Here is a 115,343-nt window from a genome sequence, read left to right as displayed (position 1 = left end):
CTGCGAAAAGTAGTGCTAGACTAATCCTCATAACTAAAGGAAGTTTTAGATTTAAAGCATATTTAGGACATAATGCTGTAAATGAATGATTTTTTTTCATACATTTGTGGCTAACTAAAGTTTATTACTAAATGAACTATGGTTTGATTCCGGCTAGTGTTTGCGAGACCTTGTACCGTGAATCTGGAAAATTCGGAGGAAGACAGCTGTTGGTAGCAGCTTTCTTCCTTTCTTTTATTCTCTTGTGTTATTCCATGGGCTTTTATTTTAAGGGTTACTACTCTAATATAAATCTACTCTAATTTTAGTCTTTGATAATGTATCATCTGCCTGTTGCTGCGGTTCTTCAACTTTCCATTTTAAATCGGCAGACCTGGCCAGATAATCCAATATCTGCGACAGAGTTTCAGTCCGGAAAGTAGCCCGGTACTTATATTCTTTTCCAGACCTATTGTTAAACTGAATTTCTACATTGAAATGTCGTTCCAGGCGCTTCAGGATTTCTTCTAATGAAGCATTTCTGAAAATTAGTTTTCCATCTTTCCAAGCTATCTTTCCATAGACATCCACTTTATTTTTTTCCGACTTTTGACTCTGTTTGTCGTAAAGCAACTGTTCTCCAGGAGCCAATGCTATTGTTTCCTGATCGGGAGTTATCACATTTACCTTACCCTTTTCCAATACTGTTTCTATATAATTATCATCCTCATAAGCAGCTACATTAAATTTAGTTCCATACACATATATGCCCAAGCCATTCGGAGTATTTACATAGAAAGGACGATCTTTGTCTGCCTGCACTTCGAAATATGCTTCACCCTTCAGTTCTACCAACCGGTTGTCTTTCTTGAAAGTGGTAGGATAACGCAATGTACTACCTGCATTCAACCATACTACAGAATGATCCGGAAGTTCATAACGTATGACAGAACCGGTAGCGGTTACCACCTCTGCATATTTCTCGTCGGTTTCTGTTCCACTAAAATATAAATATCCCAAAACCAGAGAAGAGAGAAATAAAGGTATAGTCAGAAATGCTGCATAACGCATCAGTTGATTATACATGTTCTTTCTTCTATTAGTTTTTATTTTGGTTTGTGCTTGATAATAGGCACCCAATACATCAATGGATTCCATTTCTTTAATATCATCTCCCAATGCTTGTGCTTTACGGAGCAATGATTCCGGACTCATATTTTCCATATTTTCTTTCAAAATCTTATCTTTTAATTGTAATTACACTTATAATACAACTGAAGTAATTGGAAAAGGACAGCAAAAACAAACTTTTTTTTATTTTATTTTTCGAGCCATGCCAAATTGAAGCGGTAATGCAATCGGCTACTAAGGATATGAACCACATTATCAGGAGTTTGTGTTCCTGCAAGATAGCCACGTGGTTCAGCATGATTTTCATCCATTTCGAAATATCCCGTCCATGCTCCACCGTTTAAAAAGCGATATTCACCGTCCGTCAGTAGTTTTCTTACCGGCCATGTTTTTCCCTCATCGTAGGAAAGAGCCGCATACATGCCATATCCTTTCTTCACATTTCCATTTTTATCTTTAAATTCCAGACCACGTTCTTCCAAAGGCGTACGTTGCGGATGGTCTGTAAAAGAAACCAATAGCAAAGGTCCTTCATTCAGTCTCATTAAAACAAGACGCTGGCCTCCGTCAATAGGAGGAAGTTCACTTGCTACATATTTCCAGGTCTTTCCCATATCATCTGATATGCTCATTGGCATTCGGAGTTTTCCTTCTTTATTCCGTATGCTATTACCACGCCCCATAGCCATCAAACTTCCGTTCTCTAATTGTACAATCCCCGCATGGATACCTGCGATTGTACTTCCCGTTCCTCCTTCTTTGAAATCCGGCAAAGGAGCGCCATCCCAAGGATCGCACCATGTTTTTCCTTCATCTTTACTGATTTGAACAGCTGCCCCATCATGACTGCCGGGACCCGCATCACAGGCTTGAACCAGCCATCCCTCACGTGTGCGAATCGTACCAGCTATTACCTGATGACGTTTGGTATGTTCGGGAGCTATCAGTTTAGGAGTGCTCCATGAAGCACCGTTATCTGTACTGGTACGTAGTACCATTGCGAGATTCTGCCAGTCACCCGATGCTTCCACTCCATTGATATGATACAATTTTCCCTTCCCGTCATTGAGCAAAGCGCTTCCTGTCATATTCCGATCCGGAACCTTAAAGAATAAAGAAGCCACATCCCAATCAGTATGCCCGGCACGCAAGCGGGAACCGAGTACTGCCATCCCTCTCCCATTCTCTTCATTTGCAGAAAACCATATTGCCAGCAAATCTCCATTATCACACCACGTAACTGCAGGCTGATGATTATGCAGATAAAATGGGATATTCGAATCACATGCCGGACGTACCACAAATGGTATCGGAGGCAAAAACATCGGTGTGACAGCAGATACTTTTTTCCATTTTATAGATGCATTTTTTACAGATTCCTGATTGAACGGGACAGGGGCAGATGTTCCCGATACATTCAAACGAGTATCGGCTTCCACAATTCTAAATCCGGTTTGGGAATGTTTATCTTCCGGAAGCATAGCCAGTCGATTGGCACTTCGCAAGTATTTCTCCGGGGTGTGATGACTCCCTCCTCTAGTGACCCGAAACTCTCCTGCCAATGGTCCTGCCGGGTCTTTCTGCTTTTCTGCGGAATAAGGAGCATACCAATCCAAGCACCATTCTTCCACATTTCCATGCATATCATAAAGCCCGAATGTATTAGGAGGAGTCTGGGCTACTTTTAAAGATACCGGATCAAAGTCACGAACCACTTTTTGATTCCGATGATAAACTGCAGGTAACCCGTCTCCTGTAGAAAATAGTGTGTATGTGCCTGCCCGACAAGCATATTCCCATTCCGCTTCTGTTGGCAAACGATAGTTTTTGCCTTCTTTCCGGCTAAGCCATTCACAAAAGGCAACAGCATCGGAATAACTCACATTGACAACTGCTTCATCATCTTCCAGCGAAACACCGTTTTTTCCTCGTAATGCCCGATGTTCCGGACGGAATGATTCATATTGCGCATTCGTTATTTCAGTGATTCCCATACGAAACGGGCGAGAGATTATTACCTGATGGATAGGAGCCTCATCAAAATCTTCGCCTAATCCGTCACTTCCCATATAAAAACTTCCGGCAGGTATTTCAGCCATCGGAATAAAAGACTTGGAAACTCCTTGAGAATGTATTGGCAAACAAAAGGTTATAGCCAATAAAAAAAACTTGTTTTTCATATTTTAATCCCGTTTATATATAATACAATCAACCTATATACAAAAGGACAGCCTCATCTGATTATTTTCTATTCATTAGTGTTGAAAGCAAAAAAAAGAATCGAAAATTAGGCTTTGATAATTATCTTATTATATATTTGCAACGAAATGAAAAACTACAGAACCTCAAAATAATGAAAATATCTTTTTCTAAACAGACTAAAGAACGGGCTTTCAAACAACTTTATGAGGAGTATTATGCCCCATTTTGTTTGTATGCAAAAAGGTTTGTTGATGATAAAGAAACACGTGAAGACATCGTTTCGGATGTATTCACCTCATTATGGGATAAACTGGATACTGATTCTTTTGATCTTCAATCGAACACCGCATTAGCTTACATCAAAATGTGCGTAAAAAATAGCTGCCTGAATTTCCTGAAACATCAGGAATATGAATGGAGCTATGCGGAAAATATACAGAAGAAAGCTCCTGTCTATGAAACAGAACCGGATAGTATATATACTCTTGATGAGCTATACAGAATGTTGTATGAGACATTAAACAAACTTCCCGAAAACTATCGAACGGTCTTTATTAAAAGTTTCTTTGAAGGCAAAACTCATACAGAGATTGCAGAAGAGATGAATCTTAGCGTGAAGTCTATCAATCGATATAAACAAAAAACGATGGAACTTTTACGTAATGAATTAAAGGAGTATATGCCACTATTACTCTTGTTATTTCTTCGTGCATAATCTACATCCTCATGTTCTCTTCCTGGTATATGCCTTTCTTTTGAAAAACAGTCGTACTCTATATATGTATTAGTCCTGTTGTTTATATCACTCTGCTTAATAGTTAGCAGGGGCTTACTTGTGTGGACAGATAAGCTATCAGTTGTGAACAAATCCGTTTACGGTTGTAAACAGATTTGTTCACATGGGTGAGCCCTTGTAAAACATTAGAGCTTAACAAAAGAATACCTAAGTATCAATGTATGATATATAGGGAAATATAGTATAAATTAGCTGGGAGCAAGACGAGCCAGGGTGAGGGTAACTTTTTACCCTCACCCTGGCCTCACCTCTACCCTCACACTTGAAACACCGATGAATAAAGGGATTGAATCAAGGTGTGAGGGTAAAACGTCATCAACATTTGTTTGGCTAAGATGCGACACTCTGCCCGGTTTATTTTTCCGTTCTCTGTTTGCGGAATGGATTCTATTGTCAATATATGCTTGGGACGATAATAAGGTTCCAGTATTTCATGTAGTTTATTTCCGATTTCTTCTGTGTCGGGCTGATCTGCCAATAATAAAGTGACAGCCTGCCCTAAGCGCTGATCCGGAACTGAAGTAATGACAAAGGACACAGGAATAAACGGGCGGAGCAACTTCTCCATCTCCTCTGCTTGAATCTTAATTCCTCCACTGTTAATCACATTGTCTTTCCGGCCTAGAATCATAAAACTTCCATCGGGATAGATACGTGCAATGTCATTGGTCTGCAATGTTTCGTCACATACCAAAGGGGCATCAATGATTAATGTATTCTCTGCGGATAAAGACAATTTTACTGAAGGAAATGGATAATAATGTTCTGAAGCCGATGCTCCGTTCAGACGACGAAGGGCAATATGCGACAAAGTTTCAGTCATGCCATAAGTGGAGTAAACAGCAGTCGGAAGATGTTTTATCTCCGTTTCCAGAGCCTCATCAACGGCTCCGCCTCCTATAATCAGAATATCCGTTTGTTTTAATCGCTCTTTTTCTTCGGGAACCTGCAACGTGTTATAAACTTGCAATGGGACCATTGCAACAAATCTCAAAGGTTCTTTTATATCCGCCAACGGATGGCCGGAAGCAGGACGAATAATCAAATTCAAACCTGCAACCAATGAACGTACGACCACCATCATTGCACCGATATAACGGAGATTCATACATAATAATGCCGACTCACCTTTCTTCAAATTCAGAAATTCACAAGTCAGACGTGCACTTTGCATCATTTGATCCTTGCGTACCATCAGTTCTTTAGGTATACCCGTGGAGCCCGATGTATGAACTGTAATAACAGGAGAATCATTAAACCATTCGTTCAGGAAAAGATATAAATCCCAATAAGCAGGAGAATGAGCTTCTGCTCCTCCTACTATCAGTTGGCTTATTTCTTCAAAAGTGTATTCTTTTCCTTCCAGTAGCAAGCGCTGTTGTTGTCGATCGAATATCATCAGAATATCCTTTAAATACCACTAAATACCATCATTTACAAAACCACAGGCAATCTTTTCTGATTTCAAGAGGCACTTCTATATTGTCAGTAAAGAGCATACCCGTTCCCAATCCTTGTGGTAACGGATTATTGAATGTTGCACACCAATGGGCGATAGCATTCAAACCAATGTTGGACTCCAAAGCGGAAGTGATCCACCAGCCGATATGTTGCTTTTCCGCTTCCATAATCCATTCATCCCCTCCACATATTCCTCCGTGGAGAGATGGTTTAATGATGATATATTGCGGACGGATGGTTGCCAGCAGTTTCTTTTTTTCTTCCAGCGTGTTGCATCCTATCAGCTCTTCATCCAATGCTACTGGCAACGGAGATTCAGAAGTGAGCCGAGCCATTTCTTCCCATTGTCCGGCACGAATCGGCTGTTCGATAGAATGTAAATCAAATTCTGACAGACGTTTCAGTTTTTCCATTGCATCACCCGGAGAGAAAGCACCGTTTGCATCTACACGCAACTCTATTTCTTTAGAAGAGAAATGGGTACGAATATGACGTAACAACGCCAATTCTTTTTCAAAATCGATAGCACCAATCTTTAGTTTGACACAACGGAATCCGGCTTCCATCTTTTTCTCGATTTGGGATAACATGTGATCAAAATCTCCCATCCAAATCAAACCATTAATTTGAATCCCTACCTCTCCACGAGAAAAAGCCGTATCGGACAAAGCCCAACTCCCTGCAAAGAAATGCCAGATAGCCGTTTCCAAGCCAAATAAGATGGAAGGATACTGGCATAAAACATCCTTATCCCACATTCCTTGTTCTTTCTCTACTTGCCGACAAAATCTTTTTAATATATCTTCATAATCAGGAAGATCGTCACAACTTAAAGCGGGCAAAGGCGCACACTCCCCTATTCCTACTCTGCCAGGGAAGTCAGGCGAGGTAAAATGAAGATACCAAACTTTACGCGTAGTATATGTTCCTCTGGAAGTCCCGGCAGGTTGCTTGAAATGGAGCAATCGGGGAATAATTTCTATTTTACAATTCATCGTGAATAATTTTTCAATTCACCACAGAATAACACAGAGCCTCACGAAGTTTTAATAAGTTATATCTCTTGCAGTTCTCCTACCATTCTCTCCTCCACAGTCTTGCTTTGCAGAAAATCAGGCTTAAACGCAGGAAAAGCAAACTCTGTGGTACTCTGTGGCAAAGCCGATTTTAAGGGAATTTCGGATATTGTTTGAAGTTCGGTTTACGTTTCTCCAGGAACGCATTCTTTCCTTCCTGTGCTTCATCCGTCAGGTAATAAAGTAATGTTGCGTCACCTGCCAACTCCTGAATACCTGCCTGGCCGTCCAGTTCGGCATTCAATCCCGCTTTAATCATGCGCAAAGCCAATGGACTAAGCAACATCATTTCTTCCGCCCATTGCACGTATTCATCTTCCAGCTGTTCCAAAGGTACTACCTTATTCACCAATCCCATATCCAATGCTTCTTGTGCATTATACTTGCGGCAAAGGAACCAAATTTCACGTGCTTTCTTCTGTCCTACCACACGCGCCAGATAAGATGCACCGAATCCGGCATCAAAACTACCCACGCGAGGACCTGTCTGACCGAAAATGGCATTTTCCGAAGCAATGGATAAATCACATACTACATGGAGCACGTGTCCGCCACCAATGGCAAAGCCGTTCACGGCAGCAATCACAGGTTTCGGAATACTACGGATTTGCTTTTGTACATCCAATACGCTCAAACGAGGCACACCGTCTTTCCCGATATATCCGCCACGTCCTTTCACATTCTGGTCGCCTCCCGAACAGAATGCCTTATCACCGGCTCCGGTAATTACAATCACATCAATATCCGCTTCTTCACGGCAAATGCGCAATGCATCACTCATTTCGGCAGTGGTAGTCGGGGTAAATGCATTCCGATAACGTTCACGGTTGATTGTGATACGGGCAATTCCATTATAATAATCAAAAAGAATATCGTCGTATTCTCTGATGGTTGTCCACTCTCTTTGTGTTGGCATAATTTATTTTTGTTTTAATTGATGATAATAATTCTTCAACATACGTGCATCCTTGTTTTTGTTGGTAAACACTTCCAGGAGCACAGGTTGTTCCATAGTTTCCGGCTGGGTGAAAGTTTTCATTGCTTCAGTCAGCTCTTCATCATTTTGTGCCTGCAGATAAAGGAAACCACGTTCCTCCGCCCAGCCTTTGGCTGACGTTTTATGAACTGCTGCAATAAATTTATGTGAGGTGCCCGACATATCCAATCCCGGTAAAGTATGGAAAATCTCTCCTCCTCCGTTATTTAATAAAAGGATACGCAGGTTGGAACGGACGTTGATATTCCACAACGCATTCATATCATAGAAGAAACTTAGATCTCCGATAGCTATGAAATTCAGTTTGTCGGAAGCTGCCGCATAACCGACAGCGGTAGACAACGACCCTTCAATACCACTTGTTCCCCGATTGCAACAAACTTCAATTGTAGGAGGAATCGAATATAGTTGTGCATAACGAACTACCGAACTGTTTGCCAGATGCAATGCACAGGACTCCGGCAAAGCTTTCAATAATGTACCGACAGCCAACATCTCCGAATAGGCAAAATCCGGTTCGGGAATAATCTTACAATAATTCTCCCATACACGGGGATAGTCAGGAGTCCGGTTATCCAGCAGGCTGGCGATCTTCTCCAGAAATTCAAACGGGTCCATCTCGATCACTGTAGTCAATGAGCCGTACAAATCGACCACCTCACCCTCCGGCGATACGTGCCAATGCTCTTTAGGCGGATGCTGACGGAGAAACTTCTTCAATCGTTTGGAAACGACATGTCCTCCGTAAGTAATCAGCAATTCGGGAACCATCTGGTCTATCTTCTCTTCGGGCATGGCATAAAGTGCCGCATCGAAATTCTTTACCGGAATACCGGGAACTGTCTGATTGCCGATATGTTCCGTCAACCAGGCAAAATGTTTATATAATAACTTGATATATCTTTTTTCAAACAGATAAATAAGGTTCATCTGACCGATGATAATCATGCGCTTCTGATATTTATTCATCCGGTCGACCAGATCATTATAATCACGGTCATAGACGTTCAATCCCTGATAACGGGTTATCACACGTACTTCCGGGAGTGCATCTACCGTGAATTGAAACAGCGGTTCGGAAATAGGAACATTGATATGCACCGGGCCTTTTCCATGATGATTCGTCTCCAGCAAGGCTTCATTCACCAGGCGATTACAATACCATTCATCTTCTTCCGTATGAATCTCCGGAAGATTGACCGACTTCTTTACCAGCGTTTGAAACACACCCGGTTGCGGCACTGTCTGTCCATCCATCTGTCCGATCCAGGCAGCGGGACGGTCTGCTGAAATGACAACTAAAGGAACATTCTGATAAAATGCTTCGGCTACAGCCGGATGAAGATTTAATAATGCAGTACCGGAAGTGCAGCACACAGCAGCAGGCTTACCACCATTCAACGCAAGACCAATGGCAAAATAACCGGCACTCCGTTCATCCGTCACTGCATAACAGGTGAAGTTCGGATGATTAGACAAAGTATGTACGATGGGCGTATTACGACTACCCGGACACAACACAACCTTAGTAATCCCGTGCGCCTCGAGCAACGCAACCAACTGGAGTATGTTCTTCTTGTCTGTATACATGATGATAATTATTAGTAGTTTATGATTTTAAAGGAGGCGTTGCAATAAGCCGTTTGATGGTTTGCAACTTCTTTTCCGTTTCCAGCCATTCGTCATTCAATTCCGAAGAAGCCAGTAGTCCACCGCCGGCATAAAGAGTCAGTTGTTCATCTTCAATATGCATGCAGCGCAGATTCACATAGATGTCAGTTCGCCCTTCCGGGTCCAGCCAGCCGATAAAGCCGGAATAATAGCGGCGGTCGTAGCCTTCGTTCTGCAATATAAACCGATAGGCTTCTTCTTTCGGTAAACCGCATACAGCAGGCGTTGGATGCAACACTTTCAAGAGATCTCCCAAACCTTTGTTATCTTTCAAAGAAAACTGGAAATCTGTTTTCAAATGTGACAAAGCACCTGCATAAGCCGGATAAGGCCCGTTCTCCGTAGAATGAATACCCAACGAAAGGAGTTGGCGACGAATGTAAGAAGCTACATAAGCCTGCTCTTTCCGATTCTTTTCATCCCATATTTGGGGCAGTTTACCATCTTGCAAAGGCTGTGTCCCGGCCAACGCTACTGTATTCCATTCATCTTTTTCACCCGATAAAATGATTTCGGGAGTGCTTCCCAACCAGATTCCTGTCTGCGGAGTGTAGCACAAGTATATATATGAATGAATATAACGCCTGCAAGCTGCACGAAATATAGATAAAGGGGAAAAACCGGATACTTTATCAATAGTAAGATGACGTGAAAGTACTAATTTATCAAAAGTATTATCACGCAAAGCATTTATAAAGGTATGAAAGCAGGAGGCATATTCCTCCGTAGAAGAAGTCAGGAACGATTCTTGTCCTTGCATCCGCAAAGCGACTTCCCGTTCTTCTGCCGTATCATTGTCAATCGGCAAAGGTTGCCCCCACTGATCGGGTTGAATCAATACGACAGGACACGTCTCACTCACCTGAAACGGAGCGATGACAAATCCTCTCTGTCCATTCAGTTCTTTCAGGTCGTATATCAGACATACCGCTCCTTCCGCCTGTGTCAACAGACGGGGAACTTTCTCCCCGGGAATACGGTAAACAGCAAACGGCTGCTTCCGCTGAATAAATGCATCAATAGTTGTCAAATTACTTATTTCTTCGTCGGTCATCTCTTTTTCATCACACTGTTGACTACCCGTATGGAAGACACTAGTTTGTTTGTTGAAGTAAACACGTCTACATTCCATACATGGGAGGAACGTCCCTTATGTACAACTGTTCCTACTGCACGCACTGTATCTCCTTCATGTGCAGAAGATATGTGGTTTCCACTGACCTGCATTCCTACTACAATCTCGTCCGGCTGGCAAAGAATCATTGAACCGAGTCCGGCAACTGTTTCCGCCAATGCAAGAGTAGCCCCGCCATGCAAAATGCCAAAAGGCTGACGGGTACGATGGTCTACCGGCATTGTTGCTTCCACACGGTCTTCGTCGGCATAGGTATATTGAATTCCCAAGTTTCCCATCAATGCGTGGCGTGCCTGCGCATTCAGTTGGTCAAGGGGAATTTCGGCTACACGCACTTCGGATATGATAGCCTTCTCCACTGCAACGGCCACTCCGTCTTCCTCATTCGAAGCAGTCACATAATCGGCACAGGCTTTCACCGAGTCTTGTGAATGTCCCATAGCTATACCCAGCCCCGCCAATTGAATCATTGTTACGTCACACACACCGTCGCCCACAGCAATCACTTCCTCACGCTTCATACCTAGCACCTCCAGCAAAGCACCCAAAGAATTGGCTTTGTCGATGGCGCAGGGAACTACTTCCAGAAAATAGGGCTCCGAACGGAATACGTCCAACGCCCCATTCAGTCGTCTCTTCCAGTGATCTTCCAAACCAAGCAATGCTTCTTCGTCATCGCTCACCAGCATACACTTACAAGGAGCAAAATCAACGGCAGCAGAAAATTCTTCTTCTTTGATTATTTGCAGGTCATTCAACCGGGCTTCATTTTGGATATGTTCATTTTCAGGAGAATCCGTTATGATCGTATCATCATGATAAGTGAATAAAGCAAAACCGTTTTTACGGGCTTTCTTTTCCAGATACGGCAACATTTCGGGATTAATCCGACGTTCAAACAGAATTTCTCCGTTTTGTGCATTGATAATCTGACAGCCATTATAGGAAAGGATAAAACCTCCATAGTTTCCAAGTTCGAGCATCTTGGCCAGCGGCATTAGGCCATAAGTCGGTCTGCCGGACGCCAGCACAATACGTACTCCCATTTGCTGAACCTTCAACAGGGCAGCCAATGTACGTTTACTAATTTCTTTCGCATCATTGAGGAGTGTTCCGTCTACATCAAGAACCAATAATTTATACTTCATGATTACACGATTTTGATTTAGATTACAAAGGTAGGAAATTGAGTGAACGACAGAAAGCGTAAACAGATAAAATTACTTTAATTTCACTCTCTCAAACGCATTTCCAGATAATCGCGAAGAATTCGGGCGTGATTATACACCGGTTCTTTTGAAGCATAAAGTAGTGTTATCACCGGATGTGGTTTGATAAGAGTCAGAAAATCAGCCATTGATGGAGAAGCATCCAGCTCTTTTTGATACTGCGTGACAAAATCTCCCCAATGTCCGGGAATATCTTCATGAAACCATTTACGTAATGTAGGGGATGGTGTTATGTCTTTTGCCCAATAATCGTATTTCAACCATTCTTTCTTCATTCCGCGTGGCCATAATTTATCTACCAACACCCGGTATCCATCTGTTTCTGAAAAATCTTCGTAAACCCTCTTTATCCTTACCTGTATCATTTCCATTAATATTTAGTTATCAATAGATAAACCGGGAAAAACGAAAATTGTTTAGTAGAACTATTTAATTCCTCAATGTGTCCTGCGCTTTTTTAAATTCATAAGGAGTCATTCCCGTCTTTTTCTTAAAAAGGTTATATAATATCGGGGCACTATTAAATCCGGATTCATCAGCGATGGCACGTATGGTATAGTTAGGATATTTTTTCATTAGCTTGATCGCATAATTAATGCGCAGTCCGTTGATGTACCCATTGAAATTAGTTCCGGTGCATTCTCTTATCATCCGGGCAAAGCGTGCATTATTCAGATGTACAATCTGCGCCAAATCTTCTCTTGAGAGCTCTGGAGAAAGATATAGCTGTTTTTGAACGACTGTATGATTTAATTCCTGGAATATTTTCTTGTTCTCCTCTTCTTCCCCACTTTCTTTGTCTGTTTCGTCCAAAAGTTCATCCTGTTCTTCAGGAGAAATCAATTCCGGTTCCAATTCTGATGAAACCTCCTGTTCCTCGTACACTTCCAATAACTGATTACCATCTTTTTTATTGGCAAATTTCTCGTTTATCAGTTTGGCAAGCATCCTGTTTTTATACTCGATTATATGGTTGAAACGCCACAAACGCCAAAGTATAAACAGGGTCAGCACTACAATACACGCCAAAAAGCAGAGTGAAACATTCCTTATTTTTAGCTGTGAGGCTTGCTCGGCGATGTATTCTTCTTTTTCGGAAGCACCGTACATCGCGTTCAATTCTAATGCAGCATTTTTCCTGTCGGTACTGTTAATGCTATCCGTTATTGCAATGATGGTTTCACGTATTTCTGCGGCTTCTTTATAACGATTCAGCCCCAGATATGCCTGGACTTCCTTATTAAGTATAGTTAAATATTGAGCGTTCAAGGTATCCCGCTGTGTTCTCAACAATTCTTTAAAGTCCTTACAGTTGTCTATTACTGTCTCATATTGTTTGGAAAGAATCAAATAAGGAATCGAATACATCTTGCCATCCGGAGTATGAGATTCTTTTATTGCCAGATATTTTTGATAATATCCTTCTGCTTGCGCATATTTCTTTTCTAAATAAGAAATATAGGCCAAATTTGCATATAAATAGCTATATTGACCATCAATGTAGCCTTCGGGAACCTCCGGTACTTTCTCTAATTTTTTAAGAAGTTTTTCACGTTCATAAGCAAGAGCCAAAGCTTCATCAATACGGGAATCTGTCATTAAAAATCCCATCTCTGCTCCATAATAATAGGAAAGCAGCATCATTTCTCTCATATCCTTTGACCCACGCAGTAATTCAATCGTACGACCAAAATAATTATACGCCTCATCTTTCAATGATAGCCTCCAATTATTCTCTCCTATGCAAAAAAGCAATCTAGCTTCCGCCTCTCTGTCCTTCAGTTTTTGAGCCTGCATAATTCCACTAAGAGCATAATGCATGCTCTCATTATATTTACTCATTATGGATGAAAGTTCAGCTAAATAAACCGTCATCTTCAACATGTGCTTAGGTTCTCTTTGAGAGATGGAATCAAGCAAGTACGACTTCCTTGCATACATAAAAGCTAGTTTATTCATATACATATTACGATATGACAAACTGCGCAATTCATTAATCAGACGCAGAGGGAAGGCTTTTCTGGTTTCGGCCTCATCCAACAACTGTAAAGCACGTTTGGGGTTGGAAATATAAATATCTCTGATATATTTTTCTGTATACAAAGAGTCATTATTTATAATTTTATCAGCCCTTGAAAATTGATTGTGTACAAATAGAAGCACAAAAATACATACCCAAAAACGCATAAAACTCTTAATCGTGTTTAATCATTAATTATCCAAAGGTATGTATTTTCCAAAAAATGTGCAGACACAATTTAAATTTGCAAAATAAAAATAAGAAACATTAGCTAAACATATCAGAGACGTAACATGGTTCCAAGTCAGCTATTCTCCTGAATCACAGCCCAATGCTTTGCTCAATCGCCCTTCAAGGCATACACTTAAGTCAGTCGTTACAAACTTGCCATTATAAAAAAGAGTAAATATGGTAGCCGGAGTAGGTGCATTTTGCGCCTGTTCCATACTTTCCAATTCAATTATTCTCAATGGAATGTCTTTGCTCTTAGCAGCACTGACCAAAGAACCGCGAACGTGAAACTCCGTAAACGGGCAGCGATGGGTATAATAAACGACTATTCCATCCTTATCCGGACACTCACCGCTCAACACGCAATCATTAAAAGAAGGATCAGGAGCAGCCGGGTTTAGTTTCAAACTTAAAAGGCTGAATCCGTAAGGGAGTTTTTCTATTGTTTGGAAACCTTGTCGCAACAGCCATTTCGTGTCACTCATAAAATGAAATTTAGAAGTGCCCACCACTGTGACAAGCCCATCTTTCCCCTGCAATTTTGCATCATCAATGGCAGACTGCAATAATGCCTTACCATGTCCGCAACCTTTATATTTACCTGACACCCAGAAACAGTTTATCATCAGATAATTGGGAGCATTCACCGGAACCCATGCTTTTTCAGCAGGACCGTATTCGATAAACACTTTTGCCCGTTCATCAATACGTCTGAACACATAGCCGTTATCGAACTCTTTCTTCAGCCATTCTTTTTTGAGTTCATAACTATCCTTGCATTTCTTATCTGAGAAAGCACAGCATATATGTTCGTTTGCAATATTCTCCTTTGTCAAAGTGATGTAATTGGTTTCCATAATATTCTATTTAATTAATAGGTTAAACAAATAACAGTTCGATATTCACTCATTGTTATGAGTTGGTAGCAAATCGCCAAGCTAATATCCTGCTACTTTTAGTTCCCTGCTGCATTCGAATAACTTTATATTCGGACACATTCACCGATTTTAATTTGGTATATAACTTTTCCAGATTTTTTTCTTTAGAAACCAAACTCGTAAACCATCCGCAGTTCTTCTGATATTTTTGGCTCTCGGAAATCATATTCAATAAGAAACGAACTTCTCCGCCCTCGCACCAAAGTTCATTCGCACTCCCGCCGAAATTTAGCTGCACTTTATTTATCTTCGTACCTTTCAGACTGCTTAATTTGCGTAACGTTCCGTCTTCCGCCTCTTCACGCGAACTATGAAACGGAGGATTGCATATTGTCACATCAAAATACTCATCAGACATAATAATTCCATCGAAAATCTTCTTACTATCTTTCTGAAGTCGCAAGTCAATCTTATGAGCCAACACAGGGTTGCAAGTCACTATCTTTCGTGCATTTTCTATCGAAACCGGATCAATATCAGTACCAACGAAGGTCCATCCATATTCAGTGTGTCCTATGATCGGATAAATGCAATTTGCACCTACCCCAATATCCAGACATCTACATTTAGACTTCTGTCCATTAGCATCTCCTGCCGGTAAATCCGGTGTTGTTCCGTTCGGCTGGATAAGATCGGCAATATAATGAATGTAATCCGCCCTTCCGGGAATAGGCGGACACAAATATTGCTTCGGTATGTCCCAATACCGGATGCCATAATAAGTTACCAATAATGCTTTGTTCAAAGCCTTCACCGCTTGCGGATTAAAAAAGTTTATAGTTTGTATTCCGAGGGGATTGAGCGATACGAATCTCTTTAATGGAGGATAATTTTCCATCAACAATGGAAAATCATACTGACCATTGTGCTTATTTCTTATATGTAACTCACCTTTTTTTGCCATGCGGGCAAAGATACAGAGAATTTTCCTGCCTACAAATTCTTCTTAACTCTTATCCTAACACTCTTCTGAATATCATATATAATATTCTACCATTTCAATCAGCCCGGCGCGTAAAGTATACTTAGTTGCTTCATATACATTATTCACACCCAACTTCCGGAAAATATTCTTTTTGTGGGTGATAATAGTATGAATGCTTGAGGTTCTTTCCAATGCTATTTCTTTCACAGATTTCCCATGTGCTATCAATTTAAGAATGTCAATCTCTGTAACAGTCAAAACAGAATGAATTTCCGGTTTGTCGGAACCGATTATCAATAAATTGGTTATCTGATGACAAAGAAATCGCTCCCCGTGTGCTGTACACATCAATGCAGAATGAATTTCCTCACCGGAGTTCTCTTTCAAAATCATACCAATATTCCTTTCTATACTCATCCTACGAATAAAGTCTTCGCTCAATTCATTGGAAAACAATATCCAACGAACTCTCGGAAAACGTTTTTCTATAATAAGAAACTCCTCTATACCATTGATGTCAAACAATGTATAGTCAAGTATAACGACACTGTCATTACATTCTACCAATGCAAGCATGAGCTCTTTCTTGTCTGTCACATCTATCATGCGACATCCACTGAATATAGCGGAAATATATCCATGCATTCCCATTCTGGTTATATCCTGATTATCTGCTATGATAAATGTAATGTCAGTGTTCATTGTTATTCTGTTTTTTAAATTCAACGGATATTTTTCAAACGCATATTGCAGCCCGGAGACACGGAGGTATCATCGTTCTTTATTAGCTACATCAAACCACAAACGGGTAGTAATCTCATCTGCTCCCTGATGGGATATGGCAATCTGATACTGCTTACCATTCAGTGATTGTTCCGTTACGGGATAAAAAAAGCGACGAGGTAACTCTCCGGAACCCAAAACGGAATCGGGACCAGGGATAAGCTGGGGATAACCGAGCCTGCGCCAGTCAGTGAAAGCATCGGGTCCCTGTCCATAATAAGCGATCCACTTCTGCCAGCCGATAGATTCATACCAATGTGCGGCGTCGAACCGAATCGCCTCCTGCTGTAAATAAGAATCGATTATACGATTGTCTATAATGCCAAACTGATTCAATGAAGCAGTAATAGCTTCGCGGTAGAGCGTTTCCGCATCAGCCGTTATCCAGCCGCGTGCAGCGGATTCTGCAAAGATAAACAAGACCTCGGCATACGTATAAAATACAGCCGGAGAGCTATCTTTCAAAAAATAAGTACCGGGACGGGAAACTTTATTAAATCCCTGATTATTAGCGGCATCAGCAGATAAGGAATTGGCAGCTCCTACATAGTTTTTCACACCTTCGTCTTGAGGTAGCTGGGCTAAAATTCCAATTCTCGGATCATTCCATTCATTCAGTTTATCAATCAACGTTTTTGATACCCGCTGATCATCACGTGAATTGAAAGCAGATGCCCATGGATTCCATTGTGGTGAAGAAGTAAAAACAAAACGGGCTATAGCATCATTGCTATCTATTACACTGTTACGATTATCCCAAAGGGAAGCAATAACCCGACGCGCTGTATCCTCATCCCGGTCAGCTAATTCAAGGGCGATACGTAGCCGTAGGGAGTGGGCCAATTGTTTCCAGCGGGTAATATCATTTCCGTAAATCAAATCCCCTTCTACCGTTCCTCCTGTGGTAGAAAGCAACTGGTCAGCAGCGATCAACTCCTCCAAAAGCCCGCGCAAAACAGTCTCTTGTGAATCATAAGCGGGTGTTACACTTTGTGCATATTCACTGTATGGTATATTTCCATACAGATTGGTCAGCAACAGGTAAACCCACGAACGCCACACTGTAGCTATCCCTCGATAATTATCATTTCCGAGTTCCGAACTGATAATAGCATTCAAGTCAGTTATTAGCGTTGCATAGCCGGTGTCCCACGTAGTGGTAAAGCTGCCATTATCCACATTATAGCAATCTGGCTCTGTATATTGTATTTTAGCCCAATGTTGCACCCACAACAGAGTAGAATTATAGTTCGTACTACTTCCCCAATAAAGATTGGCGGCATGATACTGTGCAGCGGCAAGTAAATAAGCCGGCTGTGGATTTTCAGTGGCATTGGGGTTGCGGTTGATATCAGTCAATTCATCATCACACGATGATAGAGAAATGGCAACCACTTGTACCCATATTATATATAAAAAATATATTCTTCTTTTCATCTTATCCTATTATTTAAAGGTTCACATTTAGAATTTCACGGAAAGGTTCACACCAAAGGAACGTGTTGTAGGCAATGAATAGGCTTCTACTCCTTGTGCGTTTCCAGTAGTCAAAGCCGATTCCGGATCTATATTAGGGACACTCTTATAAATAGTCCACAAGTTACGTCCCGTCAGTGTAACGGAAGCTTCTTGCAAATGCAGTTTCTGCGTCCACAAGCGAGGTAGACGGTAACTCAAAGCGACTTCTCGCAGTTTCACGTAAGAAGCATCATATACATTAGCTTCAGCAATACTGTAAATACGATGGTAGTATTTCTCGGCAGATACAACCTCTTCGTTCTTAGAACCACTTTCCGTCACTCCTTCTACCATAATGCCATCCTGATACACACGGGTGGATTGCCCATTGACCTGGGCATAGTAAAGTCCATCAGAGGATACGGAATAAGAAGGAGATTCTGGTAATCGTACATTGTTACCCATGGCGGCAGTATAATACCACAAGCCACCGTGCTCGGCATCCCGGCCCGATAATGTGTTAGCTAATACACCGGTATATTTTCCAGTTTTATTAGTGTTGGAAAAAATAGAACCACCTACACTTGCATCTATCAGAAAAGAAAGACTTAACGAACGATAACTGAAAGTGTTACTGATACCGCCTGTCCAGTCGGGCGTAAACTTCCCCAACGTTTTATTAGTGGTCGAAATCTTAGGCAGACCGTTAGCATCCACCACAACGTTTCCATTAGCATCACGCACGTATGAAGTGCCGAACAGGGTTCCATAAGCTTCGCCCACTGAAGCCAGTATCTGAATACCAGACGAGTAGAGCCGGTAACTCGTAATCAAACCTTCATCATCCAATTTGACAACCTTGCTGCTGTTGGCACCATAATTCAAATCCAGATTCCAACGAAACCCTTTCGATGTTTGTATAGGAACAGCGCCCAATTGTATTTCATAGCCACGATTACGGATATGTCCGGCATTACGCACCTGCGACGTGTACCCACTGGCAGCAGTAGTAGCTAGTTTCAATATTTGATTACGACTATCGGTCTTATAGTAAGTGAAATCCAAGCATAGGCGATTGTCCCAAAAAGCCGCCTCGAAACCAGCTTCTATAGATGACGTCTTCTCCGGTTTTAGATTCGGATTCATACCAATGGTAGAAGAACTTTGAAGTGGATTCCCATTGAAAGCTGTTTCTGAAGTAAAGACCGTTGCCAATTGATAAGGATTGGCATCTGCTCCCACTTGAGACCATCCTCCACGTATTTTTAGGTAGTTAACAGCTTTACTTCTCCACCCGAAAGCTTCAGAAAGCAACACACTAGCCGTCACCGAAGGATAGAAATAAGAATTGTTGTCCACAGGTAGTGTAGACGACCAATCGTTCCGTCCTGTTATATTCAAGAAAGCCCAACGACGGTAATCCAGTTGTATGGAACCGTAAAGGCCATATTGCCGTAAACGGTAGAAATCATTGGACGAAGTGAGCGGATCACGCGAGTTAGTCAATGTATAAAGATCAGCAACCGCCAAACGGGGAGCAGCCTGATAATTATTCTCATATTGTTTGTTACGTACATTAAAACCCAGAAGAGCGTCAATTCCCCAATTTTTATTCAACTGTTTGATATAAGTCGCCAATACTTCTGTGTTATTCTCTTTCACCGTATAGGCATCTTCAGCATAACTGCCGTAAGGCGAACCGGCACCTGCACTCCCCCATTTTACTTTGGATTTCCTCCGGTCATTATACCAGTCGGTACTAGTACGAAAACGCACATTCAACCCATCTGTCAGACGGAATTCGGCATGCAGATCACCTATCAGACGATGACGTTCCTGACTCTGTGTATTATAAGAAGCACTCCAAAAAGGATTGTCGTAATAGCTTGAATTCCAGTTGCGAGTATAGTCCGCCTTCAATGAGTTCGTATCCACTTGACGTCCGAACCACAAGAACTGAAGCATAGGACTGTTAGAACGTACGTTACTGCCCGAGGGGGTAGCTGACCCCGGCAAACTGGGAGCTGTATAAACGATGTAATTGGCTGTAGCTCCCACCACAATCCATTTTGCCAGATGGTAATCCGTATTTAGGCTGATATTCGTCTTATTAGTTCCAGCATCAGGAACGATACTGACTTGTTTTTCGTAGTTATATCCTACACGGAACTGGTATTTGTCGTCTCCACGGGCAACAGAAATACCGTTGTTTGTAGAAATACCCATGCGAAAATAATCGCGTACATTGTTGGGATGGGATACCCAGGGAGTAGCCACACGATTACCGTCAGCGTCCAATGGGCTATCGAACTGAGGAATCAACAAACCAATATCAAGACGTGGTCCCCAGCTTTCGTCTACCCCGTCATTCACACCTGCACCCTTGCCATCTACATAACTGAACCGTCCCCCTGCCCCTTGTCCAAAAAGATTTTGAAACTCCGGCAAGGTAGCAACAAAAGAGACTTGCGTGGAAGAATGTAATGTAATCCCTATCCCTTTCTGCCTTTTGTCTCCTCCCTTAGTAGTGATGACAATAGCACCGTGAGCAGCACGCGCACCATAAAGGGCAGCGGCATTCGGACCTTTCAATACAGTAAGTGTTTTTATGTCTTCCGGATTCAGGTCTGCTATTGCATTTTTAAAATCACGTCCGCTGGAACGTGCATTAAGCTGCGAATTATCCACTGGGATTCCATCCACAATAAAAAGCGGTTGATTCTCACCTGCAATAGAAGTTTCACCACGAATAACGATGCGACTGGAACCAACATCTCCTTGTGTATTGGTAATACGCACACCAGCTATCTTACCACTCAACGAATTTAACAGATTATTATCTTTCCCTTGCACCAAAGCATCCTGTTTTACTTCCTGTGCCGTATAGCCCAATGCCTTTTTCTCGCGTGAAATACCCAAAGCCGTTACTACTACCTCATCCAGCAGATGCGTATCACTCTTCAGTGTTACCGATACCTGTGGTGCAATAGCTACCTCTTTTGCCATCAGACTAATGTAAGAGATTAGCAGCCGGGTGGCTGATGGCGGGAGTCCACTCAGTTCAAATCTCCCGTTGACATCAGTTACGGTACCCAATGAAGTTCCTTTCACTATAACTGAGGCACCGATAACCGGCTCCCCATCTTCTTCTGTGGTGACGATGCCCCGCACTGTTGTCACCTGTGCTGCCCCTTGTATCACTCCTATTGCAAGAGCAAGCAAAAATAAATGAATCCTTTTACCCATTATTGTTTACTGTTAAAATGATGGGGCAAAGGTATTAGATATATACAAACTGATAAATCCCGTATGAATGGCATTTTATATACCATATTTGCGGTATATTTACAGTTGCGTGTATGACTTTCAGATTTTTGCTTCTAATCCTTTTTATTATTCAAAGCCTGTCTGACATCGTCAAACAGATCATCCACATCCTCCAAACCAATTGAGAAACGGATAGTCGTATCCAACACATCCATGTCCTGTCGCTGTTTATCAGTAAACGGTCCAAAAATAGTACTTGCAGGATGAATAGCAAGCGTCTTATTGTCAAACAAGTTAGTAGCGCGACGTATCAATTTCAGTCGGTTGATGAAAGCAAAGCATGCCTCTTTACTTTCCAGGTCTATCGTAATCATAGCACCGGCAGTCGGACCAAACTGTCTTTGTGCCAAAGCGTAGTATGAATTATCCTTCAGCCCCACATAATTCACACGTTTGACAGCAGATAATATGCGAAGCTTACCAGCCAACATAGCGGCATTGGCAGACTGTATCCGATATCGCGCGTCCAATGTTTCCAATCCGATAGTATGCATATAGGCCACATGAGGAGTCATATAAGCTCCCAGATTGAGTAACATCTCTGTACGCATACGTTTACCGAATCCCGGACATGTACCATAATCAATTACTAAACCACCAATGGAAGTGGCTCCCCCTGATAAATATTTGGTACTGGAAACCACTTCAATATCTACGCCTAAGCTATGTGAATCGAATTCTGTGAAAGGAATAAGCGTAGTATCAACGATGAGAGGAATTCCCCTTTCATGAACTATCCGTGAGAGCGCCTGTAAATCCGCCACTTCCATCTGCGGATTGGTGATAATCTCCACATAAATGCAGCAGGTATTACTGTCTACTACTTTCTCTACTGCTCCAATGTCTGTCAAATCACACAATCTAGGTTCCACCCCGAAGCGGGACAATGTACCAGCAATAAACGAATAAGTATTACCAAACAAATGACGCGATGTAACTATATTCTTTCCTGCAGCTGCAATTGAAAATAATGTATTACTAATAGCCGCCATACCGGAATTGAGGGCTATGACTTCTGCTGCCCCCGTAAGTTCCTTCACCTTATTCTCAAAAAAAGTCACTGTGGGATTCATCACTCTGGAGTAATCCGGAGCATCTGTCCGCCCGCAAAAAGCATCAGCCATGTCATCAGCATTGTCAAATTCATAAGCCGCTGTATGGTAAACCGGCATACTGAGAGAATTGTAAGCATCTCTTCTTTGGAACTGCGTATGAATCGCTTGGGTCTGTTTTTTCATCATTCTATTCATTAATATTATAACTATCAAATCTCGTACAATAAGAACAAAGGTAGATATAAAAACTGAAATCCGACAGTAGATAAAAACAGATATTTAACTGATAATAAGCATTTTGGAATAATATTCTTTAAACCGATAAATTTAATCTGAAAAAAGAGTGTTTATTCTAAAATAAACAGTTCAAATAGTGTTATTTTCTATTTCAACAGAAACCGCCCCTTTTTATGCTTATCTTATTCACATACACAAATAAAAAAATCCCCGTAAAGTACTACTTTACAGGGATTTATCTATTAATTGAAGCGGAGAGACAGGGATTCGAACCCCGGGTACCTCGCAGTACAACGGTTTTCAAGACCGCCGCAATCGACCACTCTGCCACCTCTCCAAAACTCCTTTATCAGAAGTGCTTTCCGTTGAAAGCGGTGCAAAGGTACGAATCATTTTTAAATCTGCAAACATTCTGATATTTTTTTCGCGAATTAATCGTATTTTTGCAGTTCATTAGTAAGAACAGAAATATGATATACCCTCAAAACTTTGAGCAAAAGATAGGATTCGACCAGATAAGACAGTTACTAAAAGATAAGTGCCTCAGTACTTTAGGTGAAGAAAGAGTTACAGACATGAACTTTTCCGAGCAACATGAAGAGGTTGAGGAGAAATTAAACCAAGTAACAGAGTTTGTCCGCATCATCCAGGAAGAGGACGGATTTCCCGATCAATTTTTCTTTGATGTCCGTCCTTCGCTAAAACGTGTGCGAATAGAAGGAATGTATTTGGACGAACAAGAATTATTTGATCTACGCCGTTCATTAGAAACCATCCGTGACATTGTACGCTTTCTGCATCGGAATGAAGATGAAGAAGGAAACAATACCCCCTACCCCAGCCTGCAACGACTGGCAGGAGATATTGCCGTGTTCCCGCAACTGATAGGAAAAATAGACGGCATTCTTAACAAATATGGAAAAATCAAGGATAATGCCTCTACCGAATTAGCCCGCATACGTCGCGAACTTGCCAGTACGATGGGAAATATTTCCCGTTCATTAAACAGCATCCTGCGTAGTGCGCAGTCCGAAGGATACGTGGACAAAGATGTAGCTCCCACCATGCGTGACGGACGTCTGGTGATTCCAGTTGCCCCTGGACTCAAGCGAAAAATCAAAGGTATCGTACACGATGAATCTGCCAGCGGAAAAACTGTGTTTATAGAACCGGCGGAAGTGGTAGAAGCCAACAACCGCATCCGTGAACTCGAAGGTGATGAACGACGTGAGATCATTCGTATCCTTACCGAGTTCTCGAATATCCTTCGTCCATCTATTCCGGAAATTCTTCAATCATACGAATTTCTGGCAGAGATAGATTTTATCCGTGCGAAAAGTTACTTCGCCATACAGACCAATAGTCTGAAACCCACCGTAGAGAATGAGCAACTACTGGATTGGACAATGGCAGTGCATCCTTTATTACAACTTTCATTAGCCAAACATGGAAAGAAAGTCGTACCACTGGATATAGAGCTCGATCAAAAACAACGTATCCTTATTATATCCGGGCCGAATGCCGGAGGTAAGTCCGTCTGTTTGAAAACAGTCGGTTTGCTACAATATATGCTGCAATGCGGCATGCTGATTCCCTTGCACGAACGTAGTCATGCCGGTATATTCAGTAGCATCTTTATCGATATTGGTGATGAGCAATCTATTGAAGATGATTTGAGTACCTACTCTTCTCACTTGACCAATATGAAAATCATGATGAAGAGCTGTAACGAACGGAGCCTCATCCTGATTGACGAGTTCGGTGGAGGTACGGAGCCGCAAATCGGAGGTGCTATTGCCGAAGCTGTACTGAAACGTTTCAACCAGAAAGGAACATTCGGAGTCATCACTACCCACTACCAGAATCTGAAACATTTTGCCGAAGATCATGAAGGAGTAGTGAACGGAGCCATGCTTTACGACCGTCATCTCATGCAAGCACTTTTCCAATTACAAATCGGTAATCCGGGAAGTTCGTTCGCCGTAGAAATTGCACGAAAAATCGGACTACCGGAAGATGTCATCGCAGATGCTTCGGAAATCGTAGGAAGCGAATATATCAATGCAGACAAATACCTTCAGGACATTGTACGCGACAAGCGTTACTGGGAAGGGAAACGTCAAACCATCCGTCAACGGGAAAAGCACATGGAAGAAACCATTGCCCGTTACCAGACAGAGATGGAAGAATTGCAAAAATCCCGGAAAGAGATTATCCGGCAAGCAAAAGAAGAAGCGGAACGCATGCTTCAGGAATCCAATGCCCGCATTGAAAATACGATTCGTACAATAAAGGAAGCGCAAGCTGAAAAGGAAAAGACGCGCCAGGCACGTCAGGAACTGACAGACTTCCGTACTTCTCTGGATGCATTGGCATCTAAAGAGCATGAAGAGAAGATTGCAAAAAAAATGGAGAAACTAAAGGAAAAGCAAGAACGGAAGAAAAACAAGAAGAGTGAACCGAAAGCTGCAGTCTCTTCTCCATCAAGTGCCCCTAAAATAGTGCCGATTGCAATAGGAGAAAATGTAAAAATCAAAGGACAGACAAGCGTCGGCCAAGTGATGGAAATCAGTGGTAAAAATGCGACTGTTGCTTTTGGAAGCATAAAAACGACCGTAAAAATAGACCGTCTGGAACGTGCCAATCATACGCCCAAGACGGAAGGGATTGCAAAAAGCACTTTTGTCAGCAGCCAGACACACGATCAGATGTATGAAAAGAAGCTTAGCTTCAAACAGGACATTGATGTACGCGGAATGCGTGGGGATGAAGCCTTACAGGCAGTCACCTATTTTATTGATGACGCCATATTAGTCGGCATGGATCGTGTACGTATCCTTCACGGCACAGGAACGGGAATACTTCGTACACTTATCCGCCAATATCTGGCCACCGTACCGGGAGTCAGTCACTATTCCGACGAACATGTACAGTTTGGCGGTGCCGGAATCACAGTAGTCGATTTTGACTAACACGTAAACAAAACGTTCAAAGAACTTGTTCTCATTTAGAAAACCACTACCTTTGTTACAGTGGTTTTCTAAAACGAGAATAAAGCATGAAAAATAATCTGTTAAGCGAAAAGCTTATTTATACAGGAGAAAGTCTTACTCCTACCCATTTACATCTTTGTACTTACAATGCTACCGAGATGCAGGAAAGTTCTAGTGATACTTTTCAAGCCATCAAAGGTACGCTGAACAACGATCAAATCAACTGGCTACAGATACACGGAATGAAAAACACAGAAACTATCCGGGAAATTTGCAGTCATTTCGAAATAGACTTCCTTGTCTTACAAGATATATTGAATGCGGACCATCCGACCAAGATAGAAGAACATGATAAATACATTGTCCTGATCTTAAAGATATTCTATCCGAACGAACATAAAGAAGAAAATGAACTGGATGAACTGCTCCAACAGCAAGTCTGCCTTATCATAGGAAATAATTATGTACTGACTTTCCTCGAAAAAGAAACTGATTTCTTTGATGATGTCAGTTCTGCCTTGCGTAATGATGTTCTGAAGATACGCAGCCGTCAAACAGATTATCTACTTAGCGTACTGCTCAACAGCGTGATGGGAAACTACATTTCAACCATCTCTTCCATCGATGACGCACTCGAAGATTTGGAAGAAGAATTGCTAACCATCACCAGCGGAGACGACATCGGTATCCAGATTCAGGCATTACGACGCCAATATATGCTAATGAAAAAAGCAATCCTCCCCTTAAAAGAACAATATATAAAGCTATTGCGAGCAGAAAATCTGCTCATCCATAAAGTGAACCGCGCCTTTTTCAATGATGTAAACGACCACTTGCAATTTGTATTACAAACCATCGAAATCTGCCGGGAAACCCTTTCTTCATTAGTCGATCTATACATCTCCAACAATGACTTACGAATGAACGATATCATGAAAAGATTAACCATCGTATCCACCATCTTTATCCCTTTGACATTTCTGGTCGGAGTATGGGGAATGAATTACAAATGGATGCCGGAACTGGAATGGCAGTACGGGTATTTATTTGCCTGGATTATAATGGCAATTATCGGTATTATTGTATATTTGTACTTCAGAAAAAAGAAATGGTATTAACAAAAACACATCATCAGTCATGAAATCGATTAAAGAGCTATACAGGATAGGTACAGGACCTTCCAGTAGCCACACTATGGGACCGCGCAAAGCTGCCGAAATGTTTCTGGAACGTCATCCGGATGCTGCATCTTTTAAAGTAACCCTTTACGGCAGTTTAGCTGCTACAGGCAAAGGACACATGACGGATGTAGCCATTATAGATACCTTGCAACCCACCGCCCCGGTAGAAATTGTATGGCAACCCAAAGTCTTTCTACCGTTCCATCCCAACGGAATGACATTTGCAGCTCTGGACAGTAATGATAAAGTGCAGGAAAACTGGACTGTTTACAGTATTGGCGGCGGTACACTAGCAGAAAACAATGATAATCCAACCATTGAAAGCCCTGATGTATACGGTATGGAAAACATGACCGAAATACTCCAATGGTGTGAAGATACCGGAAAAAGTTATTGGGAATACGTAAAGGAATGTGAGGAAGAAGATATATGGGACTACCTGACTGAAGTATGGGCCACCATGAAAGATGCCATTCACCGTGGACTGGAAGCGGAAGGCGTACTGCCCGGTCCACTAAATCTTAGACGAAAAGCCTCCACCTATTATATACGTGCCACCGGATATAAACAATCCCTCCAATCCAGAGGACTCGTCTTCTCTTATGCTTTGGCGGTAAGTGAAGAAAATGCTTCCGGTGGAAAAATAGTAACCGCACCTACCTGTGGTTCTTGTGGAGTTATGCCTGCCGTACTTTATCATCTTCAAAAAAGCCGTGACTTTAGCGATATGCGCATTTTACGTGCGTTAGCCACTGCCGGTTTATTTGGCAACATCGTCAAATTCAACGCATCCATTTCCGGAGCAGAAGTAGGTTGTCAGGGAGAAGTAGGTGTTGCCTGCGCAATGGCTTCGGCTGCCGCCAATCAATTGTTCGGGGGCAGCCCTGCACAAATTGAGTATGCAGCAGAAATGGGCTTGGAACACCATTTGGGAATGACTTGCGACCCGGTATGCGGATTGGTACAAATTCCCTGTATCGAACGAAATGCATACGCCGCCGCACGTGCGCTGGATGCTAATCTTTATTCAGCTTTTACCGATGGCATGCACCGTGTCTCTTTCGACAAAGTAGTGCAAGTGATGAAACAGACCGGACATGACCTACCGTCACTCTATAAAGAAACAAGTGAAGGAGGATTGGCCAAAGATTACAAACAAATGTAATTATAAAAAGCAACGGACCATTCCTTTTATAGAAATAGTCCGTTGTCATTTTTATGATTAAAAGTTATTCAGTTGGCGGCCAATTCGTATCGTCTCCATTACTGATATCTTTTTCATGTATCAATCCGCCATCCTGCGTGAAATAAAGCGAGTAGCGCTGGCTACCTTGTTTCACCTGAATCACAGATTCCATCGGATTCTGTGGAAATGTCAACACATATACATCTGTCACTACCCACGCGTTATATTTAGAATCCATAAAAGCCGTATAAACAGCCGGCACCAACTGATCAATACTGTTCAGTTCATTTTCTGTCATCACCCAGTTGGCATTAGCATCAAACCAGACTTCCAATTCATCATTACTCACCCAACAGTCAGCTACATAATAAGCACCTTTCATCTCCCATTCTATATTCTGGGCAGCCGGATATACCTGTTTCAAGGCCTCCGTAATATTACTGGGAGGAACAAAAGTATCATCATCGTCATTATCACATGCGCCGAAAGAAAAGGCAGCCATAAGCAACACTACTACCCATGCGCTAAACTTAAATCTCCACATAGTTATCTTCTTGTTTAGGTCTATTTACTGCAACTAGTTAATCATCGGTCTTGATAAATTTTCCTTTCTTATCAAATTTGAAAGAAAGCCCGGTAGACAATTCAATCTCATACCCCTTGCGGTCACGTTCCACTTTTGTCACTCCTTCATTCACAAAATTATGCGCTTTCAGGTAGTTGACAGCAAATCCCGGAACAATACTAACAGGAACAGTCTGCCCTTTCTTAGCACTTACCTCTTCCCAGTTTCCCTTACTGTCAAAATCAATTTCCGTACCATCCATCAATACCACTTCATACTTGGTAGATTCCATCATATCCTTATCAATTTTGATATGGGCAACCTGTGGTTTTGTAAAATTACTATTGATAAAATTACGCGCCGGAAGCGGCAACTGATTCATGTCTTTAGTTATCACATCTTTTGCGAATGAAAACTGCACGGCTACCAGAGCCAGTACAAGTAGAGATAGAATTTTCTTCATAATCGTTATTCTTTTAGCGTTAATACTATACTTTATTCTATGCTACAAATAACGATACAGATTCCGGAAAGATTTAGGAATATTATGAGTTTGCTCTTTTTTTATATTCTTTAACCATCCTAAAAAACATAATCATCCTTCCATAATCTTCCATTCCCCAATTGTGCATCGTTCACTATCAAAACTGACAGCTATCTTTATAATCGGGAGCCCACACAAAGCAAAACGTTCGGGATAATTCTTCAAGTTAATCTGTTCCATCGCCCGATCCGCTCCTTTATCCAACTTCAATTCCATCACATACAATGTGGTTTCTGTACGAAGTACCATATCCACTCGTCCACGGGGAGTACGAACTTCTACATCCACATAATACCCCAATAAACTGAATATGATATAAAATATCTGCTGATAATGTCCCTCATATTTCGTATTATCGCACTGAGGTATGGTGGACAAGAACATTTGCAAACGACGCAATGCAGCATCTATATCCCCATTACGGATATCTCGAGAAAGATACGCCACCATAGTATTGGTTTCCGGTGCTTTACTAGCAACATAATATGGGAGAAGACTTTTCATTAAGCCTATTCTTACTTCCTTATTGGGGATATCCAATGTATATAAGTCCAATTCCTCATCATAGTCCTTTATCGTAATATAACCACTTTGATATAACAACGGAATAATGCTTGTCATCCTTTCTGTTGGTGCATCAAAATCCTCTACAGCGGCCTTTTTCTTCCCGATTTCGGAAGGTACTACGCCAAACTTATCCAGCATCTTTATCAGATATGTAGGCGTACCACTGCCAAACCAATAAGAACCAATCTTACCTTTTTCCATAGCTGTAAGCAGACTGAATGGATTGTATATGTCAGGCGACGGGTAAGTAAAGTGATACCCGTCATAATTTTCTTTCAGTTTCATCAAAGCTTCTTCTGGAGTAACCTCCAACTTCTTCGCCAACCCCTCCACATCTTCTTTCATTTGAGAACGTATTTCATCCTCACTAATACCACAGATGGCAGCATAAGGTTCATCCATACTAATATTCTCAATATTATTAAGTTCGCTGAATATACTGAGTTGGGAGAATTTGGTAATGCCAGTCAGAAACACATATCGCAGATAAGGATCACACGCTTTCAATGGACTGTAGAAGTTGCGCATGATGTTGCGCAATACATCAAGATTTTCCCGTTCATGCGCCACATCCAGCAAAGGAGCATCGTATTCGTCGATAAGTACGACCACTTTCTTACCTGTTTGTTGATAAGCACGCTTTATCAACCCCATCAAACGCTGATTGGGATTAATCTCCTCCTCTAACCTTCCATAAATTTCTTCGTAATTGAACAATTTCAAATTCAATTCTTGAAATAACTGTTCCTCATCTACATGTTTGGCGGTACTCATATCGAAATGTAGTACCGGGTACTCCATCCATTCTTTCTCCAGCTTCTCAATAGCCAACCCTCTGAACAGTTCTTTATGACCGGAAAAATAACTGTGTAACGTAGAAGTGAGCAATGACTTTCCAAAACGCCGTGGGCGACTTAAAAACATATAGTCAGACGCCGAATGTGTCATCCGGTAAACATATTCTGTTTTATCAATATAGAGGTAATTTCCCTCCCGTATCTTCGAGAATGTCTGTATCCCGATAGGATATAATCTTTGCAAATTTTCCATATCAATCATATATATATTATATATACATCACAAAGATAACAAGTAAATCCGAAAACAGGTATTATACAAGACATTATTATTTTTTCTTAAACAGACAAAAAGATAGCGTTAACCAACATCTCCCCTAAAAACAATATGCCAACGATCCTCACAGACAGCTGGCATATTTCACATATAGATACATATCAGTTTTTACACCGATATGAGGGCCAAGTTAAAAATATACCGCTGTACGATTTCTAACCTGCAAAATGTAGGGATTTCATGAGTTTATCATGAATCTAGGGACCTACATATTTCTTCATTTCAACATTTATCTTATACCATCCCAATGCATTACTACCACCCACTCTTTCGGTTGGTAAGTTCCGTGAAAACGGTGCGGAATCGTAGCAACCACCAAATCACAATTAGAAGCTAATACGGCTCTTAATTCCTTCAATAACATATCCATCCGAACAATTAAATGAAGATACTTCATCATACACCGTATCACCCGTACATACTGATAAATGCACATATCCTCTCCCCGTCTTATCTCACTCAGTGTACTGGGAGAGATAGCAAATTCGCTGGAAAAGAAACTGTTACTGAAAATACGATCCGTTCCCATTAAAGCCAATACCAAATTGCTTAAAAACTCGTATGGTTTCTGTTTTTCTTTTGCCATGTCATTCTATGATTAATAATTTATAATATTTCAGTTTTTATTACTTTATCAAACATTGTCCACATAGGGAAACAATCAGCGATTCACTGCTAAAATCAACTGTCACTGACACTATTCGCAAAAAAGCATATTGCGTGAGCTTCCTGCATTTTTTCGAGCATATAAATTTTCGTCCCTAAAAAAACAACAAGAGTTTATCGTCTGGATACAAGCAAGTTATAAATCTCATACACCTCTTTTTTCCCCCACCAACGTGCCCTCCTTTCAAAAGGCCAAAAGGACATAAGGACAAAAATCCCCTATGGTACTATAAAAATTCCAATGCCAACGACGAAGCCTATTAGTTGGGAGAGGAATTCCAGAAAGGAGCTCCTTTATTTCCCCGAAATTCGTACAATAATCTTACCTTATTGTCGAATGATTGTGTTACTGAAGACGGAAGCAAACGCGAACAAGATGTCGCTCTTCTTTCCAAGCACAGCCCTTTCACTAAATAATCCTGACAATATAGGTAATTTCGTTCAAGAGTTGCCCAATCATTTCATGACAGACAAAACGATTCAGGTTGGCGCAATACACGATTTCAATATTCGTAAGGTTACACGTCTACAAAATCACTTAACATAATAAAAATCAGCAATATACCTCATGATTCTTATACTAAGATGAATAATAACAGTCATATATGTCCTTTTTGTCCTTTTGTCCTTTTGGAGAACTGGAAAAACATCGGGAGATTTGAAAAAAACATCTCAATAATTGAAATCAAACATTGGGATATTTCGATACAAATCTCCCAATGTTTTTTCTTTATATTTGTGTATCTAAATACATCACTATACGTAAAATCAGGAAATATCAACGATCTTCACAGACAGTTGATATAGTGGGAAATTCACATCGGCTTTAACCTCCGATGTCAGGGCGTAGATTAGAAATGCGCCGTCGCGCTATTTCTAATCCACAATGTAGGAGCTTCATGCTGTAAACAGCATGAAGCTAGGGACCTACATTTTTCTTCATCTCACATACGAAACACTCACGTGTTTATTACATCTCAACATTTTCAACATTTATTATATATACCCAAATTGTTTAAGAAAAATCATCTCAAACACTGACCATCATTATCTCTATACCAATCCTTAATAGCTTCTTCAAATGTATAATGAAACTTATACCCCGAATCAGCCAGTTTCTTTCCACATATATTAGTAGAGATCATTAACTTCTTCACACGAGCCGGACAAATACCTAGTGCCTTTCCCCCTAACGGACCGACAATACTTGCAACTGTCATTAGAAGACTTCCCGGCACCTTGACAATGGTACGTTGTAATCCCGTAGCCTTTTTCATCGTTTCTACTATTTGCTCGATAGTAAAAGCCGGTTCAAATGTACAGTTATATAACTCTACTCCTTCGCTATGATTCTCCAACCGGTAAAGCATAAAGCGAACCAATTCTTTCACATAAATGCAAGCTTTAATCGTATCTTTACGACCCGGATAGAAGAACTTACCACCACGGATCCCCCAATACAAACGGGTAAAGTTACCATTTTCCCCTTTACCGAATACCACACCCGGACGAACAATAGTAAGTTGTCGTTCGTTCGACCTTTTTGCCTGCCAAATCGTATGTATTTTTTCAGCCACTAACTTAGAAATTCCATAAGGCGTGTTCGGTGTGGGAAGCGTATCTTCTGTTTTCAAATCTTCTGCTGCACCATAAGGAGCTATGGAACTGGTAAAAACTATTTTCTTTATTCCGAACTTCTCTGCAAAAGCGCATACATTCTCTGCACCACGAATATTCGTCTCAAAATAAGCCTGATCCGGATGCCCCGGAGTACGATGAACGGCTGCAAAGTTAAAGATGACGTCTTCGGAAGTGGGAGTAAAAGTAAGGTGTTCTATAGACTTGCGGACATCACACTCTACAAATACAGACTGCAATACCTGCTCTTCTTTCAGTGGACTCACATAGTTTTTTACGGTAAGTAATGGAGTACCGGGCTTCACAATATCAAGATTGTATACTTGAGCATCAGGATACTGTTGTTTTATTAAAATTGTAAGATGTGTACCAATAAACCCCGTGCCACCTATTATTATATAATTCATAGTAATTCCTTATATTGTTTTTTTAAATTCAAGATTTCTTTCTCAATGGTGAAATTTTCGACAATCCGTTGATGAGCCGTCTCCGCGAAATCATTTCTTTTTTTATCATCTGACAACAATTCATCTATCGCCTTAGCATATTCTGCAACATTCCTATTGGGGACCTCTAAACCCGTAACTTCATGAAGTGATACCCAATTAACTCCCGAGCCTTCTATCGTATATGTTACAGGAACAGCATTACAATACATTGCTTCTGCTAATGTCAAGCCAAAACCTTCTGCTTTTGTATAAGAAGGAAATGCAAAAATGTCAGCTGCATGATAATAACATTTCTTCTCCTGATCGGATAGTCTACCCACAAATTCAACCCTATTTGATTTACAAATAGCTTTCATTTCATCAGTTATTGGTCCCACTCCTCCTATAAAAATATAGCAATCATTCTTTATCAGCTGTTCAGCCTCAATCAAATCCTGAATTCCTTTATGAAGAACATGCCTGCCAATAAAGAAAACAATTTTTCGCCCTTTCGCTTTATCTTTTATTCTTTGTATGATTTCTATATCTCCAGTATTTACATTTAACTTTTGAATATCTATAGCACTTGGAAGAATAGTTGTTTTATTTCTAAATGGGAATAAAGTTTTGGACGAATCGCGATAATTAGGTGATGTAGGTGCAATCAGATCCGCTCTTTTTAGCAATATTGTTTCAAAAGGCTTAATAAAAGGATATATCTTCTTTTGCTTTGTTATATCAAGATGCCATTGTACATATAATTTCGTGGTTCTTGGTATAATGGGAAGAAGAAGTGCTGTTACAAAAGGATTAGGATAATGAAAATGAATCACATCCGGCTTCCACGTTTTAATAACCTTATATAAATGGCCCCAATATGAAAAAGACAAATCTTGCCTAGCTACACTAAGAAAAACTCCCGGTTTTATTATTTGAATCCCATTGGTTTCTTGAACTTTTGTTTCTTTATCCTCACTGAAACAAATAACTTTTACTTCATATTCATCTTTCAAACCTTCAGATAAGTACTGGCATGTTTGTTCTATACCACCTATATGCGGTGTATAGTAATTTGATATTTGTAGAACTCTTTTCTTCATTAAGAAAACTTTAATATGACAAGACGAGATTTACGAGATCCAATAACGTTTTTCCTTCACTAGTCCCTATTTTTAATGATTTCTGTACCCCGGCATTCTGACCGGCTTCTATATCACTATCACTATCACCTATCATATAGGATTGTGACAAATTTATATTAAAGTCTTTAGCTGCCTGTAAAAATAGTCCCGGCTTCGGTTTCCTACAATTACAGTCACACTTATATTCAGGTCGTTCACCTTCAAACCCCTTGTCCGTGTGATGAGGACATACATATATTGCATCAACAAAAGCCCCCTTTTTCCCAAGTTCCGTTTCCATTTTGTCATGAATAGTCTGCAATTCTTCAAAAGTACAATCACCACGAGCAATCACAGGCTGATTAGTTACAACAATAGCCAGATAGCCTGATTTATTTATTAATTTAATTGCATCCGTCACATCCTGTATCAGTTCAAACTGCTCCGGATTGGTAACAAACCCTGCCAATTTATTTATCGTTCCATCTCTATCAAGAAATATAGCTTTCTGCTTATTTTTGAGATTTCTTGCATATACCAACCCTTTCAACATATCAGTTTCAGCCTCATGAAAACGATCAGGAGTACCCATATCTTTAACATATTCAGGGGTATCATAAGCATATATTCTACCACTTTTGATATTAGGTTTCAGCACATCACGATCTAAATCTATCTTGTTGGGATTCTCAGGGTGACGAGGAGTAAAATTCTTCATTGTTTCTTTTAGAAGTTCAGGAGAAACAATTTCGACTCCAGCATTCACTCTGTTCTTATAGTATAATCTCTCATCCTCTTTATTCATCCAGCGGATTACTTTATGAGTATCTTCCGGCATACCTCCCACCTCCTTTGGCGACATAATCTCTGTCACCAACAAAGAACTATCATAAGGATGCCCGTTAGGATGAGATATTAAACTAGCCCATGCCTTATGTGCCTTGTGAAATGCAATAAAACGGTTGAAATTCACATCTATTATAACATCGCCACAAAGCAATAAGAAATCGTCTGTCAATTGTGGCATCATAAACAATGCTCCAGCGGTCCCCAGTGGATGTTCTTCTACAAAATACTCTATATTTACTCCCCATTTTGCCCCATCTCCAAAATATTCCTGAATAACTTCTCCCAAGTGACCTATAACAAGAATAATATCGGTGAGTCCACAAACTTTAAGATTCTCTATCTGATGTTCAAGGATAGGTTTACCACATATTTTAATCATGGGTTTAGGTATATCAGCCGCAACTGTTGCAATACGGGTACCTTTTCCACCAGCCATTATTACTACCTTCATATATTTAATTCTAAAAATTATTCTTTTCCAAAAAACGTATCTTCCAGCATCAGACAGAGGCAATGATAAACAGGCAAATGTAATTCCTGTATCTTATAGGTTTCTGTCTCCGGAACTTGAATACAGGTATCAGATATCTCTGATAATTTACTATCTTTCTCACCCGTCAGTCCAATTACTTTCATCCCTTTAGCTTTTGCAACAGTCGCTGCATACAGTATATTTCTACTATTCCCGGAAGTAGAAATACCAAGAAACACATCACTTTTCCTTCCATATCCATTTACTTGCTGTGCAAAACAAAGTAAAGGTTCACAGTCGTTCAGATATGCAGTAGTTAGAGCTAAATGACCATCTAAAGCAATAGCAGGGAGCGCACCCTGTAGATTCTCACTCAACACTCTCCCCAGCTCTTTATTAACAGTAATCAATGCATCCGAATACTCCGCTTCCAATTTTCTAGGATTAACAAAGCCCTTCATCAATTCCCCAACGATATGTTCCGCATCAGCAGCAGAGCCACCATTTCCTGCCACTAAAAGTTTTCCATCATTAGTATAAGACTCCTCAAGGATTTGATACGCTTCAACAATACAATCCTTAGCAACAATCAATTGAGGGTATCTCAAAATAAGAAGGTCTATGTATTGGTATAGTCTTGTTTCTAAAATTTTCATCGGTTATACTATAAATTATTCATCGAATGCACGTTATCTGTAGAATAAATTTTCCAGCCGTGAGCACCTCCGTCACTAAACTGGAACGGCATAACAAAGCCACTCATTTTTTTAAGAGCCTCAATAACCTCTTTCTTACGAGTCGGCTCAACAATAAACATTATAAATCCGCCACCGCCAGCACCAGATATTTTACCTGCTTTTGCACCAGCTTCCATAGCCACATCCATTACTTCTTGGATTACAGGATTCGTTATATGAGATGCCATTTTCTTTTTATTCTCCCAGCCCTCACGAAGTATATCTGCAAAACTATCTATATCGCCTTTTAAAAGAGCAAGTTTCATATCCCTCGCACTCTGCTTTATTCTATGCATAGCTTCTATTGCGGCACTATTACCTTGCGAAGTATTTTTCTTCTGCTCATCAATTATAGCGGCACTACTACGAGAAGCACCAGTAAAATAAAGAATCATAGAAGCTTCAAGTTCATCTATTATCCACCGTTTTATTTTCAAAGGGTTAACAATAACCAGATCATTCTGAAGAAACTCCATATAGTTAAACCCTCCAAATGCAGCAGCATACTGATCCTGCCTACCTCCAGATAACCCTAAATCTTTACGCTCAATTTCATACGCAAGACGAGACAACTCATAATCCCCAAGAGGTAAGCTAAACCATTCCACAAATGCCTTCAACACACATACGACCATTGTTGACGACGTGCCAAGACCCGAACCTGCCGGCGCATCGTTATAGGTTGTAATTTTGAAAGACTTCGCATCAAGACCGTAATCTCTCATTATTCTATTATAAACACCTTTGACAAGACTCGCTTCACCATCAATATCCAAACATTTTGCTAATGGATAGATTTTATGGCAACACACATCATATGAATTGATTACGATTTTGTTGTCATTCGTTTCTTCTATGGTACAATATGCATAGAGATTAATAGTTGCATTCAATATCAGCCCTCCATAAATATCACTATATGGTGAAACATCCGAACCGCCACCAGCTAAACCTAAACGTAATGGAGCTTTACTTCTTATTTTCATTTTAGAATATGTTTTGTTATGGTCATTTTACAAATACAAAATTCTGTAAGTCCTTACAATAAAATTCCTTCATAAACATTTAATAACACTTTAATATGCTCCTCCATTGAATATTTTTGTGAAGTAGATATATCTAAAATATTATTTTGAAGTTTAATTATATCAGTTTGCTCATATTTACAAATACACTCTTTCAATGATTCTAAATTTCCACTCTCAAATATGTAACCAGTCTTTCCTTCCTCTATTTGTTCACTAGCTGCACACCTATCTGGGACAATACATGGAATACCATAAGATTTCATTTCTGCAACAACCAAGCCAAAAGTTTCATACCATCTAGACGTAAAAATAAAAGCCTTAGCACTTTGATAATAATATTTTTTATCTTCACCTGATACCCAACCCGCAAATTCTATAGTAGGATATTTCTGTCGATAGCTCTCTAGTAGATAGCCATCACCTAACACACAACCTTTCAATCCTAACTGAGATATAGCATCACAAAATAAATCTAATCCTTTTTCTAAGGAAAGACGAGCAATAAATAAATATGTTTCATTTTTTTCTATTGATACATATTCAGTTGTAAATTTTGTCTCTATTGGATTATTTATTCGAATATTACTAACTTTCTCATGCCAATCACTTTCATTAAAAATTCGAGAAGATAAATCTGATATAGAAATACATGTTAAATTATTCATCTTTCGAACTACTCTATTTTGAATGAACTGCCTTATACACCTCCAAACTTTTTGCGAATAACTTCTTGCATCACAATTACATACTAGACAAGATAAACTTAAAGGATTAAGAGAACAAATCTTTTGCTTCTGATAATTAAAAAAACCACCATTAGGACAATATAGAAAAAAATCATGTAGTGTTAGAACTGAATGAAACCCCATCTTATTGGTAGCATATAAAACAGAGGGAGATAAAGACTTACTCCATGAGTGAAAATGGATAATCGTTTCTTTATTATTTAGTGCACTCAATAAATTTAAAAATAGATTATATGCTTTCTTATTCCATAAACCTTGACAAAAAGCATACAGTCTATTCTTTTCGTGTAAAATATCAGATATACCCAAGCAGACAACCTCTATCCCAAGTTCTACAAGCCCGACATCTATAGGACCTACTCCAGAAAATAATATAACTCGATATCCTTTTTTTTTTAAAGCTTTTGCCGTTGATAACGCAACCCAACCTGCGCCTCCATTGACGTAAGCATAATCGTTAACTATCACTACTGTGCCTAACATACTATTATTTTTTATAAATATTTAGTTTACCAATAGATTTCTGACAAATCATAGAAGACATTTTCTCTGCTGGATCAAACTCAATGAAACGTAATTCCTGATTTACATACAATCCTTTACTTTTTAAATCTTTAGATATACAAGAGTTTGCACCAATAATTATAGAATCTGCAATTTTAACCCCGCAGCATATAATACATCTTGAACTGATATTTACATTATTTCCAATAGAAACACTACCATCAATTCGGTGTCTCCCCTTTCCTGAGTCTTCCAAATAGAACGAATGAGTCCAAACTTGAGTTCCAACTCCAGCAAAAAGAGTATTATCTCCTATTTTTATATTGTCAGTAACATCAAAAAGATGAGCGACTTGAATAGAAGCATATTTTCCTAATACAAAAGTAACATCATGAAAAGAGTAACCTGAAGAAGTAATTTTATTTTGCATATAAATCATTGATTCTTCTCTCAATTCCAAACTAAAATTACCTCTAATAAAGTTTAAATTTCCGATCATTGCACTCTCGGACATTTTAAGGCAAGGACATTTAATGAAATTAAAATGTCCAATCTTACAACCATCTAATAAAGATATATCTTTTACTAGCACAATTGAGAACCCTATTTTTATTCTTTTTTTGAAGGTTTTAAAAAAGAAAAAATTAAGAATAAATGAAGGCAACAGAAAAAACATCACAGATCTTATAAATAGTTTCATTTCAGCTGTAATTTTTTATGTAAATAGTAATAGAAAAAAGAAAAGAAAACAACTCCATATAAAGTATAATGCCCCCCTCTAACTCCCATACTTATAAAAAGAAAGATCATACATTTACTCATTACATTTGCAGGGTTATAAAATTTAATGAGAAAAACAAAAAACAAGAATAGTCCTAAGTAGCCAAATTCTGAATAAATTCTAATCAACAAAGAATAAGCATCAGTTTTATTAGAACCATACTTTGGATCGTCTGATTGATATACACGTTCATAATTTAGTTCATGACTGCCCAATCCCGTACCTGTCATCCGCATAGGTGCTTGAGAAGCAACCCACAAATTAGATAAAATAGAATAAGAGCTTAAATTTAGCATTTCAAAATCATTAGGAGAAAAATTATCAGCTTTTGGAATCGTTTGAATAAATTTTGTTTTCATTACTAAAAATAGATCATTTCCATTATCCGACAACACCTGTGTAGAAGTTATAAACGAATAAAACACAAAAACAACTATACCCATAAGTAAATAACGTATAGATTTAAAAGATGTATAACACCAAGTTACAAATATCAAGAGAAAAGCAGTATAAGCAATAGTTGTAAATGTTAATAACTCAACGACTAATACAATAAGAGAGAGACGAATATGAGTCAAAAAAAAATTCCGAGAAAAAACAATATACGCCACTGCTGGTATTAAGAATGTCCCCAAATTCCCTGCCTCTTGAAAAATCGAATGAATACGCATAACTCTCCCATCTGGAACAAATGCATTCGGAAATATATCTATACCAATAAACAAACATATAATGAATTGAATGATTCCCAAGACAGAGACATAGTAAGAGATACGTATATATTTATTCCATAAAGCATCTAAATTGGTGCGATTCAATATAAAAAATTGTCGATATATAAACACACAGAAAAAAAGAAGAGTATACTGTTGAATAAACTTTGCTAGAGAATATCCATTGAATAATAATAGAGGTATTGTATATGAACCCAAAAGAAAGAAAAAAACAATAATTCCCTTACAATTGTATATTTGCCCCTTTTTGAACGTTAGTAATAAGAAAAAAAAGAGAATCAGCATTATAACCTCTCCATATTTTCCACATACTATACCACATAATATCAGCCATTGACTGAAAGAAACAAAATTTATTCTCATAAAATGATATTACATTCTATACTTATCATATCTTAATCCATTGTTCTGGCAAAATATCCGGTGTTACTATTTTATTAAACCAACGTTTGGGTGCTATTACTATTTTATCTGAATTTTCATTTAGCCATGCTCCCCACCAACTATACGTACTATTAGCTATAACATTATGTTTTGCGCAAGACATCAATTGCATATCTAAATAATTTTGTTTTCCAGAAGTTGGATTCCAATCACATAATGTATAGTCTAAATCAGTAAAATTCTCAATTACCCAGTCTTTATTATCAGTAAACACATAAAAAACTGGATTTTGAACATGCATACGTATATAGTCTATAGCCAATCTATAATAATCTATCGTACAAGTATTTTTCCATATTCTATTTTGTTGATAATCTGCTCCTTTCCGCACATGAATAGCGACAGAATTTTCAGACAGCATTTGTTGAGCAGTTTTCACATTCTTATCATCCACAAAACTTCTATATTGAAAACATTTTTGTATTTCTTGTCGCACATCCATAAAATATTTTTCCGATTGCCACAAACCTATTAAACACAAATCTTGATTTGTTTCTAACTTAGTAAAGAGTTTATCATCATATTTAAATCGATAGTTTACATAATATCTCCCCCCAAATAAATTAGAACAGTGTATTACAATCTTATCTAAAAACGTTTTTTTAGAAGCTCTTTTAAATTGCAAAGACTCACGATATTGAATATTTGGAAAAACATCCATCAAAGTCGTTGTTTCAAAAGACCATTCAGGTACATAGCTCTTTTCATCAAAATAGACATCAATACCTTTTACTTCTAATGCTTTATATAAAGCATAATGAAACATTCTATTTGCCAATCCCGCATTTGAATATACAACTATCATATTATTTCAATTTTGAATTAAACATATCTATTGCCGCCCCCATTGCAGCATCCATATTATAATATTCCCATTCAGCAAATCGCCCTAACAAATAAAGTCCTTGCTTCTCTAAAATATTCTTCAAGTTTAGTATCATCTCTCTGGTTAAAGTATCTTGAATAGGATAAGTATATTTTGTATAAGTATGAGTAAGATACCGTGGAGAAAAAGGAATTTTTTCTAGATTTTTTAAAATATCTTCCTTAGAAATATGATCTGTAAATTCTACAACACCAGTCAATACCCCAGGTGTATTATTTGCTTCTGAAAAGTTTCCTGTACATATAATACGATGTGCCTGATACTCTCTTGATGGTAAATAAATCCAGCTATATGGATTTTTCTCTATTTCACAGAAAACTGATGTTGTCCCATGATATTCCAACTTCTCAATCATAGATTCAAAACTTGAAATATCCACTACATTATTAAGAAGTACAGGTAAATCTTTTATATTACCACAAAATATGACCTGATCAAAACAATCATTATTAACCAACCAACATTCATTTCTTTTCTCTAGACTAACCACTTGTGTATTATATCGTATATCCAATTCTTCCGCCAACTTATTAGCCAAAAATTGGGATCCGCCATATCGAGGATAGAAAAAAGTACTATGGACAAAATTCTTCTCTTCTAAATGAATAAAATTATTATATAATATTTCTTTTAAAGTTGGCATGGGGAGTTTACCTTCCAACCAAGACAAAGGAACCGTTGTTAAGTCTCTTTTCCATATTTTCTCATTATAGGGTTGAAAATACTCTCTATAAAGCATTGCTCCAAAACGAAAATATAAAAATTCTGCAAAATTGGTAGGTTCACCTTTTGTATCCCCATTTTTAATCATCCCCTGCAAATTATCGATAAATTCGTCTAACAAAACTGGTGTAAATTGATAAGCATGATTTTCTACTGGATAATTAATTAATCTACGATCCGGCATAGAAACAACGGAATTCCGATCTGCTTTTGAGAAATCCTTTTCTTTATCAAAGATACTCTCAAACCATTCCAATACATCTTTCCGCTTGGTATTAAATACATGTCCCCCCACTTTATGATACAAACATCCATTTATATTATCACACTTGATCAAACCACCAGGTTTATCCTCTTTTTCAATAACAGTTACTTTGTTTCCACCATCAACTAATAGACGTGCAATAGATAAACCCGAGACTCCAGCCCCAATAACTACAATTTTTTTCATCTTACATTAAATCTTGAATATATTTTTCCAATTGATCCACAGCATATTCCGTTCGACAATTTTGCATAGCATAAGCTCTACCTTGACGTGAGTATTCTTTATATAGTTCAGTATTATTTAATAAAAGATCTATACTTTTATGCATCTGAGATATTGATTCAACAATAATGCCTCCTGGCAACAATCTTGTATTTCCAACATTGGTACTCACAAATGGAACTCCTTTTGCCATTGCCTCAATAATCGAAATAGAAAATTCTTCAAAAAGACTTCCTACCAAATATAAAGTTGCATTTGACAATATATCCGGAATATCTTCTCGAGCAACTTCAGATAAAAAGAACACATCTTTTTTACCATAAATCTTTTCTAATTCTAAATTATAAGCTATTAATTCTGTGAGATATTCTAAAGACCCCTTCCCTATAAATATAATTGAGATATCATCATTTACAGATTTATAGAATTCTAGTAAAATTCCTTTTTGATTTTTATAAGGAAAATAATTTGCAATGCTCAGACAATAACGTTTATTAGCTAGCTGGACATATTTAAAAAGCGGATTCTCACGGTTGAAATTCCTAAAAAAAACATCATCCGCTGCATTCCTTAAGATTTTTACCCTTTTAGCATATTTTTCCAAAGTCTTTTTACTACTATCAACTTCTGATAGACAAAGACATAAATCATATAAAGACAGATATTTTCTCAAATAGACAAAATAAAATAAGCGATATTTAAAAGCTTTCAATATCCTGCCTAAAGAATCTAATAATTTGTTTCTTTCAAATTTTAATGGATATTGAAAAAGGCCACCAAAACCATGAACGTGCAGTATTTTAATAACATCTTTCAAATCTACTAAAATAGGATATAGACATCGAGAGGTCAATGCCTCCGGACATTCATTTACAAGTATATCTACATTAGCCTGTTGAATATAATTTTTAAACTCTGTAATTTCCCCTGATATAAATTTCAGTCTAGTAGTATGTATTTCAAATCTCACAATATCAACGCCATTAAAAGATTCTCTAGCAAGTAATGAACCATATTTAATAGTTACCACTGTTACTTTATACCCTTTTTGTGCTAATCCTTCACAAAGATATCGACTTACAGCTGGCACTCCCCCAGTTCTTGGATAATAGTCATCTGTTGTTAGAAGAAGATGTTTCATTATTTATCATTCAATTTCATTTAACTTTAAATCTCTACTTATATCCAACAAGTTCATTCAATAGATGTATCCATTGCAAACCTATATTTTCAATACTAAATTTTCGACTACTCTCTAAAGCTTGAACTGCGTATTTATCTTGATTTTTCCCTTGCATAAATTCAATCATCTTTGTTGCATATAAAATTTCGTCTTTTGCCGGAATAATAAAACCGTTATAATCACTCTCTATGATATCGTGCAAAGAACTAAAAGTATTAAAAACAAAAGGAACACAAGCATTTTGTAAGGCTTCGGTCAAGGTCATTCCAAATCCTTCAAAATTAGAAGTCATCATAAATATCTTCGACTCTTGATATAACTTTTGAGGATTCTTACTCCTCCCTACATAACAAACATTTTTCAACTCAAGCTGGCTCATATAATCCAAAATCAACTTCTCATCTCTCCCGTAACCAGCCAATACTAACTTCCAATCAAATATTTGATAATCCTCAATACGTTTCCATATACGCAATGCAGAACAAATATTTTTATGACTTTCTTGCAACCTAGAAATAATTAAAACCTGCTTTTTTTTCTGTGAAATAACATTTATATCCAAACTCTCATCAAAGGATAGAGGATTAGAAATAGAAATCAATTTATGAGTATCAGTCACTCCATAAAGATTTATAAAATCGTTCATGAAGTTTTGGGATAAAAGCACAAAACGATCGCATAATTCGTAATTTTTTTTCCTCACATAAACATCAGGCGTATAACCTGTAAAAAGCTTATAAACAACATTTTTCAGTTTTCCTTTTATGGTCAGTTTGTTATATTTAAAATAGTCAGGAGATAAATGAAAACAATTAATAATTTTACAACTACCAATATTTATCAATTCCCTATATATCATTTCTAAACGCCAATGATACTGATCTTGATTAATAACTACGTCAATCTCATTCTTTTCAACAAAAGAAAGAACCTCGATTTTAAATTCTTTGCAACCCTGCCGTTTTAAATCTACTTTCAGCTTATATTGCTTTTCGATTTTAGGATAATCATTTTGATAATAAATAAAATAACAACCAATACCCCTTTTCGTAAGATATTTAGACAAGCAATAAGTAACTCGTTCTATTCCTCCTAACGAGGGATCCAACGATTCTTCAACAAAAAGTACATTCATAGGATAAAATCATTTTTTATCAAAAAACACATTGATCACAAAACAGACATTTAACAACATAAATTATTTGCAAAACATTTTCATCATTCTTTCAATCATAAACAATCACTTATTCCCTCCTAACTGCAATGATTTTTCCAAGTAAGATTTTGATTGATTACGGAGCAGTTCCAGTGTGCTATAAACTTGTTTATAGTCTATAGGGCGCAATTCACCTATAGCTTGATAATCTTCAATGATTCTTCCACATAATCCTAATAAGCTTAATATAGAATCAGTCCGCTCACGTCCTCGTTGAGGAGGAATACAAATAAATTGTTTTTTATATAATATCGAAAAAGCAGTACCATGAAAAGAATTAGTAATAACAAAAGAAGCTTTACTGAAATAACCTAGAAATTCTTGCGGACCGCCACTATAGTACTGTATTGCCGATTTTGGTATATTTTTATGAGGAGAGAATAAGAAACATATCATTTTCTTATTCAAACGCCGAGATATATCCTGTGCCTTTTCAAAAAAGTGAGGAGTCTCACCAAAAGAATAAGTCATTACATAATCTGATTCTATCGGAAGCCTTTCTATTTTTTTCCATTGAACATCTTCCAATAAAAAAATAGGATCAAGGACTAACTGGTTAGTTACCCCCTTCAAATTCATAAAATCAGATAACCCCTTTTCTCGAACTGATATATGATCGAAATTAGTCAACAAACTACAAAAACAATGAACTTTGTCGCTTTCTACACTATTATCTCCAGTACTAGCTGCATATGAAATTCTATTAATACTCTTTTTAATACCCTCGGCAAAATATAAAGGGATATACCCTCCCGTTAACTTTTCATTCCATATTTGATCACTACCACAAATAATTGTGTCCAAGCCCAGCTGATTAATCTGTTCTATAGATTCAATATAATCTGTTTTCCTCAGTATATTATTTAAAAAGTCTTCAAAACGAGTCCATTTGACCATTCGACAAAAATTTCTATGAGTACGATAATTCTTCGCAGCTTTCAAAAATGAAAACAACAAATTATTATTAGATCTATAATATTTTACAAACTGCCTAAATGTAAACTTTCGATGATTGTCATAAATAAAAGGTAATCGATAATCAATAATTACAGCATCGTATCCATTATTATTCAACCACGTACTAAGTGCGTAAGCTTGTAACATAGCCCCATAGTTATGAGCATAATGAAATGTCAAGATTCCTATCTTCATAATAATACTTCTTTTTCAGAAATATGAAATTTTATATAATTAATTTAGTCATTTCGCAGCTTTCTCACATCTTCTACCAAAATTTTTGTAAACTTCCTACGTCCTATAACATTCATCATATCAGCATTAAAATAATACTTAATATCTTGAAATCTAGCATCACGGGTATAGTCTAGGAATGGAATATTAGCTTTATTGGCATTACGAATATTAGAAAAAAGAACTTTATCCAAAAATCGATCACTAAGACGTAAATTCATATGGTGACTAATAGGAGTACATACCAATATAGGACGTAACCCTTGAGAAATACAAAAATCTATCATACCTTCTAGAATTTTACTCGTTTGCTTGAATTTATCAGCAAGAGTATCAGTGATTTCATCAGTTAAAGTATCTTTCAAACCAAATTGAGAGCACCAATCAGCACAACGCCTCTCAGCATCTTTATCCACTTGCAGTTCGTCATGGGGATTTTGGTTATAGGAATACATATCAACAAAACGTCTATTAAGTGAATGCCAAATATCTCTTACAGTCCGTTTGGGATGGAAAAATATAGGAAAAATAACCTCCTTAAAATATTTCCAATAAGAATATTCCGAACCAAGATACTCTTTTTTAAGAAACTTAATATAGCGATCTGCATCATATAAACCTGTGCCGACCTCTGCAAAGCAGGAGGTTGTGTCAAAACGCTGACACAGCCTTTTTTTATGCGCAAAGCCCAGACTTTCTCAAGCCCGGGCTTTGTTATTACCCAAAGTTTTCGTATCTTTAGGTATAAAGTTTTTCGTTATGGCAAAGTTACATTTTCGTCCTTACATTCCCAACCAAACCGTTCTTTTTCCACAAAGAATTGATGAAAACATAGCTGCGACCGACCCGGTCCGCATCGTGAATGCTGTTATTGACAATCTCAATCTTGAGAGTTTCAAGAAGCTTTATAAGGAAACGGGCCGTTGTCCTTATCATCCTAAAATGATGCTTAAGGTGATAATCTACGCCTACATGAATAATATCTATTCTTGCCGTAAAATAGAGAAGCACCTCCTTCGTGACATTCATTATATTTGGCTTGCCGGTAATGAGCATCCGGATTTTATCACGATCAACCGTTTTCGTAACCGTGTAAAGGAGGAAATAAATAATGTATTTACCCAGTTGGTTCTTGTCCTTGCCGATAAAGGTTTCATCAGCCTTGATGTGGAGTATATCGACGGCACCAAGATTGAATCCAAAGCCAACAAATATACTTTTGTCTGGCGCAAGACAGTCGAACGGAACCGTACGAGACTAATGGATAAAATCCGTATTCTCTTGGAACAGGTGGATGAAGCCATTGCACAGGAGAACTCTATAAAAGACACATCCGTGGAGTTTACTCCCTGCAGGCTCTCTGACATAGTGGATGAACTTAAAGAAGCCCTGGAACGCCAGCCTGCAACAAAGGATAAGGAAGAAAAGAAAGCCCTGCGCAAAAAGAAGAAGCAGGTCATGGAACTTGAAGGGTATCGTGACAAGCTGATAGAATACGACAATCACCTTGATACCCTTGGAGAACGTAACTCCTATTCCAAGACCGATCCTGGTGCCACATTCATGCGCATGAAAGAAGATGCCATGAAGAACGGGCAGACCAAACCCGGATATAATCTGCAAATAGGTACTGAAAACCAATTCATCACAGACTTCCGTCTGTTTCCCAACCCTACCGATACACTGACCCTCATACCTTTTTTCCACTCTTTCCAGTACCGCTATAACCGTTTACCGAATATCTGTGTGGCAGACTCCGGTTACGGTTCGGAAGAAAATTACCGGTTCATGCAGGAGAATGGGATAGAAGCCTTCATCAAGTATAATTACTTCCATAAAGAACAGCGTCCTCGTTATACTCCCAACCCATTCCATGCCGAAAGTCTCCATTACAATGCCCAAGAGGATTATTACGTTTGTCCTATGGGACAGCACATGAACCGTATAGGAACCAAACGTGACAAGACAGCGAGCGGATACATCATCGAAAGTGCCCGGTATAAAGCAAAAAGATGCGAAGGTTGCCCTTTGCGTGGCAGTTGTTTTAAAGCTCGGGGGAACCGTATTATAGAAGTCAACCACCGATTAAATCAATACAAACGGCAGGCACGGGAAAGGTTGCTCTCAGAAGAAGGTATCAAGCATAGAGGCAGGAGGTGTATAGAACCAGAGGCTGTGTTTGGACAAATGAAATACAACATGGCATACAGAAGATTCCGGCATGTGGGAGAAGACAAGGTTACAATGGACTTTGCTTTCTTTGCTATAGCCTTTAATATCAAAAAAATGTGTGCTAAACTGATAAAAGAAGGAAAGGGGCTCATTACAGTTGCCAAATATATGTTTATGGGACTATTTATAACCCGATATAATTGGAATATAGCAACTTGTTGCCAAATGCATGAGGAAAAAGCAGCATAGCCAAAAGAAAATATAGCAGAACTGTAAAATATAAAAGAGGTTGTGCCAACGTTTTGACACAACCTCCGTTTCGTAAAGCGAGCATTTTGACGTAACATTTTATCGGTATAATAGAAGAACTGGGAAGCAAAACCTAAATTATAACCGTTCATATCGGTTCCAGAAAAATCTATACCAAAACGGCAATAGGCAGAGCCGAAGGCCAATGCATCCCACTGTCCTTGTTCCACTTGCTTTATGTGATATTCCTGTGTGTTACGAACTACTACATGAGTATAGTAGTAATTGACCACTAAAAGTAATATCAAATTTACTGTTACAATCAATATAAAGGCAATCATAAATTATAGTTTTATATTTTGACCTACAATATTATTTGAATTATCCGACACTAAATAAGCAATCCAGTCGGACACTAAAAATATGTCTAAATCATCATTCAGTATTACACTATTTACAAATATACTTCTAGGAGCATACATCTTACCCAGCCCAGCTACAAGTCCAGTGATAGCATAATAAGCCATTCTATCTAACTCACATGAATATTCATCGGCATATGGTGGAAGGACAAAAAGAAGATGATTGAAAGTAGTAGGTTGGTCACTCATCCTATGTACCATCATCTGAGAAAAATGTATATAATGTTCCATAATACGATAATATTCTTCTTGTGTATCACCACTAGGAACATTATCCGTTAATTGCTTTGGAGGAAAGACAATAGCTATTTCAGGAGTGAATACACTACATAGAAGATCTATTTCTAAAATATTTTCAATTTTTGCACCGGCCTCCACTATGGACCGTAGATATTTAGTATTACTCTCATTGTCGTTTAATACCCAAACAATTTTATTTTCAAGATATTTTCCAATAGGATTTATACAAGGATAATGAAACAAATGTTCATTATAATTTTCTACATTCAAAGAAATCTCCTTCATCGTACATGTTTTTATATTAATGTCTCACCACCGTCACACACTATAATATGTCCATTCATACCATACATTGAACTGTATACTATCATTAAAGCTAATTCGGCTATTTCTTCAGGAAGTCCTATTCGTTTATTGGGTATATCGCCACGTAATAGAGAAGAATTCTCGCTAACTGTCATCGATGTCTTGACTGGACCAGGACATAGACCATTAACTTTAATATTCTTTCCCTCATTAAAACACTTCTGCCCATAAGACTTTGTGAATGAATACAATGCCCATTTAATTACTAAAAGGACGCAATCTATATGGAATAATTTTCTTCCAAAAGGATAATTCATAACACTGATGTCTAAATGTAAACTTCATACTTCAAATACACCTTTCATTTTTTTTATAATTTTCTTTATTAACGAGGGGTGATTAAGCCTCTTTATTTCTTCAAACGCAGCTCGAATTCCCAATACTCGATAAGTCTGATAAAAGATATCACATTCCGGTGCTTTTTCTATTGGTTTCACAATGTATGGATTGTATTGTATAACTGAACCTATATTATAACTTGAAATAACTAATTTCTCTTTTATAGAATTAAATACTTCTACACCTTTTTGTGACTGAAGTATCATTGTAGTACAACCTTTATCATCATCAAATTCTTTATTAACTTTATCAATCCCCCAGCAATCTGCAATAGTGATATCACTCACCCTACGAATATGACGGAATGGGCAAGAAAAACAGGAGGGACGATTAGTTATATGTTGCAAGTAACTACAAAAAAAAGGATTTTCTATTCCTCGATAAAAATGCTCCCCCTTATCGTCCTCAATCAACATTCGCCAACTATGCCAACCTATACGTTTATCCTTAAATACAATACGTTTAATAGTATTCTTATCCCAATACTCAGAAAGATATTCCTCCCATATCTTAGGTGAAGATATACACATACAAATAAAATCACAGGTATAAAGCTTATCATATTCCTTAATTAAAAAACTTTTCAATCCTGCAACCTGACAAGGAGTACCAACAAACAAGACATAGCGTTCATTCCTCAACTGGAGTTTTATTTGAGAAAAAACATCAGACAAATCACTTTGAGCATACTTACTTCCACGAAAAGCTTGCAATTCCTCCTTACATTCAACCGATGTATGATAAATATGATAGTATTCATCAAAACGAGCGGCATAAACTATACCTCCCTTATCTATAACATAGTCAGCAAGAAGTGTAAAAATCCCCCCAGATGTACTGCTGTTTCGAATAACCTCATCCTTATTGTAAACTGCATAAACAGAAAGTTGGTCAAGATCATAATCTTTAGGTAACTCATCTTGATGTAACATAGGACAAACTTTCTCACATAAGCCACAATTCACACAATTAGCTGTATCGACCAAAGGATAAGAATGCCCTTCATCATCAAAACACATTGTGATGAAACGATGAGTACAAACATTAGCACAAGCTGTACAACCTGTACACTGACTTTTATCCTTAATTTCAATCATGCTCTTTATTATATCGGTTGACTAGATAATTATAAGTGGCATTCGGAACAATCTCCTTTATTTCATCTAGTTTACCTGCTTCAAAGTAACGACGAACACGAGAAGCACTAATCACCTCCTTCCCTTCTATTTTACGAGGGATTACATGAAATTGTATACCATATTGAGGCAAAATCTCTGCCATAGCCATATTATATTGATTGGTGACAGGATCCAAAGGTTCTTCGCCTGCAAAACGATTCTTTATATTCAAAGCTGGAGCAATATATTGTGCAAAGACGTTAAGATCATTTGAACAATCAATTTTCGCCTCCTTCAAATTGTCCTTATAAAAATAACCAGGAAACGTAATAGCGGAAATAATAAAGTTCCCACTAGGCAGCACTCTAACATTTTTCAAATCAGCTGTACCTTTACAAACAAGATCAAATCGATCATCAAATGTAAAATAAGAGCGGTTCTCTTCTACCACAAATATATAAAGATAGTCCACTCGCAAAGAAGCATATTCTATCAAATAACGATGTCCAAGTGTAAACGGATTACAGTTCATCACAATACAACCAATATTAGATTCTGCATCACCTTGCTTGTATTGCCGCAACAAATCAATATATTTTAATAATTCAGGATTATCACCATAAATACGTTCACCCTTAGTAAGAGATTTATTATTCCCCAATATCCGTTTTTTATGTTCTTCAATTAAAACTCCAGAAGTAAGCCACTTCATTTCATTAAGAACTTTATAAATGGCATCAGCTAGAACTTTATTTCCTCGTTTATTAGTATGAAGTACTGTATCATTAAACCATTCGCCGTAATTATGTGGACGGTTAAACAATGACGATGTTGTAAGATAAACAATTCCTATTTTCTCAAAGAAACTACGCCCAATATTCATTATAGCACCATGAGAACCAAGAATCACAATATCTCCTGGAAAATATGTTTGTTCTTTAATCATTTCGAAATCATCCCTAATATTGCTCCCCCTACCTATTGCACTGTTAACAATGCGATAAGCCAATGGATAGTCTATGTTTATCAATTGTTGTAGAAATGAAGCTATAGTTTCTTGATCTTCAACGCCTGTGCCACGCCACGTACAAGCTCCATGAGTATAAATAGTGTTGTGATATCTTTTAGGTTGGCCAACAGTAATACGACGACCATTAATTATGTGCTGATGTTCACTCTGGAAATCAAGAAGTACTTTACGTTTTGCTCCATCTACCACTACTCCACCATCAAAAACAGAAAGTATATATTCCTGAGTAATATCCTCGCCATAAAGCATCTTCAGCTTGGATAACTCCTTTTTGTATTTATTAAAATCGAAACACCAATTTTTTATACGCTCTTGTTCAAATTCTGTAAGTCCCTTAATTTTATTACTTTTTGGAAGTTGTACATAGAGTATATGTACATCCAAGTTCAACAAGTAATTGGCAATCTGCTTCAATACATACTTACTCTCACGAATTTCGCTCAGAGTATGCAATTTTCTATTTATCTTATTAATAAATGTCATCCTTCTATTTTCCTTTTAATTTACTTTTTATTATTTCAATTATTAAGTTTTTCTCTTTTATGTTCAATACAATCAAATAGCTCAAACCAATTGTCATAAATACAGATACGATACTGACCAAACAAAAGCGCAGAAAACACGCCTCTTTCCAGAAAGATAATATCAGAAGAGGAAAAATTAAAGAAAGCCCGCATACTACCAATTGCGGAAGAACAGCTTCTCTGTAAAAACATAGTATAGGAAATTTCACAATTTTCTTTAGATACATGAACGCAACAAACATTGTCACAACTTCTAAAACAGCACCTATAATCATTGTAATTATCGGTTCGAAACCCTGTTTGAGAAAGACATAATCAATAGGAATATTGAGCAACATCAATCCTCCTCCTATAATCTGCAAGCACTTGACATTACCCGTTGCCAAATAGAGTGTACCATGAGTATCTTCCAAGGTTCGAGTATAGCAAAGTATCAGTGCCCATTGCATAAAAGCGACCGTATAATCAGGAAATTCTCCTAACCATAAACCTAGTACATAATTTGTTTCCAATAAAAGAGGAAGTGACAAAGTCATTATTAGTATACCTTGCACCTTGGCCAATATAAAAGTCAGACTGATAGCACGTGGCAGATTCCCAACTGCATACTCCTTAGTAATCTGCGGCGTGATAGCTTGGCCGATACTATAAGAGAACTGACTAACTACACCATAGACTTGCATACTAATACCTCTAGCAGCATTAAACAATACTCCGAAAAACATATTGACAAGCACGTTCACACCTTGCTCTTTAAAAATAGCGGAACTAGCTCCAATAGTTATCCATGCAGAATAGGAAAAAATATCTTTGAATATATTCTTATCAATACCCCACTTTACTTTTGCCTCCTCAAAAGTATGTTTGCAATATATTATATATATTATACGAATGATAACACCAATTGCAACCAACAATACAGCATAAGTTCTCAAACGATCAAAAGGTGATATATATAGCATATATACTATCCCTAATTTCAATACAGAGTCTAATACACTAACAATTGCAAAAAAGTTCATCTTCTCATGTGCAATAACACATGAATTATATGGCAATGCAATTAGATTAACAATAAATGCCAACAGAGAACAATGATATACAAAAAGCGCCGCCTTCCATCGCTCATCTGGTATTACAAGATATTCCTTAACAAACCATAACCCGACTGTCTCACCCAATATTAATACTATAACTGCTAGCAAGTAGACAAGTGTGGAAAGCGTAGCAAATGTCTTCTTCATACGCTCCATATCTCCGCGTCCTAATTCAAAAGTGATAAAACGGGAAGTTGCACCACTTAATGAAATCGTAAAAAGTGAAAGCATCGACACGAATCCACCCACAATATTATAAATACCATAGTCAGAAACTCCTAATGCGGAAAGTATAATACGGCTTGTAAACAGACCTATAGCAAGGGATACAACTAATCGTACATAAAGGTACGCAGTGTTCTTGACAATGTGCTTATTATTGATGGATGTTTGCATAAAAACAGTTAGGATAATTAAAGAAAATACTCTTCGTGTTATGCCATTCTGACTAAAAAAGACTCGTACCCCACTTTAATTTATTTATTAAAAATCGAATTATTATACCACAATAACTGATATAGACAATTCAGTAATAATATTCTCATTAAACAAATTATTTTTTAAAGACAAACAGATTGCACCATTGTCCCTAATACGCATTCTTTTCACCAACAACGATATTCAATATGGTCTTATAAATGATATATAAATCAAGCAGTAATGTCCAATGCTCCATATACCAAATGTCAGCCTTCACACGACCTTCCATCTGTGACAGTTCTTTAGTTTCACCACGGAATCCGTTCGTTTGCGCCCAACCCGTTATCCCGGGTTTAATGAAATGGCGCACCATATATTTATCAATCAATTGTGTGTAGACCTCCGTATGAGCCAACATGTGGGGACGGGGACCGACTAACGACATTTCACCTTTGAATACATTAATAAATTGCGGAAGCTCATCAATATTAGAACGGCGAAGAAAATCTCCAAATCGGGTCTTTCGCGGATCATCTGCTGTTGCCTGCTTGCGATCAGCCTCTTCATTCACCAGCATGGAACGAAATTTATAGCATTTGAATTCCCTGCCATTCAAACCGGTTCGCATTTGTTTAAAAAATATAGGACCGGGAGAAGTCAATTTTATGATAATTCCCACAATAAGATAAATAAACGGGAAAATAGTAACTAAAAAAAGACCTGATAATACTATATCGAAAATACGCTTTAATAAACGATTCTCCATTTTGCTAAGCGGTTCGTACCGCAAATTCAAAATCGGCATATTACCCACCATGCTATGCCAAATACGTCGGGGAAAACCCTTACATATATTAGGAACGCCATGAAAATAAAGCAAATGGTTCTCACAATAATTCATGATAGAAAAATTATAACGTCCCTCCTCCATTGACAAAGAACAAAAAACATGCTTGATTCCTGTGTGTCCGGACATAAATTCAGAGAAACCATCAGGACTACCACAATAAGAACATTGGGAGGAAAAAACATCATTAGGTTTAATATCGAAATAACCTACAACTTCATAAATAGATGCCAAAGAACTCTCCATTTCCTCATATAACATCTGCATATTATTACCTCCGCCTATAAAAACAGCATAGCGTTTGTGTTTACCCTTCGCACAATAACTAATCAGCAAATGACGAATTATGATACGATAGATGCTTAGAATAACAAAGAGTATGAAAAAATAAAGAACAAAAAAGAGTGGAGAGATTATAGATATTCCACTAAAAGCCATGATACAAGCCCAAAAGACCGAAAAGGTTATGACATTCTTCAAAACACGTAACACAAGCTGGTCGGCACGAATTTCTCTGCTATTCCAGGCTCTTCCACGAGATGCCGAACAGGCTAAGTAGCAGAGACTAAGCGAAGTCATCATCAAAGAAGCAGTACAAGAAAAAGGCAAAGAATTGAATGCTTTTTCCCAATAGAAAAGAAGCAGGAATAAACAGAAGTTCAGGATGATCAGATCTCCCAAAACTACAATCAGCTCTACGACTTTATTTATCTGGTTAGTTGATGCCATTATCACGTTATCTATTAATTTTAGGCCTATATTTCTTTGAACTTATTCAGAATATTTTCTCCGAATAACTTCCAAAATATGACAATACAAACAGAAAGAAAGATAAATGCCAGAACATATATTTTTTTACTAGTCCCCGAAGGGTTCAATGGTACCACAGCAGGCTCTACAACAGCAAATACCGGTTTCTCTTCCTGCACTTTAGCCCTGGCGACCTGAAGTTGACTAGCCACCTGACTGTACACCTGATAAGCCAGACTCATATCATTCTGCAATCGTTCCTGCTCGGCACGTACACTTTGCAATATGATATTATCATGAGAATCCATATAATCAGCATATCTCTTCTGGGCGACATAATACTCTTGCTGGCGTTCTTTGAATAGTCTCTCCAAATAGATACAATCTTCTTTTGCTTTGGAAGTACGATAGTTTATAATATATTCCTGCAGCTTTCCTACAACAGAATCGGCAACTACCGCAGCGACTTTGGGATTTTGCAAGGTTACGGCAACCGTGGTCATAGACGTTTTCTTATCTACACTAGCAATAATCATTTTCTTTAGAGTTTCAATCTTCTGCGACTCCTTTTTAGATAATTCAATTGTACCTTGATTTCCCCTATCAGAAATTGTTTCTTCATCTTCTTTAATAAACAGTGACTTCACTCCACCAATCACCATACTCGGAAGTCCGATAATATAACTCCACCAAGGGGAAGATTCTTCATCCAAATAAGTATTCAAAGTCATTTTTTTGTTTTCCGATGCAGGGATTTCCATTACAGAAAGTTCTAATAAAAAAGGAGTAGAAGAAACAATATCGGCAGATAAAGAAGCGTTCAAAGCATCAGTACCATCACTCATAGTAGCCCCACTCCCCAAGAAAGAGGCAGCCAAACCGGATAAACCACCACCTTTAGTACTCCCCATCTCAGGAGAAAGAGTTACTTCAACTGTATATTGCTTTGGAATACTTATTGCTATAATAATACCAATTATCAAACCAATGCCGGCGGCTTTATAGATTTTCTTACGAATACCTATAATCTTACGAAGAATATCCATCAGATCAATTTCAATCTCTTGATCCCCTTGGTTACTCTGTCTCAGTTTTATTTCTTTTTCAGATTCCCCGTCTATCATAGTGGTATAAACTGTTATCTTTTATTTCTTAATCAGATTAGCAATAGAAGCAACCATCATTCCCAAAGTACTGAATGTAGTAGCATAACCTAAGATATTACCCATATTAGTACGTTTCTTAACTTTACTAGGCACAATTATCTCACAACCCGGTTCGATCTGTTTCTTACCACTACCCTTCACCTTAGTAACCTGCCCATTCATGTATACGATAAATTTCTTACTCTTCTTCGCGTTTTCAGAATAACCACCTGCCTGATTCAGGTAATAATCTATATCTTCACCCTTTATATAAGAAACTGTATTCGGAACCATTACGGCACCATTAATTGTAACCGTATTATTGTTTTTCGGGATAGAAATCACATCACCTTCACGCAAGACAATATTTGCTGTACTACCAGGATTAGCTAATGCTTTCTCCAAGTCAATACCAACACTAAAGGTATTTTCCACACGAACTCCTAAAGAGTCCATCATAGCTTCACCCAACTGTCTGCTCATCAAGCGGATCACATCACCCATGCGTTTCTTTTCACTTGCATTGGCCACACGAGTCAATTTGGCACCACGTAAGTAGGCATAATTCGTTGCACCTCCCGCTTTATTGATTAAGTCCGAAAGACGTTCTTCACGACTGGTCATTGCATAAGAGCCTCCGAACAGAATTTCACCTTCAACAACCACATTCTGTTGAGCCTGATAACCCGGACTACGACGTACATAAACTTCATCATAAGGTTGAAGGACAAAGCCGGGAGTTCCATCTACAATAAAACCTTCTTTTAGGGAGAATGTATATATCTGACCGATAGTATCGTTATCCACTGTACTACGAGGATTCTTAATCCTACGGGATACATCTACACGGACTACAGAAGCGGCTTCACGCAATCCACCTGCTTGAATGATCAAGTCTTCAAGGGTCATGTTATCCGCATAAGGATAAGAATCAGGTTTGGCTACTTCACCATGGATTACGACGTTGCCTCTGTCTTCCAGGTCATGAATACTAGGAATATAAAGGATATCGTTTTTCATCAGGATGATGTTTTGGGAAGTACCGTCCATGATAGCTTTAATGTCTACTGGAACAACTTCGGTAGTCAAGTCCTCACGCTGGCGGTAGAGAACGGCACGGTTCAAGAAGGCATCACCGGTCAGGCCTTGAGCTTCGTTTACCAGTTCACGGACTGTATTCAGTTTTCCATTCAACTGGTAGATGCCGGGACGATAAACGGCTCCACGGATTTCAAGTTTGTTGATGAAGCGGTTAAGGATGGCTTCGGCGGTCACAACATCACCGTTTCGCATTTTATAGACACTATAGTCAAGGTCTTTGACTGTGTTTACTTCATATTCCTGTCCATTCTGGCGTACGACACGTAAGGAACGGGTATAGGCGTCAGCTTCAAAGCCACCGGCATAGCTGATAAGAGTGGATAGGCTTTCATCCTTTTTCATTTCGAAACGCATTGGGCGTTTCACTTTTCCGTCGATCTTAACCAATACGTCATAGGCGGGGACTATTACTACATCCCCTTCCTGAAGCCGGATGTCATCCTGAATGTTTCCTTTCATGATAAATTGGTAGACATCGATCGTGGCGATATTTTTGCCGTTACGTACCAGCTGGACATTGCGAAGGCTTCCTATGTCACTGACTCCACCGGCACGATAAAGTGCATGGAATACAGTAGAAAAGGATGATAGAGAGTAAGTACCCGGCTGGACTACTTCACCCATTACATTGATCTGAATCGTACGTATGTTACCAAGCGTCAGACGGATATCTGAAGTGGGGTCATTCGTATTATTAAGACCATTATATATTTTATTTAATGTTTTCTTGAGATAGTCGTTAGCTTCCGAAATAGTCAGTCCGTTCAGATTGACGGGACCTATTTTCTGAATATTGATGGTACCGTCAGGAGAAATCTGTTGGCGAATGGTATTTTGGCTGGCTCCCCAAATGTCGATTATCACTTCGTCACCCGGACCGAGACGATAGTTCGAAGGAGTGGCAAGATTGACACTAGGTTCAAAAGTCAGATTGCGGGTATTGAAAATGTTTCTTCCGAAAACCTGATTACCACGTGCAAGGTCTTGAGTACTCGGGTGGTCTTCCAACATATCCGAAGTGTTTTCTTTCATTTCCTCACGAAGGCGTGATTCGTTGACGTCAGTACCAGTAGCATTGGAAGCATTTACATTATTCTGTTGCTCATAGAGCTGCTTTACACGCATAGCCTGTTCTTTGGTCACACCTTTGCGTGCCAGTTCAGAGGCAAGTTGTTTTTGTTCTTTCCCTTGCTTGATACCATCCTTGACATATTCAAGTACCTGGGAGTCACTCATGGATTGAGCCATTAAGGGAGAAAAAACTCCCAGCAACAAAAATAGAAGAAGAGTCCGAAAAAGCGTTTGTATTTTCATCGATCAATTCAAATTAGAAAAATTAGCCTACATGAACGTCTGCCGATTCTACATACCCAATAGGCATATCCACACAGGCACAGCCAAGCATATTTAAACGAACGGCAATCTTACTTTTACCATCAACATTGACCAGTTCGCCTACAAGACCAGACAAAGGGCCTTTCACAACACGGACTTTCTCACCACGTGCCAAAGGAGAACTGTTCATACAAATAGCTTCTTCTGAATAGTCGAGCATGAAACGGAAACGGGCCATCTGCTCATCTGGAATTACCGCCGGAGAACTCTCACCACGCATCACCATATAACGGCTGACTGTAGAAAAACTTAGAACTTCTTTGCGTTCCTTCGGATCAGCATGTACAAAAACCATCATTGGAAGAAGAACAGACTCAACCACCTTACGTCGGTCACTCCACTGATGAATTTCCTGCTGGACAGGAACAAAATTTTCGATTCCCATTTTCCCTAAACGCTCCGCTACTTTCTTCTCGTGATGCATTCGAACGAGTGCTACATACCAGCGTTTTGAGTGTGCTACGCCTTCCCCTGTCCCACTAATAGGCCCGGCATTTACTGATTTCGGTTTCGTTAAAATCATATTTTTTTACCCCATGTTCTTCCGTTACTTCTTAGGTAACGGATAATACATACACGAAACGTACACTACGATGAAAATAGAAATCACACACATGACAAAGGCGTAAAATTTGGAAAGGCCTAATACTCAACGGGAAAAACCAAGAGAGCAGGCTATAAAAAGTATAGAGCATGAAAATAAGATTATTTCATGTTCGGATAGTTTTTTGCCTTATGTTTCAGATAAAACGAAAAAAAGTGGAGGAATATTTGTTTTCTATTTGTGTTTTTGTCTATCTTTGCGTCAAATTTAATTCCGTTACCTAAGAAGTAACACACATAGTTTAATTCTGATTATTAACACTTTACAGTTTTTACACTGCCTACACAACAGTTTCTAACGTAAGATAAATTCCCTTTATTTACCTCCGTACGTTCTGTAAGTCCAAAGCCTTTCAAGTAGATTTGTGTCGTTTTTATAGATTTGTGCCCCAATGATTCACTAATCATTTCAATGGAGACTCCCCGGTACTTCGCGGTCGTTGCCCAGGAATGGCGAAGCGTGTAAGAAGTGACGGGAGATTGCAAATGCAAGGCTCTTGCCAAGTCCTTCAGGCTATTATTAAATCGGCGGAGAGCGGACTGATATTCCCGATAACCTCTTTCATCCGTCCGCTTCTTATCCCCACGAAGAATGTCAAACAGATAATCCGGACAATCGGGGTGAGAATTCTCCTTGCTGCGGAGCTGGTTTATCATGTCTTTTGCTGTATTCAGCACTTCCACGCTCATCGGGGTTTTGGTCTTAATGCGATTATACCGCAACACATTCTGATTGAGTGCAGATTTCTCCAGGTGGGCTAAATCCGCGAATGACATTCCACAAAACTGGAACATCAGGGCGGCAATAGCCTGTGTACGGCGTAAGCGTTCCGATTGGGGATCTTCATACAGAAGCTTATGCAATTCTGCAGCAGGCAAAGCCTTTTTCTGGCGGACGTCCACACCTGTATAGACATCATGAAAAAGTCGCGGAACATAAGGCGCACTACCCGCTTCCACTCCCCGGTTGTAAATACTACGAAGCATACGCATATACGTAGAAATCGTGTTGGGCTTCAAGCCATACTCATAAAGATACTGACCGTAACGTCGTAAACGTTCACGGGTGACCTGTCTGAACGACACATTGGACGTGCCGCAGAATTTGCTGAAAGAGAAGAGGGCATTCTTGTAGACATGCGCCGTAGAATGCCGTCCCTCCTTCCGCAAACGACCGATGTAGAATTCACCACACCGGCTAAATCCATTTCTGTTCATCATTTGCATCACTAGTTATTTTATATATTATACCATTTGGCAGGCGACAAAAAAACAAATCTTTTGGCAGACTTGGCGCACACTAACCAAATGCGCTATTATTTTTTAGTTTTATTAACCTCTTAAAAAATTAGCAAATCATGGCTAACAAAAAGACAACTCACGGAGAATCTAAAACACAAGCAAAGAACAACGTTCAAAACCCCAAAAAGAATGAGAGGGAACATCAGAGAGGGGAAATCATCAGTAGAGATGAACTGGAAAAAAGGGGCGGGCTCACCGGAGATGCAACCGCTTTTCTCACGGTATACCTGCAGAAGTTTGAAGAAGGGGAAGCTCATATCCACTACTCCAGGAAGCTCAAGGATCTGGCGGAGCATATCCATGAGAAAGAAATTTTATACATACCCAAACACGGTGGGTATAAACTTATGGAAGTCAGCAGTATAGAGACTGAATTATGCGTCATCAGAAGAGCCAGAAGAGAGCGGTTGGAAGAGGAAGAAAGACAGGCCAAAGAAAGGACCATAAACAAGTATTGACAAAAATAATTGTGCGGATGAAATGCAAGCTATACTTTTGACGCCGTTTTCAACCGGCTAAAAACAGAGAATCAGTTCCCGGAAAAATAGTGACGCTATCCTGTCGGGATGGCGTCACTATAAAAGGAGGATAGCGTCACTATACTGACAACATAGCGTCACTATCTTTAAGGGATTATTCTCACTTCACTAAACATGTATTTTTAATTTTAATTATTTTTTCAATGAAAATAAAATTCAACAGAAACAAGACCGTTTCTTGCAAGTTAGTATGGAAAAGACGTATCGTATCCGAAAAAGGATTTTCAGAAAAACGTGCGGAAAGAATAGCACAAAGGTGCATAGACTTGATAGAACGTATGCAGTATGGAAATGCCATGATCGCTTTTTATAAACAGGATGGTACCTTCTGCATGGAAAAAGGCACATTGGTAGGATATGAAAAATTCTTTTATCGGGAGTATAAAAGCACGGCAAGACAAGAATCAGTTGTCTACTGGAGTACGGAACAGCATGCATGGAGAAGATTTATGATCGGGAACCTGCTCGAATGGAAAGCGATTGTGTAACGTTAATAAAAGAATTTGAACGATGAGTATGATTAATAAAGGGATACCCTATTTCCCTATATCTGCAAACTTTTTCGAAGAAGAAGTCATGGAATTAGTAGAAGCCAAATTTGGAATATTAGCTTCTTATATCGTCTTGAGATTACTGTGTAAAATCTACAAGGAAGGATACTATATTTCTTGGGGAAAAGAACAGAATCTGATTTTTGCACGCAAAATAGGAGAAGGCATTAAGGAGGATATGATAGAAAAGATTGTGGAGTTACTGCTGGAAAAGGAATTTTTCCATAAAGAGACGTACGACCAATACGGAGTGTTGACTTCGGAACAGATTCAGAAAGTTTGGATGGAAGCTACGGTACGGAGAAAAATTGATTACTCCCAGTTACCTTATTTATTAGCACCCAAAGAAAAAAATGGTAGACAAAAAGGCGGGTTGAACAAAGAAAATGTAGACATTTTGCAGACTCAAGTGAAGGTGAGTCCGGAAAATGATGACATTTTTCGACAAACTAAACTAAACCAAACTAAACTATATTCTGAAGAAGAAGATAAACACGATGCTTCGTTTGAAATTCCGGGGTACGCATACAATCAGGCTACTCATAATATCAACGGGCTGATTGAAAGTCTGGACCGCTACAAAGTGACTAGTCCGGAGGAGAAGCAGACGATTCTACGGCTCTCGGATTACGGCAGAAAGGGCACGCAGGTATGGAGACTGTTTTCCAGTACCAGCTGGAGCAAGATCGGCGCGCCGGGGAAGTATATCATTGCCGCGCTGACGAACAAGCGATGAAGAAACAGGCCGATTAGAGTATGCCCGAAACGGGAAGAATAAAAGAAATATCCGGATGCTCACAAAAGGACATCCGGATATCACTCTCTTTCTACCTTCTGACTAATTACCTCTCTGAATAGTTTGCCAGATTGTAACATACCGGCTTCGTGCTATTACCTACACGGTAGATACCGAACTTAAAGTAATAACCATCATCGTCGTTACGTCCAATCATGATTTTTTCATTGTCTACAATGTGTTTACTAACCTTTTTCCCCTTTTCCTGATAGTCCATCTGCACATCGAGCATACCCGGTTTTACAATCGTTTCCGCCTCTTTGCCATAGATTGTCCAGTCGATATGAATGCGGAATGTAATCCAGCAGTCTTTCGGAAAATCGGCATAAGGCATTTTGTAAGCAATGGTCGATGCTTTATAGTCTGATGTTACAGGTTTCATGATCGGTGTTTTTTCGGGATTTGCGTTGCAACGGTCGTCTTTATCAGTCAGCCACTTACGGTCGGAATTTGCTTTGATATAGAACCATCCACCGGAGAACCCGAACGCCAATGGAGGATAGCCTCCTTGTTCCACGAGCCATCCGTTGGCCTTTCCGGCCTGATATACAGGATTTCCTTGTTTGTCCTTCACCGGATTACCTTGTTTATCCAGCTTGGCTACTTTCTCGTGCCCTTCATTCTTTTTAAAGATTGTAGTCTTTTCCAGTTCAACGAACTCGTCAATCGTCAGTTTCTTCACTTCGCCCTGTGGAGTTTGTACCAATGTACGATCCGGCATCCCATGCCATTGGGCAAAAATTGTCGAGACATCGCTACCCAATGAAGAAGGAATATATACGGAAAACTCATAGTCGCGGGAAGCTCCTTGCGGACAAATACCTTTCCCATGATGATATACGGTTTTAGTAATCTGCGCTTTCTGATAAACATCGGCAGGCAGGCCTTTGAAATCATCGGAAGTTGCATAACAATAAGAAAATTCCGCACGTCCTTTTGTCTCCCCTTTGGCATATCCTGACAGGGTGTTATCATCTTCCTTCAATTCAAAACGATAGGAAGGCTTACCGTTGAACATACGTGTGAAGTCGCGTTGAATTGCATGAGGCTTTTTAGTCCCTACTGCTACCCAGCAATCGTCTATAATTTGATTGACGCGTGCCGAATCCGCCTGCACGTTTACCCGTTCCGTAAGCGGAACCAACGTTTGTGTATCTTTGGTTTGAGCGGTCAGCGCCGTACATCCTACTGCTACCACACAGATAGCAAAAATGTTTTTCTTCATTCTATTTGGTATTAAGTTCGTTGACGGTGCAAAAATACGAAAGGCAACCTCATCGGCTGCCTTTCTTTTGTCTCAAATGTTTTCACATTTGTGTAATTTTACTGTCAACACCCGCCTACAAACTTAATTGGGGGCTTCATCGTCATAATCTTCTTCAAGTATATCTACTTTCTGTATACTCATTTTTCCATCGGCAGTGATCGTTATAGAAAGCGGCATATACAAATCTGTCTGCGGATAACAAACACTTGCGGCATAGACAATCCCCTGCGGAGTAGTCTTGTCATATACAATACCTTCCAATATAGACTTAGATAGGAAGTTCGCATCGACTACCGATGAAAAATCATTCTTGGTAAAGGTCTTGTTCAACACGGTTTCATTACCACGCGTCAGGTGCAACACTATTTTATTGTCGACATAGGTATCTCCCAGCTCGTTTGTCACATGGGGCAGATTGTCATCCGGAGTACGCGAAACGAGGGAATGATAATCTTTCCCCTTAAACTTAAAGTCGGTTTCGCTCTTAGACGTCTGCATACGCTGCAATCCGTGAGCATCCACACTGTCTATCATCGCCAATGTCGACGTATTATCTGAAGATCCTTTTTTACCGCCACATGCACTCACAGCCACTGCCAACGGCAATAAAAGCCAATAAATTAGTTTTCTCATACGTAAGTTTTCTGTTTATAAATAGATAGCAAAGGAACAAAAAGAGCGGGATATTTACAAGTGTAACCGACATTTTTCCTACATTTGCAGGAAAGAAGGAATACTTTTACAACAATTACAGATTTAAAAACCTGCAAACCTAACACCATGCGCGAACGAATTACAACAATTCTTTTTCTCATCCTTGCCTACTGTAGCAGTGGCAATGTGTATGGGCAAAAAGTAAATTATCAGCAATTCGACAACATCTATCTCGGGGCCGAAGCTTCGGTGATTAGTTGCTTCCTGCAAGATAGCGAGGGACTGATATGGGTGGGTTCCAACAAGGGGTTATTCAGTTATGACGGTTATTCCACACAACAGCATTTCACGTATGGAGAACGTACTAACACACGTATCTACTGCGGTATTATAGCAGATAACACTTATTTATATCTGGGAACAGATAACGGGATTCTTGTTTATAACTATCGAACAGACAAATATGAGCAACCGGATACTGATTTTCCAACGGATGTCCGTACCATGGTACTCCAGGGAGATACATTGTGGATAGGTTCGTTGAACGGATTATATACTTATCAGTTAAAAAGCCGTCAACTGAATCATTTCGACAGCAAACAGACCGGATTGCCTCATAACACCATCTATTCCATCATTCATACAAAAGATAATCAAATTTATATAGGTACTTACAACGGATTATGCCGCTATGTGCAGGCAAGTGGAAAATTTGAAAACATCCTTTTGCCCGTTAACCGGGGAGGCAGCAATTTGTTTGTCAATTCTCTGTTGGAAGACACCACCCGACAATGTATCTGGATCGGGATGGAAGGTTATCTCTTCCAATACAATCCCACTATAGGAGAGATGAAGGCGATAGAGGTATTTCATAACAACTCCATCAAATCACTGGCACTGGACGGAGATGAAAATTTGCTGGCAGGTACAGACAACGGGCTTTATGTGTACCAGAATGACAAAGAACCTTTGCAGCATATCATTCACGATTCACGCAATATCCAGTCACTAACCAACAATATTATCTGGAACATATTCTCGGATCAGGAACATAATATCTGGCTGGGAACAGATTATGGCATTTCCCTATCACGCTATAACAGTGCGCTGCAATTTGTACCGATTTCTCAAATCACAGGCACAGGAGACGGAAATCAGTTCTATTCCCTGTTCCGGGATTCCAAAGGATTCTATTGGTTCGGAGGTACAAACGGAGTGATCCGGTTCACCCATCCTGCAGGCAATAAACACGATGCTATCTGGTATAGAATGGGGGATAAAAACCATCCGTTATCCCACAACCGGATACGACACATCTACGAGGATAGAGAACAGCAGTTATGGATAGCCACAGACGGAAGTATCAACCGCTATGACTATAATACCCATCAATTTGTACACTACAACATCGTAGACAGTACAGGAACTTATAATACCAACTGGGCTTATTACCTGTTTGAAGATACTGACGGGAAGCTTTGGATCGCCACCTGTCTCGGAGGTATCTTTGTTGTGGACAAACATAAACTGATACAATCTGCCGGAAGATCGTATGTGGCCGATCAAAATTATTCCATTCATAATGGGCTGTCGGGGATGTTCATTAATCAGATTGTCCCTGATGCGGAAGGTAATGTATGGGTATTGTTATACAACAGCAAAGGAATAGACAAAATCAATGCCCGTACGCGGCAAGTGACAAAGCTGTTTGCCGATGAATTAAGTGGCGAGAAGAGCCCGAACTACCTTTTACGGGATGAAGACGGCATGCTTTGGGTAGGATTTCACGGAGGGGTGATGCGTATCAATCCCAAAGACTCGAGTCAGCAAAGTATCTCTTTCGGCAATTTCAGCAATAACGAGATTCTGTCTATGACCTCTGTAAAAGAACACATCTGGGTTTCCACCACTAACGGACTTTGGATCATCGACCGGAGAACAATGGATGCCCGCCAGCAAAGCCTGACGGATAAACGTTTCACCAGTCTAATGTTTGATCCGGAAGATGGAAATATCTATCTGGGAGGTGCAGACGGGTTCGGCATATCCCGTCCCGAAATACAAGCCATGAGTCAGCCGGAACACTCCATTTTACTGACTGCCTTATATATCAACAATCAACTGATGTCTCCGCATACTGGAGAGAATATTCCCAACATCCGTTATACCGATGCTATCGAACTAAAATACGACCAGAACAACCTGGCTTTCGAACTTTCAGACCTCCCCTACTCGCTGGAAGAAAAACATGAATTCGTCTACCGGCTGGAAGGTATGGACAAAGAATGGAATTTCCTGCAATCCAACACGAATCGCATTACGTACAGTAATCTGGGTTATGGGGATTATCAGCTGGTAATCAGCAAAGTAGAAAAGAGCGGTTCTCCTTCCGAGCATCCATATATCCTGAATATTAAAATTCTCCCTCCATGGTATTACACACTTTGGGCAAAGATAATCTACATTCTTTTATTCTTGAGCCTCATTGCCTGGGTTATCAACTTTTTCCGTGTCAAGAACCGTCTAAAAATGGAACGGATGGAAAAAGAGAAGATTCTGGAACAATCACGCCAGAAAATGGCTTTCTTTACCAATTTGTCTAATGAATTAAAGACACCGCTTAGCCGGATTATCGCTCCTGTCAGTCAATTGCTCCCCGTTGCAGAAGAAGTGCATGAGAAACAGACACTGGAGGAGGTACAGCGTAATGCAATGAAAATAAACTCATTGATTCATCAGGTATTAAACTTCAACCGGATAGAGGATAATAAAGATTCGCTGCTGATTTTGTCGCGCATCGAACTTGTGTCATTCAGCCGTAGCCTGTTTTCTGTCTATGAGGAAAACAAACAGATCACATTCCATTTCGAGACGAATAAAGCCAAGATTTATGCTGATATGGATGCCATCAAACTTGGAGTGATTTTAGATAATCTGCTTTCAAATGCCGTCAAATTCACCCCGGATGGCGGAAGCGTCCGTCTGTCTCTTTTCTATCGTGAAGAAACGGGATTGTTGGATATCTGTGTTTCAGATACAGGAAGCGGAATCCCGCAACAAGATATTCCATATATCTTCCAGCGCTTTTTCCAGTCTCCACATTCCGGCAATAAGGAAGGTACAGGTATCGGACTTTATCTGGTCAAGACTTATACGGAACTTCATGGCGGTCACATCAACGGAGTCACCTCGAACGAAGGAAAAGGAACTTCCATTGGCCTGAATATCCCTGTCATCGCCGTAGAGAAAGAAGAGATTCCGGCGACACAGGTGAAAAAGCAGTTGGAATCGTTGCCTGTTCTTAAACCAATCGAAGCAGAATCTCAAGATGAGAAATTTTTGTCGAACATTATCCGCCTGATTGAGGACCATCTTTCTGAATCGGAATTGAATGTAAATGCACTTTGTGAATTATCCGGTATCAGCAATAAGCAGATTTACCGGAAAATCAAACAGCTGACCGGAATGTCTCCAGTGGAATACATCAAATCGATCCGGATGAAAAAGGCGGCCATGTTGTTGCAACAAAAGAAATTTACCATTGCCGAAGTGATGTACATGGTAGGCTTTTCCAATCACTCTTACTTCTCCAAATGTTTTCAGGCAGAATTCGGAAAAACGCCACGCCAGTACCTTAATGAAGACCTGTAGAGGCATTTTGGGGCATTTCGTCCTATTTTTATCCTTATATGTCCAATCTGTGCTTTTATTGAAATGACCAATAAATTACTTTTGTTGCTGTCAATAAACCGATAAATTTGATAGCATGAAAAGACTGTTGATCCTTACCTTTATTTGTTTGATATCTGCCTTTGTCAAAGTGCAAGGCAAATCATCCTCTACACCTATTATATATATAGATGGAAATGGGGTGATGCGTTGGAGTGACACCCGCCGGGAGGCTTCCTTTTTCGGTGTTAATTATACGCTGCCTTTCGCCCATGCTTACCGTGCCATTGGATATTTGGAACTGGACCGCAAAGCTGCCATAGATAAAGATGTATATCATATCTCCCGTCTGGGACTGAATGCTTACCGTATTCATTTATGGGATGTGGAACTGACAGACGGACAGGGAAATCTCCTCGAAAACGAGCATCTCGACTTGATGGACTACCTGATTGCCAAACTCAAAGAACGCAATATTCATATTGTGATTACCGCGCAGACCAACTTCGGGAACGGATATCCCGAACGAAACATACAGACGGGCGGCTTCTCCTATAAATATGATAAATGCGATATGCACTCCCACCCGGAAGCTATCGCTGCACAAGAAACCTATCTTCATGGTTTGGTGAAGCACGTCAATCCATATACGGGGTTAGCTTATAAAGACGATCCCTCCATTGTTGGGTTCGAAATCAATAATGAACCTTGTCATTCCGGTACGAAGAAAGAGGTAAAAGCCTATATCAACCGGATGCTGAAAGCGATCAATAAAACAGGAAACCGCAAACCTGTATTCTATAATGTAAGCCACAACGGATATGTAGTAGAGGCTTATTACGAAACTGCCATTCAGGGAACTACTTATCAATGGTATCCCATCGGACTGGTATCTGGACAGACACAGCAGGGAAATTTCCTTCCCTATATAGACCGCTATGATATTCCCTTTTCCGATAAAGTGAAAGGATTCGATAAGAAAACACGGATGGTATATGAGTTCGATCCGGCAGATATCATGTATTCTTATATGTATCCGGCCATGGTACGCACTTTCCGTACAGCAGGTTTTCAATGGATTACCCAGTTTGCGTATGATCCGATGGATATCGCTTATGCCAATACGGAATATCAGACTCATTTCTTGAATCTTGCCTATACGCCTCATAAAGCCATCAGTATGAAGATAGCTGCCGAAGCTGCACGCAGTCTGAAAAGAGGTGAATCATACGGCAGTTATCCACAGGACACTTTATTTGGTGACGGTTTTCGTGTCAGTTATACAGAGGACTTGAGCGAATTAAATAATGGAAAGAAATTCTATTATTCCAATCATACCAACACCCAGCCCAAAGATGCGTCACAACTTGTTTCCATTGCCGGTTGTGGCAGTTCTCCGATCATTCATTATGAGGGAACAGGTGCTTATTTCATGGATTGCCTCGAACCGGGAGTCTGGAGACTGGAAGTGATGCCGGACGCGGTAGTAGTGAACGATCCGTTTGCCAAACCGTCACTCGATAAAGAAGTGGTTACCATCGCTTATGGTGCTTGGGACATGGCTTTGCAAATACCTGATTTAGGGATGGAATTTACCTTTACGGCCCTCAATCAAGGAAATCAGCAGAAAGGAGATGTGACAGACGGGATTATCCGCGGACTTCGTCCGGGTACCTATCTGCTGAAACGTAAAAACTGTACGCCCAAACAGAACTGGCAGGCAGACTCTCAATGGAATTCCATCCGCATCGGAGAGTATGTGGCTCCTGCTCCACGTGTGACGGATTATAAAGTCGTTCATACTCCATCGGCAACCACTGAAGCAAATAAGGATTTGACGATTAGTGCACAGGTGGTAGGAACCGAATTCCCGGATTCTGTGATTATCTACACCGATAAGATATCTTTTTGGAATGAGCATAATCCATATATCAAGATGAAACGTACAGGCGGATATACCTATCAAGCAACGATACCCGCTACAGAAATAAAGGATGATTGTTTCAGGTATAACATCATCGTATGCCGGGGCAACAGCACTCGCACTTATCCCACAGGAAATTCCGGTTACAGGAATTCATCATTGGGAATAAAGGGAAATCCACTGGACTGGAATTATACTTCCGGAGCCTATTGGACTACTCGTGTTGTTGCCCCAGACAGTGCGATACCACTATTGACTATTACGGACGCAGATAGCCGGATAGAAGCATACACGCTTCCCGAATGGAATGATCTCCAACGTACTTTGGTTGATTCTTCTCCGGTGGAAAAACCTTTGCTCCGGTTCCGGTTTACTCCTAAAGGAGAAAATCCGCACTATTTCCTCCGCACGTTCGTAAAGAACCTGATTGAAGAAAGAAAAGAAAGAGTAAAGGATTGTAGCGTTCTCTGTATCCGGGTAAATCGCACGAAAGCACTTCCGGAAGGATTCAGTGCCGGTTTCGTAACGTCAGACGGATATACTTATAAAAGCCCTTGTCCTGCTCCATCATCGGAGGGAATCATACGGATACCGTTGAAAGATTTACGCCAGACAGACACGGCGCTGCTGCCGATAGCTTATCCGACATTCTTGAAACAGTATTTCCATCCGGAAACGGAAATCGCATTTTTACCGGAAAGGATTGAGAAGCTGGAGCTGTCAATGTCAGGAAACAAGAAAGGTTTAGTTGAGATTGAACTAGGAAATATCTGGCTGGAATAATCATTCTTAAAGTTCCCCGTTGTCGAAGCCTTTGTTCCTCGGTGAGGAAAGGGTCGTTCCTCGGTGAGGAACAAGGTCTTCCTCGGTGAGAAACAAATCTTTCGTCTGAACCACGTCTGAAGCCTTCTGAAAGGAGGTAGCAAACGGAAGGGACAGAAAGAGAAAAGCCGCTGATTTTTAAATAAAAAGTAAAAATAAATCTATTATCAATAACACAGTAATTATGAACAGGAATATCTTAAATCTACGCCATCTGACTGTACTACTTATGTTGTGTACAGCCTTTTTAGGAGGCATCATTCCTGCCTTCGCCCAACAAGGAGGCAAGAAAATCACCGGACAAGTGATTGACGAGAACAAGGAACCGATGATCGGAGTAAGTATCCTCATTGTCGGTACTTCTACCGGAACAGTGACCGATTTCGACGGTAATTATACACTCAATGTGCCACAAGGCAGCAAAGAGTTGCAATTCTCTTATGTAGGATATGAAACAAAGGTAGTACCAGTTCCTGCCAACAGTACTACTTTGAATATCCAGTTGAAAAGTGATTCACAGGTATTGAGCGACGTTGTAGTAATCGGCTATGGTACGCAGCGTAAAAGCGACCTGACAGGTTCGGTAACTAACGTCAGCAGCAAGGACTTCAACATGGGATTGGTCAGCTCTCCCGAGCAACTGATTAATGGTAAGATTTCCGGTGTGCAAATCATGTCCAACAGTGGTTCTCCCACTGCGGGAAGTACGATCCGTGTGCGTGGTGGTGCTTCACTGAACGCTAGTAATGACCCTTTGATCGTACTGGACGGCGTTCCTTTGGAACAGGGAGGCATCAGCGGTAATGACGGGAATTTCCTTAGCCTCATCAACCCGAACGATATTGAAAGTATGACCATTCTGAAAGATGCTTCTTCGACTGCCATTTATGGTTCGCGCGCATCCAACGGGGTTATTCTGATTACTACCAAGAAAGGAAGTTCGGATAAACTGAAGATTACATTCAGTACGACCAACTCTGTACAAACCCGTACCAAATTGGCAGATATGTTGAGTTACGATGAATTTGTCAATACCATCCAAAGCAAAGGAACCGATGCACAACGGGCGTTACTCGGCACGACACATACGGACTGGAACGATGAGATTTATCAAAATGCCTTCGGTACGGATAATAATCTAAGTGTTGCTGGAAAGATTACCAAAAACTTACCTTTCCGTGCATCTATCGGTTACTACAACCAGAGTGGTTTATTACGTACTGACAACGCGGAGCGTTACACCGGAAGCATTACATTGAATCCGTCTTTCTTTAAAGACCACTTAAAACTGAATATCAATGCTAAAGGTTCTATCAATAAGAACACATTTGCCAATACAAGTGCCATTTGGGCTGCTTCGACCATGAATCCTACCATTCCAGTATATTCGGGTCTAGACACATTCGGCGGATATACGGAAGCAATTGACAACACCGGTGCTCCTGTGAACGGAGCAGTCATGAATCCGGTGGGACTTCTCAATATGAATGACTCACAAAGTACAGTAAAACGTTTTATCGGAAACATTGATGCAGACTATCGTCTTCACTTCTTCCCCGATTTGAAGTTGCATGCTACGTTAGGTTATGACTATGCACAAGGTAAAGGAAGTGTATATGTTCCGGCAGAAGCTGCACAGAATTACACCACTTCCGGTTTGGATTACAGCTATGGCCCACAGAAAAAAGAAAACCGTCTGTTGACTCTGTATGCCAACTACAACAAATTGGTGGAATCCATTAAGAGTAGTTTTGATGTAACAGCCGGTTACGATTATCAGTACTGGAAATCCACGACTCCGCTTTATAGCGAAATGAACACGTTGGGAGAAATACAGAAAACATCGAAAGCCTCTGACGAACGCCATGTATTACTCTCTTATTATGGCCGTTTGAACTACTCGTTCAACTCCCGCTATATGCTGACTACTACTGTACGTCGCGATGCCACTTCGCGCTTCGCTAAAAATGTACGTTGGGGTACGTTCCCGTCAGTAGCATTAGGATGGAGAGTGACAGAAGAATCATTCCTGAAAGACAATAAAGTTATCAGTACGCTGAAAGTGCGTGCCAGTTATGGTGTCACCGGGCAGCAAGACGGTATAGGCAATTACAACTACCTCCCTATCTATACGATCAGCCAAAGTGGTGCCGGTTCCCTTATCGGAGATACCCCGACTCCTACTTACCGCCCCAAAGCGTATGTACCCAACCTGAAATGGGAAACAACCACTTCATGGAATATGGGTTTTGATTTCGGTTTCCTCAAAGACCGTATCACCGGTAGTTTCGACTACTACACCCGTCAGACCAAAGACCTGATTGCCACCGTACCTGCTGCTGCCGGTACTACATTCGATCGTAACATCACGACCAATGTCGGAAATGTGGACAGTCAGGGCGTGGAATTCAGTCTGAACGCAACGCCCATACAGACCAAGGACTGGAACTGGGACTTGAGTTTCAACATGACATGGCAGAAGATGAAAGTGAAAAACTTATCACTGACAGCCGGTACGCCTGCCACCAACACTTCTGTAGGTCCGTATATCGACAGTTATCAGGTACAGACATTGAGCGAGGGATATGCTCCTTATATGTTCTACGTTTACCATCAGCTGTATGATGAAAAAACCGGCAAACCGATAGAAGGAGCTTACGTAGACCTTGACGGGGACGGACAAATCAACTCGAACGACTTGTACCGCTACCACTCTCCGGCTCCCGACTATATCCTCGGTTTCAGTACCTCATTGCGTTACAAGAAGTGGACATTGAGCACCAGCCTGCGTGCCAATATCGGAAACTATGTCTATAATGCGATGGCTATGAACAGCGGTGCCTGGGAAACTGTCAGCTATAACTCTTATCAGCTAAACAACCTGTCATCAACCTATCTGAAAACAGGATTCCAGACACGTCAATATCTCTCTGACTACTATGTAGAGAATGCTTCTTTCCTGAAAATGGATAATCTCTCATTGGGTTACAACTTCGGCACTATTTATAAAGGATGCAGTCTGAATGTGAGTGCCATGGTGCAAAATGTATTCTGTATCACCAAATACAGCGGCGTTGACCCGGAAATTCCCGACGGTGTGGATAATTCGTTTTATCCACGCCCACGTACTTTCTCTCTCAACATAGGTATTAACTTCTAATTACTAAAAGCATCGATTATGAAAAAGATATTTTATACAGCCCTTTATTTTTGCAGCGCACTCCTGATGAGTTCCTGCATAGGCGACTTGGACCAATATCCACACGAAGAAGAAACATCTTCTACCATATATACCAGTGCTGCAAACTATAAAGCCGTTCTGGGAAAAATCTATGCAGCCATGGTGACCACCGGACAGGAAAAGAATGGTGACAACGATTTGAGTAGTAACAGCGGACAGGATTATATGCGCTGTTTCTTCAACTTGCAGGAATGTGGAACGGATGAAGTGGCTTCTACCTGGCTGTCCGGTGACAACGTAACGGGACTGACGTATTTGAGTTGGGACGCTAATGATCCTTGGGTATCGGATATGTATTACCGTATCTATTACAACATTGCTTTATGTAATGAGTTTCTCCGCAATGCCACCGATGAAAAGATAGCACAGTTCACGGACCAGGAGCAGACTGAAATTCGTATTTATCGTGCCGAAGCCCGTTTCATGCGTGCTTTATTCTACTATCACGCACTCGATCTGTTCCGCAATATCCCGTTTGTGACGGAAAATGACCCGCTAGTCGGATATCTGCCTCCCCGCTATACAGCCCAACAGATTTTCGATTATATTGAAAGTGAACTGAATGCCATTAAAGATGAAATGCTAAATAAAGCGAACTGTCCTTACGGACGCGCTTCCCAAGGAGCTGCATATACATTACTTGCCAAATTATATCTGAATGCGGAAGTTTATACCCAGACTTCCAAATACAACGAATGTATCAAAGCCTGTAAAAAGGTTATCGAACAGGGTTATCAACTGGAAAGCGATTATTACAAGCTGTTTAATGCCGACAATGACAAACGTACGAACGAAATAATCTTCACCCTCCCGGTAGACGCAACCAATCTCGTGTCATGGGGATCATCCACTTACATTGTTTGTGGCGCAGTGAGCAACACGTCCGAAAAACAGATACCGGAAGATTACGGTGTAAAATCAGGATGGGGTATGTTCCGTGTACGCGGAGAAATTCCTCAACTTTTCTCCGGTAACGAAGAAGCCGACCAGCGATATATGTTCTTTACCGACGGACAAACCCGGGACCTGGAAAAGATAGATGACCAAAGCAATGGCTATTTCGTAGAAAAATGGACTAACCTGACTGATGCCGGACAGACTGCTTCCAACACCGCAGACGGTGGTGTAAATACAGATTATCCCCTATTCCGTCTGGCCGATGTATATTTAATGATGGCAGAAGCTGTGGTACGTGGAGGAACGGAAGCGACTCTGGCAAATGTACTGCCTTATATCAATGAGCTACAGGAACGTGCTTTCGGCGACAACACTCATAACAAAAGCGAGTCTGAAATCAACGAACTGTTTATCATCAACGAACGTGCCCGTGAACTGTATTGGGAGGGGTATCGCCGTACGGACTTGATCCGCTTCAATCAATTTACAACCAACAGCTATGTATGGCAATGGAAAGGTGGCGTAAAAGACGGTAAGGCAGTAGAGAGCAAATACAATATCTATCCGATACCTGCTACCGAACTGACGGCCAATCCAAACTTATACAATGAAAACTATTAATCATATTAATACGGAACAACGATATGAAAAAACTAAATAATCTATTCACTTTACTTTCCGCCCTCCTATTACTAGGTGCTTGCGAGAAAGATGGGGATACCTATTTTCTCTCCAGCCCGGAAGAGAACGAATTGATAGCTTCTGCCAATTCTGTCGTACTGACAAAGGAGACAGCCAAGTTTTATGCTTTGTCGCTTGCCTGGACTGACCAGACGCTGCAAGTGAGCGATCCAAGATACCAGCCTACCACCGGTGTACAAACTTCCGTACAGGTTTCACGCACGGAAGATTTCTCCGGGCAGATTCTGGAAACGACCGAAAGTGGAGTATCAAAGACGTACTCTGTCTCCGCTTTAAATATCGTCGCTTATCAGTTGAAAGCTACTCCCGAAGAAGAAGCGCCGCTCTATTTCCGGCTTGCCGGAAGAAACGGAAGTAACATCGCTCCTGTATACAGTAATGTGGTAAAAGTCATGGTTACTCCTTATGAAATTGATATGCGATTTGCCAATATTATCAATAAGGGAGACGGCAAGGATTCAGGAAAAGATCTGTATGCAGCCAATGCGGATGGCAACTATATCGGCTTTATGGGAGCCACTTCTTGGGAAGGTTTCTATCTACAGGAAGCCGATGGTACTGTTTGGCACACAGCCAAATCGGGCAGTACGGCTACTCCGTTCTTCCTGACAACTGACGCTGCTGAAGGAACGTGGGATTTGTGGTTCCCCGGTCAATCGGGCTGTTACTATACGAATGTCAATACCACCAAAAAACTATGGACTGCCTTATGGATGCCAACACTCAATGTAAGTGGCATCGACGGAGGTATCACGATGGAATACAAACGTGACAAGAATCAATGGCAGGGCATATTTACTGCTACAGGAGCCGGCACTATCAATATTCAGATGAATGGAACAGGTAAACTATATGATAACACCAGCGTCAGCGGAGCTGATAACAGCATTGATGATACGAAAGCCAAAGATACTCCTTTCGCCTTTAGTGGTTCTGCTAATGAATTGACATTCAATACCGGGACGAATGTTTCTGCCGGAAATATTACAGTAAACGTACCAGCAGCCGGAGAATGTACATTGATTATTGACCTGAACGACCCGCAAGCATGGAAAGTGGAAGTGACGGAAGGAGGAAGTGTAGAACCGACTTATCCCTCTTATCTGGAAATGCAAGGTGCCGACTCATGGTGGGGAAAGTTATACCGCAAACTTGAACCCGGTAAAACTGCGGGAACTTATCGCACTGTATTCCAAACCGTCAGCAATGAAAACTTCCAGATAGTAGACCCATCAACAGACACATGGTATGGCTCTGATCCCAACAATCTTTATAGCCTTGCTCTTACAACAGGAGAGCATTACAACATCTGGTTCGATGGTTCCGGCAAGAAAAGTTATACAATCGAAGTAGATTATGTCAACTTAACCTGGAAGCCTACTGAAATCAAACAAATCAATGTATATGGAACTTTCAATGGCTGGTCAACGGCTAAAGACCTGATGATATATGATGAGGAAACCGGAATATGGAGCGCAGAATGCGATATCACCACCATCGGTGACGGATTCTACTTCCTCATGAATACGGATCCCGATCAGATTAGCTGGGACTGGAGATTGTACTATACTTCTGAAAGTGGGCTCTATCTAAGTGATCAGAATGGTGATAACATTAAACCCACTAAGGAGGGTAAATATCGCATTACGCTGGATCTCAACAAGATGGAGTTTACAATGACTGAAATCACTGAATAACATTCTAAGTTCAACAACATGATTATTAATTTCAACAGAATCACTATGATACGAAAATATATAATGATAGCTTCCGCACTACTTTGCGGAAGCATCTTCACCGCTTGTGATGATGATAATGATACTCCGACTTTTCCGGAAAAGACGGAAACCACTTATGATATGTCCGGCTTCGCCCGGGGAGCTGATGTCAGTTGGCTGTCGGAAATGGAAAGTTCCGGATATAAATTCTATACCTCCGATGGAAAAGAACAGGAATGTATGTCTCTGCTTCGCGACCTGGGTATAAATGCAATTCGTCTACGTGTATGGGTGAACCCGGAAAATGACACGGAAGATGTAAAAGGCTGGTGCAATAAGGGTGACGTATTGCTCAAAGCATGGAGAGCGCATAATTTGGGCTATCGCCTGATGATCGACTTCCATTACAGTGACAGATGGGCCGATCCTGTTCAACAAGCCAAACCCAAAGCCTGGGAAAACTATACGGTAGAAGAACTGGAACAGGCGATTGCCGACCATACCAAAGATGTACTCGGTGCAATCAAAGAGATGGGCATTGACGTGGAATGGGTGCAAGTAGGCAATGAGACTCATCAGGGAATGCTATTCCCCACTGGACAAACAACGAGTAGTGACGGTATTAAAAACTTTGCGAAATTCATTAACTCCGGCTACAATGCTGTTAAAGAGATTTATCCGAATGCGAAAGTGATTGTACACCTCGACCAGGGAAATGATGCCAATCTATACAACCGGATTTTCGGTTATTTGCATGACAACAATGCCAAATGGGACGTCATCGGTATGTCTCTTTATCCGGATATGTACCCGACAGAGGGAGCAGCCGATGATTGGGAAGATATGAACAACAAATGTATTGCCAATATGAAAAGTCTGATTGCCAAATACAACACTCCGGTGATGATGTGCGAAATTGGTATTCCCTGGGACTATTCCGAAGCTGAAGACTTTTTCACAGACTTTATGACGAAAGCCAAACAAGTGGAACAATGCCTTGGTGTATTCTCCTGGGAACCGCAGAGTTATGGTGGTTGGAAGAACTATGGAAAGGGCATTTTTGATGATAGTGGTAAACCCACCAGCGCATTTAATGCTTTCAAGAGATAAGATTATTGAATCCTTTTTTATAACTTTACGCCGAATCCAAAATATTTTATACCTGAAAAGTAAAAATGAACATGAAACACCAAAAACAGTTATTAGCTGTACTTTTGATGGGTGCCGCCTGCACCATGCAAGCGCAACGCAGTGAGACACTGCTGGAGAAAAACTGGAAATTCAGTAAAGGAGATTTTAAAGAGGCTAGCCAGCCGGAGTTTAATGACAATCAATGGGAGTCGGTTGTTATTCCACACGACTGGGCGATTTTCGGTCCATTCGACATGAACAATGACCTCCAAAACGTGGCAGTGACACAGAACTTTGAGAAAAAAGCTTCCTTAAAGACAGGACGTACCGGTGGGCTCCCTTATGTAGGCACCGGATGGTATCGAACCAGTTTTGATGCTCCTGCCGACAAAGAAGTGACACTACTTTTTGACGGTGCCATGAGTGAAGCGCGTGTCTACATCAACGGAAAAGAAGCTTGTTTCTGGCCTTTCGGCTACAATTCTTTTCACTGTAATGTGACTTCTTTATTGAATAAAGACGGTAAAAACAATACGCTTGCCGTGCGTTTGGAAAACCGTCCGCAATCTTCGCGCTGGTATCCGGGTGCAGGTTTGTATCGCAATGTACACCTGATTGTGACCGACAAAATCCATGTGCCTGTATGGGGAACGCAAATCACGACTCCTCACGTCAGCAAGGATTTTGCAGCAGTACGTCTCCAAACGAAGATAGACAACGCCGATGAGAAAACAGCCATCCGTGTAGAGACGGAAATTCTTTCTCCGGAAGGTAAAGTTGTGACCCGCAAAGAGAATACAAGCCGCATCAATCACGAACAGCCTTTCGAACAAAACTTTATTGTAAACGCGCCCGAACTCTGGTCGCCGGAAAGTCCGTCGCTTTACAAGGCTGTCTCTAAAATTTATGCGGATGATAAACTGGTAGATACTTACACCACACGTTTCGGTATCCGCAGCATTGAATACATTGCCGACAAAGGGTTCTACCTGAACGGGGAGCACCGCAAATTCCAGGGTGTATGTAATCACCACGATTTAGGTCCGTTGGGCGCCGCTATCAATGTAGCAGCACTGCGTCATCAGCTTACGCTATTGAAAGATATGGGATGCGACGCGATCCGTACTTCTCATAATATGCCGACTCCCGAACTCGTTGCGTTGTGTGACGAAATGGGATTTATGATGATGATCGAACCGTTCGACGAATGGGACATCGCCAAATGTGAAAATGGTTATCACCGCTACTTCGATGAATGGGCGGAACGTGATATGAAAAATATGCTTCATAATTACCGGAATAACCCTTGCGTCGTTATGTGGAGTATCGGTAACGAAGTACCGACTCAATGCAGTCCTGTCGGTTATAAAGTGGCCAAATTCCTGCAGGATATCTGCCATCGTGAAGATCCTACCCGCCCTGTCACTTGCGGAATGGATCAGGTGACTTGTGTACTTGCCAACGGATTTGCAGCAATGATTGACATTCCGGGACTCAATTACCGTACGCAACGCTATAAGGAGTCATACGACCAACTCCCGCAGAATCTGATTCTGGGAAGCGAAACGGCTTCTACTGTCAGTTCACGTGGCGTATACAAGTTCCCGGTGGAGGATAAGAAAGGGGCAAAATATGAAGATCATCAATGCTCTTCATACGATGTGGAGGTTTGTCCCTGGTCGAATATTCCGGACGAGGATTTTGCATTAGCTGACGATCATCATTGGACCATCGGACAGTTCGTATGGACCGGATTCGATTATCTGGGCGAACCGTCACCATACGATACGGATTCATGGCCTAACCACAGTTCAATGTTTGGTATCATCGACCTTGCCAGTTTACCTAAAGACCGCTATTACCTTTACCGTAGCGTGTGGAACAAGGAAGCGGAAACCTTGCATATCCTGCCTCACTGGACCTGGCCGGGACGTGAAGGAGAAGTGACTCCCGTTTTTGTGTACACTAATTATCCTACAGCCGAACTGTTTATCAATGGCAAAAGTTATGGAAAACAAAGCAAGAATAATAGTTCGCTAAAGAACCGCTATCGCCTGATGTGGATGGATACAAAGTACAAACCGGGTGAAGTGAAAGTAGTAGCCTACGACAAAAACGGAAAAGCGGTAGTTGAAAAAGTAGTCCGTACTGCCGGAAAGCCTCATCACATCGAACTGGTAAGCAACCGTAACGAACTGACTGCAGATGGAAAAGACCTGGCTTATGTGACTGTTAAAGTAGTAGACAAAGACGGTAACCTCTGTCCTGCCGACAATCGTCAGATAAATTTCTCGGTAAAGGGAACTGGTAAATATCGTGCCGCTGCCAATGGCGACCCGACAAATCTGGAACAATTTCATCTTCCGAAGATGCATGCTTTCAACGGTATGTTGACAGCTATCCTGCAAGCCGGTGAAACTGCCGGAGAGATTGTATTTACAGCAAAAGCAAACGGAGTGAAAGCCGGAAATATACGTATTCAGACGAAATAAGGCATACGCTTTATAATATCTGATAAGCCACCGGACTTCTCTTTAGTTAAGAAGTCCGGTGGTTTTCATATATAACATACTGGATTTTTCACTTTTACGAGAAAAGAAGCAGGTAAATACAGGTTAATATCTATCTTTGCCAAAGAAAACGTTACAGATATGTCGCACAGGATTCACTTCCTTATTTTTACAGGTCTTTTACTGATGTTCTGTTCATGCCGGAAAGAAAACAGGTTTGAATGGCAAGTTAATCAAAGACACATGGAAGTATCTCTGAACAAAGAATCTGATTCGCTCTATGTCATTCATTTGAATACAGACCAACCCTCCCACTCTGTTTGGAAATTGCCTTATCCAGTCTATCAGTTTGATTATGGAGATGTTACAGGAGACGGGATGCCGGAAATCATTGTGGGGGTTATCAAGCCTACCCGATTCGATCCCAAACCTGACAAGCGGTTATTCATTTACCGGATTGCAGATGAAGCGTATATCCGCCCACTTTGGTTAGGTTCGAGGGTAGCACAACCTTTGGAAGATTTCAGAGTGATTCGTGAACATACTTCTGTGTTGATACGCACCATGGAACGGGAACGAAGTGGAAAATATCTGATAGCGGAATATGCATGGAGAGGTTTTGGTCTGGATTTTAAGGGATATCTGAAACGCGAGACAGAAGAAAAGGAGGCCAAACGCATTCTTGAACGTTAACGTTAGATACTATCATTTATATATGGCAATTTATAGAATAATGAAAAACATGAGACGACTATTATTACTGTCCTGTACACTAGTTCTTATTCTTTGCGGATGCAAGAACAAGAATAAAAACACCTCAACGGCATTGGCACAAGATACTGTTACGACTGCCACTTCATTATTGACCGATACTGTTCTACCTCAATCTATTGATTTGAAGCAGGATATCGGTCGTTACTCTTTTCAGGAGTTACGTTTATTACGTAGTTATCCATACGCTATACACGGTTATCATTTTATGGAAGCGGACATCAACGCTTTCTTCTCGGCCAATACGAAATGGTATAACGATCTTGTATGGAAGTTATGGGATGAATCGGAGGCAAACGGAGAGAATAAATTCCCGGAAAACTATGACGAAGTCAAACTGACGGCTGAAGAGAAGGCTTTCGTAGAACGCATCGATGCTCGCATGGCAGAAATGCGTCAGCAACAGTTTACTCAACGAGACTCTTATTATTTAGGAAATGCAAATAATATAGTCAACCTGTTCCAATTCAAAGATATAGACGAGGCATTACTAGCCAAGTTGCAACAGAACAACTTTGCCATTACAGAGGGAAGTAACTTACAGTTGTTTCATGCTTACGAAGAGAATGATTATCGCCAAGTGCCCAATTTCATCACCACTGACTTATATTTACAGGCATTTCACATGTATTTCTCTTATGTACTGAAAAGTCTGGAGAAACAACACATCATTCCTACTTTGGAAAGACTATGTCTATCACTCAACGCAACTTGCATAAGCATCTCCCGCCAGACAGAAGACGAATCTCTGAAAGATATGGCAGAATATGCCGCTACTTTCTATGCTATCCCTTATTATTTGCTGACAAAGGAAACGCCCAATCTCCCTGCTAAGTATCAAAAAGCATATCAACAGGAAATAGAACATATTAATGCACAAGAAGATGATTTCTCGGAATTTCTTTCATACAAAGAGGCATACTTCCCATACAGTCTTTTCAAACCACGCGGACATTATACCCGTGAACCCCAATTACAGGCATACTTTCAGGCTATGATGTGGCTTCAAACTGCCTGCTTTTGCAGAGAACAACAAGAACAGCTCAAACAAGCAATCTTTCAAGCTACCGTACTATCCACTTATAAGGATATGGCCGAGACACCACTAATGGAACTATACCAACGCGTCTATACACCACTTACCTTCCTGATGGGTGAGACTGATAATCTTTCTCTTCTCGATATTGCACAGATTCTGAAGAAAAATAAAGCAGAATATACTGAAGATGCATTGACTCCGGTTCAAATAGAAAAGGTGAATCAAGCGCTCATTGAACTGGCAAAAAGCAAGAACAGGATCAAACCTAAAATAGAAATCTCCTGCCGGGACAAAATCAACTTTATGCCACAAAGATATCTGGCAGATAATGAAGTTCTTCAGGAATTGGTAGACGTCACCCCAAACAGCAAACGTGCTTATCCGAAAGGATTGGATGTCTTTGCCGCTTTCGGAGTAAACTCCGCCGAGACTTTACTGACTGATTTTTACAAAGAACCGGGCAACTGGAACCAGTATACCGGAGAATTACAAAAACTGAAAGATAAATTCAAAGCTTCCCAGCCTGCGCAAGTATCTGTCTACGAATTATGGATGAAAAGTCTGTTCACCATGCAGAAAACGGATAAGAGCCAGCCGGGATTTATGCAAACACCCGAATGGGGATACAAGAACCTGAATACAGCTTTGGCATCTTGGGCTGAATTGAAGCATGACGCGATCCTTTACGGAGAACAGCCCATGGCTGCAGAATGTGGAGGTGCCGGCCCTCCTGATCCGATCGTAGTGGGATATGTAGAACCGAATCTTCCTTTCTGGAAGAAAATGTCAGGAATTCTGCAAGCCACCCAACTGGTTCTGCAACAAAGCAATTGCCTGACGGATGACTTGAAAGGAAAAACAGAGCAGTTGCAAGACTATGTCAGCTTTCTGATTCAAGTAACTGAAAAGGAACTGCGGGGAGAAAAACTGACCGAACAGGAATATCGCACTCTTGAGTATATGGGAAGTAGTATAGAATATTTCACTCTGTCTGTGCTCGATCCGGATTTACATCTGGATAACTGGTCATTAGTGCAAGGTCCGGACAAGTCGATAGCTGTAGTGGCTGATATTTATACCCGCAACGTGAGTGGATGTGATAAGAATGGAGTACTGCATGTGGCAACAGGAAATGCCAACAATATCTATGTGGTAGTAGAAATAGAGGGTAATCTCTATCTTACCCGTGGTGCCACATTTAGTTACTACGAGTTTGTCCAGCCACTGGATACCCGGCTCACGGACGAAGAGTGGCAGAAAATGCTGGAAGAAAAGAAAGCACCTGCCGTCCCGGAATGGATGAAAAAGATCCTGCTGGAGAAAGAACCGAAAGTAGATGACAGAGTTTTTTATAGTTCAGGATGCTAATATCCTTTTCCCGAATTAACCGGATTATAGGTAGTATAGGTCTGTTACTGCTTACTGCCTGCCAGCACCCGTCAGAAGAATGTCTCTCTATCGCTTTCACCGGAGATGTTCTTCTGGACAGAGGGGTACGCCAACAGATTCAACGGGGAGGTGTCGAAGATTTATTTGCGTCAGTAGCTCCTCTCTTTCATCAAATGGACGCTACGGTAATCAATCTGGAATGTCCCGTCACTTCCGTTCGTTCGCCGCTACACAAGAAATATATTTTTCACGCGGAACCGAGATGGATGGAAGAATTGGTTAAAGCCGGCATCAGTCATGCGGCTTTAGCGAATAATCATACTATGGATCAGGGACGAAGCGGATTGACAGATACTTATCAGCATCTCTTATCGGCAGGAATCACTCCGATAGGATATGGTAATACTTCTTCCGAGAGTTGCCAACCCGTAGTGATAAAGAAAGGAAAAATTAAAGTAGCACTCTTCAATTCAGTTACACTTCCTTTGGAGAATTGGGTATATTTAGAAAATGATCCCGGTATTTGCCAGCAAACCACGGAAGAAATAGAAGAGGAAATTAAGAACTTCAAGCAAGAGAATCCCGAAAGTTATGTGGTCGTTATTCTCCATTGGGGAATCGAGTACCAATCCTCTCCTACTATGAACCAAAGAAAGGGAGCACACCGACTCGTTCGTGCAGGTGCGGATGCTATCATCGGACATCATCCGCACGTCATTCAGAAAGAGGAATATTTCAATGGTAAGCCCATCTTTTATAGTCTGGGCAACTTTGTATTCGACCAACGAAAACCGGAAACATCACAAAGCCAGATTGTGCAACTCAATTTTACATCTACGGCATGCAAAGTTAAAGCACATCCCGTAACGATCCATCAATGCAAACCGGAAATCCAATAAATTAAATAGCTTTCCAGAAAGTTTGGAAATCTCGGTATCTGCCGTAACAAACCAGTTCATCTCCTTCTTCCACTTTCTCATTCTCCGGTAATTCATTCTTCACATGAAGCTCGGTCAGAGAAATACCCAGGCAGTTGGTGATCTTATTCGCCCGTTTCAAGCCTATCATTTTTAAATGAAACTCTTCATCCAAGTTTAACTCATTTACAAAATATCCTACAAATTTCTCCGGAACCGTGAACTTCACAACATAATAATCCTGATCGATGCGGAATCCTTCCATGTTAGTACCGAAATCGAGCAGTTGTACCAGGCTGCGGGCAGCATCTTCTTCCGGAGTCAGGATTCGTTCCAGATCAAAAGCTTCAAGCACCGCTTTATGTACGGCATCAATAGCACGGGCAAAAATACGGGGAACCTTTTTCTGCTTCAACAGGGCAACGACTCGTATCGACGCACCAAAATTCTCTCCAATCGCTACAATAACTATATCCACACTATTCAATGGCAACACTGATAATGATTGTTCGTCAGTGGCATCAATGACAAAAGCTGTAGCAACCTTATCTTTGATGGAGTCTACACGACTTTCGCTTATATCCGCACCTATAATTTCGTGTCCCAAGGCGGACAGTTCTTCCGCCAACACATGGCCGTAATTTCCTAAACCAATAATAATATACTTCATAGCTTTAGTTTATTATGATGTTATCACTCGGATAACGGTATTTTGTATTCTTTTTCTGTTTGACGATTCCTAGCATCAATGTTATTAACCCCACACGACCAATAAACATCAACAAAGACACCAATAGTTTGCTCGCGTCGCACAAATGAGGGGTCAGATTCAGACTGGAACCCACGGTACTAAGCGCAGAGACACATTCGAAAGTCAATGCCATAATGGAAACACCCGGTTCGAGTATGCTCAATGTAAAAATAAAAATGAATAAGACTCCCAATGACATGACTACTGTTGCATTGGAACGCCGGATTGAATCGTAAGACAATTCTCTGCCGAACACTTCCACTCGTTCAGTGCCACGCAATACGGCTACAAGATTCAGAACTACGACCGCAAAAGCATTCACTTTCACACCACCTGCCGTGGACTGTGATCCACCGCCCACCCACATCAGGAAGAGATAAACCAATAATGTCTGCACACTCAATGATGCCAGGTCGACACTGCTGAAACCGGCTGTTCGCGGACAAGTGGCATTAAAGAAAGCTTGAGTCCATTTGTCTGCCACAGGCATACCGGCAAAGGAAGCATTCCACTCAAAAGCAGCAATAGCTAATGTACCGATTAATAAAAGCAAAAAAGTCATGATTAACACGATTTTCGTATTCAGGTTATAGAGGTGCTGCATTTTATGCCGATCCAGTTTGCGGGTACGAATCAATTTCCAGAAACGACGGAGGTGATACAATACAATATCCTTGAAATTGACAAGGATGGGGAAACCGATACCACCAAATATAATCAATAGAGAAACAGTAATAAACAGCCAATTGTGGTTAGTCATCACCATCGGATTTCCTAAATTGCCGGAAAGCGTAGAAAAACCCGCATTACAAAAAGCTGAAATAGAATGGAAAGCAGCAAAACCCAACTCTCCTTCCAGGGTCATTCCCAACGTTCCGTGAATACTAAACCAAATCGAAACCATGCCGATCCCTTCAATCACTAAGGTGAAGCCTAATATATATAACAAAGTAGACAGCAAAGAACCTAATGAATTGGAACTAACCATATCACGCACAACAAGCTGGTTATAAATGGAAGTATTCCCCATAAAGAACATGGCGAAGAAACTGGTTAATGTCATCACTCCCAATCCGCCAATCTGAATCAGCAGGATAATGACAACTAATCCCGAAGTGGTGAATGTAGTGGACACGTCTACCGGTACCAAGCCTGTAACACATACAGCACTGGTAGCCGTAAATAAAGAGTCTACCCAGGTAATACCATTCACCGTGCAACGCGGAAGCATCAGTAGGCCTGCTCCAATCAGGATAATAGCCATAAAACTGACTGCCAATATCAGAGACGGATTGGTACGCCGTCCCAACAGGCGCACCAGACCATTGGACAAGTTGAGGAAAGAAAGAACTAACAATAACAAAAGATGATAAAACTTCCCATGTAAGAATTCCCAAATATGCAAAATAGCTCCTTCTTCTTCCGGACGATGGAATATAACAGGTACTAAAGTGAGATATAACAACCCACTCAAGATCCAGGCTAATCGCCGGTATTGCTTTTTGGTATTCCGGTATTCCAGCGAGATATGTAAAGTTACATCAATCAGAAAGATGATCCAGACAGTTTTATACAATGTCTGTAAATTCGCCACTTCATCAATAGACAAGGGAAAGCCATGTTCATATACTACTCCGACAATCAATAATAATGACGCCAGATAGGTGAGTGCTTCTACCAGCCCTAACAAGATACGTACATAGGGTTTTAGCAGTTTATTCTGATACAATAAAAACTTATGATAAATCTTCATATCATCTTTTTTAACGGGGTCGTGCAAACTTAACTAAAATAACAATCAAATGCGATTCTTTGTTGACAAAATTTTCCGAATATTAAAAATTTGAGTACTTTTGGCAACAGAAAACTAAAAAACTACAATATTATGAGTGAAAAAAGAAAACGGTATATTCTACCGGAAGAAGAAATTCCACATTACTGGTACAACATTCAGGCTGATATGGTGAACAAGCCTATGCCTCCGTTGCACCCGGGAACCAAACAACCGCTGAAAGCAGAAGATTTATATCCGATTTTCGCAAAAGAGCTGTGTCATCAGGAGCTGAATCAGACGGATGCATGGATCGAAATACCGGAAGAAGTGCGTGAAATGTACAAGTACTATCGCAGCACTCCGCTGGTTCGTGCTTATGGTTTGGAAAAAGCACTCGGCACTCCGGCTCATATCTATTTTAAGAACGAGAGCGTAAGCCCTATCGGTTCACACAAGTTGAATTCCGCACTGGCACAAGCTTATTATTGCAAAGAAGAAGGGGTGACCAACATCACCACTGAAACCGGTGCCGGACAATGGGGAGCCGCTCTTTCTTACGCAGCCAAGGTTTTCGGTCTGGAAGCTGCCGTTTATCAGGTAAAAATCAGTTATGAACAAAAACCATACCGCCGCAGCATCATGCAGACTTTCGGAGCACAGGTCACTCCTTCTCCATCTATGTCTACCCGTGCCGGTAAGGATATTCTGACTAAACACCCCACTTATCAAGGTTCATTGGGAACTGCTATTTCGGAAGCTATCGAACTGGCACAAATGACTCCTAACTGTAAATATACGCTCGGTTCCGTACTTAGCCACGTGACTCTCCACCAGACTATTATCGGACTGGAAGCTGAAAAACAGATGGAAATGGCAGGCGAGTATCCGGATATCGTGATCGGTTGTTTCGGAGGTGGTTCCAACTTCGGAGGTATCTCTTTCCCATTCATGCGCCACACCATACAGGAAGGAAAAAAGACTCGTTTCGTTGCTGCCGAACCAGCTTCTTGTCCGAAACTGACACGTGGTAAGTTCCAGTATGACTTCGGTGATGAAGCCGGGTATACTCCGTTGCTGCCGATGTTTACTTTGGGGCACAATTTTGCTCCTGCTCATATCCATGCCGGTGGACTTCGTTATCACGGCGCAGGTGTAATCGTTTCACAGTTGCTCAAAGATAATCTGATGGAAGCGGTAGATATACAGCAATTGGAGTCTTTCGAAGCCGGTTGTCTGTTTGCGCAGTCTGAAGGTATTATTCCGGCTCCCGAATCCAGCCACGCTATTGCAGCGGCTATCCGCGAAGCTAACAAATGTAAGGAGACAGGAGAAGAAAAAGTGATTCTTTTCAATCTTTCGGGACATGGTCTGATTGATATGACTTCTTATGATAAGTATTTGGCCGGTGATCTGGTGAATTATACATTGAATGACGAAGATATTCAGAAGAATTTAGATGAGATAGGAGATTTAGCTAAATAATAAATTACCTACCAGTTTCAAGTTTCACCACCGATTACACAGATTAACACAGATTTAATTGTAATTCGAAGATTGTCGATATAAAAATCCGTGCTAATCTGTATAATTGGTGGTATTTTTTCATTCCCTATATTTACTTTCTCTCTATTGAATACCTCCATATAAAAGATTTTGCTATCTTTGATGCCATTATTAATCTTATGAACTAATAATGAACAGCCTTAAAAAAACAACAATCTGTCTACTCTTTCTATGTATAGGGGTTAATTGCGTTTTTTCTGAAGTTCCGGAGCAAATTAACTTCTCTTATATTTCTATTAACGAAGGATTGTCACAAAGCACCGTATTTTCTATCGATCAGGACCAAAGAGGTAATATGTGGTTCGCTACCTATGATGGAGTAAACAAGTATGACGGGTATTCATTTACAGTTTATCAACATAATGAAGAGGATCCGAACAGTATTGCTAATGACATTTCACGAATCGTAAAAACTGACAGTCAGGGACGTGTCTGGATCGGTACGCGGGATGGTTTGTCATATTATGACGAGGAAAAAGACAAATTCAGAAATTTCTTCTACGAGAAAAAGGGCAAACGGCAACAAATCAATGGTATTGCAGAAATCTCACCGGAACAGTTGCTTATAAGCACACAGGAAGGACTGACCATGTTCGATATTAAAGAATCCAAGTTTGTAGACGATTCTTTTAGTACCGCTATGCACAAGCTTATAGCTTCAGCTCTTTACAGACAGGGGGATATTATCTATATCGGTACCCCGGTTGACGGGCTTTACAGCTATTCCATTCCTCAAAAGAAACTGGAAAAGATTACTCCGATAACGGAAACGAAACAGATTCAGGCCATTTTGCAGCAATCTCCTACCCGTATATGGGTAGCTACCGAAGGAGCCGGTCTGCTTCTGCTCAACCCGAAAACGAAAGAGGTCAAGGCTTATCATCATTCTTCTTCCAATCCTAAAAGTATCAGTTCCAATTATATCCGCTCTCTGGCACTGGATTCGCAAAACCGCTTATGGATAGGAACGTTCAATGATCTAAACATTTATCATGAAGGAAGCGATTCTTTCGTTTCCTACAGTAGCAGTCCGGTAGAAAACGGCAGTTTGTCACAACGTTCGGTTCGCAGTATCTTTATGGATTCGCAAGGAGGTATGTGGCTTGGAACCTATTTCGGGGGATTGAACTATTACCATCCTATCCGCAACAGATTCAAGAATATCCAGCGTATTCCCTATAAGAATTCTCTAAGCGATAACGTAGTCAGCTGCATTACGGAAGATAAGGATAAGAATTTATGGATAGGAACGAATGATGGTGGTTTGAATCTGTATAATACAAAGACACAACAGTTTACGCACTATATCTTACAGGAAGACGAACGGGAAATCGGTATTGGTTCCAACAATATCAAAGCCGTATATGTAGATGAACAAAAATCACTTGTATATATAGGGACACATGCCGGCGGACTGACTGTCCTCCATCGAAACAGTGGAAAAATGGAAAGTTTCAATCAGCTGAACAGCCAGTTGGTGAATGAGAATGTATATGCAATTCTTCCTGACAAAGGGGGGAATCTCTTATTGGGGACATTAAGTGCTCTGGTTAGTTTTAACCCGGAAAAAAAGAGTTTTACCACCATTGATAAGGAAAAGGACGGTACTCCATTTACTTCACAACGAATCACAATCCTGTTCAGAGATTCCCATAAACGGCTTTGGGTCGGGGGTGAGGAAGGTATATCTGTCTTTCAGCAGGAAGGAATCGAGATAGAAAAGGTGCCTATTCTGCCGGAATCATCTGTAACAAAGACGTTTACCAATTGCATTTACGAGGCTGCCAACGGTATCATTTGGGTAGGTACGCGTGAAGGCTTCTACTGTTTTAATGAGAAAGAAAAGAAAATCAAACGATATACTACGGCTAACGGTTTACCTAACAATGTGGTATATGGTATTCTGGAAGATACTTTCGGACGTCTTTGGGTAAGTACCAACCGTGGTATTTCCTGTTTCAATCCGGAAACAGAGAGGTTCCGTAATTTTACGGAATCCGACGGATTACAGAGTAATCAGTTTAATACTTCTTCGTTCTGCCGTACTTCAAGCGGTCAAATGTATTTCGGGGGTATCAACGGGATCACTACTTTCCGCCCGGAACTGTTGCTGGATAACCCTTATACGCCTCCGGTAGTTATCACCAAACTTCAACTGTTTAACAAGACAGTTCGCCCGGATGATGAAACCGGTATCCTGACTAAGAATATCAATGAGACAGAAAGTATTACCCTGAAATCATGGCAAACTGCTTTCACGATTGAATTTGTAGTATCCAATTATATTTCCGGACAACATAATACTTTCGCTTATAAACTGGAAGGATATGACAAAGAGTGGTATTATCTGACAGATAAACGTACTGTCTCCTACTCCAACCTGCCACAAGGCACTTATCACTTTTTGGTAAAAGCTGCCAATAGTGACGGAAAATGGAATACTGTACCTACAATGTTGGAAATCATAGTTCTCCCTATCTGGTACAAGACCTGGTGGGCAATCATGATTTTCCTCGCCACTTTTATCGGGTTTATCACTTTCGTCTTCCGCTTCTTCTGGATGCGTAAGAGTATGGAAGCGGAACTGGAACTTGAACGCAGGGACAAGGAGCATCAAGAAGAAATCAACCAGATGAAGATGCGTTTCTTCATCAATATTTCGCACGAGCTTCGCACGCCATTAACTCTCATCTTAGCTCCTTTACAAGAAATAATCAATAAGATTAGTGATCGTTGGACTCGTAACCAACTGGAATATATCCAACGCAACGCCAATCGTCTGTTGCATCTTGTCAACCAGTTGATGGATTATCGCCGTGCCGAATTGGGAGTTTTCGAGCTGAAAGTGAAGAAAGAGAATGCGCATCAACTGATACAGGATAATTTCTTGTTCTACGATAAACTGGCACGCCACAAGAAGATTACTTATACTCTCCACTCCGAACTGGAAGAAAAAGAGGAACTTTTCGATCCGAATTATCTGGAACTGATCGTTAATAACCTGCTTTCAAATGCTTTCAAATATACAGAAAGCGGGCAAAGCATTACTGTTACGTTGAAAGAGGAAAACAATTGGCTGGTACTGCAAGTTAGTGACACCGGTATTGGTATTCCTATCAACAAGCAGGGGAAAATATTCGAACGTTTCTATCAGATAGAGAGTGAGCACGTAGGAAGTGGTATCGGGCTGTCACTGGTACAACGTTTGGTGGAACTGCATCACGGACGTATTGAGTTAGACAGTGAAGAAGGCAAAGGCAGTACTTTCTCTGTTTATCTGCCACAGGATATAAATATCTATAAATCTTCCGAATTAGCTTCTAATGACGCTAAAAATGAGGAGGACCAAGTTTATTCTACCAACTCGAAAGAGATGTATTTCATTGATACGGAAAAAGTAGAAAACGAAACGATCGAAACTGGTGACAAGAAACGTGGTACGATTCTTATCGTAGAAGACAATAATGAAATCCGCCATTATCTAAGTAGCGGACTTGCCGAACTTTTTAATACACTGGAAGCCGGAAATGGTGAAGAAGCCCTGGAAAAGCTGAAAGAGAATGAAGTGGACATTATTGTGACTGATGTCATGATGCCTGTGATGGATGGTATCAAGCTATGCAAGAATGTGAAGCAGAATATCCGTACCTGTCACATTCCTGTGATTATCCTGTCTGCCAAAAGCGAAACCAAAGATCAGATGGAAGGCCTGCAAATGGGCGCAGATGATTATATCCCGAAACCATTCTCGCTGGCTATCCTGACTACGAAGATACAGAATATGATGCGTACCCGCAGGCGTATGCTTGAACGGTATTCCAAATCTCTGGAAGTGGAACCGGAAAAGATTACGTTCAACGCCATGGATGAAGCTTTGTTGAAACGTGCCGTTGCCATCGTAGAAAAGAATATGGATAATATTGAATTCTCTACCGACGAGTTCGCCAGAGAAATGAATATGAGCCGTTCTAATCTGCACCTCAAATTGAAAGCTATCACAGGTGAATCGACTATCGACTTTATACGCAAGATTCGTTTCAATGAAGCGGCAAAACTACTGAAGGATGGCCGTTATACAATAGCAGAAGTCAGCACAATGGTAGGATTTAATACGCCGTCTTACTTTGCTACGAGTTTCAAAAAGTATTTCGGATGTTTGCCTACAGAGTATATTAAGAAGGCAAAGGGATAAACAACTAGAGAGGTAAATCCAAAAATATTATGATTTTTACGGAATCCAATCCGTAAAAATCATAATATTTTTGGATTGGAAGAGAGTTTATACATAACAAACAACCCCAATGTATAAAACAGTACTTTTCTTTTTTTCAGTAGGGTTTTGAGCTAAATTCATAGTTACAAGGATTAATCTAGCACAATAGTCTTTTTAATAATTCTTCTTGGAGCTATTATTTTCTTCGTTCCCTAATAAATTTGCGTTCCACTTAAGTAGAGCGATAGTTCTACTTAAGTGGAACGCAAACTAGAATGTAGAGCTAATTATTATTTATAGAAGATAGGAAACTAAACACAGTATTAAGACAGCTTATCTCTTATTGACAACTAGCGTTTAGTTCGTCTCCGTACCGTTTCCCTCCCGTATCAAAATGAATTAGTTCATTTCATAAAAGAATAGGATGAAAGTTACATTATGATGTATAAAAAGCTTAATATCAGCCTAAAAACCGTTTTTCTAAACATTATTAATATATGATTCAACAATATTAATATCAAAAAATCATTTTTTGAACAAAGTGTGAACAGGACAAATCATCATTTCTAAATAAACAGATTACATTTGCAAACAGTAAAATATAACTTTTAATAATTAAAACCTAATAAAGTATGAAGAACATCTTCTTTATTTGTATGTTCGGTCTGCTAGCATTTGCCGGATGCTCAGACAACGAGGAGGAAATATTGACCGGAGGCAATATAGACATAGATATGCTTCCTCCTAATCAACCTAATGATGTGATCGATGAAAAACTATTTGCAGTTATCAATCTTGATTATCCAGGACTGGAAAAAGCTAAAGAATTTTATAATTCAGGGAAATACTACTATGCAGTAAATGAATTATTAGAATATTACAGAAATCGGACAAGTGTCATCAACCCTAATATTCAACTGATGAACACACCAATTACGGCATCTGAACTAAATATAGCTGACCAAGCATTAGAAAACAGATTTTATGTTAGAGGATTTGCAGAGCGAGTTGAGGATGGAAAAGAGATCTATTATTCTTTTACCAAAGATAATAAAATAGACTGGTCGTTCATTCCCAGTAAAGTCACTGACCAAGAATTTAAATATCAGATTCATCGCCATCAATGGATGCTTCCACAAGCAAAAGCCTATCGCACAAGTCGTGATGAAAAATATGCAGAATCATGGATCAATGTTTACTCGGATTGGCTTAAGACTTTTCCTTATGAAGAAGGAACAACATTCCCCGAAGAAGGAGGAAAAGAGAATGATGTTGATTATCAATGGAAAGGTTTACAGGTAGCTGAAAGAGTTATCTCACAGATAGATATCATGACTTATTTCATTCAATCTAAAAATTTCACGCCAGAATGGCTCTCTGTCTTCTTGACAGCATTTGCCAAAGAAGTAGAATGTATTCGTTTGAATTATTATAAAGAAGGTAACATTCTGGTTACCCAAGCACAAGCTGTAGCAATGGCAGGCATACTTATGCCTGAGTTCAAGAATGCCAATGAATGGCTATCAGAAGGTTCTCAGAAACTAGGAGAACAAATAGATAAACAGTTCCTTGCAGATGGAGTACATTACGAATTTGACATTAGCTACCACGTTGGTGCCATCTCTGATTTTTATGAAACTTACAGAGTAGCTCAATTAAATAATAAAGCTGGCGGATTTCCGGCAGGATACCTTGAGAAGTTAAAATTACCTGCTCATTTTGTCATGGATATCACTTATCCTAATTACAGTGTAGAAAACTTTAATGATACCCGTTCCAGTCGTTTAGGAAAAAGTGTACTCATTAAAAATTTCAAAAAGTATGCAGAAATGTTCCCGGATGATCAAGAAATACAATGGATGGCTTCAGAAAGGCAAAGTGGATCCACACCTACTTATTTACAAAAAGCTTATACAAATGGAGGATATTATATTCTGCGTAATAAATGGGATGACCAATCTATGATGATGATCCTAAAAAACAACAATAATCCTAATAATAAATATCACTGTCAACCAGATAACGGTACATTTAGTTTATATAAAAAAGGACGTAATTTCTTCCCTGACGCAGGGTCATACGCATACAGTGGGAGCGATAGAGAGACCTATCGCGGAACAGCCAGACATAACACGTTAACCATAATGAGTAAAACAATACCTGATGATAGTATGAAAGGGAAATTGCTTCAATTAACAACAAAGACGGATGAAGCAACATCCTACGATGTCTTAGTTACTGAAAATCCGACATATACTGTTTCAGGTGAAAAACATCTGAATTTGACCCATCGCCGTTCTGTATTTTTTGTTAATCAAAAGTTCTTTGTGATAGTAGATGAAGGATATGATACCACAGCAGACCATAACAGTAACATCAATGTGAATTTTCATTTATGTCCTATTGAAAACGCATCGAGCGATGTCGTAATAGACGAAGGACAAAAAGACAGCCATATTTACGGTGCACATACGGCTTTTAGCGACAATAACAATATCATGCTTAGAACCTTTGTTGAAACAGCCAACGATTATAGCGCATCCGTAAAAACGACTAATACTTCTAATGATATAGGACAAAAAACCGAACGTAAAGGTTATCAAGTTACCATACGTAAACCTAAAATAGTAAATGGTGCTGCAAGATTCATTAGCATAATTTATCCAATTAATGATGGCGCGGAAGCAGCAAACATCAACATGACAGCCACATTTACAGATATAGCAGATGATGAAGCCGCTGGAACATTCCATGCAAATGGAACATCAGTAAAAGTAATTATTGATAATAAAGAATATAATTTATCATACACACTTAATTAATATATCTAAGAAATGAAACATGCATTATTAAAAACCAAATCAAGGCTTATAATGAGTCTGATGATAGTTATAATGAGTGTAGTTTATACATCTTGTGATGATACAGAAACTACCGATTCTACTAAATTCACAATATTCTACTCAGGTATGACTGATATAGGTCCTTCGATGAGTGGAAGAATTAGTAGCCCAACTTATAAAGGAAATACACCTTCTGATTTTGCTATAACCAAAGTAACTTTAAAAGGTGAAGCCTATTCCGGAGATTGTTTTACTATCGACCCAAATGATGGATTCATATCTATAAATAGCACCAAAGATATGCAAGTTGGCCTATATAAATTATCCATATCATGCATATCCGGAGGGAATTATTATGAATTTAAAGATATTGTAGAAATAAACTTCTTGAAGGCCGTCCCCGATGGAATTACAGTGGAACCCAACAAACTCCAAGTCAAATATAATGATATTATTGATGAAACAAGTGAAGTAGAACTACCAACAGCGCAAGTCAAGACAGATGGAGATCATGTAACCATTACCAAATATGAGATTGCAAAAAGTGACTATTCAAAATACTTCGACATCACTAAAAGTGGAAAAATAAGTATTATCAAAGGTAGCACAGCACTTCTTCCTGGTATTTATAACATCTCATTAAAACTAACAACCGGAGCTTCTTCTGAAGATGAAGGAATATTTGAGAATGCACTAGAAATAAATGTCACGTCAGCACCTTTTGGTTTGGAGTACACTCCTAACGAAGATATGCTAGAAGCTGAAAACGACAAAAGTGGAAAGACCTCATTTCAGAGTAATGCGCCTGCACTTAAAGGTTCATTAGAAGGAATAGAATATTCTATAAAAAATATTACTCCTACAACAGATAAAATTAAAATAGATCCAACTACCGGAGTTCTTTCCGTTGACAAAGACCACGGATTGCAAAGTGGAAATAACTATGTCATCTCAATACATGTTAAAAACAATTTTGGAGAAGAAGATTTCAATAATGCATTTACACTACAAGTCGTAGAATACATTGAGCCAATTTCAGGATTCGAATATGAAACAAGTATTGATAAATATCAATATTCAAAGTTCACCATTAGTCCTAAGGAAGGGTTGAAAGGAGATAATATCCAATTCAGCTTGATTAATGAACCGGATGCATTAAAGGGTCAGATAGAATTTGACGCCCAAACTGGAACAATCTCTGTAGAAAAGGGAAATACTATTCCACAAGGAAATTATCCTCTTACCGTGAGAGCGACTAACTCTAAAAACGCAGAAAATCCTGCAGATGCGACATTTACTCTGAATATCATTGAGAATCCTAATTACTTCACTGATATTCGTTATGGAAACAACATTGATGTACCAGAAGAAAATAATGCTAATCAATTTAGAATTACAGAAGATAATGAAGCTAATGCGGATGCTACATTAAAAAGCTTCACTTTCCCAAGTCCACAAACAGGGCTTAAAGGGAATGTATCGGTCGCATGGAGCATCAAGAACGGAAATAATTGTGACAACTTAACAATCGATAGCAATACAGGAAAAATCAGTTTCAATCAAGAAGCTACATGGCCCGCAGATAAAAATGGAGTCAAAGCAAATACAATAGGATTTTGTTATGTTACAGCAACAGCCGGAACAGATAAAGATAGCCAAATATCTCAAACAACTCTTGTATTTATTCATTATGACTTAAAAGCAAATAATGGAGTACATATCCATTATAATCCTTTTGTCTTCCAAGCTGATCCGAAAAATGGTGGTAATTCAACAGTTCCGTTGGTTACAGTTAACGGAATAACTACAACTTCTAATTTCGCATTAGATTACCGCCGTTCATTTAACTACTATCCCACAGAAGGTACTTTAGTAAAAGGAGCACCCGGAGCTGCCGGTTCATTCTTAAATGAACTATGGACTACATATTATAAAGCTATGGATATAAAACTATCAACCGGGTCTAGGAATCCGATGTCATATTACGGCAGCGTATACGACATGAGCCATAGTAAGAAATTACCTAATCAATCGGATAGACTATCCGTAGCATTAGCCTATGTAGTTCCTAATGACCTGACTATACATATCAGTCCGAATATCTGGAAAAATAGTAATGGAGAATATGCTAATGGAATTATGGTTGGAGAAATGACTTTCCTTACAAATGTCACCGTTGATACAACAGAAACCGGAGAATCATTAAAAAATGGAAAGAAAATAGCACCTATCATCATATGGTTTGACAAAAAATTTATTAAATAATGAGCAAAACATCATTAACTATGTATAATACAATCACTAAATCAATAAAACTAAGAGGGTATATCACCCTCTTAGCACTGATTTTCACAATCAGCTTACAAGCCCAGAACATAACTGTAAAAGGTGTTGTTGTAGATGAAACAGACACTCCGCTTATCGGAGCAACAGTTATGGTAAAAGGTGCATCTACTGGAGCTATTACTGACTTCGACGGAAACTTTACGTTAACAACCTCAAAAGGTTCAATAATATCTTTCTCATATATTGGATATAAAACCCAAGAGATTAAATATACCGGACAATCTCCTATGAATGTTAAAATGGTACCAGATAATAAAACTTTAGACGAAGTTATTGTTGTCGGATATGGTTCCATGAAGCGAGGTGATTTGACAGGTTCTGTTGCATCCGTCGCTTCCAAAGACATTGAAGGCTATAAAAGCAGTTCTGTTATGGGGGCTTTAGGAGGACAAATTGCCGGAGTACAAATTACCCAAACTGACGGTACACCAGGAGCTGGATTTAATATCAACATCCGTGGTGTAGGTACTTTAACAGGAGATGCTTCTCCACTTTATATCGTAGATGGTTTTCAAGTAGATAATATCGATTATTTATCGAACTCCGATATTGAATCTATAGAAGTTTTAAAAGATGCCTCCTCTGCCGCTATCTACGGTGCGCGCGCAGCCAATGGGGTGGTTATGGTTTCCACCAAGTCAGGTAAAGTAGGACGCCCTGTAATTAACTACAACGGCTCTGCAAGTTATCGTAAGATTTCAAAAATGTTAGATGTACTTTCTCCTTATGAATTCGTTAAATTGCAAGGAGAAATAAAAACCGAATATGCAAATTCCTACTATAAATCAGGAAATGATGATAATGGAATTCCTTATCTTTATCAATCAGCGGAAGATTATATCGGAATGAAAGGAGTAGACTGGCAAGAAGAGACTTTCAATCCGACATGGTCACAAGACCATAATCTATCCATCTCAGGCGGTAGTGATAATACCAAATATACAGCTTCATTTTCCCGTTATATTGAAAATGGTATTTTTAAGAATAGTGGATTTGATAAAACGACAGGTAAAATTCGCTTTAATCAAAAGATAACAAAAAACATCACTTTTGATACAACAGTTAATTACGCACAAACGAACCGTAAAGGCGTGGGAACTTCCGCAGACTCCGGACGTTTTAATATGTTAGCACAAATTCTAAGTGCACGTCCAACAGGTGGTCTGAAGCTGACAGATGAAGATTTATTAAATTCTGCTATTGACCCTGAAATGCTAGAGACTGGAGAAAGCCTTGCTCAAGTCAATCCTGTCATGCAAACCGAATCCGTTACTAATAATAAACGTGGAGAAATGTGGTCAGCCAATGCATCTATAACCTGGCAAATTATTAAAGGATTAACATTTAAGACAGCTGGTACCTATAATACAACTGACAGCAGAACTGACATTTTTTACAAAACAGGTTCTAAAGAAGCATATCGTAATGGAGAAAAGCCGTATGGCCGAACTCAAATGGGACGCGACGTACGTTGGACTAATTATAATAACCTCACATGGAAACAAAAGATTAAAAAACATACTTATGATGTGATGTTAGGCCATGAAGTTTCATTCAAAAGCAGCGAATATCTATTAGGAGAAGCGATGGATTTCCCATTTGATAATCTGGGCAATGACAATTTAGGCATCGGAGCTACTCCTAGTAAAGTGAGCTCCAGCTATAATGACAAGATGCTACTATCCTTCTTCGCCCGTGGTAACTATAATTATGACAATCGCTATTTATTAACAGCGACAATACGTGCAGATGGTTCTACTGTATTCTCCCAAAAGAATAAATGGGGATACTTTCCCTCTTTCTCAGCTGCTTGGCGTGTTTCTGAAGAAGCATTCATGAAAGATATAAAATGGTTGTCAAACTTTAAAGTTCGCTTCGGTTGGGGTACTGTCGGTAATGACCGTATTTCAAACTATTTATCATTAGATTTATATGAAGCTAGTAAATATGGAGTAGGTAATAATACAGTAACGGTATTGACACCGAAACAACTCAAAAACGCTAACCTGAAATGGGAAGGTTCCAATACCGTGAACTTAGGTGTAGATCTTGGTTTCTTTGATAGTCGCCTAAATATTACAGCAGACTTCTTTATCAAAAATACAAAAGATCTCTTGCTAGCTCAATCACTTGCACACATTACAGGTTTTAACTCACAAATGCAGAACATTGGTAAGATCCAAAATAAAGGATTTGAATTAAATGTGAACAGTATTAACATACAAACAAGAGATTTTACTTGGAATACGAACTTTAATATATCATTTATCAAAAATACATTAAAGTCACTTGCTTCCGGTGTAGATGCGATGTATGCACGTTCCGGATTCGACAGCAACTTCACCGCATATGATTACATAGCCAAAGTTGGTGAATCTTTAGGATTGATCTACGGATATGAGTTTGATGGGATCTACCAAAGTTCTGATTTTTACACAAAGCCAGGCGATCCTACATTGTATTTAAAAGACGGAGTCGTTAATGACCCGCGCTATAGTACAAAAGAGCCTTTAAGACCGGGTGTAGTAAAATATAAAGATCAAGACGGAGATGGTAAAATTACAACCAAAGACCGTACTGTCATCGGTTCTGCAATCCCCAAATGGTATGGAGGTATCACCAATACACTAAATTATAAAGGGATTGACTTCAGTTTCATGCTACAATTCAATTACGGCAATGACGTTTATAATGCAACCCGTCTATATTCAACTCAATCAAGAAGCGGACGTAGAAATATGCTGGCTGAAGTAGCGGATCGCTGGAGTCCGACCAATGCATCCAATAAAGTACCTTTATATAATGGATACATTACCAATGATGTCTATTCACGTTTTGTAGAAGACGGTTCATTCCTTCGTTTGAAAAATATAACATTAGGTTATACTTTACCTAAAAAATGGACAAGTAAATTCTATGTATCCAGACTTCGTGTTTATGCTACAGGACAAAACTTATTCTGTGTTACAGGATATAGTGGTTATGATCCGGAAGTAAGTACAGCAGGGAGCAATCCGATGACTCCTGGACTAGATTGGGGTGCATATCCAAAGAGTAAAGTATTTACTTTTGGGCTTGATATTCAATTTTAATAATAAATTAAGTACAATGAAAAAGATTCTATACTATATAGCAATATCAGTAATATGTGCATTACCTTTTAATTCTTGCACATTAGACGAAGAAACCAGCACCGATGTAGAAAAGAAAAACTTTATGCGAGATGCTAAAGAGGCAGAGATTGTATTACAAGGTGTTTATCGTTCAACCATAGAAGATGGACAATATGGCTATCATTTATCTATATTGTTTAATTTAGGAACAGATATGGAGCAGGCAGAAGGAAATAGTACGGAGAACTATCGTATCATACCAGCCAATGCATTTCCTACCACTCAATCGGAAGTACAAACTACTTGGTCATCTTTGTATGCCGGTGTCTATAATGCGAATGATTTTCTAGAAAGAATCTCAAGCAAAATAAATACATACTCAGATACCGACCGTCAATTGGCCACTTTATATATAGCTGAAGCAAGAGCTTTAAGAGCTATGTTTTACTTTGAATTAGTGCGCAGATATGGTAATATTGCTCTTATGACCAATACAGAAATGTCGAAACAAGATCCAAGAACATTTGTTCAAGTAAAACCGGAAAAAGTGTATGAATTCATCGAAGATGACCTGCTTTACGCTAGTAGAATACTGCCCTATGCACAAGATGACCAATACCGCATCGATAACAGCTATCGTTTTTCCAGGGGGGCTGCTCTAGGCTTATTATCAAAAGTTTACGCCACATGGGCAGGATATCCTGTATATGATGAGTCAAAATGGGAAGAAGCCGCTAAAACCGCGCGTACTTTAATAGAATCCGGCAAACATGCTCTTCTATCTGATTACGAACAATTATGGAAAAACACTTGTAACGGGGTTTGGGACCCAACAGAAAGCTTGATCGAAATATCATTTTACTCCCCTACCGTTTCAGGAAACAGTGACCCTGTAGGCCGTATTGGAAAATGGAATGGAGTTAAAACCACATCAATCGCAGGACAGCGTGGAAGTTGCGCAGGAAATGTGAAAGTGGTGCATACTTTCGTAACAGAATGGCGTGAACATCCTCAAGACTTACGCTGCGATCTTTCCGTTGCCAATTATAAATACGATGATGATAAAGTACTTTGGACAAAAGGAAAAAATGATACCGATTATTCTGCTAAAGAAAAAGACAAAGACCCCAGTAAAGGACAAAAAGAAAAACAAAATTATACACCTGCTAAATGGGACATTGAAAAATATGTAACCACCAGTAAATTAATCAATAACGATAAATCAAATGTTAATTGGTATTTCCTACGTTATGCAGATGTACTTTTACTTTACGCAGAGGCTTTGAATGAATGGAAACATGGACCTACTGATGAAGCTTATGAAGCGATCAATATGGTGCGCCGTCGTGGATTTGGTAATCCTAGTAAGACGAGTATTTGTGATTTAAAAGATTTAAATGAAGAAGATTTTCGTAAAGCAGTCTATCAAGAAAGAGCTTATGAGCTGGCTTTTGAAGGACACCGCCGCATGGATTTAATCCGCTGGGGAATATATTATGAAACTATTCAAAAAACATACAATGATTTGCTTAACTGGTGGACTGCGGAAACTGAATTTAATTATGTTGTTTACAGACATACTGTAAAAGGTAAGCATGAACTATTTCCCATTCCACAAAGAGACATGGACTTGATGATTAAATTTAATCAAAATCCGAATTGGGAATAGTCCTCATTCTCTCCAATATGCCTTAATTAGGGCATATTGGAGAAATTTAAAACCTTTTTCAACAAAATCAAAACTTAAAAAGCAGAGTTCAAACACCTTTTGGACAATCCTGCAACGGAAAGTTTTGCCTTTCGGTTACTTTTGCATCAGTTACAAAACTTCTAAAAACAATCACTTAAAATGAATAACATGAAAATGAAACTTGTTCTCTTTGCTTCGGTTAGTATTGCACTCGCGTCGTGCCAGACAGCTCCAAAGGAAGACTACAGTTGGATAAAAAAAGGACTGGATGTAGCTTCCGCCCAATTACAACTTTCTGCTGAAGAAGTTAGTGGTACAGGAATGCTGCCACGCTCCATCCGTACAGGTTATGACATGGATTTCCTTTGCCGTCAGTTGGAAAGAGATTCATTAACATTCAAAGATTCGCTACGCGCACAACCTACTGCTGACCAGCTAGGCAAACGCCGTCTCTGCAACGTTTATGACTGGACAAGTGGTTTCTTCCCCGGTTCATTATGGTATGCATACGAACTGACAGGAAACGATACACTGAAAACTCAAGCAATCGAATATACCAATCTTCTGAATCCGGTACGCTATTATAAAGGTACGCATGATTTGGGATTCATGGTCAACTGCAGCTATGGCAATGCAGAACGTCTTTCACCTAACGATACCATCGCTGCTGTGATGAGAGAAACTGCCGATAACCTCTGCGGTCGTTTCAACGACTCTATCGGTGCTATCCGTTCATGGGATTTCGGAACATGGAACTTCCCGGTTATTATCGACAATATGATGAACCTCGATCTTCTGTTTAATGTAGCAAAAGCGACAGGTGACAATAAATACAAAGACATTGCTATCAAACATGCTATGACCACCATGCATAATCACTTCCGTCCGGATTATACCTGCTGGCATGTAATAAGCTATAACAACGACGGTACAGTGGAAAGCAAACAAACTTTCCAAGGAAAGAACGATGATTCTTCATGGGCACGCGGACAAGCATGGGCTATATATGGATATACCGCTTGCTTCCGTGAAACAAATGACAGCATTTTCCTGAACTTTGCAAAGGATATAGCCAATATGATTATGGACCGCGTAAAAACGGAGGATGCCATTCCTTACTGGGATTATGATGCTCCTGTAACTAAAGAAACTCCGCGCGATGTATCTGCTGCCTCTGTCACTGCTTCTGCCATGATCGAACTAAGCACCATGGTTCCCGACGGACAGAAATATCTGGATTATGCGGAAAAGATTCTGAAGAGTTTGTCAAGCGACGCATATCTTGCAAAAGTGGGTGACAATCAGGGCTTCATTCTGATGCATTCTGTCGGTTCACTGCCTAACGGCTCTGAAATCGATACTCCACTGAACTATGCTGACTACTATTATCTGGAAGCATTGAAGAGATTCATGGAATTGAAGAAGTTGAAAGTTGAGAATGGAGAGTTGAGAGTGATCCAATAATACAAAAGCAAGAGTCTTTTCAATCGTAAATAGTAAATCGTAAAATCGTAAATTATATCATGAATAAAACTTTAAAGTACATCATTTTGCTTGCAATCGCATGTTTCGTAAGCAAGGGTTACGCCCAAGAACTGAAAAGCGAAGTCTTTTCTCTTCTTAACCTGGACTATCCGGGACTGGAGAAAGTAAAAGCTTTGCATCAGGAGGGTAAAGATGAGGATGCTGCCAAAGCATTACTGGACTATTACCGTGCACGTACCAACGTAAAAACTCCGGATATCAATCTGAACAAAGTGACTATCAGCAAAGAAGAACAGCAATGGGCGGATGACGGATTGAAACATACATTCTTCGTACATAAAGGTTATCAACCTTCTTACAATTATGGAGAAGATATCAACTGGCAATACTGGCCGGTGAAAGATAATGAGCTCCGCTGGCAATTGCACCGTCACAAATGGTTCACTCCAATGGGTAAAGCTTACCGTATATCCGGTGATGAAAAATATGCTAAAGAATGGGCACACCAGTATATCGACTGGATTAAAAAGAATCCGTTGGTGAAGATGGATAAGAAAGAATATGAGCTGGTAAGTGATGGAAAAATCAAAGGCGAAGTAGAAAACGTACGTTTTGCATGGCGTCCTCTGGAAGTGAGTAATCGTCTGCAAGACCAGACTTCGCAATTCCAGTTATTCCTTCCCTCACCTTCTTTCACTCCGGACTTCCTGACAGAATTCCTGGTGAACTATTACAAACATGCTGTACATATCCTTGCTAATTACTCGGATCAAGGCAACCATTTACTGTTTGAAGCTCAACGCATGATTTATGCAGGTGCCTTTTTCCCTGAATTCAAAGAGGCTCCGGCTTGGAGAAAAAGTGGCATCGACATTCTGAACCGTGAAATTCACGTACAGGTATACGAAGATGGCGGACAGTTCGAACTTGACCCACATTATCATCTGGCAGCTATTAACATTTTCTGTAAAGCCTTAGGTATCGCAGATGCTAATGGATTCCGTAAGGAATTCCCTCAAGATTATTTGGATACCATTGAAAACATGATTATGTTCTATGCAAACATTTCTTTCCCTGATTACACCAATCCATGTTTCAGCGACGCCAAGTTGACAACAAAGAAAGAAATGGTGAAAAACTACAAGTCATGGAGCAAACTGTTCCCGAAAAACCAGGCAATCAAATACTTTGCTACAGAAGGAAAAGAAGGTGCATTGCCGGATTATATGTCCAAAGGTTTCCTGAAATCAGGCTTCTTTGTATTCCGTAATTCATGGGGAATGGATGCTACCCAAATGGTAGTAAAGGCAGGTCCGAAAGCTTTCTGGCACTGTCAGCCGGATAATGGAACATTTGAACTTTGGTTCAACGGCAAGAATTTGTTCCCGGATTCTGGTTCGTATGTATACGCAGGTGAAGGCGAAGTAATGGAACAACGCAACTGGCATCGTCAGACTTGTGTTCACAACACAGTAACCCTGGACAACAAGAATCTCGATACAACAGAATCTGTTACTAAGTTGTGGCAACCGGAAGGTGCTATCCAGACTTTAGTGACTGAAAATCCGAGTTACAAGAATCTGAAACACCGTCGTTCTGTTTTCTTCGTTGATAACACTTACTTTGTCATTGTAGATGAAATGGCAGGTAGCGGTAAAGGTTCTATCAATCTCCACTATCAGATGCCGAAAGGAGAAATTGCCAACAGCCGCGAAGACATGACGTTCCTGACACAGTTCGAGGATGGAAGCAACATGAAACTGCAATGCTTCGGCCCTGCTGGCATGAGTATGAAGAAAGAACCAGGATGGTGCTCAACAGCTTATCGCAAACGCTACAAACGTATGAATGTATCATTCAACGTGAGAAAAGACGGTGAAGAAGCTGTACGTTACATCACTGTTATCTACCCGGTTAAGAAAAGCGCAGATGCCCCTAAATTTGACGCTAAATTCAAGAACAAAGCGTTCGATGAAAACGGTCTGGAAGTAGAAGTGAAAGTAAACGGAAAGAAACAGTCATTAAAATACAAACTATAAAAAGCCTCAAAGCCTCTCCCTGCCCCTTTTCTTGGGAGAGGCTTCTTATCATTATGGAAAACTATTACACCTCCTCTACCCTACTCCTCCCATTGGCAGCACTAAGCCTCGTTTCTTGCAACAGCCAAAAGAAAGAAGAAGTCAGACAGCCAAACATCATCTTCATGATGACGGATGATCACACCACTCAAGCAATGTCCTGTTATGGAGGAAATCTGATCCAAACTCCTAATATGGATCGGATTGCCAATGAAGGTATTCGCTTTGATAATTGTTACGCTGTCAATGCTCTTTCGGGACCTTCACGCGCTTGCATCCTCACCGGCAAGTTCAGTCACGAGAATGGTTTTACCGATAATGCAAGTACATTCAACGGCGATCAGCAGACATTCCCCAAACTTCTTCAGCAAGCCGGATACCAGACTGCCATGATCGGCAAATGGCACCTCATCAGCGAACCGCAAGGTTTCGACCATTGGAGTATCCTTAGCGGCCAACATGAGCAAGGTGACTATTACGATCCTGATTTCTGGGAAGACGGAAAACATATCGTAGAAAAAGGATATGCTACGGATATTATTACCGACAAAGCAATTAAATTCCTTGAAGGACGGGACAAGAACAAACCGTTCTGCATGATGTATCACCAGAAAGCCCCACACCGTAACTGGATGCCCGCTCCCCGTCATTTAGGCATATTCAATAATACAACTTTCCCGGAACCGGCTAATCTGTTCGACGACTACGAAGGTCGTGGAAGAGCTGCTCGCGAGCAGGATATGTCTATCGAGCACACGTTGACAAACGACTGGGATCTCAAATTGATGACTCGTGAAGAGATGCTGAAAGATACAACCAACCGTCTTTATAGTGTATATAAACGTATGCCTATTGAAGTTCAGGATAAATGGGATTCTGTATACGCCGGGCGCATTGCCGAATACCGCAAAGGTGACTTGAAAGGCAAATCTTTAATCAGCTGGAAATATCAACAATATATGCGCGATTATCTGGCTACGGTTCTGGCAGTAGACGAAAATATCGGCCGACTACTGAATTATCTCGAAAAGATTGGTGAACTGGACAATACAATCATTGTCTATACCTCCGACCAGGGTTTCTTCCTTGGCGAACATGGCTGGTTTGACAAACGCTTCATGTATGAAGAATGTCAGCGCATGCCTCTTATCATCCGTTACCCGAAAGCAATCAAAGCAGGAAGTACCAGTAATGCAATCAGCATGAATGTAGACTTTGCTCCTACCTTCCTCGACTTTGCCGGAGTAGATATCCCGTCAGATATTCAAGGAGCTTCTTTGAAACCGATATTGGTCAACGAAGGCAAAACCCCGGCCGACTGGCGTAAAGCTGCTTATTACCATTATTACGAGTACCCTGCAGAACACTCTGTAAAACGTCACTATGGTATCCGTACACAAGATTTCAAACTGATTCATTTCTACAACGATATTGATGAATGGGAAATGTATGACATGAAAGCTGATCCGAGAGAGATGAACAACGTCTTCGGCAAACCGGAGTATGCTAAAGTACAAAAAGAGCTGATGGAGCTACTTCAGGACACTCAAAAACAGTACAAAGATACTGACCCGGATGAAAAGGAAAAAGTCCTCTTTAAAGGTGATCGCCGACAAATGCAAAACCGCTAAGAGGAGGACATATAAATAAGAATTAATATGCTTCATTATTAGTTTACCGAATAAATTAGATAAAACCATGGATAGAAGAAAGTTTTTAAAAAACACAGGCTGGTCTTTCCTCGGATTGGCAGCTTCAGGCAGTTTGCTGGGTTCTTGCGCAGCTGGAAGCAAAGAAGCAAAAAAGATTATGCCGTCAGCCAGTAATCTCAAAATGTACTGGGGCGACTTACATAACCATTGCAACATCACATACGGACACGGCGACATGCGCGACGCTTTTGAAGCAGCGAAAGGACAATTGGATTTTGTCAGTGTCACTCCTCATGCTATGTGGCCGGATATTCCCGGAGCAGATGATCCCCGCCTGAAATGGGTGATTGATTATCACACAGGAGCTTTCAAACGTTTGCGTGAAGGCGGTTATGAGAAGTACGTAAAAATGACGAATGAATACAACAAAGAAGGTGAGTTCCTTACTTTTGTCGGATACGAGGCCCACAGCATGGAACATGGTGACCATGTTGCATTGAATTATGATCTTGACGCACCGCTTGTAGAATGTACTTCTATCGAAGACTGGAAACAGAAGGCAAAAGGACACAAAGTATTTATCACTCCGCATCACATGGGTTACCAGGGTGGTTATCGTGGTTACAACTGGAAATGCTTTACCGAAGGAGATATTACCCCATTCGTAGAAATGTATTCCCGTCACGGTCTGGCAGAAAGCGATCAGGGAGATTATCCTTATTTACACGATATGGGGCCGCGCCAATGGGAAGGAACCATTCAATATGGTCTTGAATTAGGCAACAAATTCGGTATCATGGCTTCTACCGACCAACATTCCGGTTATCCGGGAAGTTATGGCGACGGTCGTATTGGTGTCATGGCTCCATCATTGACTCGCGACGCTATTTGGGAAGCTCTCCGCACCCGCCACGTATGTGCCGCAACCGGTGATAAAATTATTATAGACTTCTGCCTCAACGACGCTTTCATGGGTGACGTGGTTCGTGGTAACAGCCGCCGTATCTATCTGAACGTCACAGGTGAAAGCTGTATCGACTATGTAGATATTGTCAAGAACGGACAGATTTTAGCTCGCATGAACGGCCCTCTGACTCCGATTGCTCCGGAAGGTGATACGGTACGTTGCAAAGTTAAAGTTGATTTTGGTTGGAATCGTGAAGAGAAATACGTACATTGGCAGGGTAAACTGTCAGTGGACAAAGGACAGATCCATAGTGTAACTCCTTGTTTCCGTGGCGCAGCGTTCACTTCTCCGCAAGAAGGTGAAACTGAATTCCACACGCATGTCAACCGTATTGTATCCGTTGGCGACAAGGAAACCGAACTGGATATGTACAGTAGCAAGAATCCGAATACGACTACAGCAGCCATGCAAGCCGTCATTCTGGATGTGGAAATGCCCAAAGACGGTAAGATCATTGCCGAATTCAATGGCAAGAAGTTTGAACACACATTGGGCGAATTGCTCGAAGGTTCACGTTCACACTTCATGATCGGTTGGTTGAGCGAGGCAATCCTCTTCAATCGCGCTATGCCGGAAAGCTGCTTCACTTTGGAACACTACATGGAAGATAAAGAGCCGCAACGTGATACGGACTACTACTATGTACGCGTTCGCCAACGTGACGGACAATGGGCTTGGAGTTCACCGATTTGGGCAGAAAGAGTGTGATTTTTTTAAGTATTAAGTATTACTTGGTGATATGGAAAAAGAATACGCTATAGGAATTGACCTTGGCGGAACTTCTGTAAAATACGCCCTAATTGATAATGAAGGCGTATTTTACTTTCAAGGGAAGTTACCGTCGAAAGCCGAAGTATCAGCAGAAGCTGTCATCGGACAGTTGGTTACTGCTATCAATGAAGTGAAAGCCTTTGCACAGGAACAAGGCTACAAAATCAATGGTATAGGAATCGGTACACCGGGCATCGTAGATTCTACAAACCGCATAGTTCTGGGAGGTGCGGAAAACATCAACGGTTGGGAAAACATACATCTGGCGGACCGCATTGAAAAGGAAACCGGACTTCCGGCTTTATTGGGAAATGATGCCAATCTGATGGGATTAGGAGAAACAATGTATGGAGCCGGACAGGGAGCCACTCATGTTGTTTTCCTAACAGTAGGAACAGGCATTGGCGGTGCAGTAGTCATCGATGGCAAATTGTTCAACGGTTATGCCAACCGGGGGACAGAACTGGGGCACGTGCCTCTCATTGCCAATGGCGAACCTTGTGCCTGTGGTTCCGTCGGCTGTCTGGAACATTATGCTTCCACTTCTGCTTTGGTACGCCGTTTCAGTCAACGGATAATAGACGCAGGTATCTCCTACCCGAATGAAGAGATTAATGGAGAACTGATCGTCCGCCTTTACAAACAAGGAGATAAGATTGCACAACTATCGCTGGAAGAACACTGTGATTTTCTGGGACATGGAATTGCAGGATTCATTAATATCTTCAGCCCTCAAAAGATTGTGATCGGTGGAGGACTTTCCGAAGCCGGAGACTTTTATATTCAGAAAGTAAGCGAAAAAGCCCACAGTTACGCTATCCCCGACTGTGCCGTGAATACTCAAATCATAGCTGCCGCTCTTGGAAACAAGGCCGGAAGTATTGGAGCCGCTTCACTCTTTTTCAAATGAAAACAAAAATAAATGATAGTTGATAGCTGATAAATGATAGTTAGTAAATGAAAGTTATCCCAACATACAAATACTCAATCATCAATTAATTATCAACTTCCATCTATCAGTTATCATTTATCAACTATCAACTATTTAAGATTATGAGAAAAAATTTAGGGATGCTGGCGCTGATTATGGCGTTCTGGTTTACCATCTCGTTTATCACCAATATTCTAGGGCCACTCATTCCGGATATTATCCACAACTTCAATCTAAGTGACCTGGCAATGGCGGGATTTATCCCGACTTCTTTCTTCCTGGCCTATGCCATCATGTCTATCCCTGCCGGATTGCTCATCGACCGTTTCGGTGAAAAGCCGGTATTATTCGGTGGATTTCTGATGCCGTTCATCGGCACCATCTTATTTGCCTGCATGCACACGTATCCGATGTTATTGGCTTCTTCTTTCATCATCGGACTGGGAATGGCCATGTTACAAACGGTATTGAATCCACTCCAACGCACTGTAGGAGGAGAAGAAAACTATGCATTTATCGCCGAACTGGCACAGTTCATGTTTGGCATTGCTTCTTTCCTAAGTCCTCTGGTATATACTTATCTAATTCGTGAACTTGATCCGGCAACATATACAGCAGGTAAGGGTTTCTTTATCGACCTGTTGGCCGATGTCACTCCACGGGAAATGCCGTGGGTATCTCTTTATTGGGTATTTACAATCCTACTATTGGTCATGCTGATAGCTGTCGGTGTATCCCGTTTTCCCAAGATCGAGTTGAAAGAAGACGAGAAAAGCGGGTCTAAAGATTCATATCTGGCTTTATTCAAACAGAAATATGTATGGCTGTTTTTCCTGGGAATTTTCTGCTATGTAAGTACGGAACAGGGAACTTCAATCTTCATGAGTACTTTCCTGGAACAATACCATGGAGTTAACCCACAAACAGACGGTGCACAGGCCGTAAGCTATTTCTGGGGATTGATGACAGCCGGTTGTCTGGTAGGTATGATTCTGCTCAAGTTAATTGACAGTAAACGATTGTTGCAAATTTCCGGAATTCTGACGATCATCCTATTATTATCGGCATTGTTCGGAAGTAAAGAAGTATCCATGCTTGCTTTCCCTGCTGTTGGATTCAGCATCTCCATGATGTATTCCATCGTATTCTCATTGGCACTGAACTCTGCGTCACAGCACCACGGTTCATTCGCAGGTATACTATGCTCGGCAATTGTAGGTGGTGCCGGTGGTCCGATGATTGTAAGTACACTGGCAGACGCTACATCACTCCGTACGGGTATGCTCTTTATCCTTGTTTTTGTAGGATATATCACCTTTATCGGTTTCTGGGCACGTCCACTGATTAATAACAAGACTGTTCGTCCGAAAGATTTGTTCAAACAACGCTGAATAACAAAGCGATGAATAATAAAAGCAAAGTTATATGATGAAACAACGAATATCTATTTTTCTCTTATTCACCCTTCTGCTATTCGCCAATGGATATGCACAAAAAGGAATCATGCGTCTGACTCAACAGACCTTGATGCATGAAGTTCGCGAAACGCCTTCGCCTCTGGACGGACAGCATATTACTGTCAATCCCCCACGTTTTATGTGGCCGGATAAGTTCCCGCACCTCGGTGCTGTATTGGACGGAGTTGAAGAAGAGGACTACAAACCCGAAGTAACCTACCGTATCCGTATTGCACGCGACCCCGAATTCAAATCGGAAGTGATTACCGCCGAAAGAAAATGGGCCTTTTTCAACCCATTCAAACTCTTTGAAAAAGGGAAATGGTATTGGCAACATGCCTACGTTGACAAAGAAGGAAAAGAAGAATGGTCACCTGTTTATCATTTTTATATAGACGAACACATACGTGCATTCAACCCTCCTTCTCTACAGGAAGTATTAACCAAATTGCCCAAGACCCATCCCCGCATCTTGCTTGATGCCGAAGATTGGGATAATATCATCGAACGGAATAAAAACAATCCGGAGGCACAGGCTTATATCCGAAAAGCCGATAAATGCCTGAACCACCCGCTGAAACATCTGGAGGAAGAAATTGATACAACCCAGGTTGTCAAGTTGACAAACATTGTTCAATATCGTTCTGCCCTGATTCGGGAAAGTCGTAAGATTGTAGACCGTGAAGAAGCAAATATCGAAGCCATGGTACGCGCTTACCTGCTAACGAAAGACGAGGTATACTACAAAGAAGGTATTAAGCGTCTTTCCGAAATTCTTTCCTGGAAAAACAGTAAGTACTTTGCTGGAGATTTCAATCGTTCTACTATTCTGTCCATGAGCACTTCAGCGTATGATGCATGGTACAATCTGTTGACTCCGAATGAGAGAAAACTACTCCTAAGAACGATTCGTGACAATGGAAAGAAGTTCTATCATGAATATGTCAATCACTTGGAAAACCGCATTGCTGATAATCATGTCTGGCAAATGACTTTCCGTATCTTGAATATGGCGGCATTTGCTACGTATGACGAACTCCCGATGGCTTCCACCTGGGTGGATTATTGCTACAATGAATGGGTATCCCGTCTGCCGGGCCTCAACGCGGATGGAGGATGGCACAATGGTGATTCTTATTTCCAGGTCAATCTTCGCACATTGATTGAAGTTCCCGCTTTCTACTCCCGTATCAGTGGATTCGATTTCTTCGCTGATCCGTGGTATAACAACAATGCATTTTACGTCATCTACCAGCAGCCTCCATTCTCCAAATCTGCCGGACAAGGCAATTCACATGAAAGCAAAATGAAGCCGAACGGTACACGAGTAGGTTATGCGGATGCCTTGGCACGTGAATGTAATAATCCGTGGGCGGCCGCTTATGTACATACCA

80 protein-coding genes and 1 tRNA gene (2 of these 81 running past the window's edge) are annotated in these 115,343 nt (G+C 40.1%); 31 read left to right on the top strand and 50 right to left on the bottom strand.

Features of this window, described 5'->3' with window-relative positions:
* The 3 genes from Bovatus_RS24210 to Bovatus_RS24200 all read right to left on the bottom strand — a co-directional run.
* Window positions 1–31, bottom strand: the 5' end (the start) of a protein-coding gene (locus Bovatus_RS24210) for a SusC/RagA family TonB-linked outer membrane protein (protein ID WP_052588029.1). The gene continues 3,263 nt to the left of window position 1, outside the view; only the first 31 of its 3,294 coding nucleotides appear in the window; its start codon is at window positions 29–31; the stop codon falls past the left edge of the window.
* A 251-nt stretch (window positions 32–282) separates the two neighbouring features.
* Window positions 283–1,203, bottom strand: coding sequence for a FecR family protein (locus Bovatus_RS24205; protein WP_004302270.1), 921 nt, complete (start codon window positions 1,201–1,203; stop codon window positions 283–285).
* A gap of 95 nt (window positions 1,204–1,298) precedes the next feature.
* A complete protein-coding gene (locus Bovatus_RS24200; RefSeq protein ID WP_004302269.1) occupies window positions 1,299–3,290 on the bottom strand; it encodes an SUMF1/EgtB/PvdO family nonheme iron enzyme in 1,992 nt (663 codons plus the stop codon).
* Window positions 3,291–3,463: 173 nt separating this feature from the next.
* Between Bovatus_RS24200 and Bovatus_RS24195 the strand changes: the two genes are divergently transcribed.
* Window positions 3,464–4,027 carry an RNA polymerase sigma-70 factor gene (locus Bovatus_RS24195; RefSeq protein ID WP_004302268.1) on the top strand — a complete coding sequence of 188 codons (564 nt, stop codon included), beginning with the start codon at window positions 3,464–3,466 and terminating at the stop codon, window positions 4,025–4,027.
* A gap of 337 nt (window positions 4,028–4,364) precedes the next feature.
* Here Bovatus_RS24195 and Bovatus_RS24190 read toward each other — a convergent pair whose 3' ends face one another.
* The 15 genes from Bovatus_RS24190 to Bovatus_RS24120 form a co-directional block, all read right to left on the bottom strand.
* Entirely contained in the window at window positions 4,365–5,507 is a 1,143-nt protein-coding gene (locus tag Bovatus_RS24190; protein ID WP_004302267.1) for an AMP-binding protein, read from the bottom strand.
* A gap of 31 nt (window positions 5,508–5,538) precedes the next feature.
* Window positions 5,539–6,564, bottom strand: a complete 1,026-nt coding sequence (locus Bovatus_RS24185) for an o-succinylbenzoate synthase (RefSeq protein WP_004302266.1) — start codon at window positions 6,562–6,564, stop codon at window positions 5,539–5,541.
* A 172-nt stretch (window positions 6,565–6,736) separates the two neighbouring features.
* A complete protein-coding gene (gene menB, locus Bovatus_RS24180; RefSeq protein WP_004302264.1) occupies window positions 6,737–7,561 on the bottom strand; it encodes a 1,4-dihydroxy-2-naphthoyl-CoA synthase in 825 nt (274 codons plus the stop codon).
* Between the two features lie 3 nt (window positions 7,562–7,564).
* Window positions 7,565–9,232 (bottom strand): 2-succinyl-5-enolpyruvyl-6-hydroxy-3-cyclohexene-1-carboxylic-acid synthase, encoded by a 1,668-nt coding sequence (menD, locus tag Bovatus_RS24175; protein ID WP_004302263.1) that lies wholly within the window; start codon window positions 9,230–9,232, stop codon window positions 7,565–7,567.
* Between the two features lie 19 nt (window positions 9,233–9,251).
* Window positions 9,252–10,367 (bottom strand): isochorismate synthase, encoded by a 1,116-nt coding sequence (locus tag Bovatus_RS24170; protein WP_004302262.1) that lies wholly within the window; start codon window positions 10,365–10,367, stop codon window positions 9,252–9,254.
* Window positions 10,364–11,596 carry a Cof-type HAD-IIB family hydrolase gene (locus Bovatus_RS24165; protein WP_004302261.1) on the bottom strand — a complete coding sequence of 411 codons (1,233 nt, stop codon included), beginning with the start codon at window positions 11,594–11,596 and terminating at the stop codon, window positions 10,364–10,366. The genes Bovatus_RS24170 and Bovatus_RS24165 overlap by 4 nt, the downstream gene beginning before the upstream one ends.
* Window positions 11,597–11,679: 83 nt before the next feature.
* Window positions 11,680–12,042: a DUF488 domain-containing protein gene (locus Bovatus_RS24160; protein WP_004305785.1), complete on the bottom strand. Its 363-nt coding sequence runs from the start codon at window positions 12,040–12,042 to the stop codon at window positions 11,680–11,682.
* A 64-nt stretch (window positions 12,043–12,106) separates the two neighbouring features.
* The gene (locus Bovatus_RS24155) at window positions 12,107–13,864 is read right to left on the bottom strand and encodes a helix-turn-helix domain-containing protein (RefSeq protein WP_004302259.1); all 1,758 of its coding nucleotides are present in this window, start codon (window positions 13,862–13,864) and stop codon (window positions 12,107–12,109) included.
* A 141-nt stretch (window positions 13,865–14,005) separates the two neighbouring features.
* Window positions 14,006–14,785 (bottom strand): N-acetyltransferase, encoded by a 780-nt coding sequence (locus Bovatus_RS24150; protein ID WP_004302258.1) that lies wholly within the window; start codon window positions 14,783–14,785, stop codon window positions 14,006–14,008.
* 55 nt (window positions 14,786–14,840) lie between these two features.
* Window positions 14,841–15,770, bottom strand: a complete 930-nt coding sequence (gene rlmF, locus Bovatus_RS24145) for a 23S rRNA (adenine(1618)-N(6))-methyltransferase RlmF (RefSeq protein ID WP_004302257.1) — start codon at window positions 15,768–15,770, stop codon at window positions 14,841–14,843.
* A gap of 72 nt (window positions 15,771–15,842) precedes the next feature.
* Window positions 15,843–16,493, bottom strand: coding sequence for a response regulator transcription factor (locus tag Bovatus_RS24140; RefSeq protein ID WP_004302256.1), 651 nt, complete (start codon window positions 16,491–16,493; stop codon window positions 15,843–15,845).
* Between the two features lie 69 nt (window positions 16,494–16,562).
* Complete coding sequence (locus tag Bovatus_RS24135; RefSeq protein ID WP_004302255.1) at window positions 16,563–18,011, bottom strand: SusD/RagB family nutrient-binding outer membrane lipoprotein; 1,449 nt, start codon at window positions 18,009–18,011, stop codon at window positions 16,563–16,565.
* Between the two features lie 27 nt (window positions 18,012–18,038).
* A complete protein-coding gene (locus Bovatus_RS24130) occupies window positions 18,039–21,278 on the bottom strand; it encodes a SusC/RagA family TonB-linked outer membrane protein (RefSeq protein ID WP_004302254.1) in 3,240 nt (1,079 codons plus the stop codon).
* Between the two features lie 134 nt (window positions 21,279–21,412).
* Window positions 21,413–22,597 carry a PLP-dependent transferase gene (locus Bovatus_RS24125; protein ID WP_004319722.1) on the bottom strand — a complete coding sequence of 395 codons (1,185 nt, stop codon included), beginning with the start codon at window positions 22,595–22,597 and terminating at the stop codon, window positions 21,413–21,415.
* A gap of 306 nt (window positions 22,598–22,903) precedes the next feature.
* Window positions 22,904–22,988, bottom strand: a tRNA-Ser gene (locus Bovatus_RS24120).
* Between the two features lie 133 nt (window positions 22,989–23,121).
* Here Bovatus_RS24120 and Bovatus_RS24115 point away from each other — a divergent pair.
* The 3 genes from Bovatus_RS24115 to Bovatus_RS24105 all read left to right on the top strand — a co-directional run bounded on the left by Bovatus_RS24115 (window position 23,122) and on the right by Bovatus_RS24105 (window position 27,990).
* Window positions 23,122–25,623, top strand: a complete 2,502-nt coding sequence (locus Bovatus_RS24115; protein WP_059365530.1) for an endonuclease MutS2 — start codon at window positions 23,122–23,124, stop codon at window positions 25,621–25,623.
* 86 nt (window positions 25,624–25,709) lie between these two features.
* The gene (corA, locus tag Bovatus_RS24110) at window positions 25,710–26,762 is read left to right on the top strand and encodes a magnesium/cobalt transporter CorA (protein ID WP_004302250.1); all 1,053 of its coding nucleotides are present in this window, start codon (window positions 25,710–25,712) and stop codon (window positions 26,760–26,762) included.
* 19 nt (window positions 26,763–26,781) lie between these two features.
* The gene (locus Bovatus_RS24105; protein ID WP_004302249.1) at window positions 26,782–27,990 is read left to right on the top strand and encodes an L-serine ammonia-lyase; all 1,209 of its coding nucleotides are present in this window, start codon (window positions 26,782–26,784) and stop codon (window positions 27,988–27,990) included.
* Between the two features lie 64 nt (window positions 27,991–28,054).
* Here Bovatus_RS24105 and Bovatus_RS24100 read toward each other — a convergent pair whose 3' ends face one another.
* From Bovatus_RS24100 to Bovatus_RS24010, 18 genes are all read right to left on the bottom strand, one after another.
* Window positions 28,055–28,555 (bottom strand): PepSY-like domain-containing protein, encoded by a 501-nt coding sequence (locus Bovatus_RS24100; protein WP_004302248.1) that lies wholly within the window; start codon window positions 28,553–28,555, stop codon window positions 28,055–28,057.
* A 37-nt stretch (window positions 28,556–28,592) separates the two neighbouring features.
* On the bottom strand, window positions 28,593–29,039 hold the full coding sequence (locus tag Bovatus_RS24095) for a PepSY-like domain-containing protein (RefSeq protein WP_004302247.1): 447 nt from the start codon (window positions 29,037–29,039) through the stop codon (window positions 28,593–28,595).
* A 132-nt stretch (window positions 29,040–29,171) separates the two neighbouring features.
* Entirely contained in the window at window positions 29,172–30,746 is a 1,575-nt protein-coding gene (locus Bovatus_RS24090) for an ATP-binding protein (protein ID WP_004302246.1), read from the bottom strand.
* A gap of 304 nt (window positions 30,747–31,050) precedes the next feature.
* Window positions 31,051–31,407 carry a hypothetical protein gene (locus Bovatus_RS24085; RefSeq protein ID WP_004302245.1) on the bottom strand — a complete coding sequence of 119 codons (357 nt, stop codon included), beginning with the start codon at window positions 31,405–31,407 and terminating at the stop codon, window positions 31,051–31,053.
* Window positions 31,408–32,512: 1,105 nt separating this feature from the next.
* Complete coding sequence (locus tag Bovatus_RS24075; RefSeq protein ID WP_004302241.1) at window positions 32,513–33,532, bottom strand: NAD-dependent epimerase/dehydratase family protein; 1,020 nt, start codon at window positions 33,530–33,532, stop codon at window positions 32,513–32,515.
* Window positions 33,529–34,653, bottom strand: coding sequence for a glycosyltransferase family 4 protein (locus Bovatus_RS24070; RefSeq protein ID WP_004302240.1), 1,125 nt, complete (start codon window positions 34,651–34,653; stop codon window positions 33,529–33,531). Before Bovatus_RS24070 ends, Bovatus_RS24075 begins: the two co-directional genes overlap by 4 nt.
* 10 nt (window positions 34,654–34,663) lie before the next feature.
* Complete coding sequence (locus Bovatus_RS24065) at window positions 34,664–35,974, bottom strand: HAD-IIIA family hydrolase (RefSeq protein WP_004302239.1); 1,311 nt, start codon at window positions 35,972–35,974, stop codon at window positions 34,664–34,666.
* Window positions 35,975–35,991: 17 nt separating this feature from the next.
* Window positions 35,992–36,651, bottom strand: a complete 660-nt coding sequence (locus Bovatus_RS24060; protein WP_004302238.1) for a D-sedoheptulose-7-phosphate isomerase — start codon at window positions 36,649–36,651, stop codon at window positions 35,992–35,994.
* Between the two features lie 8 nt (window positions 36,652–36,659).
* Window positions 36,660–37,718 (bottom strand): GHMP family kinase ATP-binding protein, encoded by a 1,059-nt coding sequence (locus Bovatus_RS24055; RefSeq protein WP_004302237.1) that lies wholly within the window; start codon window positions 37,716–37,718, stop codon window positions 36,660–36,662.
* A gap of 53 nt (window positions 37,719–37,771) precedes the next feature.
* Complete coding sequence (locus tag Bovatus_RS24050; RefSeq protein ID WP_004302236.1) at window positions 37,772–38,989, bottom strand: glycosyltransferase; 1,218 nt, start codon at window positions 38,987–38,989, stop codon at window positions 37,772–37,774.
* Between the two features lie 4 nt (window positions 38,990–38,993).
* Window positions 38,994–39,710 (bottom strand): acyltransferase, encoded by a 717-nt coding sequence (locus Bovatus_RS24045; protein ID WP_004302235.1) that lies wholly within the window; start codon window positions 39,708–39,710, stop codon window positions 38,994–38,996.
* Window positions 39,707–40,888, bottom strand: coding sequence for a hypothetical protein (locus tag Bovatus_RS24040; protein WP_004302234.1), 1,182 nt, complete (start codon window positions 40,886–40,888; stop codon window positions 39,707–39,709). The genes Bovatus_RS24045 and Bovatus_RS24040 overlap by 4 nt, the downstream gene beginning before the upstream one ends.
* A gap of 25 nt (window positions 40,889–40,913) precedes the next feature.
* Window positions 40,914–41,774 (bottom strand): alpha-1,2-fucosyltransferase, encoded by an 861-nt coding sequence (locus tag Bovatus_RS24035; RefSeq protein WP_004302233.1) that lies wholly within the window; start codon window positions 41,772–41,774, stop codon window positions 40,914–40,916.
* 1 nt (window position 41,775) lies between these two features.
* On the bottom strand, window positions 41,776–43,029 hold the full coding sequence (locus Bovatus_RS24030) for a protoporphyrinogen/coproporphyrinogen oxidase (protein ID WP_004302232.1): 1,254 nt from the start codon (window positions 43,027–43,029) through the stop codon (window positions 41,776–41,778).
* A gap of 1 nt (window position 43,030) precedes the next feature.
* Window positions 43,031–44,209: a glycosyltransferase family 4 protein gene (locus Bovatus_RS24025; protein ID WP_004302231.1), complete on the bottom strand. Its 1,179-nt coding sequence runs from the start codon at window positions 44,207–44,209 to the stop codon at window positions 43,031–43,033.
* Between the two features lie 34 nt (window positions 44,210–44,243).
* Window positions 44,244–45,386 carry a glycosyltransferase gene (locus tag Bovatus_RS24020; RefSeq protein ID WP_004302230.1) on the bottom strand — a complete coding sequence of 381 codons (1,143 nt, stop codon included), beginning with the start codon at window positions 45,384–45,386 and terminating at the stop codon, window positions 44,244–44,246.
* A 105-nt stretch (window positions 45,387–45,491) separates the two neighbouring features.
* Window positions 45,492–46,619, bottom strand: a complete 1,128-nt coding sequence (locus Bovatus_RS24015; protein ID WP_004302229.1) for a polysaccharide pyruvyl transferase family protein — start codon at window positions 46,617–46,619, stop codon at window positions 45,492–45,494.
* A gap of 44 nt (window positions 46,620–46,663) precedes the next feature.
* Window positions 46,664–47,074 carry a hypothetical protein gene (locus Bovatus_RS24010; RefSeq protein WP_139266164.1) on the bottom strand — a complete coding sequence of 137 codons (411 nt, stop codon included), beginning with the start codon at window positions 47,072–47,074 and terminating at the stop codon, window positions 46,664–46,666.
* A 343-nt stretch (window positions 47,075–47,417) separates the two neighbouring features.
* On the opposite strand from Bovatus_RS24010, the gene Bovatus_RS24005 reads away from it, so the two are divergent.
* Entirely contained in the window at window positions 47,418–49,079 is a 1,662-nt protein-coding gene (locus Bovatus_RS24005) for an IS1182-like element ISBf3 family transposase (protein WP_004296258.1), read from the top strand.
* 344 nt (window positions 49,080–49,423) lie between these two features.
* Here Bovatus_RS24005 and Bovatus_RS24000 read toward each other — a convergent pair whose 3' ends face one another.
* The 10 genes from Bovatus_RS24000 to Bovatus_RS23955 form a co-directional block, all read right to left on the bottom strand.
* A complete protein-coding gene (locus Bovatus_RS24000; RefSeq protein ID WP_004302226.1) occupies window positions 49,424–50,026 on the bottom strand; it encodes a hypothetical protein in 603 nt (200 codons plus the stop codon).
* A gap of 11 nt (window positions 50,027–50,037) precedes the next feature.
* Window positions 50,038–50,364: an SDR family oxidoreductase gene (locus Bovatus_RS23995; protein ID WP_004302225.1), complete on the bottom strand. Its 327-nt coding sequence runs from the start codon at window positions 50,362–50,364 to the stop codon at window positions 50,038–50,040.
* Between the two features lie 24 nt (window positions 50,365–50,388).
* The gene (locus Bovatus_RS23990; protein WP_004302224.1) at window positions 50,389–51,543 is read right to left on the bottom strand and encodes a Coenzyme F420 hydrogenase/dehydrogenase, beta subunit C-terminal domain; all 1,155 of its coding nucleotides are present in this window, start codon (window positions 51,541–51,543) and stop codon (window positions 50,389–50,391) included.
* Complete coding sequence (locus tag Bovatus_RS23985; protein ID WP_004302223.1) at window positions 51,536–53,077, bottom strand: nucleotidyl transferase family protein; 1,542 nt, start codon at window positions 53,075–53,077, stop codon at window positions 51,536–51,538. Before Bovatus_RS23985 ends, Bovatus_RS23990 begins: the two co-directional genes overlap by 8 nt.
* A gap of 4 nt (window positions 53,078–53,081) precedes the next feature.
* Window positions 53,082–54,611, bottom strand: coding sequence for a lipopolysaccharide biosynthesis protein (locus Bovatus_RS23980; RefSeq protein WP_004302222.1), 1,530 nt, complete (start codon window positions 54,609–54,611; stop codon window positions 53,082–53,084).
* A 193-nt stretch (window positions 54,612–54,804) separates the two neighbouring features.
* On the bottom strand, window positions 54,805–56,211 hold the full coding sequence (locus Bovatus_RS23975; RefSeq protein WP_004302221.1) for an undecaprenyl-phosphate glucose phosphotransferase: 1,407 nt from the start codon (window positions 56,209–56,211) through the stop codon (window positions 54,805–54,807).
* A gap of 26 nt (window positions 56,212–56,237) precedes the next feature.
* Window positions 56,238–57,356: a chain-length determining protein gene (locus tag Bovatus_RS23970; protein ID WP_004302220.1), complete on the bottom strand. Its 1,119-nt coding sequence runs from the start codon at window positions 57,354–57,356 to the stop codon at window positions 56,238–56,240.
* Between the two features lie 21 nt (window positions 57,357–57,377).
* Window positions 57,378–59,792, bottom strand: coding sequence for an SLBB domain-containing protein (locus tag Bovatus_RS23965; RefSeq protein ID WP_004302219.1), 2,415 nt, complete (start codon window positions 59,790–59,792; stop codon window positions 57,378–57,380).
* A 22-nt stretch (window positions 59,793–59,814) separates the two neighbouring features.
* Window positions 59,815–60,396, bottom strand: coding sequence for a UpxY family transcription antiterminator (locus tag Bovatus_RS23960; protein ID WP_004302218.1), 582 nt, complete (start codon window positions 60,394–60,396; stop codon window positions 59,815–59,817).
* A gap of 335 nt (window positions 60,397–60,731) precedes the next feature.
* On the bottom strand, window positions 60,732–61,697 hold the full coding sequence (locus Bovatus_RS23955) for a tyrosine-type DNA invertase cluster 3b (RefSeq protein WP_004319832.1): 966 nt from the start codon (window positions 61,695–61,697) through the stop codon (window positions 60,732–60,734).
* A 137-nt stretch (window positions 61,698–61,834) separates the two neighbouring features.
* Here Bovatus_RS23955 and Bovatus_RS23950 point away from each other — a divergent pair, with 137 nt between their 5' ends.
* The 3 genes from Bovatus_RS23950 to Bovatus_RS23940 all read left to right on the top strand — a co-directional run bounded on the left by Bovatus_RS23950 (window position 61,835) and on the right by Bovatus_RS23940 (window position 63,604).
* On the top strand, window positions 61,835–62,236 hold the full coding sequence (locus tag Bovatus_RS23950; protein ID WP_004302215.1) for a DUF4119 family protein: 402 nt from the start codon (window positions 61,835–61,837) through the stop codon (window positions 62,234–62,236).
* A gap of 224 nt (window positions 62,237–62,460) precedes the next feature.
* A complete protein-coding gene (locus Bovatus_RS23945) occupies window positions 62,461–62,805 on the top strand; it encodes an SH3 beta-barrel fold-containing protein (RefSeq protein WP_004302213.1) in 345 nt (114 codons plus the stop codon).
* A gap of 22 nt (window positions 62,806–62,827) precedes the next feature.
* Window positions 62,828–63,604 carry a DUF4373 domain-containing protein gene (locus Bovatus_RS23940; protein WP_004302212.1) on the top strand — a complete coding sequence of 259 codons (777 nt, stop codon included), beginning with the start codon at window positions 62,828–62,830 and terminating at the stop codon, window positions 63,602–63,604.
* Between the two features lie 106 nt (window positions 63,605–63,710).
* Here Bovatus_RS23940 and Bovatus_RS23935 read toward each other — a convergent pair whose 3' ends face one another.
* Both Bovatus_RS23935 and Bovatus_RS23930 read right to left on the bottom strand, forming a co-directional pair.
* On the bottom strand, window positions 63,711–64,889 hold the full coding sequence (locus Bovatus_RS23935; RefSeq protein WP_004302211.1) for a heparin lyase I family protein: 1,179 nt from the start codon (window positions 64,887–64,889) through the stop codon (window positions 63,711–63,713).
* A 123-nt stretch (window positions 64,890–65,012) separates the two neighbouring features.
* A complete protein-coding gene (locus tag Bovatus_RS23930) occupies window positions 65,013–65,564 on the bottom strand; it encodes a DUF4738 domain-containing protein (protein WP_004302210.1) in 552 nt (183 codons plus the stop codon).
* A gap of 147 nt (window positions 65,565–65,711) precedes the next feature.
* Between Bovatus_RS23930 and Bovatus_RS23920 the strand changes: the two genes are divergently transcribed.
* The 10 genes from Bovatus_RS23920 (at window position 65,712) to Bovatus_RS23875 (ending at window position 86,297) form a co-directional block, all read left to right on the top strand.
* Entirely contained in the window at window positions 65,712–69,236 is a 3,525-nt protein-coding gene (locus Bovatus_RS23920; RefSeq protein WP_004302208.1) for a two-component regulator propeller domain-containing protein, read from the top strand.
* 115 nt (window positions 69,237–69,351) lie between these two features.
* Window positions 69,352–71,961: a cellulase family glycosylhydrolase gene (locus Bovatus_RS23915; RefSeq protein ID WP_004302207.1), complete on the top strand. Its 2,610-nt coding sequence runs from the start codon at window positions 69,352–69,354 to the stop codon at window positions 71,959–71,961.
* A gap of 223 nt (window positions 71,962–72,184) precedes the next feature.
* A complete protein-coding gene (locus Bovatus_RS23910; protein ID WP_004302205.1) occupies window positions 72,185–75,160 on the top strand; it encodes a SusC/RagA family TonB-linked outer membrane protein in 2,976 nt (991 codons plus the stop codon).
* An 18-nt stretch (window positions 75,161–75,178) separates the two neighbouring features.
* Window positions 75,179–76,759 carry a RagB/SusD family nutrient uptake outer membrane protein gene (locus Bovatus_RS23905; RefSeq protein ID WP_004302204.1) on the top strand — a complete coding sequence of 527 codons (1,581 nt, stop codon included), beginning with the start codon at window positions 75,179–75,181 and terminating at the stop codon, window positions 76,757–76,759.
* Between the two features lie 23 nt (window positions 76,760–76,782).
* Entirely contained in the window at window positions 76,783–78,537 is a 1,755-nt protein-coding gene (locus Bovatus_RS23900; RefSeq protein WP_004302203.1) for a DUF5114 domain-containing protein, read from the top strand.
* A gap of 45 nt (window positions 78,538–78,582) precedes the next feature.
* On the top strand, window positions 78,583–79,668 hold the full coding sequence (locus Bovatus_RS23895; protein WP_052588049.1) for a glycoside hydrolase family 53 protein: 1,086 nt from the start codon (window positions 78,583–78,585) through the stop codon (window positions 79,666–79,668).
* Between the two features lie 65 nt (window positions 79,669–79,733).
* A complete protein-coding gene (gene galB, locus Bovatus_RS23890; RefSeq protein ID WP_004302201.1) occupies window positions 79,734–82,181 on the top strand; it encodes a beta-galactosidase GalB in 2,448 nt (815 codons plus the stop codon).
* Between the two features lie 261 nt (window positions 82,182–82,442).
* Window positions 82,443–82,892 carry a hypothetical protein gene (locus Bovatus_RS23885; protein ID WP_004302200.1) on the top strand — a complete coding sequence of 150 codons (450 nt, stop codon included), beginning with the start codon at window positions 82,443–82,445 and terminating at the stop codon, window positions 82,890–82,892.
* A 49-nt stretch (window positions 82,893–82,941) separates the two neighbouring features.
* On the top strand, window positions 82,942–85,377 hold the full coding sequence (locus Bovatus_RS23880) for a DUF3160 domain-containing protein (RefSeq protein WP_052588028.1): 2,436 nt from the start codon (window positions 82,942–82,944) through the stop codon (window positions 85,375–85,377).
* Entirely contained in the window at window positions 85,371–86,297 is a 927-nt protein-coding gene (locus Bovatus_RS23875; protein WP_004302198.1) for a CapA family protein, read from the top strand. The genes Bovatus_RS23880 and Bovatus_RS23875 overlap by 7 nt, the downstream gene beginning before the upstream one ends.
* 1 nt (window position 86,298) lies before the next feature.
* Here Bovatus_RS23875 and Bovatus_RS23870 read toward each other — a convergent pair whose 3' ends face one another.
* Entirely contained in the window at window positions 86,299–86,985 is a 687-nt protein-coding gene (locus tag Bovatus_RS23870) for a potassium channel family protein (RefSeq protein WP_004302197.1), read from the bottom strand.
* Between the two features lie 4 nt (window positions 86,986–86,989).
* On the bottom strand, window positions 86,990–88,819 hold the full coding sequence (locus Bovatus_RS23865) for a TrkH family potassium uptake protein (RefSeq protein WP_004319848.1): 1,830 nt from the start codon (window positions 88,817–88,819) through the stop codon (window positions 86,990–86,992).
* A gap of 132 nt (window positions 88,820–88,951) precedes the next feature.
* Between Bovatus_RS23865 and Bovatus_RS23860 the strand changes: the two genes are divergently transcribed.
* The 13 genes from Bovatus_RS23860 to Bovatus_RS23800 all read left to right on the top strand — a co-directional run.
* Window positions 88,952–90,322 (top strand): TrpB-like pyridoxal phosphate-dependent enzyme, encoded by a 1,371-nt coding sequence (locus tag Bovatus_RS23860; RefSeq protein WP_004302195.1) that lies wholly within the window; start codon window positions 88,952–88,954, stop codon window positions 90,320–90,322.
* A 211-nt stretch (window positions 90,323–90,533) separates the two neighbouring features.
* Entirely contained in the window at window positions 90,534–94,595 is a 4,062-nt protein-coding gene (locus Bovatus_RS23855) for a hybrid sensor histidine kinase/response regulator transcription factor (protein ID WP_004302193.1), read from the top strand.
* Between the two features lie 653 nt (window positions 94,596–95,248).
* Window positions 95,249–97,438 (top strand): heparin-sulfate lyase HepC, encoded by a 2,190-nt coding sequence (hepC, locus tag Bovatus_RS23850; protein WP_004302192.1) that lies wholly within the window; start codon window positions 95,249–95,251, stop codon window positions 97,436–97,438.
* A gap of 12 nt (window positions 97,439–97,450) precedes the next feature.
* Complete coding sequence (locus Bovatus_RS23845; RefSeq protein ID WP_004302191.1) at window positions 97,451–99,724, top strand: surface glycan-binding family protein; 2,274 nt, start codon at window positions 97,451–97,453, stop codon at window positions 99,722–99,724.
* A gap of 20 nt (window positions 99,725–99,744) precedes the next feature.
* Window positions 99,745–102,897, top strand: a complete 3,153-nt coding sequence (locus Bovatus_RS23840) for a SusC/RagA family TonB-linked outer membrane protein (protein ID WP_044917815.1) — start codon at window positions 99,745–99,747, stop codon at window positions 102,895–102,897.
* 16 nt (window positions 102,898–102,913) lie between these two features.
* Entirely contained in the window at window positions 102,914–104,587 is a 1,674-nt protein-coding gene (locus tag Bovatus_RS23835) for a RagB/SusD family nutrient uptake outer membrane protein (RefSeq protein WP_004319853.1), read from the top strand.
* Window positions 104,588–104,767: 180 nt separating this feature from the next.
* Complete coding sequence (locus Bovatus_RS23830) at window positions 104,768–106,072, top strand: DUF4995 domain-containing protein (protein ID WP_004302188.1); 1,305 nt, start codon at window positions 104,768–104,770, stop codon at window positions 106,070–106,072.
* Window positions 106,073–106,131: 59 nt separating this feature from the next.
* Window positions 106,132–108,132: a heparin-sulfate lyase HepC gene (gene hepC, locus Bovatus_RS23825; RefSeq protein WP_004302187.1), complete on the top strand. Its 2,001-nt coding sequence runs from the start codon at window positions 106,132–106,134 to the stop codon at window positions 108,130–108,132.
* A 53-nt stretch (window positions 108,133–108,185) separates the two neighbouring features.
* Complete coding sequence (locus tag Bovatus_RS23820; protein ID WP_004302186.1) at window positions 108,186–109,802, top strand: sulfatase family protein; 1,617 nt, start codon at window positions 108,186–108,188, stop codon at window positions 109,800–109,802.
* Between the two features lie 67 nt (window positions 109,803–109,869).
* On the top strand, window positions 109,870–111,498 hold the full coding sequence (locus Bovatus_RS23815; protein WP_004302185.1) for a PHP domain-containing protein: 1,629 nt from the start codon (window positions 109,870–109,872) through the stop codon (window positions 111,496–111,498).
* Between the two features lie 31 nt (window positions 111,499–111,529).
* The gene (locus Bovatus_RS23810; RefSeq protein WP_004302184.1) at window positions 111,530–112,471 is read left to right on the top strand and encodes an ROK family protein; all 942 of its coding nucleotides are present in this window, start codon (window positions 111,530–111,532) and stop codon (window positions 112,469–112,471) included.
* A gap of 143 nt (window positions 112,472–112,614) precedes the next feature.
* Window positions 112,615–113,883, top strand: coding sequence for a sugar MFS transporter (locus Bovatus_RS23805; protein WP_004302183.1), 1,269 nt, complete (start codon window positions 112,615–112,617; stop codon window positions 113,881–113,883).
* A gap of 34 nt (window positions 113,884–113,917) precedes the next feature.
* Window positions 113,918–115,343: the 5' portion of a DUF4962 domain-containing protein gene (locus Bovatus_RS23800; RefSeq protein WP_004302182.1), read on the top strand. Its footprint extends 1,196 nt past the window's final position; only the first 1,426 of its 2,622 coding nucleotides appear in the window; the start codon lies at window positions 113,918–113,920; its stop codon lies beyond the right edge, outside the window.

Source organism: Bacteroides ovatus (genome assembly GCF_001314995.1).
Lineage (GTDB): Bacteria > Bacteroidota > Bacteroidia > Bacteroidales > Bacteroidaceae > Bacteroides > Bacteroides ovatus.
This window is presented reverse-complemented; position numbering and strand designations above follow the sequence as displayed.

Excerpts from the sequence above, each read along its gene's own strand:
- Bovatus_RS24205 (WP_004302270.1), bottom strand. The coding sequence starts at position 1,203 with ATGGAAAATATGAGTCCGGAATCATTGCTCCGTAAAGCACAAGCATTG.
- Bovatus_RS24200 (WP_004302269.1), bottom strand. The coding sequence starts at position 3,290 with ATGAAAAACAAGTTTTTTTTATTGGCTATAACCTTTTGTTTGCCAATA.
- Bovatus_RS24195 (WP_004302268.1), top strand. The coding sequence starts at position 3,464 with ATGAAAATATCTTTTTCTAAACAGACTAAAGAACGGGCTTTCAAACAA.
- Bovatus_RS24190 (WP_004302267.1), bottom strand. The coding sequence starts at position 5,507 with ATGATATTCGATCGACAACAACAGCGCTTGCTACTGGAAGGAAAAGAA.
- Bovatus_RS24185 (WP_004302266.1), bottom strand. The coding sequence starts at position 6,564 with ATGAATTGTAAAATAGAAATTATTCCCCGATTGCTCCATTTCAAGCAA.
- menB (WP_004302264.1), bottom strand. The coding sequence starts at position 7,561 with ATGCCAACACAAAGAGAGTGGACAACCATCAGAGAATACGACGATATT.
- menD (WP_004302263.1), bottom strand. The coding sequence starts at position 9,232 with ATGTATACAGACAAGAAGAACATACTCCAGTTGGTTGCGTTGCTCGAG.
- Bovatus_RS24170 (WP_004302262.1), bottom strand. The coding sequence starts at position 10,367 with ATGACCGACGAAGAAATAAGTAATTTGACAACTATTGATGCATTTATT.
- Bovatus_RS24165 (WP_004302261.1), bottom strand. The coding sequence starts at position 11,596 with ATGAAGTATAAATTATTGGTTCTTGATGTAGACGGAACACTCCTCAAT.
- Bovatus_RS24160 (WP_004305785.1), bottom strand. The coding sequence starts at position 12,042 with ATGATACAGGTAAGGATAAAGAGGGTTTACGAAGATTTTTCAGAAACA.
- Bovatus_RS24155 (WP_004302259.1), bottom strand. The coding sequence starts at position 13,864 with ATGCGTTTTTGGGTATGTATTTTTGTGCTTCTATTTGTACACAATCAA.
- Bovatus_RS24150 (WP_004302258.1), bottom strand. The coding sequence starts at position 14,785 with ATGGAAACCAATTACATCACTTTGACAAAGGAGAATATTGCAAACGAA.
- rlmF (WP_004302257.1), bottom strand. The coding sequence starts at position 15,770 with ATGGCAAAAAAAGGTGAGTTACATATAAGAAATAAGCACAATGGTCAG.
- Bovatus_RS24140 (WP_004302256.1), bottom strand. The coding sequence starts at position 16,493 with ATGAACACTGACATTACATTTATCATAGCAGATAATCAGGATATAACC.
- Bovatus_RS24135 (WP_004302255.1), bottom strand. The coding sequence starts at position 18,011 with ATGAAAAGAAGAATATATTTTTTATATATAATATGGGTACAAGTGGTT.
- Bovatus_RS24130 (WP_004302254.1), bottom strand. The coding sequence starts at position 21,278 with ATGGGTAAAAGGATTCATTTATTTTTGCTTGCTCTTGCAATAGGAGTG.
- Bovatus_RS24125 (WP_004319722.1), bottom strand. The coding sequence starts at position 22,597 with ATGAAAAAACAGACCCAAGCGATTCATACGCAGTTCCAAAGAAGAGAT.
- Bovatus_RS24115 (WP_059365530.1), top strand. The coding sequence starts at position 23,122 with ATGATATACCCTCAAAACTTTGAGCAAAAGATAGGATTCGACCAGATA.
- corA (WP_004302250.1), top strand. The coding sequence starts at position 25,710 with ATGAAAAATAATCTGTTAAGCGAAAAGCTTATTTATACAGGAGAAAGT.
- Bovatus_RS24105 (WP_004302249.1), top strand. The coding sequence starts at position 26,782 with ATGAAATCGATTAAAGAGCTATACAGGATAGGTACAGGACCTTCCAGT.
- Bovatus_RS24100 (WP_004302248.1), bottom strand. The coding sequence starts at position 28,555 with ATGTGGAGATTTAAGTTTAGCGCATGGGTAGTAGTGTTGCTTATGGCT.
- Bovatus_RS24095 (WP_004302247.1), bottom strand. The coding sequence starts at position 29,039 with ATGAAGAAAATTCTATCTCTACTTGTACTGGCTCTGGTAGCCGTGCAG.
- Bovatus_RS24090 (WP_004302246.1), bottom strand. The coding sequence starts at position 30,746 with ATGATTGATATGGAAAATTTGCAAAGATTATATCCTATCGGGATACAG.
- Bovatus_RS24085 (WP_004302245.1), bottom strand. The coding sequence starts at position 31,407 with ATGGCAAAAGAAAAACAGAAACCATACGAGTTTTTAAGCAATTTGGTA.
- Bovatus_RS24075 (WP_004302241.1), bottom strand. The coding sequence starts at position 33,532 with ATGAATTATATAATAATAGGTGGCACGGGGTTTATTGGTACACATCTT.
- Bovatus_RS24070 (WP_004302240.1), bottom strand. The coding sequence starts at position 34,653 with ATGAAGAAAAGAGTTCTACAAATATCAAATTACTATACACCGCATATA.
- Bovatus_RS24065 (WP_004302239.1), bottom strand. The coding sequence starts at position 35,974 with ATGAAGGTAGTAATAATGGCTGGTGGAAAAGGTACCCGTATTGCAACA.
- Bovatus_RS24060 (WP_004302238.1), bottom strand. The coding sequence starts at position 36,651 with ATGAAAATTTTAGAAACAAGACTATACCAATACATAGACCTTCTTATT.
- Bovatus_RS24055 (WP_004302237.1), bottom strand. The coding sequence starts at position 37,718 with ATGAAAATAAGAAGTAAAGCTCCATTACGTTTAGGTTTAGCTGGTGGC.
- Bovatus_RS24050 (WP_004302236.1), bottom strand. The coding sequence starts at position 38,989 with ATGTTAGGCACAGTAGTGATAGTTAACGATTATGCTTACGTCAATGGA.
- Bovatus_RS24045 (WP_004302235.1), bottom strand. The coding sequence starts at position 39,710 with ATGAAACTATTTATAAGATCTGTGATGTTTTTTCTGTTGCCTTCATTT.
- Bovatus_RS24040 (WP_004302234.1), bottom strand. The coding sequence starts at position 40,888 with ATGAGAATAAATTTTGTTTCTTTCAGTCAATGGCTGATATTATGTGGT.
- Bovatus_RS24035 (WP_004302233.1), bottom strand. The coding sequence starts at position 41,774 with ATGATAGTTGTATATTCAAATGCGGGATTGGCAAATAGAATGTTTCAT.
- Bovatus_RS24030 (WP_004302232.1), bottom strand. The coding sequence starts at position 43,029 with ATGAAAAAAATTGTAGTTATTGGGGCTGGAGTCTCGGGTTTATCTATT.
- Bovatus_RS24025 (WP_004302231.1), bottom strand. The coding sequence starts at position 44,209 with ATGAAACATCTTCTTCTAACAACAGATGACTATTATCCAAGAACTGGG.
- Bovatus_RS24020 (WP_004302230.1), bottom strand. The coding sequence starts at position 45,386 with ATGAATGTACTTTTTGTTGAAGAATCGTTGGATCCCTCGTTAGGAGGA.
- Bovatus_RS24015 (WP_004302229.1), bottom strand. The coding sequence starts at position 46,619 with ATGAAGATAGGAATCTTGACATTTCATTATGCTCATAACTATGGGGCT.
- Bovatus_RS24005 (WP_004296258.1), top strand. The coding sequence starts at position 47,418 with ATGGCAAAGTTACATTTTCGTCCTTACATTCCCAACCAAACCGTTCTT.
- Bovatus_RS24000 (WP_004302226.1), bottom strand. The coding sequence starts at position 50,026 with ATGAAGGAGATTTCTTTGAATGTAGAAAATTATAATGAACATTTGTTT.
- Bovatus_RS23995 (WP_004302225.1), bottom strand. The coding sequence starts at position 50,364 with ATGAATTATCCTTTTGGAAGAAAATTATTCCATATAGATTGCGTCCTT.
- Bovatus_RS23990 (WP_004302224.1), bottom strand. The coding sequence starts at position 51,543 with ATGATTGAAATTAAGGATAAAAGTCAGTGTACAGGTTGTACAGCTTGT.
- Bovatus_RS23985 (WP_004302223.1), bottom strand. The coding sequence starts at position 53,077 with ATGACATTTATTAATAAGATAAATAGAAAATTGCATACTCTGAGCGAA.
- Bovatus_RS23980 (WP_004302222.1), bottom strand. The coding sequence starts at position 54,611 with ATGCAAACATCCATCAATAATAAGCACATTGTCAAGAACACTGCGTAC.
- Bovatus_RS23975 (WP_004302221.1), bottom strand. The coding sequence starts at position 56,211 with ATGGCATCAACTAACCAGATAAATAAAGTCGTAGAGCTGATTGTAGTT.
- Bovatus_RS23970 (WP_004302220.1), bottom strand. The coding sequence starts at position 57,356 with ATGATAGACGGGGAATCTGAAAAAGAAATAAAACTGAGACAGAGTAAC.
- Bovatus_RS23965 (WP_004302219.1), bottom strand. The coding sequence starts at position 59,792 with ATGAAAATACAAACGCTTTTTCGGACTCTTCTTCTATTTTTGTTGCTG.
- Bovatus_RS23960 (WP_004302218.1), bottom strand. The coding sequence starts at position 60,396 with ATGATTTTAACGAAACCGAAATCAGTAAATGCCGGGCCTATTAGTGGG.
- Bovatus_RS23955 (WP_004319832.1), bottom strand. The coding sequence starts at position 61,697 with ATGATGAACAGAAATGGATTTAGCCGGTGTGGTGAATTCTACATCGGT.
- Bovatus_RS23950 (WP_004302215.1), top strand. The coding sequence starts at position 61,835 with ATGGCTAACAAAAAGACAACTCACGGAGAATCTAAAACACAAGCAAAG.
- Bovatus_RS23945 (WP_004302213.1), top strand. The coding sequence starts at position 62,461 with ATGAAAATAAAATTCAACAGAAACAAGACCGTTTCTTGCAAGTTAGTA.
- Bovatus_RS23940 (WP_004302212.1), top strand. The coding sequence starts at position 62,828 with ATGAGTATGATTAATAAAGGGATACCCTATTTCCCTATATCTGCAAAC.
- Bovatus_RS23935 (WP_004302211.1), bottom strand. The coding sequence starts at position 64,889 with ATGAAGAAAAACATTTTTGCTATCTGTGTGGTAGCAGTAGGATGTACG.
- Bovatus_RS23930 (WP_004302210.1), bottom strand. The coding sequence starts at position 65,564 with ATGAGAAAACTAATTTATTGGCTTTTATTGCCGTTGGCAGTGGCTGTG.
- Bovatus_RS23920 (WP_004302208.1), top strand. The coding sequence starts at position 65,712 with ATGCGCGAACGAATTACAACAATTCTTTTTCTCATCCTTGCCTACTGT.
- Bovatus_RS23915 (WP_004302207.1), top strand. The coding sequence starts at position 69,352 with ATGAAAAGACTGTTGATCCTTACCTTTATTTGTTTGATATCTGCCTTT.
- Bovatus_RS23910 (WP_004302205.1), top strand. The coding sequence starts at position 72,185 with ATGAACAGGAATATCTTAAATCTACGCCATCTGACTGTACTACTTATG.
- Bovatus_RS23905 (WP_004302204.1), top strand. The coding sequence starts at position 75,179 with ATGAAAAAGATATTTTATACAGCCCTTTATTTTTGCAGCGCACTCCTG.
- Bovatus_RS23900 (WP_004302203.1), top strand. The coding sequence starts at position 76,783 with ATGAAAAAACTAAATAATCTATTCACTTTACTTTCCGCCCTCCTATTA.
- Bovatus_RS23895 (WP_052588049.1), top strand. The coding sequence starts at position 78,583 with ATGATACGAAAATATATAATGATAGCTTCCGCACTACTTTGCGGAAGC.
- galB (WP_004302201.1), top strand. The coding sequence starts at position 79,734 with ATGAACATGAAACACCAAAAACAGTTATTAGCTGTACTTTTGATGGGT.
- Bovatus_RS23885 (WP_004302200.1), top strand. The coding sequence starts at position 82,443 with ATGGAAGTATCTCTGAACAAAGAATCTGATTCGCTCTATGTCATTCAT.
- Bovatus_RS23880 (WP_052588028.1), top strand. The coding sequence starts at position 82,942 with ATGAGACGACTATTATTACTGTCCTGTACACTAGTTCTTATTCTTTGC.
- Bovatus_RS23875 (WP_004302198.1), top strand. The coding sequence starts at position 85,371 with ATGCTAATATCCTTTTCCCGAATTAACCGGATTATAGGTAGTATAGGT.
- Bovatus_RS23870 (WP_004302197.1), bottom strand. The coding sequence starts at position 86,985 with ATGAAGTATATTATTATTGGTTTAGGAAATTACGGCCATGTGTTGGCG.
- Bovatus_RS23865 (WP_004319848.1), bottom strand. The coding sequence starts at position 88,819 with ATGAAGATTTATCATAAGTTTTTATTGTATCAGAATAAACTGCTAAAA.
- Bovatus_RS23860 (WP_004302195.1), top strand. The coding sequence starts at position 88,952 with ATGAGTGAAAAAAGAAAACGGTATATTCTACCGGAAGAAGAAATTCCA.
- Bovatus_RS23855 (WP_004302193.1), top strand. The coding sequence starts at position 90,534 with ATGAACAGCCTTAAAAAAACAACAATCTGTCTACTCTTTCTATGTATA.
- hepC (WP_004302192.1), top strand. The coding sequence starts at position 95,249 with ATGAAGAACATCTTCTTTATTTGTATGTTCGGTCTGCTAGCATTTGCC.
- Bovatus_RS23845 (WP_004302191.1), top strand. The coding sequence starts at position 97,451 with ATGAAACATGCATTATTAAAAACCAAATCAAGGCTTATAATGAGTCTG.
- Bovatus_RS23840 (WP_044917815.1), top strand. The coding sequence starts at position 99,745 with ATGTATAATACAATCACTAAATCAATAAAACTAAGAGGGTATATCACC.
- Bovatus_RS23835 (WP_004319853.1), top strand. The coding sequence starts at position 102,914 with ATGAAAAAGATTCTATACTATATAGCAATATCAGTAATATGTGCATTA.
- Bovatus_RS23830 (WP_004302188.1), top strand. The coding sequence starts at position 104,768 with ATGAATAACATGAAAATGAAACTTGTTCTCTTTGCTTCGGTTAGTATT.
- hepC (WP_004302187.1), top strand. The coding sequence starts at position 106,132 with ATGAATAAAACTTTAAAGTACATCATTTTGCTTGCAATCGCATGTTTC.
- Bovatus_RS23820 (WP_004302186.1), top strand. The coding sequence starts at position 108,186 with ATGGAAAACTATTACACCTCCTCTACCCTACTCCTCCCATTGGCAGCA.
- Bovatus_RS23815 (WP_004302185.1), top strand. The coding sequence starts at position 109,870 with ATGGATAGAAGAAAGTTTTTAAAAAACACAGGCTGGTCTTTCCTCGGA.
- Bovatus_RS23810 (WP_004302184.1), top strand. The coding sequence starts at position 111,530 with ATGGAAAAAGAATACGCTATAGGAATTGACCTTGGCGGAACTTCTGTA.
- Bovatus_RS23805 (WP_004302183.1), top strand. The coding sequence starts at position 112,615 with ATGAGAAAAAATTTAGGGATGCTGGCGCTGATTATGGCGTTCTGGTTT.